Below are 110,297 nucleotides of genomic sequence, written 5' to 3'. Positions count from 1 at the left end.
AGGTGAAGACCGAAGCGCAGCAGGAGCGCGCCATCGTCTTTCGCGTCCGCGAGCAGCTGGTGAACCAGCGGACCGAACTGGTGAACACGCTGCGCGCGCATCTTTATGAGTTCGGCTATATCGCCCCATACGGCATCCATCACATGGGCCGGATCGAAGAAATCATCGCGGATGAAAACACGGACATACCAACCGCTGTTCGGGAGATCTGCCGCGGCCTGATGGAGCAGATCGCCGATTTGACCGTTCGTACAGACAAACTGAAGAAGCACATCGACGCCATGTCCCGCGAAGCCGAGACCACGCGCCGCTTGCAGACCATGCCCGGGGTCGGTCCGATCCTGTCGCTGGCGATCGAGGCTTTCGCGCCACCGATGGAGAGCTTCCGGCGCGGTCGCGACTTTGCGGCCTGGCTGGGTCTCGTTCCGCTGCAGAAATCCACGGGTGGCAAACAAAGGCTTGGAAAGATGTCGAAGATGGGACAGCGCGACATCCGCAGGTTGCTGATTATCGGCGCGATGTCGGTTGTGTACGGGGCGACACGGAAACGCCCACCCGAAGGATCGTGATTGGCGCGAATGCTGGTCGCGGTGGCCCTCGCCAACAAAATGGCACGCAGCATCTGGGCCATGCTGACGAAGGGCGAGGATTACAGAGGTCATCCGGTCACACCGCCACAGATGGCGTGACCCCTACACTGCACCGGGAAAGGCCCCGGTCGCACGAGTTGTGAGGAAGGCAGGGAACCGTACGGGCAAACCGATCGAGAAGATCGGGATCGGAACAACCAGAAAGAAGGCGAGAGCTCCGCGCTCGCATCTCAGATTTGGATCCGATCCGCAGATCACCATACCGGCCAGCGGCGCTTGGCAAGCCGCACAGAGAAGGCCTGACACAAGCACGCACTCGATCACACGCGCGAAGGTTCATTATTTTCCTTGCAAACCGGGCGGCATCCACACAAGCCTTCTTGACCCACTCGTTCAGCGTCTGCGGCGCGCAACCGATCTTCGATGAAACCGACAGGATCGCCGCCCACCGGCTCTCATGCTGCCCGGGATTGTCCAAAACCATGCGAACCGCACGCTCGCGGACTTCCGGGGAATACTTGTTCGTGGTCTTGCTCATGATGCTCCATCCTACTCACGAGTTGGAGCCTCCGGCAAACCCGGGGCGGTTCATGTGCGGCGGAAACAACTTGCCATGTCTCGCCAGAATCGCCGTCGTGGACACGACGCCAAGTTGGAGATCCTGAGATGCCCAAGACCAATGACGCCGCTCTCGCCGCGTTCATCTCAGCCAAGACCGAGATCGACGAGATGCTCGACCGCCTCGCCGCGCTCAGCGCCGATCACTTCGAATGCGGCCCCTAGGATGTGAACTGGGGCGATGTCGCGACACTGGAGCACTCCCGCGCCCGCCTCTGCGGAATCACCAACTTGGCTCGAGGAAGCCGCTGCTCAGGTCGGACGCTAAGCCGCCGCCGTCGCCACCCCTTCCAGCTGTATCGCGACGCTGGTGACGCCGTTCCCGGCGGCGTCGACCGCGACGCCGATGGGGAAGCGCCCCCCGACCGGGGTGGTCACTTCCTTGGCCTAGGTGTCCCAAGCGACCCGCGCGCCAGTCGTTCGAGTGCTGGACGCGCGCCCTTGCCTGCCCGCCCCGGTGAAGGGGAAGGGGGCCGGCCCTGCAAGGCCGGCGGGTAATCGCGCGCAGCCCGTGGTAGCATGCCAGGGCCGCGTCCCGTGCCGGGACATGGCAGTCGCGGGAGGGTGGCATCACCTATTTCCAGAGCCTTTCCGTCGCTGGCTTCGCCGCGACCGCGATCAGTTACGGCCCCGGGCGCATGGGCTTCGGGCTCTTCGTGCCCGAGTTCAGGTCGGCCTTCTCGATGTCGACATCCCAGATCGGATTCGTGTCGAGCCTCGGTTTCTTCGGCTTCTTCCTCGGGTTGCTCGTCGCGCAGGGCCTGCTCATGCGGCGGGGGCCGCAGGTGCCCGTTCTATCGGGGCTGATCGCCGCGACGCTCGGCATGTCGGTCGTCGCCGTGGCGCAGAACGTCTTCGTCCTGGCGGTGGGCGTCTTTTTTGCCGCGTCAAGCGCCGGGTTCGCCTGGACGCCCTTCAACGACGCGGTGCATCGCAAGGTCCGGGACGTCGACCGGCCGAGGGCCCTTTCGGAGATCAGCACCGGCACCAGCGTCGGGATCGCGGCGGCCGGTCTCGCGGCGCTGGCCATGGTGATGATGGGGCTGTCCTGGCGGTTGTGCTGGACGGGCTTCGCGGTCACGAGCGCGCTTGCCCTGCTGGCCAATCATGCCGCCTTGCGCGATGTCGAGAGGGACCCCAACGGCATACCCGAAAAAGGGTGGCGCGAGCTTCTGCGCGGCGGGGCGCTTCCGCTCTTCGTGATCGCCTTCGTCTACGGGATTACCTCGGCGGTCTACATATCCTTCGCGGCCGACCAAATGCTGGACCGCGGCGGCGTGCCGGGCCTGCCCGCCGCGGCGACGCCGGGTCTCGTCTTCGTCGTCTACGGCCTTTTCGGGCTGGCCGGGCTTTTCACGGGCCGTGTGAAGACGGCCATAGGCCTGCCCTGGCTGTTGCGGTTCGTGATGCTGGCCGGGGCGCTGTCGCTGGCGCTGGCCGCGATCCTGCCGGACAGCTGGGCCGGGCTGGTTCCGTCGGCCGGGTTGCAGGGCGTGCACGTCATGATGACGAGCGCCGTGCTTGCCGTCTGGTCCGAGCGCCTGTTTCCCGCCCTGCCGTCGCTCAGTTTCACCGCGGCCCTTCTGGCCACGGCCGCGGGCAGCGTCCTGGGACCGGCGATCGCGGGTGTCGCGGCGGATGCCATCGGGACCGGCGCGACGTTCCTGGGTGTCGCGCTTTTGCCCGCGGCGACGGCGGTTCTGCTGCGCGACCGCCACGCCAGCGACCGTCCGTTGAGGGTTCCGGCCGCCATGCATGGCTGATGCGCGATCCTTGTCGCCGCGCCGCATCGCGGTCGCCTGGCGCGTTCCCGGAAACCGCCCGGCGACGCGACCGGCGAGGATGCAGGGCGGGGGGCGCGGGCGCGGTCAGGACGCGGCGTCGCCGTCGCGTTCGGCCTCGGCCTGGTCGGCGGCCCAGGCGCCCGCCGCTTCCACCGCCACGGGCGAGGCGGTGGGCAACACGCCGAGATAGCTATCGGTCTCCTCCGCCGGAAGGTTGGCGCGCTGCGTCATCCGGTATAGCGCATAGATCGCGGTGATGGCGAAGGTCGCGCCCAGCACCAGCCAGAACGCGAACGGGCCCAGCTCCTGCATCGCCCAGCCGGTCGCCAGCGGCCCGAAGATCGCGCCCAGCCCGAAGGTGAAGACAAGCCCCCCGGAGGCCGCCGGCATGTCCTCGATGGACAGGAAGTCGTTGGTGTAGGCGAGAAACAGCGCGTAAAGCGGTGTCGTCACGCCGCCCGCGAAGAAGGCGGCGGCCATGAGGGGCCAGAGCCCGGCGTCCTTCAGCCATGGCGCGTCGCTGCCGGCGAGCCATCCCATCGCGCAGGCTGCCGCGCCGAGGAGGGCCGCCCCGAAGATCAGCTTGCGCCGGTCCATCTGGTCGGAAAGCCAGCCGATCGGGTATTGCAGCACCAGCGCCCCGGCGAAGAGCATGGCGACGAAAAGCGCGACCTGCGACGCGGACAGCCCGATCTGCGATCCGAAGACCGCGCCCATCCCCGATTGCGTCGCGTAGACGCTGCCCAGAAGGAAGATCCCGATGGTGCCCAGCGGCGAACTCGAAAACAGCTTGCGCAGGGACATCGGCCGCGCCACCTCGACCGCGGGGACGGGCGTGACGGACAAAAGCACCGGCGCGAAGGAGACCGACACCAGGATCGATGCCCCAATGAAAAGCGCAGAGGTTGCCGCATCGCCCAGGGTCAGCAGCCCCTGCGCGCCGATGATGCCCAACGTTTGCGCGATCATGTAGGTTGACAAGATCTTGCCGCGCGTCTCGTTGGTAGACGCGTTGTTCAGCCAGCTCTCGGCCGCAACGTAGATGCCGGACATGCAGAACCCCACGAGGATGCGCAACAGCGTCCAGGCCCAGGGCTCGGCCAGGAGGGTGAACGCGATCAGCCCCGCCGACATGAAGCTGCCGAGCGCCGCGAAGACACGCACATGCCCGACCCGCCGGATCAGCAACGGGGTGAACCGCGCGCCCGACAGGAAGCCCATGAAATAGCCCGAGGTGACCACGGCGAGCTCTGCGGCGGAAAATCCCTCGATCTCGCCACGCAGACCGATCAGCGTGAAATGCATGCCGTTGCCCAGCATGATGAGCACGATGCCGATCAGAAGGGCCCACACCCCGGACAACATCTGAAACATGAGCCGCCCTGTCCTGTCGCCGGGAACCGCAATGCCCGTCCAACGTTGCACCCAGTGATCGCCGCCGCCTTCGCTGCAGCGCCGCATGTCCGATCATTTGCGACAAGGCGTCAGCATTGCGACCGGACCGGTGCGCGTCTTTCTGACGCGGTCCAACCCGCCGACGCGATGACCGAAGGCCATCACCGATGCCGCGGACGCGCCTGCGGTTGATGCGCGGGTGGATTCGGCGGACAAGGCTGCATCCGGAACTCGGGAGTCCGGGCAGGGTGAACGACATGAGCCGTCTCTTCGAGGACCTGGACGCCTGCCCGTCGCCCATCGGCGCGCCGGGCTTGCGGCGCCGGCAGGATCTGCGCCGCGCGCTGGAGGTCGACGAGATCATTCCGGGGCAGGCGTTCCTGATGACCGGCCTCGTCACCGCGCCGGAGCGTGCGCCGCGGCGGCTTGAAAGCGCGGCTTGCGGGACCGCGCGGCCCGACCGCCTGCCGGACCCGCGCTTTCCCGACCGGCCGGGCCGGGCATGGGGCGAGGCCCGGGCGGAGCCCGTGATCTTCGGCGCCCCCCATACCGGCACGCCGTTCACGCGGGCCGGCGCCCTTGCGCGGGCAGAGGGTCGATGACCGGGCGGGCCCACGTGCCGGTGCCGCATCGATGCGCCTGCGCCTGCCTGCTCTGCGGTGCGAAAGCGGCGCATTTCATCCATGCGGACGCGCGGGATTATTTTCGCTGTCCTTGTTGCGGTCTGCGGTTCCTGCACCCGGCGCAGCATCCGGCACGGGACGAGGAACGCGCCTTCTATCTCACCCACGAGAACGACCCTGACGACCCCGGCTATCGCCGTTTCCTGTCGCGGCTGGCCAAACCCCTCCTCGACCGGCTGCCGCCTCGGGCGTCGGGGCTCGACTACGGCTGCGGACCCGGTCCGGCGCTCGCCGCCATGCTGCGCGAGGCGGGCCATGAGGTGGCGCTCTACGATCCCTTTTTCGCCCCCGATCCCGCGCCGCTTTCCGAAAGCCACGATTTCGTCGTCTGCACCGAGACGGCCGAGCATTTCCATCGCCCGGGCGAGGCGTTCGCGCGCCTGCGCCGGATGGTGCGGCCCGGCGGATGGCTCGCCGTGATGACCTGCTTCCAGACCGATGACGCGCGTTTCGGGACCTGGCACTACCGCAAGGATCCGACCCACGTCGCCTTCTACCGCGAAGCGACGTTCCGCCATCTCGCCACGGAATGGGGCTGGACCTGCGAGGTGCCCGTGAAGGACGTGGCGTTGCTACGGCGTCCGGGCGGGCGCTCGGCATGACCAGCTGGCTGCACGAAGAACGCCTTGCGGCGGTTCTGGCGGCGGTGCGCGCGACCGGGGCCGCGCGAATACTGGACCTCGGCTGCGGCGACGGCGATCTTCTGCTGCGCCTGGCGCGGGAGCCGGGCATCGAGGAGATCGTGGGCCTCGACATCTGCACGGCCTCGCTCGACCGGCTGCGCCGCCGCCTGTGCGACCTCGGGTCCTGCGGGCCCCGGATAGAGCTGCGCGCCGCCTCCATGACGGACCCGGCGCCGGAGCTTGCCGGCATGGATTGCGCCGTTCTGGTGGAGACGATCGAGCATCTCGACCCGGACCGGCTGTCGCGGCTCGAACGGGCGCTCTTTCACACGTTGCGGCCCGGCGCGGTCGTGGTGACCACGCCCAACGCGGAGTTCAATCCGCTGCTGGGGGTGCCGCCGCACCGCTTCCGTCATCCCGACCACCGGTTCGAGTGGTCGCGGAGCAGGTTCCGGCAGTGGTGCAGCCGCGCGGCGCGGTCGGCGGGCTATGCCGTCACCTTCCAGGACATCGCGGGCCGTCATCCCGACCTGGGAGGCGCGAGCCAGATGGCGGTGTTCCGCTCCCCGTGCCCGGACCGGGCGGAAACCGTTCCGGCCACGCCCTGACAGGCCGCGAAAAGCCCGCCCGCGCCCCGCGGCCCGCGACGGTCCCGCCCGCATGATGCCGCTTGTGGCGCAGGGGGTATTCTGATGCATGATGTCGCGCATGGATGACCTCGAGATCTTTCAGCGACTTGGGCTCGCCCTGGCCATCGGGCTGCTTTTCGGGCTGGAACGCGGCTGGCACGAGCGCGAGGAGTCCGAGGGCGCGCGTGTCGCAGGCATTCGCACCTTCGCGCTGGCCGGATTGCTGGGCGGCGTGTGCGGCTGGCTGGTGCAGGCGACCTCGCCCGCGCTTCTGGCCTTCGCGTTCCTGGCGTTGGGCGCGCTTCTGGCCGTCAGCTACTGGGTGCGGCTGGAGGAGGGCGACGACCTGGGCCTGACGACCGAGGTCGCCCTTCTGCTCGTCTTCGCGCTCGGCGCGGCGGCGGTTCTCGGCCGGATGGCGCCCGCCGCGGCGGTCGCCGTGGTCGCGGCCCTGCTGCTGGCGATGAAGCCGCTTCTTCATGGCTGGGTCGCGAGGATCAGGCGCTTCGAGCTTGTGGCGCTCCTGCAACTCGCGGTGCTGTCCGTCGTGGTGCTGCCGGTTCTGCCCAACCGCGGGTACGGGCCGGGCGAGGTGCTCAACCCGTTCGAGATCTGGTGGGCGGTGGTCATCGTGGCGGGCCTGTCGTTCTTCGGGTACATCGCGATGCGCCTGGTCGGCACGCGTCTCGGCATCCTCGCGACGGGCGCCTTCGGCGGTCTCGCCTCGTCGACCTCGACGACGCTGGCGCTGGCCCGGCTGGTGCGCGACCGCCCGCCTCTCGCGCGCACGGCCGCGGCGGGCGTGGTGCTGGCCGGGTCGGTCACGTTCCTGCGTATCCTCGTGCTCGTCGCGGTGTTCGAGCCCACGCTCGTCGCGCCCCTCGCCATGCCGATGGGCGTCATGGCCGCAACGGGCCTCGCCGGCGGTACGGTGGTCCAGCTTCTGTCAACTCGGGATGACGGGGTGATGGAGGGCGTGGAGGGGCTCTCCAACCCGCTCGAACTGAAGGCCGCGTTCTCCTTCGGGGCGCTTCTGGCGGGGGTGATGCTGGGAATGCACTACCTTCGGTCGTGGCTGGGCGAGCGCGGGGTCTTCGCCGCCGCCGCCCTCTCCGGCGTCACCGACGTGGACGCGCTGACGATCTCCGTCTCGCGGCTGGTCGGCGGCGATCTCGCAGTGCAAAGCGGGGCGATCGCCATTTTCATCGCCGCGTCCGTCAACACCGCCGTGAAGGGCGGGATCGCCCTTGTCGCGGGCAACCGGCAACTGGGCATGCGCGTGGCCGGGATCTACGCGGCGGTGATCGCGGCGGGGGGCGCGAGCCTCTGGTTCCTGAACTAGGCGCCCTGTCCTGCACGGCCGGGCGTCACGCGATCGGCGCGTCGCTCGCACCGAGGTCGAGGCCGAGGATCAGGGGGTCATGGTCCGACGACCTGAAGGGATCGGTGGCGTAGAGATCCTCGATCTGGCCCGCGGTCTTGAAGGTGGTGTCGTAGCCGAGTGCCGCGGCCTCGACCGAATTGATCTGCCATTGCGCCGCCCCGGTCACCTGTGACGCCATCGAGGCATTGGCGAGCAGGTAATCCAGCGCGCCGAAGGTCTGCGCCTGCGGCGCTGCGTCCAGATCCACCGGGAAGCCGAACGAGAACGGGAACGCGTCTGAGGCGAGGAAGCGCGCGACCTGGTCCTCGTAGCCCCGGCTCTTCAGGAAGGCGACCGGATCCTCCATCGCGTAGGCATTGAGGTCGCCGATGACCAGCACGTCGCCGTCGCCCGATCCGGTCGGGTCGCTGCCGAGCCAGGCATCGAGCGCCTGGGCCGCCTGCAGGCGCGCCTCGTCGTTGTTGCCGGTGCCGTCACCGATATCGGCGTTGTCGCCGAACGGGCTGACGGACCCTTTCGACTTGAAGTGATTGACGGCCACGGTGAAGGTTTCGCCGCTGGCGATCTCCTCGAACGTGGCGGCCAGGGGCGCGCGGCTGGTCCCGGCACCGTCGAAGACCGGGGTGCCGGGATCGGCGCCAAGGGCGGCCAGATCGGCATCGGTCAGGATCTCGACCGTCGTGTCCGAGGCGAGGCGCACGGCGTTGCTGTCGTAGATCATGCCGACCATGATCGCGTCGTCGCCGACGTAGGGCGTGCCGGGATCGACATAGTCGTAGGCGGCCCCGGGCAGCGCCGAATTCAACGCATCCACGATGTACCCAAGCGCGAACTGGCCGTCGCCGTTCTGGTCGCCCACTTCGTTTTCCAACTCGATCAGGCCGAAGACATCCGCACCGATCCCGGCCAGCGCGGCGATCAGCTTGTCGGTTTGCCGCTCGAACTCGGCGAGAGAGTCCGCGCCCCGCACTCCGGCGCCCAGGGGCCCCGCGGTCAGACCTTCATCGCCCAGCGAGGTGAAGAAATTCAGCACGTTGAACGCCGATACCGTGATCGTGCCGCCGACATCCGGTGCCGTGTCCGTCCGCGGCACGGCATCGGCGAAGACGGGCGTCTGGGTCGGGTTGAGCCGATATGTTTCGTCCCCGATCCCCCCCGAGCCGCGTGAAAACCGCACGACGCCGGTGAGGCCCTCGACCGTGTCGCCGGCGCTCAGCGCGTCCGCGGCATCGAACTGGCCGGGTATGTTCCCGGGCGTGCCGGCGATCTCGAAGGGAACGGTCTCCGGGTTCTGGCCGGTCTGGCCGTCGTCGAGGACGAGCGTGTTCCTCACCTGCGCCTCGACGAAGGCGCCGAAGCCCGTGACGCTGGGGGAATTGGCCTGCGTGTAGGCCTCGGTCAGGCCGCCCGCGTTCAGGCCGATTTCGCCGAAGCGGCCAAGCGTGAACAGGTCGCTTATCGTCATCTGCTGCGGCACGGTGACCAGCATGCCCTCGTAGGCTTCGAGGTCGGCAATCAGCGCGCCGTCGCTGTTTGCAAGCACGCCGGCCACCGGAAAGGCGATTTCGGCCGCGGTGGGCAGCGCGTTGCCCCTGTCGAGGATCTCGACTGCCGTGATCGAGCCGATCTGGGTCTCGCCGAAGAACTCGGCGACGGTGCCGGTGACGCGGACCCTGTCGCCCGGCTGAACGTCCACGGCCGGGCCGGTCCCGTCGAAGACGAAGAGTCCCTCCGACGTGCCCGGGTCGCCATCCGTGTCCGCGTCCTCCTCCTGCAGGAAGAAGCCGTTCAGATCGCCGTTCGTGCCCGCGCCGCCGTCCTGGAAGTCACCGACCACGATGGCCTCGACCGTGACGCTCTGGCCCGCCAGCGGAGAGACCCTGCCAGAGCCCTGGATGGCCGAGATCAGGGTGGCCGCGGTCGCCGGGTCGCCGATCTCGTTGTCCCGGCCCGGCGTGTTCAGCGCCTCTCCCGGCACCAGTGTCCCTGGGCCGAGCGCCGGAATGCCCGCGCCGTCGAAGTCGTTGCGCACCCAGTCGGTCGGGCTGTCGGTATCGGTGCCGTTCGGAATGCGGGAGGCGCCGCCGACATCGAAGGAAACGCCGTCGTAGCCGGGAGCCAGGCTGAGCCCGCCATAGGTCAGATCGCCAGTGTCACCGTCGCTCACCGCGACGCTGTCGAGGATGTGCGCCCAGGGGGCGACGTCGAACACGCTGTCGTCGTTCGTGTCGAGATCGTCGCCGACCGCGCCGGTGAAGCCCTCGACGAGCAGAAGGCTGACGGTTCCGTTCTCCACGTCCTCGTCGGCCAGGAAATACCCGTTCGCGTCGGTCGCCCCGATCTCGATGGCCGCGTCGACGGTTCCCGCACCGCTGCCGTCGCCTTCGATTTCCAGCAGCCAGACGCCAGCGTAGTCCGCGTCAGGCTGGCCGAGCACTTCGATAAAGGCAAAGCTGTCCTCGCCCCTGTGGTCGAACACGAACTCGTTGATGACGGGATCGACCGTCGGGGTGGCGCCGTCGGATGTCCCGCTGACAGAAATCGTGAGGGTCGCGCGATCCTGCCCGCCATTGCCGTCGTCGGTGACGTAAGTGAAGACGTCGGCGGCGACATCGCCATCCTCGAGCGCGTCNGCGCCGTCGGATGTCCCGCTGACAGAAATCGTGAGGGTCGCGCGATCCTGCCCGCCATTGCCGTCGTCGGTGACGTAAGTGAAGACGTCGGCGGCGACATCGCCATCCTCGAGCGCGTCGACGTCCACGTTCGAATCGTCCAGCGTGTAGATCCACTCGCCGTCCGCCTGGACGGTCAGACTCCCGTAGGCGCCGGTCACGGCGATGCCGGTGCCGCCGGCGAGCGTGCCGGGATCCGCCGTCAGATCTCCGGCGGCGACGCCCGAGACCGACAGCGTGTCCAGCAAGTCGACGTCGCTGTCGTTGGACAGGACGTTGCCCTCCGCCGTCGCGTCGCCGGGCCCGGTTGTGCCAACCTCGATTACCGGGTCGTCCGAATTGTCGTCATCGGCGGCCTCGGGCGCATCGTTGCGACCGGTGAGCGTGACCTCGACCGTCTGGGTCGCGGTCTCGCCCTGGCCGTCGTCGATCGTGACGTCATAGCGCTGCACGCGCGTCTCGCCCTCGGCGAGCGTATCGAGATCCGCGTCGGCGACGGTGAAGTCCCACCCTTGCGTGCCGTTGACCGTATCGGGGGCGGTGGTCGGTGTCCCGACGAGCGCGAAGCTGCCGCGGTAACCCGTTGCCTGCGGGACGACGCTGGCGGTGTGCGTGTCGCTCAGATCCGCGTCGGAAAAGGCCAGCGCGCCGGAGAGCGTGGTTTGCGCCACGTTCTCGTCCGCCGCGCCGTCCTCCCGCTCCGCGATGGCGAAGACCGTCTCGTTCTCGCCGAACACCGGCGCATCGTTGAGGCCCGTGATCTCGACGAGCACGGAAAGGTCGGTGCGTCGGCCGTCGGGGCAGGTGCCGGGGACATGGGCGCTGGTGGCGAAAAGATCTACCAGGACCCTGCGGACTTCGCCCGCGGCGAGGCTTTCGAAGTCCCCGCCCGGGTCCAGGACCAGCATGCCGCCATCGATCCGCGCCGTTCCGGCGTCGGGCGCCTGCACGATCTCGATATGGGCCAGCCCCGCGAGCGCGGGAACCGAAGCGAGATCGACTGCGACGGGGGTGTCCTCGTCGGTCGCGAGTGTCAGCCCCGGCGTCACCGCGACCACGTTGACGACCTCGTAATAGCCTGCATCGCCGGTCGAGATCGCGTTGAGCCCGATGCCGCCGATCGGGACCGCGTCCTGCCCGAGCGACGGGAAAGGCGTTGTGCCGCCCGAGACGTTGTGCAGCCGCCGCGAGCTGTCACCCACGGAGATGGTCGTGTGCCACCCGTCGTCCGTCACGGTCGCCGCGGCCTCGAGCGCCGCGAAGGCCGCGGCTCCGCTGGCGCCCGCCGCGCCGCCGACAGCCGTGACCCGAAAGCCGAGGACGTCGAGGTCCTCGTCGATATCGAGGTCGCGCAGGATGTCGTGGCCGAAATCGGCGACGACGGTCTGGCCGTCCCAGATCACGTCGAAGACGAACACGTCCTTGCCCTCGCCGCCGACCAGCATGTCGTTGCCGGCCCCGCCGACGAGGAAATCGTTGCCCCCGTCTCCGAAAAGGCGGTCGTTCGCGCCGCCACCGTGCAACACGTCGTCGCCGGCGCCGCCGCGCTGGAAATCCACGCCCTCCTGGCCATAGAGACGGTCGTTGCCGCCGCCGCCGCGCAGCCAGTCGCCGTGTCGGCCGCCGAGCAGGATGTCGTCGCCCGTGCCGCCCGACAGGTCGTCGCGACCCTCCTCGCCGATCAGGGTGTCCGCGCCCGCGCCGCCCTCCATGATGTCGCTGTCGAGCCCCCCGAGGAGCAGATCGTCGGCCGCGCCGCCGTCCATGATGTCGCGGCCCTCGCCGCCTTCGAGCACGTCGCAGCCTTCCTCGCCGTGAAGGCGGTCGGTGCCCATCCCGCCCGTCAGGCTGTCCTGTCCCTCTCCGCCCTTTAGGACATCGTCTCCGTCCTCGCCGAAAAGCCTGTCGTCGTCCTGGCGGCCGTAGACGAAGTCGTCGCCGCGCCCGCCGTCGAGCACGTCGTCACCCCAGTTGCCGACCACCGAGTCGCGCCCGTCACCGCCCTCGATCGTGTCGTCGCCGCTGTCCCCGAAAAGCCGGTCATTGCCGCCCTCGCCGAATATCCTGTCATGCCCGCCGCCACCGCGAATGAGGTCGGCGCCCTCCTCGCCGCGGTCCTTCTCCACCTCGAGGGCCGGCACGGGCAGTTCGACCCAGCCGATCGGCAGTTGGTCGAAGATCTGCCCGCCATAGGTCTGGCCGTTCGCGTCGTCGGCCATCGCCCCGAAGCGGACATGCCAGCCGAAGGGCGCATCGCGGCCGAAATCGCCGTAAAGCCAGTCGCCCTGCGCGCCGCCCTCGATCACGTCGTTGTCCGACCCGCCGCGGATCCGGTCGACGCCGGCATCGCCCTGAAGCACGTCACGGTCCGCGCCGCCGTCCATCATGTCGCTTCCGCGACCGCCGAACATCAGGTCCTGGCCGCTTTCGCCGGCCATCCAGTCGCGGCCCGCGCCGCCGTCCATGATGTCGTCGCCCGCGCCCCCGGCCATGACGTCATGGCCGCCCGACGCCTCCCCGAGCATGTCCAGCCAGTTGTCCGACCCGAAATCGAGATCATCGACCTGACCTTGGCGGAGGTCGCCGAACATCTCGTCGTCGCCCGCGCCTCCCAGCAACAGGTCGTCGCCCGCGCCGCCGGCCATCCGGTCGCGGCCGGTGCCGCCATGGATCCTGTCGTGCCCGGTGCCGCCATACGTCGTGTCGTCGCCGGCTCCGCCCCACATGACGTCGTCGCCGCCTTCGCCATGCATGACGTCGCCGCCGTCGCCACCGGACATCCAGTCGGCCGCGTCACCGTCGGTGTCGTCGCCATCGCCGCCGAGGCCGAAATCCCCGTCATCACCGAACATCGCATCGGCGCCGGCCCCGCCGAAGAGAACGTCGATTCCCGCGCCGCCCGTCAGCAGGTCGTCGCCGTTCTCGCCATCGATCCAGTCCCGGCCGGTGCCACCGTCGATGCAGTCGTCCCCGTCCTGCGTGAGATTGGTCCCGTCGCCGCCGAAGAGCCAGTCGTCGCCCGCGCCGCCGGCAAGGATGTCGCGACCAATCCTCCCCTCGATCCAGTCGCCGCCCTCGTCGCCCTGAAGCCTGTTGCCGTTCCCGTTTCCGTAAAGCGCGTCGTTTCCCTGGCGCCCGCGCGCGTTGTCCGCAGCCTGGTGATCGTTCAGGTCGATGACGTTGTCGCCGTTGCCGGATGCTTCCCAGATACCGTCGTTGTAGTCAGGCGCGTCGGGGTCGTCGCCCTGGTACACGATCGGACAGACCGGACTTGCGACCAGCCAGCCGTAGCGGTCTGAGAACAACTCGCTCACGAAATACTTCCTCTGGCGAGGCCTCGATCACTCGAGGCCCATCAACGGGTTGCGGTCTCGATCAATCCGCGACGGCGACAGGCCGTTGGTATCGAGGCACACGAAGCGCCCGCGATCCCCGCGCGGTGCGCGCATCATGATAAGCTCGGCACACAGGGCCACCGCCCCCAAATGGGGGCAAAACGGACCGATGCGGGCATGCGGGCGCGCGATGCGCGGCTCGGGCCAACCTGGTCTTCTTGTCGTGAAAAATGCAGGGCGACGGCGACGGCCGGGGCTCAATCGCCCGGGTGCGAGGAAAAGACCTCGGTCGTGCCGTCGCGCCGGATGAGATGGACGTCATAGGGTTCCGTCCGGCTGCCGAAATCCATCCCCGGTGAGCCGAGAGGCATGTCCGGCACCGCGAGGCCGACCGCATCGGGCCGCTCTTCGAGAAGCCGGCGCACGTCCGCGGCGGGCACGTGGCCCTCGATGACGTAGCCATCGACCGTGGCGGTATGGCATGACGCCATACCGGCGGGCACGCCCCTGTCCAGTTTCATCCGCACGAGCGCGCCACCGAACACGTCCTGCCCGGTCGCCCGGAAGCCGTGCTCTTCCATGTGATCCATCCATGCGACGCAACAGCCGCAGCCCGACGTCTTGGCCACGTGCACGGTCTGGGCCGTGGCGAGCGTCGGCAGAAGCGCGAGGAGCGCGGCGGCCATGGAAAACGGCGCGACTTGACGTTGCATGTACAGGATCCTCCCATCGTTTCGCTGAACAAGGAGGATGAAGCCTCCAGTCACGGGAAGATCAAGTGCGAAAGATGTCGGGCCGTGGCGGTCAGGTCAGGGTCCCGGAGCACCAAGCCGCAGTGTGTCGGCCACGGACGATCGCGGGTCGCGCCGCTCGCCTCCTGCCGGTGGCCGGCTCGATCGAGGTTCGCGCCCCCGAAGGACCCGGTGCCGCCGGCGAGGAGGCACATGGCGTTGTCCGGCATGGTGCCGTCGGTTGCGGCGCAGGGGCGTGGGCCTTCTGCGTGGTTATCCGCGAAAGATGCCCGCCGCGCCGGGGCGCAGCGGGCAGGGCGCGCGCGGTTCAGGCCGCAGCGCGCGCCTCGAGCACCCGGGCCATCGTCTCGCCCATCGCGGAGGGGTTGGGCGCGACGGTGATGCCCGCCTCGGAAAGGATCTCCACCTTTTCCTGGGCGCTTTCGCCGAAGGCCGAGATGATCGCGCCGGCGTGGCCCATCTTGCGGCCCTTCGGCGCGGAGAGGCCGGCGATATAGGCCACGACGGGCTTCTTCATCCGCTCCTGGACGTAGGCCGCGGCCTCCGCCTCCTGCGGGCCGCCGATCTCGCCGATCAGCATCACCGCGTCGGTCTCGGCGTCCGCTTCGAAAAGCTCGAGGATGTCGCGGAAGGACGAGCCGTTGATCGGGTCGCCCCCGATGCCCACGGAGGTGGAAACGCCGATGCCGAGCATCTGCATCTGGCTCGCCGCCTCGTAGCCGAGCGTGCCGGAACGGCCGACGATGCCGACCCGCCCCGGCGTGTAGATGTGGGGCGGCATGATCCCCATGAAGCCCTTTCCGGGCGAGATGACGCCCGCGCAGTTGGGCCCGATGAGGCGCATCTTGCGCTCGCGCGGGTAGCGGCGGAGGAAGCGCTTCACTTCCATCATGTCCTGCGCGGGGATCCCGTCGGTTACGCAGACCGCCGTGCGGATGCCGGCGTCGGCGGCCTCCATGATCGCGTCGGCGGCGAAGGGGGGTGGCACGAAGACGAGGCTCGCCTCGGCGCCCGTGGCCGCCACCGCGGCGCGCACCGTGTCGAAGACCGGGCGGCCCAGCACCTCGTCGCCGCCCTTGCCGGGCGTGACGCCGGCCACGACGTTGGTGCCGTGGGCGATCATCTCCTCTGCGTGGAAGCGGCCGATGCGGCCGGACATCCCCTGCACCAGGACTTTCGTGGTGTCGTCGATCAGAATGGCCATGGCGTCCTCCCTCAGGCGGCTAGCTTGGTGCGGGCGGCGACGGCCTTCTCGGCGGCGTCGGCCAGCGTGTCCGCGGTGACGAGTGGCAGGCCGGACTCGGCGAGGATGCGCCGGCCCTCCTCGACGTTGGTGCCCGAAAGCCGCACGCCGACGGGCAGCGTGAGCCCCTCGGAGCGGTAGGCCTGCACCACGCCCTCGGCCACCCAGTCGCAGCGGTTGATGCCCGCGAAGATGTTGACGAGGATCACGCTCACGTTGCGGTCGGCGAGCACGGTGCGGAAGGCGCGGCACACGCGCTCGGGGCTCGCGCCGCCGCCGATGTCGAGGAAGTTGGCGGGCTCGCCCCCGGCGAGCTTGATCATGTCCATCGTCGCCATGGCGAGGCCGGCGCCGTTGATGATGCAGCCGATGTCGCCATCGAGACCCACATAGGCCAGCCCGTTGTCGGCGGCCATGCATTCCCGCGCGTCCTCCTGCGAGGGATCGCGCAGTTCGGCGATCTGGGGGCGGCGGAAAAGCGCGTTGGTGTCGAAGCTCATCTTGCCGTCGAGCGCGACGAGCTCGCCCGTGCCGGTGATGACGAGGGGGTTGATCTCGACCATCGTGGCGTCGAGTTCGCGGTAGGCGCGGTAACAGGCCTTGAGCGTGGTGACCATCTGCGCGACGAGCCCGCCCTCGAGCCCGAGCGCGAAGGCCAGCTCGCGTGCCTGGAACTCGCACAGTCCGGTGGCGGGGTCGATCGCCATGCGGCGGAGCGAGTCCGGATCCGTCTCGGCCAGATCCTCGATCTCCATCCCGCCATGCCCCGACGCCACGATCATGATCCGCTCCGACTTCCGGTCGAGCACGAAGCCGAGATAGAGTTCCTGCGCGATGTCCGAAGCGCTTTCGACCCAGACGCGGTAGACGCCCTTGCCCGACGCGCCGGTCTGCTTGGTGACGAGCTGCTTGCCGAAGAGCGTGGCGGCGAAGTCGCGCACCTCCTCCTCCGAGCGGCAGAGCTTCACGCCGCCCGCCTCTCCGCGCCCGCCGGAATGGATCTGCGCCTTCACCACCCATGCGTCGCCGCCAAGCTCGCGGGCGCGATACCCGGCCTGCTCGGGGCTGTAGGCCAGCCCGCCGCGGGGCACCGGCACGCCGAAGCGGTTCAGGATCTCCTTGGCCTGATATTCGTGAATGTCCATGGGTCTCCTCCGGGTGATGCTTGGACAGGCGGTGCCGGCCCGGCGGATACCGCCGGTTCGGGCCCGATCGTTTCGGATGACGGCGCCGACCTCGCGGCGCCGGGCTTACTCGGCGGCCACGCGCAGTTCCGCGCCGGCCTGGCCGGCGAACCACGCCTGCGCCGCGCCCACGCCGCGGCCGAACTCCACCTTCATCCCCGCCTCGGCGAGCGAGAGTTCGGTGACGCCGAGGGCGGTGAGGATCATGCCCTCGTTCAGGTCGCCCAGGTGGCCGATGCGGAACACCTTTCCGGCGAGCCGGGCGAGGCCCGAGCCGAGCGAGGTGTTGTATTTCGTGTAGGCCGCGGCGATCACGTCGCGCGCGTCGATCTCCTGCGGGACGCGGATCGCGCTGACGGTGTCGGAATAGAGCGAGGGATGCTCTGCCACGAGCTCGAGGCCCATCGCATGCACGCCGCGGCGGACGCCTTCGGCTAGGCGGTGATGGCGCGCCACGACGTTGTCGAGCCCCTCGGCGAAGATCCGGTCGAGCGAGCGGCGCATGCCGTGGAAAAGCTGCGTCGGCGGCGTGTAGGGGAAATATCCGCCCTCGTTCATCTTCACCATGTCCGCGAATTCGAAATAGGCGCGGCGCATCGTGGAGGTTTTCGAGGCTTCCATCGCCTTTTCCGAGACGCCGAGGATGCCGAGCCCTGCGGGCAGCATCAGGCCCTTCTGCGAGCCGGTCACGGCGAGGTCCACGCCCCAGTCGTCCATGCGGAAATCGATCGAGCCGATGGAGGAGACGCCGTCCACGAAGAGAAGCGCATCGTGGAAACACTCGTCGAGGGCGCGGCGCACCGCGGCCACGTCCGAGGTGACCCCGGTCGCGGTCTCGTTGTGGGTGACGAACACGGCCTTGATCCGGCCTTCGCGGTCGCGGCCGAGGCGGCGGGCGTATTCCTTGACCGGGCATCCGGCGCCCCAGGGCACGTCGATCACCTCGACGTCGAGGCCGAGGCGCTGGGCCATCTCCACCCAGAGGGTCGAGAACTGCCCGTAGCGCGACATCAGCACCTTGTCGCCGGGGTTGAGCGTGTTGGTGATCGCCGCCTCCCAGGCACCGGTGCCCGAGCCCGGGAACATCATCACGCGCCCCGCCTCCGTTCGCAGGACCTTTTTCAGCCCGGTGAAGAGATCGAGCGTCAGCTCGCCGAAATCGGGCGCGCGCATGTCCTGCATGGGCACGTTCATCGCCTGCCGGACGTCCTCGGGAACGTTCGTCGGGCCGGGAATGAAGAGATGGGTCTGTCCAGTGCGCATCGGGTCGCCTCCAGCGGGAATCTGTCTTTCGAGCCGGACACTGCCACTGCCCATCAATTGTGCAAAAGCAAAACGGGTTCTGCTGTAAACGCGAGATTTTACATTTATCAAAATATGTGTAATTGTGAAATACACAAACGTCAAAGGTGTGCAAAGGCATGCAGAAGACTTTCATCGGCCCACATCTGCGGCGCCTCAGGCTCGAGCGGGGGGAGACGCAGGCGCAGATGGCCCGCGCGCTCGGCATCTCGACCTCCTACGTCAACCTGCTGGAAAACAACGAGCGTTCCGTCTCGGTGCCGGTGATGCTGCGCCTCTTCGAGGTCTACGGCGTGGACTGGCGCGCCATCGCCGAGGACGACGACAGCACCCAGCTCGCCGATCTGCGCGCCGTCCTGCAGGATCCGCTCTTCGAGGATGTGCGCCCCGATCTGCCCCAGCTTCGCGCCGCACTCGTTCACAGCCCCGAATTGGCGCGCGGCTTCCTGAAGCTCTACCGCTCCTACCAGGCGGCCACGGACCAGCTGATCAGCGTCGCGTCGGCCGGCCAGTCCCAGGCCGAGCCGCTTATCGCGGCCTCGCCCGAATCCGCGGTCCACGACTTCTTCCGGCGCAACCGCAACCATTTCCCCGAACTCGAGGCGGCGGCCGAGACGTTCTGGGCGGAGTCCCCGCCGCCCCTCGATGACGTCTATTCGCACCTGAAGGCGCGGCTTGCGAAGCGGCTCGGGCTCAGCACCCGTCTCGTGCCGGTCCAGGACCTGCCCGACGCGCTGCGCCTGTTCGACGAAGAGCGCCGCGAGGTGCTGCTGAGCCAGGCGATGGACCACCCCAACCGGGTGTTCCAGCTTTGCCACGTCGCCGCGCTCGTCGAGCAGGAGGCGCTGCTCGACGGGATTCTCGACCGTTCGGGGATCCAGGACACGAATGGCCGCGCGCGCTGCCGGGTGGAACTCGCCAACTATTTCGCGGCAGCGGTGCTCATGCCCTACGACGCCTTTCTGGCCGAGGCGCGCGCCTCGAAATACGACATGGACCATATCGCCACGCGCTTCGGCGTGAGCTTCGAACAGGCCTGTCACCGGGCCACCACGCTTCAGCGCGACGGGGCGCAGGGCGTGCCGCTGTTCTTCCTGCGGATCGACAAGGCGGGCAACGTCACCAAGCGCTTCAATTCCACGAGCTTCCACCTCGCCGAGCGCGGCGGGGCCTGCCCGCGGCTCGACGTGCACACCTCCTTTCGCACGCCGGGGCGCATCGTGCCGCAATTCGTGGAGATGCCCGACCAGAGCCAGTTCTTCGTCTTCTCCCGCACGGTGGACCGGCCCACCTTCGCGCGCCACGCGCAGGACATCCGGCTTGCCGTCGCGATGGGCTGCTCGGTCGAGCACGCGCCCGAAATCGGCTACGCCGAGGGCTTCGCGGTCAAGGCCACGCAGATGACGCCCATCGGGATCAACTGCCGCATCTGCCCGCGCGCCAACTGCGACCAGCGCGCCCATCACGCCGCCATCCTCGCGCGGCCAGTGGACACGCGGCGGCGGGGCGCCACGCGCTACCAGGTCTGACCGCGAGGGGCCGTCAGCCCGCCCGGACCACCGGGTTGCGCATGACGCCGATGCCGTCCACGCCGTATTCGATCACGTCGCCCGGCCACATCCATTCCTGCGGATCGCGCCCCGCGCCCACGCCCTCGGGCGTGCCCGTGGCGATCACGTCGCCCGGCTCCAGCGTGATGCCCGCCGACAGGTCGGCGATCAGATGCGGGATCTTGAAATACATGTCGCGGGTGTTGGAGCGCTGCTTCTCCTCGCCGTTCTTGGCAAGCCAGAGGTCGAGGTCGTGCGGATCCGGGATCTCGTCGGCGGTGACGATGCAGGGCCCCATCGGCGCGTAGCTGTCCATGCCCTTGGAGACGATCCACTGTCCGGCGCGGCGGTTGTCGCGGGCCGAGACGTCGCACATCACCGTGTAGCCGAAGACGCGGCTCATGGCGTCGGCCTCGGCCACACGCTGCGCTCGCGTGCCGATGACGACCGCGAGTTCCACCTCCCAGTCGAGCTGCTGCGTGAGCGACGCGTCGTGCAGGATCGGATCGCCCGGGCCGACGATGGCGGTGGGCGGCTTCGAGAAGATGACCGGTTTCTCGGGCATGTCGGCTGCGGTGTCGAGGCCGCGCGCGCTTTCGGCGATGTGCTCGGCGTAGTTGAGGCCGATGCCGAAGATGTTCTTCCGCGTGCGCGGGATCGGCGCCATCACCGTGACGTTGGCCAGGGGCTGCGCGGCGCCCAGCGGCATGTCGTCCCCGATGTCGTCCAGCAGCGCGGCGGTCTGCGCCACGGCCTGCGGCCCGAGATCGATGAAGTCGAGCATCGCGTCGGGCAGCGGTTCGCCCGTGGCGTCGCCCAGAAGCGCCAGGTCGACCACCTGATCGCCCAGCAGGGCGCCGAGCCGGCCGGCATCCGCGGGATGCCGGCGGAAGGTGATGAGTTTCATGGTATGTCCCCCGTTCAGGCCGTCGCGGTCACGTCCTGGTGGCCGCCGTTCTCGGGATAGGCCTGTTCGCGGTAGAACTTCAACGCCTCCATGACCGGGAAGTCGTTGAAGGAGAAGAGGCAGGCGTCGTCGGCCTCGTCGAGGTTGCAGTGCTCGTGCCAGGTCCAGGGCGGGACGCAGAAGAGGTCGCGCTCTTCCCAGTCGTAGCGCACGCCGCCGATCACCGAGTAGCCGCGCCCCTTGGCGACCTGGTAGATCACGTTGCCGGTGTGCCGGTGCGCCCTGGTGTGCTCGGCCGGGCGCAGCATCTGCATCGAGGCGCCCATCGTCGCCATCGGGTGCCCGCCCGTCTTCGGGTTCACGAAGCGCATGTAGATGCCGTCGAACGGGTCGCCGTCGGTCACCTTCGCGTAGGCCTGCAGCCCCTCGTAGGTCTTGTCCCAGCCGTATTTCATCAAAGGTGAGTAGAAGGCGCCCCAGTTCTCGGTCGCGGGCAGAAGACCCGGCGCGCCCCAGGTCGCGGGACTCGCGTCGAAGGGCAGGTTGGAGCTCTGCCAGTCCTCGGGGTGCACCGCGTAGAAATTGGCCTCGAGCGCGTTGGTCAGCGGAATGTCGAGCCCGTCCTGCCACATCGAGGTCTCGCCATCCTCCAGCACGCCGTGCTCGTGCCAGGTACCGTTGGGCGTGATGACGAGATCCCGCGCGTTCAGCGTGAGGCGGTGCCCGTCCACCACCGTGTAGGCGCCCGCGCCCTCCATGATGAAGCGCAGCGCCGAGGCCGCGTGGTTGTGCGCCGGCGCGGCCTCTCCGGGGCGCATCACCTGGATGCCGGAGAAGAGCCAGCCGCAGCAGGCGGAGACGTCCTTGCGCTTCGGGTTGCGCAGGAACACCACGCGGCGTCCCGCATCCTCGGGCTTCACGAGATCGAGGGCGGCCAGCACCTTCTCGCGCAGGTCGCGGCTCCGCCAGATCGTCGGCGCGGACCTGGGCGTGGGCTCCCAGGGCTCGATGTCGTTGGCCACGGTCCAGAGCGCGCCGGTCTCGCAGGCGGCGAGTTCGTCGTAATAGGCGCGGAGCGCCTCGTCGTCCTTCACACGCGCGCGGCCCAGAATGTCGTCGCGTTGATCCTTGGCGTTCATGGGGCGTCTCCTTCGGTGACGATCGGCCCGGCGGGCGCGGTTCCGGCGGCCTGCCCCTCGCCCGGCGTGGACGGGTCGCGCGGCGAGACGGCGGCATGGGGCGTGCGGTTCACCTCGAGCCGGAAGATGTCGAAGCGGTTGTAGTGCCCGGTGATGTCGTGCATCTGCCGCGGCTGGATGCAGCGGGCGAGATCGATCTCGGCGGTGACGATCCCCTCCTCGTCCACGAGCCCGGGCACGACCTCGCGCCCGTCGGGCCCGATGATGCCCGACCAGGCCGAGGACTTGCGCTCGAGGAGCGCGCGGGCATCGGGGCGCACCCCTTCCATCGCCGCGATGATCTCCTCGGAGATGGTGGAGGTGGCGACGACGGTGAAGACCTTCCCCTCGAAGCTGTGGGACTGGCCGCGCAGCCGGATCGCCTCGGCCATGTCGTAGTCGGGCGGCGCGACGGGCAGCGAGATGTAGGAGGCCGCGTGCACCAGCTCTCCCTGCGCGAGCAGCGTGAACCGGGCGAGGGTGTTGGTGTTCTCGCCGCAGGCCAGCCCGCCCAGGGGGCCGATTTCCGTGTCGTAGACCCGGAGCGACGCGCCGTCCCCGCCCGTCCAGGTCAGTTTCTCGGCCCAGGTGGGCACGAGCTTCCGGTGCCGGCCCAGCATCGTCCCGTCCGGCCCGAGGAAGACGAGCGTGTTGTAGAGCGCGCCGAGCGAGACCGGGCTCCGCTCGTTCACGCCGATCACCACGTAGACGCCGTGCTCGGCCGCCGCGGCGGCCACGGTCTCGATCTCGGGGCCGGGCAGGAAGACCGAGGCGCGCACGAGCTTCTCGAACCAGGCGCTGCCGGTCACCGGGTCGGTGATCCAGTTCCAGTAGGGATAGCCGGGCACGAAGACCTCGGGGAAGACCACGAGCCTCGCGCCTTTCGCCGCCGCCTCTCCGACGAGGCGCGCCGCCTTCTCGGCGGTGGCCGCGGCGTCGAGATAGACCGGCGCGGCCTGCACGGCGGCGGCGGTGAAGACCGGAAACTCCCTGAGCATGGCGCGCGCTCCTCCCCGCGCAACGCTACCAGCCTGCCGCACCCTGTCAATCTGGCCGGGCGGTTGCCTTTCGCCCGCGCGCTGGCATCATCGGGCCAGCCGCGAAGGAGCCCGCCCATGTCCCGCACCGATCTCGCCACTCTCGTCGCCCAGGGCGCGGGCCGCGCGCCCGCCGATCTCGTGCTGAAGGGCGGCCGGGTGCTCGACCTCGTGACCGGGGAGTTGCTGGACGGCGACGTGGCGATCGCGGGCGACACCGTCGTCGGCACCTGCGAAAGCTACGACGGCCGGGAGGAGGTGGACGTCTCGGGCCTCGTCCTCGTTCCGGGCTTCATCGACACGCACCTTCATGTCGAAAGCTCGATGGTCACGCCCTTCGAGTTCGAGCGCTGCGTGGCGCCGCGGGGGATCACCACGGCGATCTGCGACCCGCACGCGATCGCCAACGTCGCGGGGATCGCGGGGCTGCGCTATTTCCTCGAAGCGGCCGAGCGGATGGTCATGGACCTGCGCGTGAACCTGTCGTCCTGCGTGCCCTCGACCGCGATGGAGACGGCCGGCGCGCGGCTGGAGGCGGCGGACCTCGCGCCGCTCATGGACCATCCGAAGGTGATCGGGCTGGCCGAGATGATGAACTATCCCGGCGTCGTGCATGGCGAGCCGGACGTGCTAGCCAAGCTGGAGCTCTTCCGGGGCCGGCACATCGACGGGCATGCGCCGCTTCTCTCCGGGCGCGAGCTCAACGCCTATCTGGCGGCCGGCATCCGCACCGAGCACGAGGCGACGAGCGCAGAGGAGGCGCGGGAGAAGCTGCAGAAGGGCATGCGCGTCCTGATCCGGGAGGGTTCCGTCTCGAAGGATCTCGCGGCGCTGATGCCGCTTCTGACCGAGCGCACCGCGCCCTACCTCGCCTTCTGCACCGATGACCGGAACCCGCTCGACATCGCCGAGGAGGGCCATCTCGACCACATGATCCGCACGGCGATCGCGGCGGGCCGCCCACCTCTCGCGGTCTATCGCGCCGCCTCGTTCTCGGCGGCGGAGGCGTTCGGGCTGAAGGACCGGGGCCAGATCGCGCCGGGCAAGCGGGCGGATATCGTGGCGCTGGAGTCGCTCGAGGACTGCCGCGCCGTCCGTGTCTGGTGCGGGGGCGTCGAGGCGACGGAAGCCGCCTTCGCCACGCGGGAGACGGTGCCGCCCGTGGCGACCCGCAGCGTGAACGCGCCGCGCGTCGGCCCCGAAAGCTTCCGCTGCGCGGGCAACCGGGCCGAGACGCCCGTGATCGGAATCCTGCCGGGCAAGATCATCACCGCGCATCTGACCGAGGAGATCGCGCCCGAGGACGGCGACAAGCGCCCCGATCCCGCGCGCGATCTCGCCCGCGTGGCGGTGGTGGAGCGGCACGGGCGGAACGGCAACATCGCCACCGGCTTCGTGCGGGGCTTCGGCATCCGGGAGGGCGCCATCGCCGCCACCGTGGCGCATGACCATCACAACATCGTCGCCGTCGGCGCGGATTATGCCGACATGGCCGTGGCGGTGAACCGTCTGTCCGGGATCGGCGGCGGCTTCGTCGTGGCCCGGGCGGGCGCCGTGACGGCAGAGCTGCCGCTGGCGATGGCCGGGCTGATGAGCCTCGCGCCCTTCGAGGAGGTGCATGCGCGGCTCAGGGAGCTGCGCGCGGCCGCGACGGCGCTGGGCGTGACGCTGGCCGAACCCTTCCTGCAACTCGCCTTCGTGGCGCTTCCGGTGATCCCGCATCTGAAGATCACCGATCAAGGCATGGTGGACGTGGACCGCTTCGAGGTGATCAGCGCAGGGTGACCGGCACGTCGCGCGTGCCGATGACCTCTCCCGCGCGGCGGAACTCCACGACCCCGCGATAATCGCCGGGTGCCCAGCCGCCCGGGGGGCTGCGCCGGCCCGCGGCGCGGAAGAATTGCGCCTGCGGCTTGTCGAGGCGGCTCACGTCCTCGACGACGATGCCGTCCGGCCCCTCGATGCGGAGCGCGAGCTCGTCGCCCGTCCGGCCGCCGAAGGCATAGCCGAACAGCACCATCGGAGCGTCGGGCAAAAGTGCCTCGCGCGCCGCGCCCGCCTTGACCGCCGCATAGTCCGGCACGCCGGTGGCGAAGCCCGCGTCGAGCAGCGCGCCCGGCACGTAGGCGGGCGGATCCGTCCAGAGCATCGCGTCGGACGCAGGCGGGGCGCCGCAGGAGAGTTCGCCATCCGGGTCGAACGGGTCCACGACCTGTCCCTCCGCATCGCGGACCGAGATATGCACATGCGGGAACTGGGTCCGGCCGCTGAGGCCGACCTGGCCCAGCACGTCGCCGCGCGCCACCTTGTCGCCGGTGCGCACGGTGATCGACCCGCGGCGCAGATGGCAGTACTGCGTTTCCCAGCCGTTCTCGTGGCGGATCGCGACGCCGTTGCCGCAATCCCGCCCGTCGAGCGTGGTCTCCATCCGCGCCTCGAAGACGATGTCGGCCATCCCGTCGCGCGTGCCGCGCACCACACCCGGTGCGGCGGCGATCACGTCCACGCCCTCTGCCATCTGGGCATGCGTGGCCAGCGCGAAATCCGTTCCCTTGTGACCGTCATAGCTGAGACCCTGACAGGTGTAATCCTGCGCGCCGGGGCCCGGGTCGCGGTCCACGTATTGCTGGATGAAGCAGGTTCGACCTTCCGGGCAGACGAGGGGCGGCCCGAGATCGAGCGCCCCCGCCGCGGTTGCGGCGGGGGCGAGAAGGCAGGCGAGCGCGAGCGCCCGTGTCACTCCGCGGTCAGGAGGGGCGGCTTGTTGCCGGAAAGCCGCGGCTTGCCCGACCCCTGGATCTGCAGGTCGATCTTGCCGTCCTTGATGGCGACGCGGACGACACCGCCCTTGGCGAGCTTGCCGAAGAGCAACTCCTCCGCGAGCGGCTTCTTGATGTGCTCTTGGATCACGCGGCCAAGCGGGCGCGCGCCCATCTTGTCGTCGTAACCCCTCTCGGCGAGCCATTCCGCGGCCGGTTTCGTCAGCTCTATGGCGACGTTGCGATCCATGAGCTGCGCCTCGAGTTGCAGCACGAACTTCTCGACCACTTGGAGGATGACTTCCTTGGGCAGCGGCTGGAAGCTGATGACCGCGTCGAGCCGGTTGCGGAACTCGGGCGTGAACGTGCGCTCGATGGCGGCGGTATCCTCGCCCTCGCGGCGTTCCCGGCCGAAGCCGACGGCCGCCTTGGCCTGTTCCGTGGCGCCCGCGTTCGAGGTCATGATCAGGATCACGTTGCGGAAATCCACCGAGCGGCCGTTATGGTCGGTCAGCGTGCCGTGGTCCATCACCTGCAGCAGGATGTTGAACACGTCCGGGTGCGCCTTCTCGATCTCGTCGAGCAGGAGCACGCAGTGCGGGTGCTGGTCCACCCCGTCGGTGAGCAGCCCGCCCTGGTCGAAGCCGACATAGCCCGGAGGTGCGCCGATCAGGCGGCTGACGGCGTGCTTTTCCATGTATTCCGACATGTCGAAGCGCAGAAGCTCCACGCCGAGCGTGTCGGCGAGCTGCTTGGCGACCTCCGTCTTGCCGACGCCGGTCGGGCCGGCGAAGAGGTAGTTGCCGATGGGCTTGTCGGGCTCGCGCAGACCGGCACGGGCAAGCTTGATCGCCGACGACAGCGCCACGATCGCCTGGTCCTGGCCGAACACGACGCGCTGCAGCGTGCCCTCGAGATCCTTGAGCACCTCGGCGTCGTCCTTCGACACGCTCTTGGGCGGGATGCGGGCGATCTTGGCGACCACCGCCTCGATCTCCTTGGCGCCGATGGTCTTGCGACGCTTCGACTCCGCCACGAGGTGCTGCGCCGCGCCGGCCTCGTCGATCACGTCGATCGCCTTGTCGGGCAGCTTGCGGTCGGTGATGTAGCGCGCGCTGAGTTCGACCGCCGACTTGATAGCGTCGGCCGTGTACTTCACCGCGTGGTGATCCTCGAAATAGGGCTTGAGGCCCTTGAGGATCTTCACGGTGTCGTCGACCGTGGGCTCGGTCACGTCGATCTTCTGGAACCGGCGGCTGAGCGCGCGATCCTTCTCGAAGTGCTGGCGGAACTCCTTGTAGGTGGTGGAGCCCATGGTGCGCAGCCGCCCGCCCTGAAGTGCGGGCTTCAGGAGGTTGGAGGCGTCCATCGCCCCGCCGGAGGTCGCGCCGGCGCCGATCACGGTGTGGATCTCGTCGATGAAGAGCACCGCATCGGGGTGGTCCTCCAGCGCCTGCACGACGGCTTTCAGCCGCTCCTCGAAATCGCCGCGGTAGCGGGTACCGGCCAGAAGTGCGCCCATGTCCAGCGCGTAGATCGTGGTGTTGCGCAGCACCTCGGGCGTCTCGCCGCGGATGATCTTGAGCGCGAGGCCCTCGGCGATGGCGGTTTTGCCGACGCCCGGATCGCCCACGAGAAGCGGGTTGTTCTTGCGGCGGCGGCACAGCACCTGGATGCAGCGCTCCACCTCGGTGTCGCGGCCGATCAGGGGATCGACGTCGCCGCGCCGCGATTTCTCGTTGAGGTCGACGCAATACTTTCCGAGCGCGGATTCCTTCTGGTCGGCCTGCTCGGACGCCTGCGCCTGCTCTTCCTCGGCCTCGGTCGCGCCGGTCACCGGGCGGCTTTCCCCGTAGGCCGGGTTCTTGGCCACGCCATGGGCGATGAAATTCACCGCGTCGTAGCGGGTCATGTCCTGCTCCTGCAGGAAATAGGCGGCGTTCGACTCGCGCTCGGCGAAGATCGCGACGAGCACGTTGGCGCCCGTCACCTCGGTGCGGCCCGAGCTCTGGACGTGGATGGCCGCGCGCTGGATCACGCGCTGGAAGGCGGCGGTCGGCACCGCTTCAGACCCTTCCACGTCGGTGACGAGGTTCGAAAGGTCGTCGTCGATGAAGTCCACGAGCGTTCCGCGGAGGTCTTCGGTATCGACATTGCAGGCTTTCAGCACCTTGGCGGCGTCGGGCTCGTCGATGAGCGCGAGCAGCAGGTGCTCGAGCGTGGCGAACTCGTGCGAGCGCGAGTTGGCCAGCGCCAGCGCGGAGTGGATTGCCTGTTCCAGCGTGGTCGAGAATGACGGCACGGGCGTGCTCCTCTGGTCTTGGCCGACGGAGGTGTGTCTCCGACGATGGGCTCTGCTGGTTAAAGTTTGGTCGATCACCGACCGGCTTCAAGCATTTTCTTGGAAGCGCGCTTCACAATCGGCTTCACTGCGTCGTGTTGTCCCGCCGCGAGGCTCAGAATTCGTCCTTCCGGCGCCGCAGTTCCGCGAACACGTCCGCGTCGGAGGCATCGGGCATGCCGATGGTTTCGCGGATGTCCGGGCTTGCGGCACGCAGAAATGGATTCGTCGCGAGTTCCAGCCCCAGTCTGGAAGGGACGGTCGGTCGGCCGTCTGCGCGGGCCTTTTCCGTCTCTTCCATCCGGGAAATAAGGTCGGCGTTGCCCGGTTCAACGGACAGCGCGAATTTTCCGTTGGCGAGGGTGTATTCGTGGCCGGAGCAGATCATTGTTTCCGGCGGCAGCGCGGCGAGCTTGGACAGGCTGGCCCACATCTGGTCCATCGTGCCCTCGAACACGCGCCCGCAGCCGAGCGCCATGAGGCTGTCGGCGGTGAAGGCGACGCCGCTTTCGGGAAAGTGCACCGCGATGTGGCCGGTGGTGTGGCCCGGCACCTCGATGACCCTTCCGCGCTCGGCGCCGATCTCGATCTCGTCCCCCTCGGCGAGCTGCATGTCGAGCGCGGGAAGCCGGTGCACGTCGTCCGCTGGGCCGGCCACCTTTGCATGATGGGCGTCCATGATGTCGGCGAGGCCCTGCACGTGATCGCCGTGGTGGTGCGTCAGGATCACCAGGTCGGCGCGCCAGCCACGCTCTTCCAGTGCGGCGAGGATCGGCCCGGCCTCGGGCGCATCCACGACGGCGGTCGTGCCGGTCTCGGGGTCGTGGGCGAGAAAGGCGTAGTTGTCGGTCAGGCAGGGAACGGTGACGATCTCGAGGGGCATGGTGTTTCGTCTCTCGGTTGCTATGCTCGTCCCAGCCTTGCCGATTTGCCCCATGGGTCGCAATGCATCTGGACGTGCAGGACCTGCGAAACTTCTATTACCGCAGCGCCCTCGGGCGCGCGGCGCAACGGGCGATCCGTGACCACCTGCGGACACTGTGGCCGGAGGCGAAGGGGCGCACCGTGGCGGGCTTTGGCTTCGCGGTTCCCCTGCTCCGCCCCTACCTGAGCGAGGCGCGGCGCGTGGTCGCTCTCATGCCGGCGCCGCAGGGGGTCATGGCCTGGCCGTCAGGGCTGCCGAACGTCGCCGTCCTGAGCGAAGAGACGCTCTGGCCGATCGAGACGGGGCACGTGGACCGGCTCGTGGTGCTGCACGGGCTGGAGACGTCGGAGCGGCCCTCGGAGCTTCTGCGCGAATGTCACCGCGTGCTCGGACCGGGCGGGCGCGCCATGTTCATCGTGCCGAACCGCGCCGGTCTGTGGTCGCGCAGCGACGACACGCCGTTCGGATACGGCCGACCCTACACGATGTCCCAGCTGGAGACGCAGTTGCGGAAGCACGACTTCGTGACCGAACGGCATGCCGCGGCGCTCTTCCAGCCGCCGAGCAGCCGCCGCTTCTGGATGAAGACCGGCGCCATGTGGGAACGGATGGGCCGGAGCCTGTCGTCCGGCCTCGCCGGCGGGGTCCTGATGGTCGAGGTGTCCAAGCGCGTCTCGGCGCCGGCGGGGCCGGGCGCGAAGGAGCAGGCGCGAAAGCCGCTCGGGGTGCTCGCCCCGTCGCCGGAGGCAAAGCCCGCCTGACGGGCGCGTGCGGGGACGTGGCGCGAGACCGGCCGCGATTGCCGCGGTGCGGGAATCATCGCTTCGCAGGCGCAGCGAGCCCGGGCCGTGGCGGCCCCGGGGCGCGGCCGGCCGGGCCCGATCGGGCCCGCTTGCACAGGGACTTCGCGGCGCCATGCAAAAGGCGGCTTAGGTTGTTGCCCAGTCACAAAGCCTCTGCTACACCCACGCCGATTTTGCTGCCAGCGCCCGCCGGGCGCCTCAACGTCCCCGGGCGCGGTTTCGTGCGACCACGGGCCGGGGCTTGACATCGGAAGGGTGGACGTGTCCGAAACAGCATCGATTTCCTCTGGCATCGCCGCGCGCTACGCCACCGCCATCTTCGAGATCGCCCTCGAGGCCGACTCTCTCGACGCGCTCGAGGCGGGGGCGGATGCGCTGGGCGAGGCGCTGGCGGACAGCCCCGAGCTTCGGGATCTCATTTCCTCGCCGATCTATGGCCGGGAAGCGCAGGAGCGTGCGATTGCCGCGGTCGCGGCGAAGATGGAGCTGATGCCCGCGCTCGCCAACGCGCTGGGCCTGATGGCGCAGAAGCGTCGCCTCTTCGTGCTGCCGCAGCTCGTCACGCAACTGCGCGAGCGCATCGCCCGCCACAAGGGCGAGGTGACGGCCGACGTGATCAGCGCGAAGGCGCTGACGAAGGCGCAGTCGCAGAAACTCGGCGAGACGCTCAAGGCGCGCTTCGGCAAGGACGTTAAGATCAATGCGACCGTCGATGAGGATCTCATCGGCGGTCTTGTCGTCAAGGTTGGCTCGAAGATGATCGACACCTCGATCCGCTCGCGCCTCAACTCTCTCCAGAATACAATGAAAGAGGTCGGATAGATGGGTATCCAAGCAGCCGAGATTTCTGCGATCCTGAAGGAGCAGATCAAGAACTTCGGCGAAGAGGCCGAGGTTGCCGAGGTCGGCCGCGTCCTTTCCGTCGGTGACGGGATCGCCCGGGTCCACGGCCTCGACAACATCCAGGCCGGCGAGATGGTGGAGTTCGACGGCGGCATCCGCGGCATGGCGCTCAACCTCGAGGTCGACAATGTCGGCATCGTGATCTTCGGCTCGGACCGCGAGATCGGCGAGGGCGACACGGTCAAGCGCACGAAGTCCATCGTGGACGTGCCGGTGGGCGACGCGCTTCTGGGCCGGGTCGTCGACGGCCTCGGCAACCCGCTCGACGGCAAGGGCCCGATCGAGGCGACCGAGCGCCGCGTCGCGGACGTGAAGGCGCCGGGCATCATCCCGCGCAAGTCGGTGCACGAGCCGATGGCGACCGGCCTCAAGGCGATCGACGCGATGATCCCGATCGGCCGCGGCCAGCGCGAGCTCATCATCGGCGACCGGCAGACCGGCAAGACCGCCGTGGCGCTCGACACCATGCTCAACCAGAAAAGCTACAACGACGCGGCGGGCGACGACGAGTCGAAGAAGCTCTACTGCGTCTACGTCGCGATCGGCCAGAAGCGCTCGACCGTCGCGCAGCTCGTGAAGAAGCTCGAGGAGAGCGGCGCGATGGAATATTCCATCGTGGTCGCCGCCACCGCCTCCGACCCGGCGCCGATGCAGTATCTCGCGCCCTCCTCGGCCACCGCAATGGCGGAATACTACCGCGACAACGGCCGCCACGCGCTCTGCGTCTACGACGACCTGTCGAAGCAGGCCGTGGCCTACCGCCAGATGTCGCTTCTGCTTCGCCGCCCGCCGGGCCGCGAGGCCTATCCGGGCGACGTGTTCTACCTGCACTCCCGCCTGCTGGAGCGGTCGGCGAAGATGAACGAGGACAACGGCGCGGGCTCTCTCACCGCGCTGCCCATCATCGAGACGCAGGCGGGCGACGTGTCGGCCTTCATCCCGACCAACGTGATCTCGATCACCGATGGCCAGATCTTCCTCGAGACGGAGCTCTTCTACCAGGGTGTCCGCCCGGCCGTTAACACCGGCCTGTCGGTCAGCCGCGTGGGCTCTGCGGCGCAGACCGCGGCGATGAAGTCGGTCGCAGGCTCGCTGAAGCTGGAACTCGCGCAGTATCGCGAGATGGCGGCCTTCGCGCAGTTCGGCTCGGACCTCGACGCCTCGACGCAGCGGCTGCTGAACCGCGGCGCGCGCCTGACCGAGCTTCTCAAGCAGCCGGAATTCTCGCCGCTGACCAACGCCGAGATCGTCTGTGTCGTTTTCGCCGGCACCAAGGGCTACCTCGACGACCTCAAGGTGGCGGACGTTCGCCGCTTCGAGGAGGGGCTGCTCAAGCACCTGCGCGGCAAGCACAAGGACACGCTCGACTGGATCACGAACGAGGACCCGAAGATCAAGGGCGACGCGGAGGACCGGCTGAAGTCGGTGATCGACGAGTACGCCAAGGACTTCAGCTGACCTGATCCACGGGACGAAGGACAAGGCGCATGCCAAGCCTAAAGGACCTCAAGAACCGGATCGAGTCGGTCAAGTCGACCCGGAAGATCACCAACGCCATGCAGATGGTCGCGGCGGCGAAGCTTCGCCGCGCCCAGGATGCGGCTGAACAGTCGCGCCCCTACGCCGAGCGGTTCGCCGCCGTGATGGGGCAGCTCGCCGCCTCGGTGGGCGACACCGCGAACGCCCCCAAGCTGCTGGCCGGGACCGGGTCGGACCAGACGCATCTGCTGGTCGTGATGACGGCGGAGCGCGGCCTTTGCGGCGCGTTCAACGCCAACATCGCCAAGCTGGCCCGGCGACACGCGGAAAAGCTTGCGGCGGACGGCAAGACTGTGAAGATCCTCACCGTGGGCAAGAAGGGCCGCGACGTGCTGAGGCGCGAATGGGCGGACCAGTTCATCGATCACGTCGATCTGTCGGAGGTGAAGCGCGTGGGCTACGGCGACGCGCAGGCGATCGCCCGGAACGTTCTCGAGCGTTTCGACGCCGGCGAATTCGACGTGGCCACGATCTACTACGCCCGCTTCATCAACGTGGTCAGCCAGGAACCCACCGCGGAGCAGGTCATCCCGGCCGATTTCGACGCCCCCGAGGAGGACGCCGCGGCGAGCACGCTTTACGATTACGAGCCGGGCGAGGAAGAACTCCTGGCGGATCTGCTGCCCAAGGGCGTGGCGACGCAGATTTTCGCCGCGCTGCTGGAGAACGGCGCCTCGGAGCAGGGCGCCCGGATGACGGCGATGGACAACGCGACGCGCAACGCGGGCGAGATGATCGACAAGCTGACCATCCAGTACAACCGCACCCGACAGGCCGTCATCACCAACGAGCTGATCGAGATCATTTCGGGCGCCGAGGCGCTCTAACGGAACCGGAGACACCGACATGGCAAATGAAAAAGGTAAAGTGACGCAGGTCATCGGCGCCGTGGTGGACGTTCAGTTCGACGAACACCTGCCCGAGATCCTGAACGCGCTCGAGACCGACAACAACGGCAAACGCCTCGTTCTCGAGGTCGCGCAGCACCTTGGCGAGAACACGGTGCGCACCATCGCGATGGACGCGACCGAGGGGCTCGTGCGCGGACAGGAGGTTGCCGACAGCGGCGGGCCGATCACCATGCCCGTCGGCGACGGGACGCTCGGGCGCATCATGAACGTCGTGGGCGAGCCGATCGACGAGAAGGGCGAGGTCAAGACGGAGGAGCGGCGCCCGATCCACGCCAGCGCGCCGGAATTCGTCGAGCAGTCGACGGAGTCCGAGATCCTCGTCACCGGCATCAAGGTCATCGACCTGCTCGCGCCCTATTCGAAGGGCGGCAAGATCGGCCTCTTCGGCGGTGCCGGGGTGGGCAAGACGGTTCTCATCCAGGAACTCATCAACAACATCGCCAAGGTGCACTCGGGCTATTCGGTGTTCGCCGGGGTCGGCGAGCGCACCCGCGAGGGCAACGACCTCTACTACGAGTTCATCGAGTCGGGCGTGATCAACGCCGAAGACCTGACCAAGTCCAAGGTGGCGCTGGTCTACGGCCAGATGAACGAGCCGCCGGGCGCGCGGATGCGCGTGGCGCTGTCGGGCCTCACGCTTGCCGAGCAGTTCCGCGACCAGTCGGGCACCGACGTGCTGTTCTTCGTGGACAACATCTTCCGCTTCACCCAGGCGGGCTCCGAGGTGTCGGCCCTTCTCGGCCGGATCCCCTCGGCCGTGGGCTACCAGCCGACGCTCGCGACCGACATGGGCGCACTGCAGGAGCGGATCACCTCCACGCGCGCGGGCTCCATCACCTCGGTGCAGGCGATCTACGTGCCGGCGGACGACCTGACGGACCCGGCGCCCGCGACCTCCTTCGCCCACCTCGACGCGACCACCGTTCTGTCGCGCGCGATCTCCGAGCTGGGTATCTACCCCGCCGTGGACCCGCTCGACTCGACCAGCCGGATCCTCGATCCCTCGGTGGTCGGCGAAGAGCACTACCAGGTGGCGCGCGACGTGCAGGGCATCCTTCAGCGCTACAAGTCGCTGCAGGACATCATCGCGATCCTCGGCATGGACGAGCTCAGCGAAGAGGACAAGCTGACCGTGGCGCGGGCGCGCAAGACCCCGCGCTTCCTCAGCCAGCCCTTCGACGTGGCGGAGGTGTTCACCGGCTCGCCCGGCGTGCAGGTGCCGATCGAGGAGACCATCGCCTCCTTCAAGGCCGTGGTCGCCGGCGAATACGACCACCTGCCCGAGGGCGCCTTCTACATGGTGGGCGGCATCGAGGCCGTGAAGGCGAAGGCCGAGAAGATGGCGGCGGACGCCGCCTGAGCCGGGCCCGACGCAACCGAGAAAGGAAGGCCCAATGGCCGACACGATGCAGTTCGATCTCGTCTCGCCCGAGCGGCGCCTCGCCTCGCTCGAGGCACAACAGGTGCAGCTGCCCGGGGCGGATGGCCAGATGACCGCGATGCCGAACCACGCGCCGGTCATCACCAGCCTGCGGCCGGGCATCGTCACCGTGACGGGTGCGGACGGTCAGACCGCGCGCTACGCGGTGACCGGCGGGTTCGCCGAACTCTCGCCCGAGGGCGCCATCGTCCTCGCGGAACGCGCCTACAAGTCCGGCGCGGAGAACCGCGACGAGATCGAGGCCGCGCTCGAGGAGGCGCGCACCGCCGCGCAGAAGGCCCCGGCCGAACAGAAGGATGCCGCGGAACTCTTCGTCGCGGACCTCGCGCAGCTGATGGACGACATGGTCTGAACGGCCCGCGGGTCGTTTTCAGGGATCCGGGAACGGCCCCCTCGCGGGGCCGTTTTCCGTTTCCGGGTGGGCGCGCGCCGGTCAGGCGACCTTGAACTGGCCTTCGTAGATCGGCTCCAGCGTCTCGGTCTCGAACAGCGACGACACCGACGTTCCGTTCCAGATGTTCAGGATCGCCTGCGCGAAGATCGGCGCGGTGGGCAGGATGCGGATGTTGGGCGCCGCCATGGCCGCCTGCGTCGGCTGGATGGTGTCGGTGATGACGAGGCTCTTCATCACCGAGTTGGTGATCCGCTCGACCGCGGGGCCCGACAGCACGCCGTGGGTGATATAGGCGTGCACTTCCTTGGCGCCACGTTCCTGGAGGACCTGCGCCGCCTTGCAAAGCGTTCCCGCCGTGTCGCAAAGGTCGTCCACGATGATGCAGCGCTTGTCGCTCACATCGCCGATGATCGTCATCTCGGCCACCTCGCCCGGCTTCTCGCGGCGCTTGTCCACGATCGCGAGAGGGCAGCCGATACGCTGGGCGAGTTCGCGCGCGCGCGCCACGCCGCCCACGTCGGGCGAGACGACCATCACCTCGTCGACATGCCCCTGGAATTGCGCCTGGATGTCGAGGGCGAAGACCGGCGCGGCGTAAAGGTTGTCCACCGGGATGTCGAAGAAGCCCTGGATCTGGGCGGCGTGAAGATCCATCGTCAGCACCCGCTCGATTCCGGACCCCACCAGCATGTTCGCCACCAGCTTGGCAGAGATCGGCGTGCGCGCCTTGGTGCGCCGGTCCTGGCGCGCGTAGCCGAAATAGGGGATCACCGCCGTGATCCGCGCAGCCGAGGAGCGGCGCAGCGCATCGGCCATGATCAGCAGCTCCATCAGGTTGTCGTTGGCTGGGTTCGAGGTCGGCTGGACGATGAACATGTCCTCGCCCCGGACGTTCTCGAACACCTCGACGAAGACTTCCTGGTCGTTGAAACGCTCCACCCGGGCGTCCACCAGCCCGACATTCATGCCGCGATGCATGGACATGCGGCGCGCGATCGCGCGCGCAAGCGGCATGTTCGCGTTTCCGGAGATCAGTTTCGGCTCGATGATGTTTGGCATGCTGGGGCTCCGGCGATGGCGCACATGACGGATTCGTGACGTTGACACCGCTTAGCACGCGCTTAGGGTCGCGCAAACCTTGCCCGAGCGGAGCGTGCCATGCCGAGGATCGACTATTTCTTCTCCACGATCTCGCCCTTCGCCTATCTCGCCGGCGACCGTCTCGAACGCATCGCCGGGGCGCATGGCGCCGACATCGTCTACAAGCCCGTCGATATCGTGGCGCTTTTCGCCCGCACCGGGGGCGTGGCGCCGGCCGAGCGCCATCCAGCGCGGCAGGCCTACCGGATGCAGGAACTGCGCCGCCAGGCCGCGAAGCGCGGGATGCCCATCAACCTCCGGCCCGCGCATTTTCCGACCAATCCCGCCCCGTCCTCCTACGCCGTGATCGCCGCGCAGGCCGATCGTGGGGGCGACGTGGGCGCGCTTGTGCGGAACCTGCTGACCGCCTGCTGGGCCGAGGAGCGCGACATCGCCGAGGACGAGGTGATCCGCGACTGCCTCTCCCGGGCGGGTTTCGACCCGGCGCTCGCCGACAAGGGCCTCCTGGCGGGGGCCGAGACCTATGGCGCCAACCTCGAGGAAGCGGTCGCGGCGGAGGTGTTCGGCGCCCCCTTCTACATCGTCGGCGACGAGAGGTTCTGGGGCCAGGACCGGCTGGAGGATCTCGACCTGCATCTTGCCGGAAAGCTTTGACGCAGCATGAAGCGGCCGGGGGCGCCGCCGTCTTCCTCCGCCGCTGGGGCGAGGGGGCGCGCCGCGCCGTCCTGATCCATTGCGCGCTCGGGAACGGGGGTATGTTCGAGGCGCTGGCCGGGCATCTCGGGGACCGGCTGCGCATGGCGGCCTTCGACCTGCCCGGCCACGGGCGAAGCCCGGCCTGGGACGGTGGAGACGTGCAGGCGCAGGCCGTGGCGATCGCCGCCGATCTGGCGGGCGCGGGGCCGGTGGACCTGATCGGCCATTCCTTCGGCGGCACGGTCGCGCTGCGCCTGGCCTGCGAACGGCCCGGCCTCGTCCGCTCCCTCACCATGATCGAGCCCGTGTTCTTCGCCGTGCTCGCCGCGGACCGGCCGGACCTGATGGCCCGGCACGACGCCATGATGGCGCCCTACGACGCCGCCGTGGCGCGGGGCGACTGGGCGGAGGCCGGGCGGCTTTTCACGGCGGTGTGGGGGGCGGGACGCCCCTGGGCCGCGCTCTCCGGCACGGCTCGGGCGCAGATCGCCGCGCGGATGCCGGTCGTCGAGGGTGGAAGCCGCGCGGTGATGGAGGATCCCGCCGGCCTCGTCGCCTCGGGCGCGCTGGAACGACTTGCGGTTCCGGCCTTGCTCGTCGAGGGGGCGGAGACCAACGCCTACATCCGCGCGATCTGCGCCGGCCTCGCCGCGCGTCTGCCGGATGCGGGGCGCGCGGTCATCCCCGGCGCGGGGCACATGGCGCCGCTGACCCATCCCGCCGCGACCGCCCGCGCGATCCGCGGGTTGCTGGACCGGACGGGCTAGCCCTTCCGCCCGATGCGCGGCTCCATGCCTGCCCGCATCCGGGCGATGTTGGTGCGGTGGCGCCAGGCGACGACAAGCGCGAGGGCGACCGCCAGCGCAGCCATCTCGCCACGGCCGAGCACGATCGCCCAGGGCGCGGCGCTCGCCGCCGCGACGAGCGCCGCGAGCGACGAGATTCGTGCGAGCGCGGCGGTGGCGAGCCAGGTCAGGCAGCAGGCCACGCCCACGGGCCAGGCGAGCGCGAGCACCAGACCGAGGAAGGTGGCCACGCCCTTGCCGCCCCGGAAGCCGAGCCAGACCGGATAGCAATGTCCCAGAAACGCCGCGAGCCCGGCGATCTGCGCCGCGTCCTCGCCGGCCACCGCGCGGGCCAGAAGCACCGCCGCGGCCCCCTTTCCGCCGTCGAGTAGAAGCGTGCCCGCGGCGGCGGCCTTGTTGCCGGTGCGCAGCACGTTCGTGGCGCCGATATTGCCGGATCCTATCTTCCGCGGGTCGGCAAGACCCAGCGCGCGCGTCAGCAGCACGCCGAACGGGACCGAGCCGAGCAGGTAGCCCAGCCCGGCCCAGAGCGCGAGAAGCGCGGCGCCGCTTTCCGCCGCGGGCATCACGCGTCCGTCCCGTGCACGCGGCGCCCGCCGACCCAGGTTCCGATCACGCGGCCCTGCAGGCGCGCGCCGTCGAAGGGCGTGTTCTTTGATTTCGAGCGCAGTTTCCACCGGTCCAGCACGAAAGGCGCGTCCGGGTCGAAAAGCACGAGGTCCGCAGGCGCGCCGGGGGCGAGGCGGCCCGCCTCGAGCCCGAGCCGCCGCGCCGGGTTCAGCGCCATGGCGCGGAAAAGCTCGGGCAGGGTGAGCGCGCCCGCGTGGTGAAGCCGCAGCGCGGCGGGCAGGAGCGTCTCGAGCCCCACCGCGCCCGCCGCGGCCTCCTCGAAGGGAAGCCGCTTGCTCTCTTCGTCCTGCGGCGTGTGCCAGGAGCAGAGCACGTCGATAAGCCCGGTGCGCAGCGCCTCCACGGCGGCCACACGGTCGTCCTCCGAGCGCAGGGGAGGCGTCAGCTTGAAGAAGGTGCGGTAGTCGGCCACGTCGAGGGCGTTCAGCGTCAGGTGATGCACGCTCACCCCCGCGGTGATGTCGAGCCCGTTGTTCCTGGCCCGCTCCAGCGCGGGCAGCGCCCGCGCCGTGGTGATCTGGTCCGCGTGGTAGCGCGCGCCGGTCATCTCCAGAAGCGCGATGTCCCGGTCGAGCCCCATGCGTTCGGCCATGGGCGAGACCGCCGGAAGCCCCTTGAGCGAGGCGAACTTGCCCGAGGTCGCCGCCGCCCCGCGCGAGAGCCCGGGCTCCTGCGGGTGCCCGATGACGAGCGCGCCGAGCCCGCGGGCGTAGGTGAGCGCGCGCGAGAGCACCTTGGTATCCGCGACGACCCGGTCCGCGTCGGTGAAGGCGATCGCGCCGGCATCCATCAGGAAGCCGATCTCGGTCATCTCCCGTCCCTCGCGCCCCTTGGTGAGCGCGGCCATGGGGCGGACATGCACCGGTGCGGCCTCGGCCGCGCGCCGGACGACGAATTCCAGGCTTTCGGGATTGTCGAGGGGCGGCTGCGTGTCGGGTCGCGTCACGATGGTGGTCACGCCCCCCGCCGCGGCGGCAAGACCGGCGGAACGGAAGCTTTCCTTGTGACGCTCGCCCGGCTCGCCGATCTTCACCCCCAGATCGACGATGCCGGGGGCGAGGCACTTGCCGCGGCAGTCGATGCGCGCCTCCGCCGCGACGGGAACCGGCCCCTTCGCCGCGCCAGTGCCGGTCACCGCGCCGTTCTCGACGAGAAGCCAGCCGGCGGTGTCGGTGCCGGCCTCCGGATCGATCAGCCGGGCGTTCTCGAAAAGGATCGTGCTCACAGATATCCTCCCGCGGCGTTCCGGATCGCGTCGCGCACCGCCTCCCGGTCGGCCTGGTATTTCAGCAGGTGCTTGTCGCCGCCCTTCGTCACGATCTGCACCGCGCTGCCGAGGGTGCGAAGCGCCGCGATCTCCGACAGCGCCACCCGGCGCTCCTGCGGTCCGCTCAGCATCCCGTCTTCCAGGCGCCATTCGACGGCAAGCTCTTCCGAGGCGAGGAACCAGGCGCGGAAGGCCACGGCGGCAAGGCCCGCGACGGCGCCGGTCCAGACATGGGGGCTGTCGATGATCCACAGCACGACCATGGCGCCCGCCATGGCCGCGGCGGCAAGCCAGGCGTGGTCGCGGATGTAGGTCGCCCGGTCGGCGCGGAACACGGTCGCGCTCATTGCGCGGGCCCCGGGCGCTGGCGGCCAGCGAGGATCGGCTCTTGGCGGCTCTTCCGTCCCTTCCGCGCGGCGAAGGCCGGCGCCAGGCCGTCCGCGCGCGGTCCCGGGCGGCCGATGACCGGCCCCGGGATCTGCCCCGGCCGGCACGTCATCGCGGCGCGCCCGCCAGCGCCGCCACGGCGAGCAGCACGAGCACCGCAAGCGCGATCAGCGTCAGCACAACGCCCCGACGTCCGCCCGCAGCGGCATCGTCGGGCGGGCCGGGCGTGCCGTCCGCCGGGGCCTGACCGCGGGCGGACTCCGCGGACACGCCCGACAGGGGCGTCTCTGCCCCGGCCTCCTGGAACGTCGCGACAAGCCGCAGCGGCGCGCGCACCGTCACCTCTTGCGCCGCGTCGGCGAAAGCGCTCGACATCACGACCGCGACATGGCCCGAAAGCCCGCGAAGCCGTTCGGCGAAGGGGTCGAGTTCTTCCCGTGGCACGTCGTAACCTTCCGCGAGATAGTCGGGCAGCCCCATCTCCGCGATGTCGGAAAGCCGCACGATCTCGGCGAAGCGCGGATCGAAAGGCTCCGCTCCCAGCGCTTCGGCCAGCGGATGCGGCCCGTCCCCATCGGCCTCCGACCAGCGGGCCGCCTCCTCGGGCGACAGGTCCAGCGCGAAGACGCGGATCACCGCGTGTTCGTGGGCGGGGATGTCGAGAACCGTGGTCATGCCTCAACCTCCTGCGCGGCGGCCGCCTCGCGCCAGTTGCGCGCCAGCAGATGCATCGCCGCCATGCGCACCGCCACGCCCATCTCCACCTGCGCCTGGATCAGCGAGCGGTTGATGTCGTCGGCCAGCGTGCCGTCGATCTCCCCCCCCCGGTTCATGGGCCCGGGATGCATCACGATGGCGTCGGGCCGCGCATGCGCGAGCTTTTCGGCGTCGAGCCCGTAGCGATGGTAGTATTCGCGCTCGGACGGGATGAAGCCGCCATCCATCCGCTCTTTCTGAAGGCGCAGCATCATCACGACGTCCACGTCGCGCAGCCCCGCCTCCATGTCCTCGAAGACTTCCACGCCGAACTCCCCTATCCGCGAGGGCAGGAGCGTGGGCGGCGCGATGAGCCGCACGCGGTTTTCCATCTTGCCCAGAAGCAGGATGTTGGAGCGTGCCACCCGCGAATGGGCGATGTCGCCGCAGATCGCGATCGACAGCCGGTGAAGCCGTCCCTTCGCGCGGCGGATCGTCAGCGCGTCCAGCAGGGCCTGCGTCGGGTGTTCGTGGCGCCCGTCGCCCGCATTCAGCACGGCGCAGGCGACCTTTTCGGCCAGCAGGTTCACCGCGCCCGAGTGGGGATGGCGCACCACCAGCAGATCGGGATGCATCGCGTTCAGCGTCATCGCGGTGTCGATGAGCGTCTCGCCCTTCTTTATGGAGGAGGCCTGCATCGCCATGTTCATCACGTCCGCGCCCAGCCGCTTGCCGGCCAGCTCGAAGCTCGCCTGGGTACGCGTGGAGCTTTCAAAGAACATGTTGATCTGCGTGCTTCCGGCCAGCACCTCGGTGTGGCGCGCGGGCTGCCGGTTGAAGTCCACGTAGCCGTCGGAAAGGTCGAGTATCTCCGTGATCGCCGCGGGCGAGAGCGGCTCGATGCCGAGGAGGTGACGGTCTCTGAAACCCATGCGCGCGATCCTTGCCTCGCCGACCGCTTATATGGGCCGGGCCGGCGCGCGGCAAGCCGTGCTCAGGCCCGGCCGCCCGTGCCCGAGAGCATCAGCGCGTCGATGCCGAGCGTCCTGAGCGCGGCCTGCCATTTCCCGCTGTCATCGGGCGAGAAGACGAGCTCGGGCGTCGCATCGCAGGCCAGCCAGCCGTTTGCCGCCAGCTCGGCCTCGAGCTGCCCGGGGCCCCAGCCCGCGTAGCCCAGCGCCATGATCGCGTTCTCGGGGCCGCCGCCTTCGCCGAGTTCCTCCAGGATGTCGAGCGTGGCGGTCATGGCGAAGCGCGCGTCGACCACCAGCGTGGAGATGGAGGAGGCGTAGTCGGGCCCGTGCAGCACGACGCCGCGCCCCGTCTCGACGGGACCGCCGAAATGCACCTTGATGTCCCTGAGGCCCGCCGTGACGGGAATCGACAGCTGCTCCAGAAGGTCCTTCAGCGTCACGTCGTCGGTGGGCTTGTTGACGATGAGGCCCATCGCGCCCTCTTCGGAATGGGCGCAGACGAAAACGACGCTGTGGGAAAAGCGCGGGTCGCCCATGTCGGGCATGGCGATGAGAAGCTTGCCGATGAGTGGGGTGGCGTCCGCCATCTTGCCTCGTGTCGAAGGAAGGTTTTCACGAACATGGTCAAGGGGCGGGCGGGGTGCAAGCCTCTGCCGCGGGCACCGCGTGCCGCGTCTCGCCGGAACGTGACTTGGATTCTCGCGCGAATTGGCGCATCCGATGTCTCATGTTGTCTCGCACCCTTGCCCTTTTCGCCGCGCTGGCCGCCCTCGCCACCCCTCCTGCCGTTCCGGCCGCGCAGGCCGGAACGGGTCTCGATGTCGTGTCCGCGCGCCTTCTGCCCGGATGGCGCCAGCCGGACGGCACGCATCTGGCCGGGCTGGAGCTCGTCCTCGCCCAGGGCTGGAAGACGTACTGGCGCGCGCCGGGCGACGCCGGCATCCCGCCGCGCTTCGACTGGTCCGGGTCCGACAACCTGTCGGGCGTCGCGATTTCCTGGCCGGTGCCGCGGGTCTTCGACCAGAACGGCATGCGATCCATCGTCTACGCCGACCGCGTCGTCCTGCCGTTGCACGTCCGCCCCGCGCGCGGCGGCGCGGATGTGCGGATTTCCGCGCGGATCGACCTCGGCGTCTGCGAGGATATCTGCATCCCCGCCCAGGTGTCCGTGGCGGGCGTGCTGCCCGCCGACGCGCGTCGCCCCGATCCCGCCATCGCCGCCGCGCTGGCCGCCCGCCCCCTCAGCGCCGAGGAGGCGGACGTCTCCGCCGTGACATGCGTCCTCGCGCCCGCGCAGGATGGCCTCGGCCTGCGGGTGGAGGTCGAGATGCCCGGCGCCCCCGGCGTGAAGGCCGCGGTGATCGCGACCGCCGCCCCGCATGTCTGGGTTTCCGAACCGGCGCTTTCGGCGGCGGCCGGCCGCCTGGCCGCGGAAAGCCGTCTGGTCCACGTCGACGGACACGCCTTCGCGCTGGACCGTGACGGGGTGCGCGTCACTCTGCTGGACGGCGCCTCGGCCGTGGATATCCGCGGCTGCGGGTCCCGCTGATCGTCAGGCCGCGCGGCGCCGCAGCAGCAGAATGGCAAGGGCGGTGACGGCATAGGTCGTCACGGCGAGGGCCGCGGCCCCCGCGATGAAAAGCACCAGCGCCGCGGTCATCGGCGCGAGCGCGGCGAGCGCGGGCAGGGCGCCCGTGATCGCCGGGGGCAGGGCGCCCGTGACCGCCGTCCAGCCGAGCGTCGCGCCGAGCCAGGCGAGCGTGCCGGCCAGCGCCAGCGACAGCACGCGCCCCAGCCCGCCTCTCCGGCTGCGCAGACCGCGGCGCAGCGCGGTGAACTGGCGCCCGATGTCGGATTGCATGGCCATGAAGGCCGGCACGATCAGAAGCACCATCGCCACCCCGAAGCCCAGGCCGTAGACCAGCGTGATAACCGTGGGCTTGAGGAATTCCGCCTGGCTCGAGCCCTCGTAGAGAAGCGGCGTGAGCCCCAACACCGTGGTGGCGGTCGTCAGCAGCACCGGGCGCAGCCGGTCCGCCGCGCCGTCCACGATGGCCGGAACGAGCCCCCGTGTCCTGGCCTTCTCGTCGATGGTGGTCACCAGCACGATGGAGTCGTTGATGATGATCCCGCTCATGCCCAGAAGTCCCACCACCGTGAACATCGACAGCGGCACCTCCCAGATGTAGTGGCCCCAGATCGTGCCCACGAGGCCGAAGGGGATCACCGACATCACCACCAGCGGCCGCGTCCAGCTTGCGAAGATCCACGCGAGCACGATGTAGATGCCGGTCAGGCACAGGATCAGCCCCGTAAGGGCGTCGGACAGGAACTCGTTCTCCTGCTCGGAAAGGCCGGAAATCCGGTAGTCCACCTGCTTCTCGGCGGCGATGGCGGGCAGGATCTCCTCTTCCAGCGCGGTCATGATCTCGGCGGCGCGCGCGGCGTCGTCCTGCTCGAGGTCGCCCGTGACCGAGACGAGCCGGATGCCGTTCTCGCGCCGGACGGTCGAGAAGCCGGTGCGCTGCTCCACCGTCACGATGTCCGCGAGCGGGACATTGGCGCCCGAGGGCGCGCGCAGCAGCGTGCCCTCGAGGAAGTCCGCGGTCAATTCGGTCTCGGGAAGTTCCACCCGGATCTCGGCGCTGCGGGGGCCGAGCGGGTAGGTCGCCGCCTCGATGCCCCCCAGCCGGGCGCGCAGCACGCGGCCGAGCCCGTCGATGTCGAAGCCCAGCGCCCGGCCCTGCGGCGTGAGTTCCAGGATCAGCTCTTCCTTGTCGTAGGCGAGGCTGTCCTCGAGCGCCGACACCTCGGGGAAGCGCGCCAGCGCGGTCTTGAGCGCCTCGGCGGCGCCCTTCAGCGTCTGCGCGTCGGCGCCGTAGAACTGCACGTCGAGCGCCTCGCCGCCGGGACCGGACCGCCAGCCGCGAAAGCTGATCGTCTCGGTGAGGGGGTGGCGTTCCACGCGCTCCTGCAACTCCGCCACCAGCGCGAAGCTGGAATAGGGCCTGAGATCGGCCTCGATCAGTTCGATCGAGATGCCGCCCAGCAGGTCGTCGTCCTTGCTGTCGCTGCCCGGCAGCGGGCGGCCGGCGTTCCCGCCCACCTCGGCGATGACGTAGAGGATGGGGTCGCGCCCGTATTCGGCCTCGTAGTCGCGGCCGAGCGCGGCGACCGCCTCCTGCATGGCCCGCATCTGCGCCAGCGTATCCGCGCGCGGCGCCCCCGGCGTCATCGCGAAATTGCCGGTGACCGAGGATTGCTCCGGCGCGTTGAAGAAGCGCCACTGCACCTCACCCGAGACGAGAAGCGCGAGTTGAGACGCCAGAAGGACGACCGCCCCGGCGACGACCGCGTAGCGTGCGCGGACCACCAGCGCCATGGCCGGCCGGAACAGGCGGTCGCGGACCTGGACGAAGCCGCGGTTCACCTGCCGCGAGGGCCAGTCGTACCAGTGGTTGCGCCGGGAGGATCCGAGCGCATGGGACATGTGGTTGGGCAGGATCAGGAAGCACTCCACCAGGCTTGCCACCAGCACGGCGATCACCGTGAAGGGGATATCCGCGATCAGGCTGCCGAACTGCCCGCCCACCGCGACGAGGCCGAAGAAGGCGATGACCGTGGTCAGCGTGGCCGCGAAGACGGGCAGCGCCATGCGCCGTGCCGCGGTCTCGGCGGCGACGACGGGGCTTTCGCCATGATGCCTGTGGCGGAAATCGGCGTGCTCGCCCACCACGATGGCGTCGTCCACCACGATGCCCAGCGTGATGATCAGCGCGAAGAGCGAGATCATGTTGATGGTCAGCCCGGCGGCATACATGATCGCGATCGCGGCCAGAAGCGCGGTCGGGATGCCCGCCGCCACCCAGAAGGCGGTGCGCGCGTTCAGGAACAGAAAGAGCAGCGCGACGACGAGCAGAAGACCCGTCACCGCGTTGTCGAGCAGGATGTCGAGGCGGCCCGAGATGTAATCCGCGCGCGTCCGGATGAGGTCGATGCTCACGCCCTCGGGCAGCGTCGCCTCGAGCTCGGCCGCCACCTCCTCGACCTGGCGCTGGATGGCGATGGCGTCGCCCTGCAGCGAACGGTCCACCCGGATCGAGATCGCCGGCTTCTCGCCCACGAAATAGCTCCGCTCGCGGTCCCCGCCCTCGACCCGGACCCGGGCGACATCGCCGATGGTGAGGCGCGTGCCACCCACCTCCGAGCGCAGGACGATCGCCTCGATCTGTTCGGCGGTGCGCTTTTCCGTCCCGGTGCGGACCCGGGCGGCCGCGCCGGTCACGTCGCCCGCCGGGTCGGTGTCCACCTCCGCGGCGATCGCGTCGGCGATCTCCTGCATGGAGAGGTCGTGGGCGATGAGCCTGGCCGACGGCACCTCCACCACCGTGCGCGGCGCGGCGAGGCCGCGGATGGTGGTCTGAGTCACGCCTTCGGTGAAAAGCCGCAGGTTGAGCTCGTCTGCGAATCGGGCGAGCTGATCCGGCCCGACCGGCCCGGTGATCACCACGTCGGTCACCCGGTCGCCCCAGCGGTCGCTGCGCACCTCCGGATCCTCGGCGTCCTCGGGCAGGTTGGTCACCGTGTCCACCGCGGTCTGCACGTCGTCGCGGGCGCGGGTCATGTTCCAGCCCGGCTCGAATTCCAGGCGGATGCTGGCGAAGCCCTCGCTCGACCGCGCCGAGCTCGATTCCACCCCGTCCACGGCCAGCAGCGCGGGTTCGAGCACCTGCACGATGGCACCGTCCACGTCCTCCGCCCCGGCGCCCTGCCAGGCGACGGAGACTGTGATGTCGTCCACGACCACGTCGGGGAAGAACTGCGCGCGCATGTTCGGCACGGAGACCAGCCCCGCGACGAGCAGCAGCACGAGCAGAAGGTTCGCCACCGTGGGATGGCGCGTGAAATAGGACAGGATGCCGCCCGCGCCCTCGGGGATGCTGCGCATCGTGCCCTAGCCCCCCATCCGCGCTTCGATGCGCTCGACCGTGCGGGCGGGTACTCGCGGCTCCGCGAGCTGCGCGAGCAGCCGCGCCCTTGCCGCCTCGGGCATCGCGGCGCTGCCTTCCACGAAGGCCACAAGCTTCGCGCGCCGCTCGGTCGAGAGTTCCAGCATCGCTTCGGGTTCCTGCTCTGCGGCGGCCTGCGGGGCGAGGGGGCGCACCTTGATGCCTTCGCCCAGGAGCGGCGTGCGCTCGGCCACCACCTGTCGCCCGGCAAGCGCCTCCGCGCGCACCAGCACGTCGTCGCCCTGCCGGCGCAGCAGCGTCACGGGCATGGTTTCCAGCCGGTCCTCGGGGCCGAGGACAAGAACCTCCGACGCGGCGTCCAGCGCCGTCGCCGGCAGGCGGATCGCGTTTTCGAGCGGCGGCTCGGTGATCTCGACCGTCACGAAATCGCCCGGCTTGAAGCCGCGCACACCGTCCAGCCGCGCGAAGACCCGCCGCCCGGTCTGCCCCTCGCCGACGGTGCCGCTGTCGCGGCTGAGCGTGCCCTGCGCCGCAAGACCCGGTCCGGAGTTGTCGAGCCGCACCGTGACCGGGGCCGGGCGCAGGCCGCCATCCTCGTCCAGCAGCCGCGTGAACTGAGAGGTGGAGACGCGAAAGGCGACTTCGAGCGCCGCGGGATCGATCACCTGCGCGAGCCGCTCGTTGGCGGAAACCAGCCCGCCCTGGACGATCGAGACATCGCTCAGCGTCCCGGCGAACCCGGCCCGCAGCACCGTGTCGTCGAGGCGTCTTCGCGCCTCGTCTCGGGCGATCTCGCTGCGCAGGATGCGGGTTCTGGCCTGGTCCACGCGGGCTTCGGCCTGCGCGAGCGCCTGGCGGCGCACGAGAACCGCCTGTTCGGCCGCCGAGGCGGCGAGTTCCGCCTCCTCGACCGTGGCCGCGGTGCCGACGCCGCGGGCCTCGAGGTCGCGCTGGCGGGCGAGGGCACGCTGGCGCAGATCAGCCTGCGCGCGCGCGGCTTCCAGCTCGTCGCGCGCCAGCGCGAGGGCGCGTTCGGCCTCCCGCGCCTCGGCGCGGGCATCGAGCAGGTCGCTTTCCGCGCGGGCGAGCGCGGCCTCGGCGTCGGCGGGATCGATCCGGGCAAGCACCTCGCCTGCCCTCACCTCGCCGCCCTCGACGAAGGTCTCGGCAAGCTCCACCACGCGCCCCGACGTCGCCGCGCGCAATTCGAGCGTGCGGCGGCTCCGAACTTCTCCGAAGGCCGTGAGGACGGGCGTGACGGTCTCCGGCCGGGCATCGACCACGTTCACCGCGAAGACGCGCTCGCGCGCCTCGGGAACGCGCGGCTCCTGCGCGAGCCGCTCGGTCACCGCCCCCTGGATCAGGCTGCCCGCGTAGACTAGCAGCCCGAGCGTCAGCGCCAGCAGGAACAGGCCGACCACGCTCTGCCTGAGAAAGACCATTCGTTCGCGTCCTTTCGACGTCTGCCCCCGCGGGAGCACCCCACTAGATTAGGAACGCGCGGTGAAATGCCAAGGTGCCGCGCCCTTCCCGCCGCCCCGCGCGGCGCTCACGGCGCGCGGTCCCGCTGGTTTTGCAGCAGCGCCCGGATCTGCGGCAGAAGCGGCCAGGCGTCCACCTGCGCGGGCGTCAGGAAGCCGAAGCCGGCGCCTTCGCCCAGGCGCACCGCGCCGGGCGCGAGCGCCCGGGTGCAGTCGAAGACGTAGAGCACGCCGCCCGGTTTCGCCGTGGCCCCGGCGCGGGCGAGCGGGACCAGATCGCCCGGGGCCAGCGCGATCCCGGTCTCTTCCGCGAATTCACGCCGCGCGGCACCCTCGAGCGTTTCGCCGGCCTCCACGCCGCCGCCGAAGAGGCTCCAGCAGCCGGCGCCCGCCACGTGCGGCAGGTCGTCGCGGAGCTGCAGAAGCTCGCGGCCGAGCGTGTCGCGCGCCCGCACGAGCGCGCCCCGCCAGAGCTCGGCCTCGGGCAGCGGGCCCACGGGGCGGAAGGCGAGCGTCACTTGCGCCTTCGGTGCTCGTCGAGGCGCGGCAGGATCTCGACGAAGTTGCAGGGCCTGTGGCGGTAGTCGAGCTGCGGCCCGAGGATCTCGTCCCACGCGTCCCGGCAGGCCGAGGGGCTGCCCGGCAGCGCGAAGAGATAGGTGCCGCCCGCCACGCCCGCGGTCGCGCGGCTTTGCACCGCCGAGGTGCCGATCTTTTGTAGCGAGACGAGGGTGAAGACGGTGCCGAAGGCGTCGATCTCCTTCTCGTAGACGTCGCGGTGCGCCTCGACCGAGACGTCGCGCCCGGTCAGCCCCGTGCCCCCGGTGGAGATCGCCACGTCCACGCCGGAATCCGACACCCACTCGCGCAGCTTCGCGGAGATGAGCGCGCGATCGTCGGGCAGGATGGCGCGGGCGGCCAGGGTGTGGCCCGCCGCCTCGAGCCGTTCCACCAGCGTGTCGCCCGAGCGGTCGTCCTCGGGCCCGCGCGTGTCCGACACGGTCAGCACCGCGATGCGGACGGGCATGAACTCCCGGGTGTCGTCGATCCTGCTCATCCGCGCGCGGCCTCCCATCCCATGCGCAGGGCCAGTGCGCCGAAAAGCGTTGCGGTCACGCCGCGCAGCCCGTTTTCCAGCCGCGGGCTGGAGGCGAGGCGCCGCCCGAGCCGCCCCGCGAAGACCCCCACGATCCCGTTCACGACGAAACCGCCCGCCGCCAGCACCGCGCCGAAGGCCAGGAACTGCCGCAGCACCGCGTCGGACGGATCCACGAATTGCGGCACGAAGGCCAGGATGAAGAGAATCATCTTGGGGTTCGAGAGATTCACCACCAGCCCGTCGCGGAAGGCGCGTGCAGGGCGCGCCGGCGGCGCGTGCCCGTGGCCGAGCGGCTCTGTCAGCGCCCGCCACGCGAGCCACAGCAGATAGGCCGCGCCGAGCCACCGGATCGCGCCGAAGAGCCAGGGAAAGGCCGCGACGAGCGCGCCCAGCCCGAGCCCCGCCAGCGCGACATGCACCATCGTGCCGGTCGAGATGCCCGCCGAGGCGGCCAGCGCCGGGCGCGGTCCGGCCTTCATGCCCTGGGCGAGGCAGAACAGCATGTCGACCCCCGGCGTGAGATTGAGCGCCAGCGCCGCCGGAAGAAACACGAGCAGGACGAGCGGATCGGGCATCAGCCGGCACCCCGCAGCCTGGCCTGAAGCTCCAGCAGGTCGGCCCAGGCCTCCCGTTTCGCCTGCGGATTGCGCAGCAGGTAGGCGGGATGGAACATCGGCAGCGCGGGCAGGCCGAGAGCCTCGTCCCAGTGGCCGCGCAGCCGGGTGATGCCGGACCGCCCGAGCAGGGCCTGGCAGCTCGCGTTCCCCATCAGGACGAGGATGCGCGGCCGCGCGAGGGTCACGTGCCGGCGCAGGAATGGCAGAAGCATCGCGATTTCCTGGGCCGTCGGCGTACGGTTCTGCGGCGGACGCCATGGCAGCACGTTGGTGATGTAGACCGCGTGTCCAGCGCTGTCCGCATCCCGCGCGCGCCCGATCGCGTCCAGCATCCGGTCGAGGAGCTGGCCCGCGCGCCCCACGAAGGGGCGGCCTTCCCGGTCCTCGTCCCGGCCCGGCGCCTCGCCCACGATCATCACAGGCGCGCCGGGCACCCCGTCGGCGAAGACAAGGTTGCGCGCGCCGCGGCGCAGATCGCAATGGGGATAGGCGGCCATGGCCGCCTTCAGGGCCCCGAGATCCTGCGCCCCGGCGGCGGCGGCCTCCGCCTCGGCGATCGGATCGTCTTCGGGCACATGGGCGGCGGGCGCCGCCGCCGGGGCCTGCGCGCGGGCGGGCGCCGGGGGCGCCGCCTCGAAACGGTTCACGGGCGTATCCTGGATCGCGTCGGTGGCGCCGAGCTCCACCTGCCATTCCAGCGCCGCGCGCGCGGCGTGCCAATCCATCCCCGAGTCCATGGTGCGATAGTAGGCGTCGCGGCCGGGGGGCGCCAGCCCCGCCCGCCCGCTCAGGGGCGCGGCGCGGCGGCGCGCCGCAGCCGGTCGTTGATGGCGCGCCCGAGCCCCGTTTCCGGGACCGGCGCCACCGCGATCGGCTGCCCGCGGGCGTCGAGGGCGTGCAGATGCCCGAAGAGATTGGCCGCCGCCTCGGCCAGATCGCCCGAGGCCGAGAGCGTGAGATCGCCCGCGATCGCCCCGAACCCCAGAAGGATCTCGCCCGGCCGGCGCTCGGTCGCGTCGAGCCTGACGGCCGCGCGGGGCGCGTAGTGGGACGCAAGCTGGCCCGGTGCGCCGGGGCGATCGGGCGCCGCGGCCTCCGGCGGGGCCAGGGGGCGCCCGAGCGCGGCTTCCACGGCCTCGGCGGGCACGCCTCCGGGGCGCAGGAGCGCCGGATCCCCGGCGAGGCTCACGATGGTACTTTCCACGCCGACGGGGCAGGGGCCGCCGTCGATCACCGCCTCGATCCGCCCGCCGAGCCCGGCGAGCACATGCGCCGCCGTGGTCGGGCTGATCCGGCCCGAGGGGTTCGCGCTGGGCGCGGCGAGCGGCCCGCCGAAGGCGTGCAGCGCCGCGCGCGCCACGTCATGCGCAGGCACCCGGAGCGCGACCGTCGGCAGATCCGCGGTGACGAGCGGCGAAAGGCCGTGCCCCGGCCGCAGCGGCAGCACGAGCGTGAGCGGGCCCGGCCAGAACGCGTCGGCGAGCCGGGCGGCGTCGCGGGGCCAATCGGCGAGCTGCCGCGCCGCGGCCGCGTCGGGCAGGTGCACGATCAGCGGGTTGAAGCGGGGCCGCTCCTTCGCCGCGAAGATCCGGGCCACGGCGCGGCCCTGGCGGGCGTCGGCGGCAAGCCCGTAGACCGTCTCGGTGGGAAGCGCCACGAGCCCGCCGGCGCGCCAGATCGCGGCGGCGCGCGCCAGGCCGCCCTCGTCCGGGGCAAGCAGCTCGGTGTCGAACTCGGGCATCCGTGACGCGGCGTTCCGGGTTGAGGCGCGCGCCGATTTCCGTCACGTCGCACGCGATGCGGGGATGCGGCGGCGCATACCCCCGCGTCGGCCCGCTGCCAAGCCTCATCCATGGAGCGCATCATGCCCTACACCGCCCCGACCCGCGACATCGCCTTCATCCTGGAGCATGTGTCGGGCTTCGGCCGGGTGGCCGCGACGCCGCGCTTCGCCGAGGCGACGCCCGACGTGGTCAGCGCCATGCTGGGCGAGGCGGGGCGGATCTGCGAGGAGGTGGTTCACCCGCTTCAGCGCGCAGGCGACGCGACGCCCGCGCGGCTTGAAAACGGGGTAGTCCGGATGCCCCCGGGCTTCGCCGAGGGGTATCGTGCCATCGCCGAGGGCGGGTTCCTGGCGATCTCCGGGCCGCCGGAACACGGCTGCCTCGGGCTGCCCTTCGTCCTGACCAGCGCGGTGAACGAGATGATGTCGGGCGCGGCGCTCGCCACGCAGCTGACGCCGCTCATGGCGCAGGGCCAGATCGAGGCGCTCGAGCATCATGCCGAGGACTGGATCAAGGCGCTCTTCATCCCGAAACTCGCGAGCGGGGAGTGGACGGCCACGATGAACCTCTCCGAGCCGCAGGCGGGCTCGGACGTGGGCGCGCTGACCACGCGCGCCGAGCCGAGGGGCGACGGCACCTACGCCATCACCGGGCAGAAGATCTACATCACCGGCGGCGACAACGACTTCGCCGCGAACGTGAGTCACCTCGTGCTGGCACGCCTGCCCGACGGCGCGCCCGGCACGAAGGGGATCAGCCTCTTCCTCGTGCCGAAGTTCCTGCCGGATGCCGAGGGGCGCCCGGGCGTCGCGAACGATCTGCGCGTCGTCAGCCTCGAGAAGAAGCTCGGCCTCCATGGCAGCCCCACCTGCGTGATGTCCTACGAGGGCGCCACCGGCTGGCTCGTGGGAGCGCCGCACCAGGGGATGCGCTGCATGTTCACCATGATGAACAACGCCCGCGTGGGCGTCGGGATGCAGGGACTCGGTTCGGGCGAGGGCGCCTTCCAGCACGCGCTCGCCTACGCGATGGACCGCCGCCAGGGCCGGAGCCCGCTGGCCGACGGCACCGGCGCGATCGTCGATCATGCCGACGTGCGGCGCATGCTCGCCACCACGCGCGCCGATCTTTTCGCGGCGCGGGCGATCGGGCTTTCCTGCGCGGTGGCGATCGACATGGCCTCGGCCACCGGCGACGCCGCCTGGGACGCGCGGGCGGCGTTCCTGACCCCCGTCGCCAAGGCGTTCTGCACCGATGTCGGCATCGCCGCCGCCGACACCGGCATCCAGGTCCATGGCGGCATGGGCGTGATCGAGGAAGCGGGCGCGGCGCAGTACTGGCGCGACGTCCGCGTGAGCTCGATCTACGAGGGCACCAACGGCATCCAGGCCATGGACCTCGTCGGCCGCAAGCGCGCCGACGGGGGCGATGCGGCGCAGGCGCTGCTCGACGAGATCGAGGCGGAGGCCGAGCGCGCTCGGGGCCGCGCGCCCGAGATGGCCGAGGCGGTCTGGCAGGCCGCCGAGACGCTGCGCGAGACCACCGAGGCGCTGGTGTCGAACGGTAACCTGAACGATCGGTTCGGCGGCGCGTCGGCCTACCTGCGCGGGGTGGCACGCGTGCTTGGCGGCCATTTCCACCTGAAGGCGGCGCTGGCCGAGGGGCTCTCGGGGCCGCGCACGGCGCTCGCGCGGGTCTACATGGGCCGGTCGCTGCCCGAACATGCGGCCTGCCTCGGCGAGGCGCGCGAGGGCGCGGCCGACCTCTACGCGCTCGCGCCCGAGGATCTCGCTGCGTGATGGATGGCGGCGCGGGCATCCGGACACCCTGGGACACCCCGCCCGCCCCCGGCGAGGCGGTGGAGGTGGCCGAGGGCGTGCTGTGGCTGCGCCTGCCGCTGCCGATGGCGCTCGACCACGTCAATGTCTACGCGCTCGACGACGGCGACGGCTGGATACTCGTCGACACCGGCATGAGCTCGCGAACGTCGCGCGCCATCTGGGACAGCCTGTTGTCGGGGCCGCTTCGCGGCAAGCCTGTCCGGCGCGTGGTGGTGACCCATCACCATCCCGACCACATGGGGCTTGGCGGCTGGTTCCAGTCCGTGCATGGCGCCGAGCTTCTGACCACGCGCACGGCGTGGCTTTTCGCGCGGATGCTCACCCTCGACGAGCAGGACCGCCCGCCTCCCGAAACGCTCGAATTCTGGCGCCGCGCGGGAATGGACCCCGAGATCCTGGCCGAGCGGGCCGACGAGCGCCCCTTCAACTTCGCCGACATGGTCTGGCCCATGCCGCTGGGATTCACCCGGCTGCAACAGGGCGACACGCTGGAGATGGGCGGCCGGCGCTGGGACGTGCATATCGGCCACGGCCACGCCCCGGAACACGCCACTTTCTGGAGCCGCGACGACGCGCTGGTTCTGGCGGGCGACCAGATCCTGCCCTCGATCAGCTCCAACCTCGGGGTCTACGCCACCGAGCCCGAGGCCGATCCGGTGGCGGACTGGCTGGAGTCCTGCACGCGGCTAGCCGGTCTCGCGCGTGACGACCAGCTCGCGCTGGGCGGCCACAAGCTGCCGTTCACGGGGCTGCCGCTTCGCCTCGCGCAGCTGATCGAGAACCATCGCGGCGCGCTTGCCCGGCTGGAGCGTCACATCGCCACGCCGAAAACCGCCGGAGCGTGCTTCGCGCCGCTTTTCAAGCGCAGCATCGGGCGGGCCGAATACGGTCTCGCGCTGGTCGAGGCGGTGGCCCATCTCAACCACCTCCACCGGGCGGGGCGCGCGACCCGGCACCTGAACCGCGACGGCGCCCTCGAGTTCACCGCGTGCCGCATGGCGGCGGGCCGGGAGGCGGGCGGCGACGGGGCCCCGTCGTGACGCGTGACGGGATGACACGACGCGGCGAATTGGCTATGCGGAAGGCGAATCCGCGATGCAGGGAGAGAAATGTGACATGGCTGAGCAGCACAAGCATGGCGACATGGACGTCAGCGATCACGAGAAGACCTTTGCCGGGTTCATCCGGGCGGCCGTGTGGGTTGGCGGCGTCTCCATCGGTATCCTGATCTTCCTTGCCATTTTCGCCGTCTGATCGTGGCGGCGCGGGCGGGGGCGACATCCATGCGCCGACGCCGCTTTCTGGCCTGCCTTGTCGCGCCGGCGATCGTCGCGGGCTGCGCGCCGGCCGAACGGGTCTGGGCGCCCGAAGAGGCCGTGGCGCGGGCGCGCTACGTTCATGACGGGCCCCCGGCGATCACGCTCTACACGATGATCAACAACCGCAACGGCCAGGGGTCGCATACCAGCCTCATGGTCAATGGATCGCAGCGGGTGATCTTCGATCCGGCGGGCTCGGTCACGCACGAGCTCATTCCCGAACGCAACGACGTGCTTTACGGCATCACGCCCGCCTTCGAGGATGTCTACCGCCGCGCGCACGCGCGCGAGACCTTTCATGTCGTCGTGCAGGAGGTGGAGGTGCCCGCCGCCACCGCCGAAATGGCGCTTCGCCTCGTGCAGGAACGCGGACCCGTCGCGCCGACCCGGTGCACCCGTGTCACCGCCGAGATCATTTCCTCCCTGCCCGGGTTCGAAACGGTGGAGCGCAGCTGGTTCCCGAAACGGCTGATGGAAAGCTTCGGCCGCGTGCCGGGCGTGCGCGAGGAAAAGCTCATCGAGTACGACGACCCGGACAAGGCGAAGGCCATCGCGCGTTACGGCCAGTTGCCGGACCCGAACCGCCCGGCGCATTTCCCGATGCCCACCTCGACGCCGCCCGTCGGTCAGGTCAGGTAGAGCCCCAGATAGAGCGTCGCCGCGCCGCCCAGGATCGCGACGAGCACGTTGCGCGTGACGAGGCCGAGCCCGAGCGTCGCCAACGCGGCGACAAGGCGGGCGGGATCGAGCGCGCCGCCCGTGGCCGCGGGCCAGACGACCATCGGCGCCACCAGGCCGGGCAGCACCGCCACGGCCGTGTAGCGCAGGTGCCGCAGAAGCCAGGCCGGCAACGGGCGGTCGCCCACGAGGCCCAGGAACACGAAGCGCAGTCCGAAGCTGCCTGCCCCGAGGGCGAGAATCACGAGCCAGAGCGTGGCGGGATCGATCCCCCGATCGGTCATGGCGCGCCCTCCTGTCCCGGCTGCCGGCGGGCGAGCCAAAGCTCTACCTGCGCCCCCGTCACCATGCCGCCAAGCCCTGCCACCATGAGGCCGAGGCTGTAGGGCAGGAAGGCGAAGGCGAGGGCGAGCGCGACCGAGACACCCGCCGCGGCGACATGCGCGAAGGTGCGCAGCATCGGCGCGATCATGGCCAGAAAGGTGATCGGCACCGCGAAATCGAGCGCGAGGCCCTCGGGCAGCCCGCCGCCGGCCACCGCGCCCACCAGCGTCATGGCGTACCACATCGGGCAGATCGGCGTGACGACCCCGAAGAAATAGGCAAGCTTCGCGGTCATGCCCAGATCGGGCTCGCGCTCGAACCGGGCCACGCTCATGGCGTAGGTCTGGTCCACCAGGAAATAGGCGACGAGGGCGCGCTGCCACAGCGATGCCCGGCCCAGATGCGGGGTGAGCGAGGCGGAATACATCGCCATGCGCAGGTTCACCGCGAGCGCCGAGGCCAGCACGATGATCGTCGGCGCCTCCTCCACGAGCAGCTGGAGCGCGGTGAACTGCGCCGCGCCGGCGATCACGACGATGGAGAACGCCATCGTTTCCGTGACGGCGAGCCCGGCCTCGGTGGCGACGATGCCGAAGAGCGCGGCGAAGGGCGACACCACGAGCAGGAAGGGCAAGCCGTCGCGCACCCCTTGCAGATAGGCCCGCTTGGTGGATGATACCCGCATGACGCCGCCTTTCCCTTCTTCGGTGCGTGGCCTTACGCCCGCTCCCGGCAAGATGCAAACCGCGCCCGGGGGGACGGCATGACGCCGCCCGCCGGCGCGATTCTCGCCGGGGGCCAGGGCCGGCGCATGGGCGGGGTGGACAAGCCGCTTCTGCCGCTGGGGGGCAGCACGCTTCTCGGCCACGTCGCCGCGCGGCTCGGTCCCCAGGTCGGGGCGCTGGCCATCTGCGCGGGCGGCGACCCCGCGCGCTTCGCCGCTAGCGGGCTGCCGGTCCTGCCCGATGCGCTGCCGGGCTTCGCCGGACCGCTCGCGGGGCTGCTCGCGGCGCTCGATTGGGCCGCCGGGCTGGAGGCCAGGACGGTCGTGACCGCGGCCGCCGACACCCCCTTTCTGCCGCGGGACATGGTCGCGCGGCTGATGGCGGCCGCCGCGGCGCAGGGCACGGGCGTCGCGCTCGCGGCGAGCGACCTGCCCGGCGGACGGCGGTTGCATCCCACCTGCGCGCTCTGGCCTGTGGCGCTGCGCGAGGGGTTGCGGGAGGCCCTCGCGGCGGGCGAGCGCAAGCTCGGCCGCTGGGCCGAGGCGCAGGGCGCGGCGGAGGCGCTTTTCCCCGCCGCGCCGCGCGATCCCTTCTTCAACGTGAACACGCCCGAGGACCTGAACGCCGCCCGCGCGCTTCTCGGTGCGGGCCGGTGAGGTGGGACACGGTGCTCATGGTGGACTGGTCGGGCGGCGCCGACCGGGGCCCGCGCCCCAAGAAGGACGCGATCTGGGGGTGCGTGGTCAGCCCCGCGGGGGCCGAGCCGCCGGTCTACCTGCGCAGCCGGCCCGTCGCCGAGGCCTGGCTCACTACGCGCATCGCCGCCGAGCGTGCGGCGGGGTGGCGCGTGCTCGCCGGCTTCGACTTTCCCTTCGGATACCCGGCCGGCTTCGCGGCCGCGCTCACCGGCCGCGCCGACGCGCTCGCCGTCTGGGACTGGCTGGAGGCGCGCATCGAGGAAGGCCCCCGCACCAGCAACCGGTTCGACGTGGCCGCAGGGATCAACGCGCGGTTCCCGGGCGTCGGGCCGTTCTGGGGCAACGGGCTGCGCCGGGACATTGCGCACCTGCCTCGCAAGGGGCGCGCGCGGGCCGGTCACGGCATGGAAGAATGGCGCGCGGCGGAACGACGGGCGCGCGGCGCCTTTTCCTGCTGGCAGCTTTCCGGGGCGGGCTCGGTCGGCAGCCAGGCGCTCACCGGGCTGCCGGTGCTTGCGCGGCTGCGCCGCCGCTTCGGGGCCGCGGCCTGGCCGTTCGAGCCGGTGGCGGACGCCGACGTGGCGCTGGTGGAAATCTGGCCCTCGCTCCTGCGCGAGGCCATCGCGGCGCGCCGGGGCGCGGACGAGATCCTCGATGCCGCGCAGGTGCGGCTCATGGCGGCGGCCCTGGCGCGGCTGAAGGGCGAGCGGTTATCCGCGATGCTTGGGGTCAGCGCGCCGGAAGAAGGCTGGATCCTCGGCCTGGGCTTCGAGCAGGAACTCGCGGCGGCGGTGCGGGCTTGCTGAGTGATGCACCCGCGCCTAGTTTCCCTTAACTGGAGAGAGGGTGACGGATGAACATCTCGACAGCGGCACAGGCGGCGGGTCTGCCGGTCAAGACCGTGCGCTATTACGCCGATATCGGGCTCGTGGCTCCGGCCGGGCGCAGCGCGGCGGGCTACCGGGATTACGACGATGCGGCCGTTCGCAAGCTCGCCTTCGTCCGGCGCGCGCGGGAGTTCGGGTTCTCGATCCCGGAATGCCGCGAGTTGCTCGGGCTTTACGAGGATCGCACCCGGTCCAGCGCCGACGTCAAGCGCATCGCGGAGCGGCGCCTGGCCGAGATCGAGGCCAAGCAGCGCGCCTTGCAGGAGTTGCGAAAAGAGCTTTCGTCTCTCGTGCACGCCTGCCACGGGGACGACCGGCCGGACTGCCCCATCCTCGATCATCTCGCCTGATCCGGCGCACCCGTGCCCCGGAGCGGATTTCCGGGCGCGAAGAGTTCCGCGCGTTCAGTCGAAGGTGCCGGCGACGCGGCCCAGAAGCATGAAGGCGCGCGCCGTGCGCGTGTCCGCGAAGGACTGGATCTCGGCGTCGCTGGCGCGTGCCTCGAAGGCGGCGAAACCGTGATCGAAGCGGCGCAGGAAATGATGCGCGGCGTCGCGGAAGATGGGATCCTGCTTCATCCGCGCCGCGCTGATCGCGAGCGACGAGCGGTCGTGGATCCCGCCGAGCGAGCCGATGGTGCGGCCGCGTTCGCCCTTGGCGAAGCGCCGCCAGACCTCGGGTCGGGCCATGTCGGGGGGCAAATCGTCCATGTAGATGCCGTCCTGGCTGAGCAGCGTCAGCACGTCCTGCGCCGCGGTCACGAGCTGCGATGCCTGCCGGTCGGCCAGCGCGCGGCGGAGCGCGGCGACCCCCTCCATGTCCTCGGCCGTTTCCGGGAAGTTGAGCGCGCGGATGAAGTCCTCGGTCGCGAGGGGCGGCGCAAGCGCCTCGGCCGGGGTGCCGAGCGCGAGCGTCGCCTGATCGTCCGCGGCCGGCTCTCCGGCGGGGTCGGCGGCGGCCGCCGCCGCGCCGGCGGAGCGCGAGGAGGTGAAGACGGCGAGGGCCGCGTCGGTGCGCCGCTGCAGGGCCGCGATCTCGTCGAGCTTTTTCGAAACGGACGGCTCCGCCACCGAGTGCCGGCCCTGTTCCTGCGCGAGATAGGCGCGCCGAAGCGCCTCGACGGCCGCCTGCAGTCGCTGGCTTTCCTCGCGCATGACCCGGCTCGCCCGCGCCGCGGTGGCGGCCACCCAGATCATGCCCACGGGCAGGAAGAGCGCGAGCGCGGTCATCGCGAAGCGCAGGCCGGCGGCGTCGCTGTCCCCGCCCGACGTCAGCACGAGGAAGCCGCCGGCCATCGCAAGCCACGCGATGCTTGCCGCCGCCGCCGCGATCTCGAAGCCCGAGGCGCGCGGGATCTGCGGGCGTTGGTAGAGGCCGAGGGAGGTCTGGCTCTCGTCGCGCGTCTCGGCCATGGGCGGGCCCCTCACTCCTCGGGGATCACTCGTATCGGATCTCGAGCACTTCGTAGGACTTCTCGCCCCCCGGCGTGCGCACCTCGACGCTGTCGCCTTCCTCCTTGCCGATGAGGGCGCGCGCGATCGGCGACTTGATGTTGAGAAGCCCCATCTCGACGTTGGCCTCGTGCTCGCCGACGATCCGCCACGTCTTTTCCTCCTCGGTGTCCTCGTCCACGAGGCGCACGGTCGCGCCGAACTTGATCGGCCCCGAAAGCGTCGAGGGATCGATCACCTCGGCCCGGCCGAGCACCCCTTCGAGCTCCTTGATCCGCCCTTCGATGAAGCTCTGCTTTTCGCGGGCGGAGTGATACTCGGCGTTTTCCGACAGGTCGCCATGCTCGCGGGCCTCGGCGATCGCCTTGATGATCGCCGGGCGCTCGACCGACTTCAGGTGCTTCAGTTCGGCTTCCAGCGCGGTGTGCCCCGCGCGGGTCATCGGTACTTTTTCCATGGGCCTCTACCGGCGTTTCGTGAGCGGGCGCACCGGGAACCGGCGGCATCCGCGCGCGGATCGGGCGCGCCGCGGACGCGGTGCACAGTGGCCCGAGGGGCGGGCGATTTGCAAGGCCGGACGCGGCATGGATCGGGCTCCGCGGCGCCGCACCGCGCATTTTCCGGGGCGCGGCGGTGTTTCGCAGGCGGCGACGTCCGGTTGCGATTGACGCGCCGCGGGAGGGCGGGCTACCTGCGTGCCGGATAGTCTTTCCGACCATAGCACTCAAGCCGGGAGGGTCCGATGGCCGAGGTGACGCGCGAGACGATGGAATACGACGTGGTGATCGTCGGGGCGGGACCCGCGCGGCTTTCGGCCGCGATCCGTCTCAAGCAGCTCGATCCCGATCTCGAGGTGGTGGTGCTCGAGAAGGGGTCCGAGGTGGGCGCGCACATCCTGTCCGGGGCGGTGCTCGACCCCTCCGGCCTCGACGCGCTGATGCCGGACTGGAAGGAGAAGGGCGCGCCGCTCAACGTGCCGGTGCGCGAGGACAACTTCTACATGCTGGGCGAGGGCGGACAGATCCGCATCCCGAACTGGCCGATGCCCGGGCTGATGAACAATCACGGCAACTACATCGTCTCCATGGGCAACGTGTGCCGCTGGATGGCGGAGCAGGCCGAGGGCCTCGGCGTCGAGATCTTTCCCGGCATGTCCTGCTCGGAACTCGTGTGGGGCGAGAACGGCGAGGTGAAGGGCGTCGTGGCCGGCGAGTTCGGGCTTCAGCCCGACGGAACGCCGGGCGCGTCCTACGAGCCCGGCATGGAGCTGCACGGCAAGTACCTCTTCCTCGCAGAGGGCGTGCGCGGATCGCTGTCGAAGCAGGTGATCGGCAAGTTCGATCTTTCGGCGGGCAAGGAGCCGCAGAAATACGGGCTCGGCATGAAGGAGATCTGGGAGGTCGATCCCGAGAAGCACAACGAGGGCGAGGTCACCCATACCATGGGGTGGCCGCTCGGCCGGAACGCCGGCGGCGGAAGCTTCATCTACCACCTGGAGAACAACCAGGTCTACGTGGGCTTCGTCGTTCACCTGAATTACGCCAACCCGCATCTCTTCCCCTACATGGAGTTCCAGCGCTTCAAGCATCATCCGAAGGTGGCCGAGCTTCTGAAGGGCGGAAAGCGCGTGGCCTACGGCGCGCGGGCGATCAGCGAGGGCGGCTATCAGTCCATGCCCAAGATGGTGGCGCCGGGTGTCGCGCTGCTCGGCTGCTCGGTCGGGATGGTCAACGTGCCGCGCATCAAGGGCAACCACAACGCGATGCTGTCGGGCAAGGCGGCCGCCGAGGCGGCCCATGCCGCGCTTCAGGCGGGACGCGCGGGCGACACGCTCGACGCCTACGAGGCCGAGGTGCGGGGCGGTCCGATCGGCGAGGACCTGCGCAAGGTCCGCAACGTCAAACCGCTCTGGTCGAAATACGGGCTGATCGGCGGGCTCGGTCTTGGCGGTCTCGACATGTGGACTAACACGCTCGGCTTCTCGCTCTTCGGCACGGTGCCGCACGGCAAGACCGACGCCGAGGCGACGGAGCCCGCGTCGAAGCACGCGCCGATCGATTATCCGAAGCCCGACGGCAGGATCAGCTTCGACCGGCTGACCAACGTGAGCTTCTCGATGACCAACCACGAGGAAAACCAGCCGTCGCACCTGCGCCTCGGCGATCCGGACGTCCCGGTGCAGGTGAACCTCGCCACCTATGGTGGGCCCTCGGCGCGCTACTGCCCGGCGGGCGTCTACGAGTTCGTCAAGGACGATCAGGGCAATGACAAGTTCGTGATCAACTTCCAGAACTGCGTGCACTGCAAGACCTGCGACATCAAGGATCCCAGCCAGAATATCACCTGGGTAACCCCACAGGGCGGCGACGGGCCGAATTATCCCAACATGTAGGCGGCTGGCGCGCATCCGCCGTCCCGGAGGGGTGGGCGGCGGCCGCATTGCTTCGCTGCGGTGCGCACCCTAATCTTCCGTCACGAGCATCCCGCCACTCAGGAGGACGACCCGCCCGTGCCACAGTTCAGAACGACCCTGCTCGCCGCCGCGTTAGCCGTTTCGGCGCCCCTCGCGGAGGCGGCATCCGTGCCGTCCGGCGCCTATCTCGCGGCGCGGCAGGCGTCCTATGAGGCCGACTACCGCGCCGCGGCACGCTATTACGCGCAGGCGCTGGCGCATGATCCGGGAAACACCGACCTCCTGCGCTCTGCGACGCACGCCAATCTCGGGCTCGGCGACGTGGAGAGGGCGCTGCCGATCGCGCGCCGCCTGGCCGCGTCGGACGCGACGAACGAGATCGCCAACATGGTGCTCTTCGCGGATCGTGGCGCCAACGATCGCTACGGCGAGATCCTGACCATGCTGGAGGAAGGCCAGGGGGTCGGCATGCTGGTGGATTCGCTGGTGCGGGCCTGGGCCGAGCTGGGGCAGGGCAACATGTCGGGCGCGCTCGTGGCCTTCGACGCCATGGCAGAGGAAGAGGGGCTGCGCGGTTTCGCGCTTTATCACAAGGCGCTGGCGCTGGCGTCGGTCGGCGATTTCGAGGGCGCGGACAAGGTCTATTCGGGCGAGGCGGGCGGATCCGCGCCGCTGACGCGGCGCGGGGTCATGGCGCATATCGAGGTATTGAGCCAGCTCGACCGCAACGAGGAGGCGCTGGAACTTCTGGACGAGAGCTTCGGCCCGGAGCTCGACCCGGCGCCGCGGGCGATGCGCGAGGCCCTCGCGTCGGGCGCGCGGCTGCCGTTCACGCAGGTCGGAAGCGCCCGCGACGGGCTGGCGGAGGTGTTCTTCACCATCGCCAGCGCGCTGCGCGGAGAGGCCAACGACGACTTCACGCTTCTTTACGCGCGGGTGGCGGAGCATCTGCGGCCCGACCACGTCGACGCCATCCTGATGTCGGCGGACCTGCTGGAGCGGCTGGAGCGCTACGAACTCGCCGTCGAGACGCTGAAGCGCGTGCCGCGCGATCACCCGTCCTACCACGCGGCCGAACTCGGCCGCGCGGAGGCGCTGCGCCTCGACGACAAGCCCGATGCGGCGATCGAGGTACTGGAGCAGCTGGCCGCGACGCATGGCGACCTGCCGGTGGTGCACTTCACGCTCGGCGATCTTTTCCGGGTGCTCGAACGTCACGCGGAAGCGGTCGCGGCCTACGACCGCGCGATCGCGCTTTACGACAATCCCGAAGAGGCCGACTGGTTCCTCTATTACGCGCGCGCCATCTCGCAGGAACGGCAGGATCTCTGGGAGGAGGCGGAGGCCGGGTTCCGCAAGGCGCTCGAGCTCAATCCGGGCCAGCCGCAGGTGCTGAACTATCTCGGGTATTCGCTCGTAGAGAAGCAGACCAACCTCGAGGAAGCGCTGGAGATGATCGAGCAGGCGGTCGAGGCGCGGCCCGACTCGGGCTACATCGTGGACAGCCTGGGCTGGGCGCTCTACCGGCTCGGCCGCTACGAGGAGGCGGTCGGTCACATGGAGCGCGCGGCGGAACTCATGCCGGTGGACCCGATCGTCAACGACCATCTGGGCGACGTCTACTGGGCCGTCGGCCGCAGGATGGAGGCGCGGTTCCAGTGGCATCGCGCGCTTTCGCTGATAAAGCCCGGCGAGACGGAGGACGTCGATCCCGACCGCATCCGCCGCAAGCTCGAGGTCGGGCTCGACCAGGTGCTGAGCGAAGAGGGCGCGCCGCCCCTCGAAGTCGCCAATGACGGCGGTTGAGGCGCACGCCCCGGCCAAGATCAATCTCGCGCTCCACGTCACCGGCCGCCGGGCCGACGGCTATCACCTGCTCGATTCGCTCGTCGTCTTCGCCGACCTGGGCGACACGCTGCGCGCGGCGCCGGCTGCCACAACCTCGCTTCGCGTGACGGGCCCGATGGCCCGGGGCGTGCCCGACGGGCCGGAGAATCTCGTGTTGCGGGCCGCGGCGCTGATCCGCGTCGACGCGGAACTCGAACTCGAGAAACACCTGCCGGCGGCCGCGGGGATCGGTGGCGGGTCCTCGGACGCGGCCGCCACGTTGCGGGCGCTGTCGCGACTGTCGGGGTGCGCGGTGCCCGGCGACGCGGCGACGCTTGGCGCCGATGTCCCGGTCTGTCTTGCCGCGCGCCCGGCCCGGATGCGCGGGATCGGCGAAACGGTGGAGCCAGTCGCGGGTCTGCCGGCGCTTGCCGCGGTGCTGGTCAATCCGGGGGTGTCGCTCTCCACGCCCGAGGTTTTCGCGCGCCTCGCGCAGCGAGAGAACCCGCCCTTGCCCACGCCGTTGCCGCGCTGGGCGGACGCGGCGGCGCTGGTGCGATGGCTTTCGGCGCAGCGCAACGACCTGGAGGCGCCCGCGCGCGCCCTCGCGCCGGTCGTCGGAGAGGTGCTCGCCGCGCTTTCGGCGTCCCCGGGCTGCGCGCTCGCGCGGATGTCGGGCTCCGGGGCGACCTGTTTCGGGCTCTTTCCCGACCGTGAGGGCGCAGAGACCGCCGCCGCCGCGCTGGCGCGGCCGGGATGGTGGGTGCGCGCCGTGACGCTCGGCGGATCTCAGTAGCGGCGGCGCACCCGCGTCCGGAGCGCCACGGGCCGGTTCCTCTGCCGCTCGCGCAGGAACACGAAAAGCCCGGCCCCCACGATGAGCGCGATGCCCGTCCAGACCGGCCCCGAGGGCCATTCGGCGAACACGAACCAGCCCCAGAGCACCGCAAGCGGCAGCGCCACGTATTCAAAGGGCGCCACGGTCGCCACGTCCGCGGCCCGGTAGGCCGCCGAGAGCGAATAGCCGATCACCGTCGCGTTCGCGCCGAGCGCGAGGAACAGCCAGAGATCGCGCCCCTGCGGCCAGACCCATTCCCGCAGGAGGAAGACGAGGCTCTCGTTCTCGAGCCCTTCGGCGAACCGCCCGTCGCCCGCGACGATGTAGAATCCCGCGGCCACCACGAGAAAGGTGCCCTGGATATAGACCGCCATCGCCGACGCCTTCGCCGTCGCGCCGAGCTTTCGCGTCAGAAGCTGCATCAGCGCGTAGGTCAGCGCGGCGACGACCGGCCGCAGCAGCACCGCCCGCGGAACGTCGAGTGTGCCTTGCCAGGGCCGGAGCATCACCAGCACGCCCGCGAAGCCGGCCACCACCGCGCCGATCCGCCAGGGCCCCACCTTCTCTCCCAGAAGCGGGATGGACAGCAGCGTGATGAAAAGCGGCGCGGCGAAGAAGAGCGCCGTCGCCTCGGCGAGGGGCAAAACGGCCAGCGCGGCGAAATAGGTCATGTTCGCCGTGACCACCAGCAGCCCGCGCGCGAGGTGCAGCCCCGGCCGGTCGGGCCGCAGGATGCGCCAGCCGCCCTCGATCTGCACGCGCGCGAGGCTGAAGGGTATCGCGATGGCCGAGCGCACGAACACCATCTGGTGCAGGGGGTAGCCGCCCGAGAGCAGCTTGATCAGCATGTCGTTGGCCGAGATCGCCAGCATGCCCGCGAGGATGAAGCCGATCCCCCTGGCGGCGTCGTTCATCGGCAAGGGCGCGCTGGGCAAGGTCACGGGCGTGGCTCCTTCCCCTCCAGCGCCTAGCAGCGCGCGCCGCGCGCCGCTAGCCCGTCCGCGACATCGAGCGCACGCGCGCAGGCCCTTGTGCCCGGGACGCTGCGGGCTACTGTGCCGCTGACGAGGGAGGCGGAATGCCGGCAATTCTGGAAATCGAGGATCTGCGAAAGACCTACGGGGGCGGGCTCGAGGCCCTGAAAGGCGTGTCGCTCAGCGTCGAGGAGGGCGAGATCCTCGCGCTGCTGGGGCCCAACGGCGCGGGCAAGACCACGCTCATCTCGGCGCTCTGCGGCATCACCATGCCCACCGGCGGGCGGGCACGCGTCGCCGGGCACGACATCCTAGAGGATTTCCGCGCGGCGCGGGCGCTGATCGGGCTCGTGCCGCAGGAGGTCGCGCTCGAACCCTTCATGAAGGTGCGCCATACCGTGGAGTTCTCCCGCGGGCTCTTCGGCCTGCCGCGGGACGACGCGCTGGTCGAGCGGGTGCTGCGGAACCTGTCGCTCTGGGACAAGCGCGACGCGCAGACCCGGGAGCTGTCGGGCGGCATGAAGCGGCGCGTGCTGATCGCGAAGGCGCTGGCCCACGAGCCGCGGCTTCTTTTCCTCGACGAGCCGACCGCCGGGGTCGACGTGGAACTGCGCCGGGGCATGTGGGAAACCGTCGACCAGCTCAAGGCGGATGGGGTGACGATGATCCTGACCACCCACTACATCGAGGAGGCGGAAGCCATCGCCGACCGCGTGGGCGTCATAAACGGGGGCGAGTTGCTGCTGGTCGAGGAGACGGGGCGCCTGATGGAGCGGCTGGGGCGCAAGGAACTCCTGATCGAACTGCACGAGCCGGTGGACGCGGTGCCCGAGGCGCTGTCGCGCTACGGCCTCGAACGCGTCGATGACGGGGCGCGGCTGGTCTACAGCTACGACCGCTCGGCCGAGCGCACGGGCATCACCCAGCTTCTGAACGACGTGCAGAAGGCGGGGCTCGTTCTTCGCGATCTGTCCACGCGGCAGTCGAGCCTCGAGGAGATCTTCGTCGATCTCGTCCATGGCAAGGACGGGTCGGAGGCCCGGCCATGAACTGGGGCGCCGTGGCGGCGATCTACCGGTACGAGATGGCGCGGTTCTTCCGCACGCTCCTGCAGAGCTTCATCTCGCCCGTGATCTCCACGTCGCTCTATTTCGTCGTGTTCGGCGCGGCGATCGGCTCGCGCATCCAGGAGGTGGAGGGCGTGAGCTACGGGGCCTTCATCGTGCCGGGCCTCGTCATGCTGACGGTGATGACCCAGGCGATCTCGAACGCGAGCTTCGCGATCTATTTCCCGAAATTCATCGGCACGGTCTACGAGCTGCTCTCGGCGCCGATCAGCTTCCTCGAGATCGTGATCGGCTATGTCGGTGCGGCGGCGACGAAATCGCTCTTCATCGGGGTGATCATCCTCGTCACGGCGAGCTTCTTCGTCGAGGTCCGCGTGAGCCATCCGCTGGCGATGGCCGCGTTCCTTGTGCTGACCTGCGTGAGCTTCTCGCTCATGGGGTTCATCATCGGCATCTGGGCGAAGAATTTCGAGCAGCTCCAGCTCGTGCCGCTGCTGATCGTCACGCCGCTCGTGTTCCTGGGCGGGTCGTTCTATTCGATCTCCATGCTGCCGGCGGCGTGGCAGACCGTGGCGCTCTTCAACCCGGTCGTCTACCTCATCTCGGGGTTCCGCTGGTCGTTCTACGGTCTTGCCGACGTGCCGGTGGGCATCAGCCTTCTGGCCATCGCGGGCTTTCTCGCGCTTTGCCTCGGGGCGATCTGGTGGATCTTCCGGACAGGGTGGCGCATCCGCTCCTGACCCGCGCCGGAGAGGCGCCGCCGCCCGCGCGCAGGGCGCCGCGTTCTTTTCCGCCCCGCCTTGTTTGTCGTGCCCGGCCAATCTACATCCGGCAGCATGGAAATACACCTGCCCTTTCTCTCGCGCCGCCCGACGGTGGCGGTGGTCCGGCTGACCGGCATGATCGGGACGGGCGGGCGTTCCAGCCTCAACGACAACGCGGTGGCGCCGGCGATCGAGCGCGCCTTCTCGCGGGGCAAGCCGGCCGCCGTTGCGCTCGAGATCAACTCGCCGGGGGGGGCTCCCACGCAATCCTCGCTCATCGGGGCGCGCATCCGCCGTCTGGCCGATGAAAAGAAGATACCCGTCTACGCCTTCGTCGAGGACGTGGCGGCCTCGGGGGGCTACTGGATCGCCTGCGCGGCCGACGAGATCTGGGCCGACACCGGCTCTGTCGTGGGCTCCATCGGCGTCATCTCGGCCAGTTTCGGCGCCCACGTCTTCCTTGCGCGGCAGGGGCTGGAGCGGCGGGTGCATACCGCCGGCAACTCCAAGACCCTGCTCGACCCGTTCGAGCCCGAGAAGCCCGAGGATGTCGAGCGGCTGCGCCGCATCCTCGACCAGATGCACGGCGCCTTCATCGGACATGTGAAAAGCCGCCGGGGCGACAGGCTTGCCGACGATCCGGACATCTACACCGGGGAGATCTGGCTGGGCGCGGCGGCGCAGGAAAAGGGTCTGGTGGACGGCATCGGCCATCTCGAACCGAAGATGCAGGAAATCTTCGGCGACAAGGTTCGCTTCCGCCGCTACGGCCTGCGCCGCGGCATCCTTCAGCGGCTTGGCGCACAGGTCCTTTCCGACGGCATCGCGGTGCTGGAAGAGCGCGCAGCCTATGCGCGCCTTGGCCTCTGGCCGTGATCCTCAAGGTTGTCCTTCTCTTTCTTGCAGGCATGGGGGTGCTGGCCATGTTCGGCCGCCTGCGTTTTCCGGGCCAGCGCGCGCTCCGCTCGGCGCGCTGCCCCGACTGCGGGCGCTACCGGATCGGAAAGGGGCCCTGCCCCTGCGGCAGGGAAAGGGGCTGAGGGATGACGGTCTGGCTGCTCGCGGGCCTCGGGCTCGTCATCCTGCTGCTGGCCGGCGATGCTCTGGTGAAAGGCGCGGTCAACCTGTCCCTGCGCCTCGGCGTGCCGGCGCTGATCGTGGGGCTGACCATCGTGGCCTTCGGAACCTCCGCGCCGGAGTTGCTGATCTCGGTCAGCGCGGTGCTGGAGAATGTGCCCGGCCTTGCGCTCGGCAACGTCGTGGGCTCCAACACGGCGAACATTCTGCTGGTGCTCGGGGTGCCGGCCCTGCTTTCGACCATGAGCACGGGCGCGTGCGAGATGCGCAAGAGCTACCTGTTCATGCTGGCGGCCACGGGCCTCTTCATGGTGCTGGCCTTCACCGGGATCTTCACCTGGTGGTCGGGCCTGATCCTGCTCGCCGCGCTCGCGCTGGTTCTGGCGGACGCGTTCCGGGACGCCCGCGCGCACAGGTCCGCCACGCTGGACGTGGCCGAAGCGCTGGAAGATGTCGAGGGCGCGGACCCGGACATGCCGTGGTGGAAGATCGGCGTCTTTCTCGCGCTGGGCCTCGCCGGATTGCCGCTCGGCGCGGATATTCTCGTCGACAACGCCTCCGCGCTCGCGCGCATCTACGGGGTGCCCGACACGGTGATCGGGCTGACGCTCGTGGCGCTCGGCACATCGCTGCCGGAGCTTGCGACCACCGTGATGGCGGCGCTGCGCCAGCAGGCCGACGTGGCGCTCGGCAACGTCATCGGCTCCAACATGTTCAACCTGCTCGCGATCATCGGGATCGCCGCGCTCGTGGGGGACATTCCCGTCGACGCCGAGATCCTGCGCTTCGACATCTGGGTCATGCTGGGCGCGTCCCTGCTGCTGCTTCCGGTCGTGTTCCTCGGCCGGGATCTGACGCGGATCTGGGGTGTCGGCTTGACCGCGGGCTATGTCGCCTATGTGGTCCTGCTGCTGAGCTAGGGAGGCACGCGGCATGTCACGGGCACTGGTCACGGGCGCGGGAAAGCGGCTTGGACGCGCGATGGCGCTGTATCTGGCCGGCCGCGGCTACGACGTCGCGGTGCATTACGCCAGTTCGCGCGAGGACGCGCTGTCCGCCGTCGCCGAGATCGAGGCCCTGGGGCGTCGGGGCGTGGCGCTCCGGGCCGATCTCCTGAACGAGGCGGAGGTCACGCCGCTTGTCGATGCCGCGGCCGAAGCGCTGGGCGGGCCGCTCACCTGCCTCGTGAACAACGCCTCCATCTTCGAGCATGACCGGATCGAGACCGCGACGCGCGAAAGCTGGGACCGGCATTTCGAAAGCAACCTGCGCGCGCCCTTCGTGCTGACCCAGGCGCTCGCGCGGCAGGTGCCCGAGCCGCTGATCGACGCGCGGGGAGAGCCGGTGGCGCAGGGCCTCGTCATCAACATGATCGACCAGCGCGTGCGCAAGCTCACGCCCGAGTTCATGACCTACACGCTGGCCAAGGCCGGGCTGTGGGCGTTCACCCAGACCGCGGCGCAGGGCCTCGCGCCCCGTCTTCGCGTCAACGCGATCGGGCCGGGGCCGACGCTTTGCGGGGCGCGCCAGACCGAAAGCCATTTCGCGCGCCAGCGCGCCGCAACGGTGCTCGGCCGCGGGGCGGATTCCGCGGGCATCACCGCGGCGCTGGGGTATTTCCTCGATGCCGAAGCGGTGACCGGCCAGCTGATCTGCGTGGATGGCGGCCAGCACCTCGCCTGGCAGACGCCGGACGTGCTGGGCGTCGAGTGACCGCCGTGCGGCCGGAAGGCGCGCGAGTTGTGCACCGGTCACAGGATCTTCAAGAAAGATTTACAAATTTGTGTGCGATTTCATCGTCTTGGCGAGGTGGTGAAAAATGTGCAATGAAGTCAAGGTTTTGCAGGAGCGCCTAAAAATTGGGCAAAGCGGCGAAGCTACCCGAACCAAACGAAAATCCTTGTCTGCCCAAAACTTGCCCGCAGCTTTATCCACAGAAACCGTGGATTTGTTTGCCCTTGCCATGACGGTCGCGAGATTGCAGCCGGACCGGGGGAATCGTATCTCTGCGCCATGAGCGACCGCGCCGAAACCGACGCTTCCGGAAACGTGACCGGGCACGCCTGCATCCAGGGCTATCTGAAGACACTCGACAGTTCGCCGGGCGTCTATCGCATGCTCGATGCGGAAAGCCGGGTGCTTTATGTCGGCAAGGCGCGCAACCTCAAGGCGCGGGTGTCGAACTACGCCCGCCCGTCGGGGCACAGCCCGCGCATCGCGCGGATGATCCGCGAAACCGCCTCGATGATGTTCCTGACGACGCGGACCGAGACCGAGGCGCTGCTGCTCGAGCAGAACCTCATCAAGCAGCTCAAGCCGCGCTACAACGTGCTTCTGCGCGACGACAAGAGCTTTCCCAACATCCTCGTGGCCAAGGACCACGCGTTCCCGCAGATCAGGAAGCACAGGGGCGCCAAGACGGAGAAGGGCGCCTATTACGGCCCCTTCGCGAGCGCCGGCGCGGTCAATCGCACGCTGAACCAGCTTCAGAAGGTGTTCCAGCTGCGCAACTGCTCGGATTCGGTGTTCGAAAGCCGGACCCGGCCCTGCCTGCTCTACCAGATCAAGCGCTGCTCGGGACCGTGCGTCGGGCTGATCTCGCAGGAGGATTACGCCGCGAGCGTGCGCGACGCCGAGCGCTTCCTGTCGGGACGATCCACCACGATACAGGAGACGCTCGCGGCCGAGATGGCCGAGGCGGCCGACAAGATGGAATTCGAGCGCGCCGCCGCCCTGCGTGACCGCATCCGCGCGCTGACGCAGGTCCAGGGCGTGCAGGGCATCAACCCGCGCGGCGTGGCAGAGGCGGACGTGATCGCGCTGCACATGGAGGGCGGTCAGGCCTGTGTGCAGGTGTTCTTCATCCGCGCCAACCAGAACTGGGGCAACCGCGATTTCTACCCGCGGGTCGGCGCGGACGTCTCCGAGGCCGAGGTGATGGAGGCGTTCCTCGGCCAGTTCTACGACAACAAGGAGCCGCCGCGCCTGTTGCTGCTGTCGCACCCCATCGAGAACGCGGATCTCATGCAGGAGGCGCTTTCGGGCAAGCGCGGCCGAAAGTCGGAAATCCTCGTGCCGCAGCGCGGAGAGAAGGCCGAACTCGTGGCCGGGGCGGCGCGCAACGCCCGGGAAAGCCTCGGGCGCCGCATGGCCGAGACCGCGACGCAGGCGAAGCTTCTGAAGGGCCTCGCCGAGGCGCTGGAGCTCGAGCAGCCGCCGCGTCGGATCGAGGTCTACGACAACTCGCACATCATGGGCACGAACGCCGTGGGCGCGATGGTCGTGGCCGGCGCAGAAGGGTTCGAGAAGGGCCAGTACCGCAAGTTCAACATCAGGGGCGAGGACGTGGCGCCGGGCGACGATTTCGCCATGATGAAGGAAGTGCTCACCCGCCGCTTCAAGCGCCTTCTGAAGGAGGATCCCGACCGGCGATCGGGCGCCTGGCCCGACCTTCTGCTGATCGACGGCGGCGCGGGCCAGGTGAGCGCCGTGCAGGGCATTCTCGAAGAGCTGGGCGTGCCCGACATCCCGGTCGTGGGGGTAGCCAAGGGCGTGGACCGCGACGCCGGCAAGGAAGAGTTCCACCGCCCCGGCGCACGTCCCTTCGCGCTGCGCCACAACGATCCGGTGCTCTATTTCGTGCAGCGGCTCAGGGACGAGGCGCACCGCTTCGCCATCGGCAGCCACCGCGCGAAGCGGGCGAAGACGGTGGCGGCCAACCCGCTCGACGAGGTGCCGGGCGTGGGCGCGGCGCGCAAACGTGCCCTGCTGGAGCATTTCGGATCGGCCAAGGCGGTGACGCGGGCGGATCTCGCCGACCTGAAGGCGGTGGAGGGGATTTCGGGCGCGCTCGCCGAGCGGATCTACGCCCATTTCCACGAGGGCAGCTGAGCGCGAATTTACGATCGAAAATTCGCGCGGCCGGGCCGGCGTTCCTAGGAATTTTCGGTCGAAAATTCCTCTTCAGGCCCAGACGCCCTCGGCCGCCGCGCGAATGGCGCGGATGTGTTCTCCGTAAGGTGCGGGGTCTTGCGCCGAGCCGCCCTTGAAAACCGCCGAGCCCGCCACGAGCACGTCGGCGCCGGCCTCCGCGACACGCGGCGCGGTCGCCGCGTCCACGCCGCCGTCCACCTCCAGGTGGATGGGGCGGTCGCCGATCATCCGCCGGAGCGCCGCGATCTTGGGAAGCTGGCTTTCGATGAAGCTCTGCCCGCCGAAGCCCGGGTTCACCGTCATCACGCAAACGAGCTCCACCAGGTCGAGCACTTCCGCCACGGCCTCGGCCGGCGTGCCGGGATTGAGCGCGACGCCCGGCTTCACGCCCGCCGCCCGGATCGCCTGCAACGTGCGGTGCAGGTGCGGTCCCGCCTCGACGTGGGCGGTCAGGATGTCCGCGCCCGCCTCGGCGAAGGCGCCGATCAGCGGATCGACCGGCGCGATCATCAGGTGCACGTCCATCACGGTGGAGATGTGCGGGCGCAGCGCCTTGCACATGGCCGGGCCGAAGGTGATGTTCGGCACGAAGTGGCCGTCCATCACGTCCACATGGACCCAGTCCGCGCCCTGCGCCTCGACGGCGCGGCACTCCGCGCCGAAATCGGCGAAATCGGCGGCGAGGATGGAGGGGGCGATCTTCACGGCGGGCATGGGACACTCCTTTGCGGCTGGCGCCGATATAGGGCCGGGCGTGCCCGCTGTCAGCCCGTCTTGAAGGGCGCCATGCCCTCGCGGGCGAGCTGGTCGGCGCGCTCGTTCTCGGGGTGGCCGGCATGGCCCTTCACCCATTCCCACGTCACGTCGTGGCGCGCCTGCGCGGCGTCGAGCCTTTGCCAGAGCTCGGCGTTCTTCACCGGCTTCTTCGACGCGGTCTTCCAGCCGTTGCGTTTCCAGCCGTGGATCCAGCCGGTCACCCCGTTCTTCACATAGGCGCTGTCGGTAACGACCGTGATCGCGGAGGCGCGGCCCAGCGCCTCCAGCGCCGCGATGGCGGCCATCAGTTCCATGCGGTTGTTGGTGGTGGCGGGCTCGCCGCCCTTGAGCTCGCGTTCCTTCAGGACCGACTCGCCCTCGACGGCCTGCAGGAGCGCGCCCCAACCGCCGGGGCCCGGATTGCCCGAACAGGCGCCGTCGGTGAAGGCGTAGAGCTTGGCCATGCGGGGCGGCTTAGCCGCGCCGGGCGGGGGCCACAAGGGCCGCGAAGGTCACCCAGTCGGCCATCGCGCCGTCCAGCCCCTTGTCGCGGCCGCGCCGGCGGGCGACGATCTCGAAGCCGGCCTCGGCCAGTAGGGTCTCGAGTTCGGGTTCGGTGTAGTAGGTGTAAAGCCGCCCCAGCCGGTCGCGGGTGGCGCCGGTGCCCGTCTTGCCCCCGATATGGAAGCGGCCGCGTGGCTTCAGCGCGCGGCGGATCGCGGCGAGATGGCGGGGCATGGCCTCCCGCGGGGCATGCAGCAGGCTGAAATTGGCCCAGATCCCGTCATACGTCGCTGCGCCGCCGATCTCCTCGAAGCTTGCCTGCCAGGCGGTGACGCCGGGCTGCGCGGCGGCAAGGCGCACCATCTCGGCGGAGGCGTCGGTCGCATCCACGGCAAGGCCGGCCTCGCCCATCGCCGCCGCCGCGATCCCCGGCCCGCAGCCGAGATCGAGCACGCGGCCGCCCCTGGGCAGATCCGCGATGAAGGCCAGCAGATCCGGATCGTCGCGCAGCCCGGCCGTCACCTTCGCGTAACGGCCGGCTTCGGCGTCATAGACGGACACGGTCTCCCGGTCGGAAGTCACGCGAACACCCCCACGGCCAGGCAGATCACGACGATCGCCGGCAGGAGCAGGCGCAGCGGCATCCACCAGCCCGGTGCGAGGCCCTGCCGGGCGAAAAGCCAGTCGAGGCCGAGAAGGCCGACGAACCCCGCGATCAGGCTGATGCCCGCATGGGTCGGACCGCCCCCCGTCATGAAGAAGGCCCAGAGCGCCGGGACGACCGAGAGCGCGTAGCCGGTCGCCGCCACCGCGCCGTCGGCCTTCGTGGCGAAGCCCCAGAGCACCCCGGACATGAAGGACAGGATGATCGCGCCGTAGAACAGCAGCACGTAGGGCCCGACGAAGCGGGGGCCCAGGGCTTCAACGCCCCAGGCCTGAAGCGCGGGGTCGAGCATGGTGAGCGCGCCCCAGACGAAGGGGATCAGCCCCGCGAGGCCGAGGGCAAGGGCGGCTGTGGGAATCCGGGTCATTGCGCCGTGCCCGCCACCTTGTCCTGCATCCGCCCGGCGGCGGGGGCGGATGCGCCAAGGGCGCTCCGGCCAAGGGCATCGCGCCGGAGACGCGCCACCGGAGCGCGCCCGCGGATCGGGGTGTCGGCGAAAGATGCGTGCCCCGCCAAACGTCGGCCGTCGCGCCGGCGGCGATCTTCTGCGGCGATGTCGAAGAGGGGACGGCCCCGGCGCAGCAGCGCCCGCTGCGCCCTGGCGCCGAAATGCTCCTGCATCAGGCCGGTTCCCTCAGCACGCGCGGCACCTTGAAATTGACGTTCTCCTGCGCCGTCTCGACCTGTTCCACAGTCACGTCGTACCGGTCGCGGAAAGCGTCGATGACTTCTTCCACCAGCTCCTCGGGAGCCGAGGCGCCGGCGGTGACGCCGATGCTGGAGATGCCGTCGAGCGCGCGCCAGTCGATGTCGCGCGCGCGCTGCACGAGCTGGGCGTAGGGGCAGCCCGCGTTGCGTCCGACCTCGACCAGGCGCTGCGAGTTCGACGAGTTGGGCGCGCCCACCACGAGCATCGCGTCGGCGCGCGGCGCCATCGCCTTCACCGCTTCCTGGCGGTTGGTGGTGGCGTAGCAGATGTCCTCCTTGTGGGGGCCCAAGATGGCGGGGAAGCGGGCCTTCAGCGCGGCCACGATGCCCGCCGTGTCGTCCACCGAAAGGGTCGTCTGGGTGACGAAGGCAAGCCTCTCGGGGTCGCGGACTTCGACCCGCGCCACGTCCTCCACCGTCTCGACAAGGAGGACCTCGCCTTCGGGAAGCTGGCCCATGGTGCCCACCGTCTCGGGGTGGCCGGCGTGGCCGATCATGATCATCTGAAGGCCGTTCTCGTGATGCCGCTCGGCCTCGATGTGCACCTTCGAGACCAGCGGGCAGGTCGCGTCCACGAAAAGCATCTCGCGCCGCGCGGCCTCCGCCGGCACGGCTTTCGGAACCCCGTGGGCGGAAAAGATCACCGGCCGGTCGTCGGGACATTCGTCGAGCTCTTCCACGAAGACCGCGCCCTTGGCGCGCAACCCGTCGACGACGAACCGGTTGTGGACGATCTCGTGGCGGACGTAGACGGGCGCGCCCCATCTCTCGAGCGCCAGTTCCACGATCTGGATCGCACGGTCCACGCCCGCGCAGAAGCCGCGCGGCGCGGCGAGGTAGAGGGTGAGGGCGGGTTTGGTCATCGCGGCCTCCGGGATCATGCTCAAGACCTAGACTCCAGCGGGCAGCGCGTCCAGAGACCGGCACCCCGCGCGTTCGTGAATTGACAGACTTGCAGGGCGACGGCATCCGGACTTGGTATGCGCGTTTCCGGACGGAGACTCCCGAATGATGCCCATCGCCCTCATGGCCGCGCTGCTTCTTGCGGGACCGGCCCTCGCGGAAGGGATGCTTCCCTACGAGGATCCGTCGCGGGTCGCGAACGGAGAGGCGATCTACGGAACCCATTGCGCGGCCTGCCACGGCGCGGCACTGGAGGGCGCGCCCGACTGGCGCGCGCCGGGCCCCGACGGCCTCATGCCCGCGCCCCCGCATGACGCCTCGGGCCACACCTGGCATCATGCCGACGCGCTTTTGGTGGATATCGTCACGCGCGGGACGGAGGCGGTCGTCGGCGGCGACTATCGCTCCGGCATGATCGGCTTCGGCGAGGTGCTGAGGAAGGACGAGATCCTGGACGTCCTTGCCTTCATAAAGAGCACGTGGCCCGAAGAGATCGTCGAGATCCACAACGACGTGAACCGCCGCGCCGCCATCTTCAGGGACTGACCGCGCCCGTGGCCCAGGCCAGCGCGGCGTAGCGGCCGGTCTTGGCAGCGGTGACGAGGACGAGGAACAGCCAGGGCGGCGTGCGCATGATCCCCGCCACGACTGTGAAGGCGTCGCCGAAGGGCGCCCAGCTCAGAAGCAGGGTCCACACGCCCCAGCGGGCGTACCAGCGCTGGGCGCGGTCCAGGTCGGCCTCGCGGACCGGGAACCAGCGACGGTGCCGGAAATGCTCGATCCAGATGCCCATCACGTAATTGACGACGGCGCCGAGCGTGTTGCCCAGCGAGGCGACCACCACGAGCAGCCAGGGCGGCGAGACGCCGCCCGCCTGCAGGCCCACGAACAGGATCTCGGACTGGAACGGAAGGATGGTCGCCGCCCCGAAGGCGACGACGAAAAGGCTGGAGAGCGCTGAGATCTCGGCCCACATGGCGCGATCGGGCGGGGTGCGTTCAGTCCCCGGTCGCCACGCGGATGTCGCGGTCTGCCGGCTGCTCGCGCGGCGGGCGGCCGATCACGTCCTTGAGATCCTCGAGCTCGATGAAGTTGTCGGCCTGTCGCCGCAGCTCGTCCGCGACCATGGGGGGCTGGCTGCGCAGGGTGGAGACGACCGACACCCGGACGCCTTGCCGCTGAAGGCTTTCGACGAGCGGGCGGAAATCGCCGTCGCCGGAGAAGATCACGATGTGATCGATCCGGGGGGCGAGTTCCATCGCGTCGACGGCCAGTTCGATGTCCATGTTCCCCTTCACCTTGCGGCGGCCCTGCGCGTCCGTGAACTCCTTCGCCGGCTTCGTGACCATGGTGAAGCCGTTGTATTGCAGCCAGTCGACCAGCGGGCGGACCGGCGAATACTCCTCGGTGTCCAGGATCGCGGTGTAATAGAACGCGCGCAGAAGCTTGCCCCGGCGCATGAACTCGTGCCGCAGAAGCTTGAAATCGATGTCGAAGCCGAGCGCCCGCGTGGCCGCGTAGAGGTTCGAGCCGTCGATGAACAGCGCAAGCCGTTCGTCCTTGTAAAACATCCGGGATCCTTCCAATTGTCGTGGCCGGTGGCGCGCGTGCGACGGCGCTGCCGGGGAAAACGTCGTTCCAGCAATAATTCACGAGGATAGCTTATCGGCCCCGAACCTCAAGAGACCCGGAGCAGCGCGCGTGGCGGCATCGGGACCGCGCTGATCGCGCTCGGCGCGAACGTGCCGCGCCCGGGGCGCACGCTGCGCGAGACGCTGGAAGCGGCGCTGTCCGACCTTGCCGCGGGCGGGGCCCCGGTGCGCGCGGTCAGCCGCTTCTACCGGACGCCGTGCTTTCCCGCGGGCGCGGGGCCCGATTACGTCAACGCCGCCGCGGTTCTGGAATGGGACGGCCCGCCGCGCGGGCTGCTGGATCTGCTGCACGCGGTGGAGCGCGCGCACGGGCGCGAGCGCGTCCGGCGGTGGGGGCGGAGGACGCTGGACCTCGATCTTCTCGCGCTGGGCGATGCGGTCCTGCCCGACCGCGCCACGTTCGAGGCCTGGCGCGCCCTGCCGCCCGTGGCACAGTCCGAGGAGGCGCCGGGGGAACTGATTCTTCCACATCCCAGGATGCATGAGCGCGCCTTCGTGCTGGTGCCGCTCGCCGAGGTGGCGCCGGGCTGGGTGCATCCGGTGCTCGGCGCGGACGTGGCGCAGCTTTGCCGCGCCTTGCCGGACGACCTGCGCAGCGAGGTCGTGCCGCTCTGATTCGCCGCTTGCGTTTTTCCTGCGTGGGCGCTAGACATTCGGCTTTGCTCTCGCACCTGATGAATTGGAGTGCCCATGGCCCGCGTGACCGTCGAAGACTGCGTCGACAAGGTTCCCAATCGGTTCGAACTTGTCATGCTCGCCGCGCATCGCGCCCGCGAGATCTCGGCCGGCGCGCCGCTCAGCGTCGAACGCGACAACGACAAGAACCCGGTGGTGGCGTTGCGCGAGATCGCCGACGAAACCCAATCCGCAGACGCGCTGCGCGAGCGGCTGATCGAGTCGAACCAGACCCAGATCGAGGTGGACGAGCCCGAAGAGGATTCCATGTCGCTTCTGATGGGCGGCGGCTCGGAAGCCGACAAGCCGGCAGAGGATGAAATGCCCGACGAGACGCTTCTGCGCCAGCTTCTCGAGGCACAGAGACAGGGCTGACACTGGAACTCGAGACCGAAACGCGTATCGGCGGGGCGGAAGACCTCGCCGCGCGCATCAAGAGCTACAACCCCCGCAGCAACGCGGGCCTGATCGGCCAGGCGTTCGAGTATGGTCGTGCCATGCACGAAGGCCAGTTCCGCCATTCCGGAGAGCCTTACTGGAGCCATCCCGTGGCGGTGGCCCATATCCTCGCCGAGCAGCGGCTCGACGACGCCACCATCGTCACCGCGCTTCTCCACGACACGATCGAGGACACGAAATCCACCTACTCCGAGGTCGCGACGCGGTTCGGCGACGAGGTGGCGATGCTCGTGGACGGGGTGACGAAGCTTACCAACCTGCAACTCAGCTCCTCCGAGACGCGGCAGGCGGAAAATTTCCGCAAGCTCTTCATGGCGATGTCCAAGGATCTCCGGGTGATCCTCGTGAAGCTGGCCGATCGCCTGCACAACATGCGCACCATCAAGGCCATGCGCCCCGACAAGCAGGCGCAGAAGGCGCGCGAGACGATGGACATCTACGCGCCCCTCGCCGGGCGCATGGGCATGCAGTGGATGCGCGAGGAGCTCGAGGATCTCGCTTTCCGGGTGCTCAACCCCGAGGGGCGCGCCTCGATCATGCGCCGTTTCATCACGCTTCAGAAGGAAGCGGGCGACGTGATCGAGCGGATCACGGGCGACATGCGCCACGAGCTGAAGGCCGCCGGCATCGAGGCCGAGGTGTTCGGCCGTGCCAAGAAGCCCTACGCGATCTGGCGCAAGATGCAGGAGAAGGAGCTCGCCTTCTCCCGGCTTTCCGACATCTACGGTTTCCGGGTCATCACGCGATCCGAGATGGACTGCTACCGCGCGCTAGGCGCGATCCACCAGCGCTGGCGCGCCGTGCCGGGCCGGTTCAAGGACTATATCAGCCAGCCCAAGTCGAACGGCTACCGCTCCATCCACACCACGGTGTCCGGGCGCGACGGCAAGCGCGTCGAGGTGCAGATCCGCACGCAGACCATGCACGACGTCGCCGAGACGGGCGTGGCCGCGCACTGGTCCTACAAGGACGGGGTGCGCGCCGAGAACCCGTTCGCGGTCGATCCGGCCAAGTGGATCTCGCAACTGACCGAGCAGTTCGACGCCGAGGAAGACCATCACGAGTTCCTCGAGGCGGTGAAGCTCGAGATGTACTCGGACCAGGTGTTCTGCTTCACGCCCAAGGGCGACGTGGTGAAGCTGCCGCGGGGCGCGACGCCCATCGACTTCGCCTTCGCGATCCATACGCGGATCGGCAGTTCCTGCGTCGGCGCCAAGATCGACGGGCTGCGCGTGCCGCTCTGGACGCGCATCAAGAACGGTCAGTCGGTGGAGGTCATCACTGCCGAAGGCCAGACGCCGCAGCCGTCCTGGCTGGAGATCGCGATTACCGGCAAGGCCAAGTCGGCGATCCGGCGCGCCCTGCGCGAGCAGGACCGCGAACGCTTCGTGCGCCTCGGCCGCGAACTGGTGCGCGCAGCCTTCGAGAACGTGGGCAAGAAGGCCACGGACAAGGCGCTCGACACCGCCGCCAAGCGGCTGCGCCTGCCCGACCGTCACGAGATCCTGGCACGCATGGGCTCGGCCGAGCTGACCGCGCAGGAGGTGGTGCGGGCGGTCTACCCCGATCTCGCGCCGAAGGACGTCGCCCAGATCGACACCTCCCGGGCCGTGATCGGCCTCGATCCCGGCCAGAATTTCGAGCGCGCGCCGTGCTGCCAGCCGTTGCCGGGCGAGCGGATCGTGGGCATCACCTGGCGCGGGCGGGGGGTGGTGGTCCACGCCATCGATTGCGGGGTTCTCGCCCAGTTCGAGGACCAGCCCGCGCGCTGGATGGACTTGCACTGGCAGGCCGGAAGCCACCCGCCCGTCTACACGGTGACGCTCGACGTCACCATCGGCAACGACGCCGGCGTTCTGGGACGTATTTGCACATTGATCGGAGAGCAGAAGGCCAATATCTCAGACCTCGAATTCGTCGACAGGAAACCCGATTTCTATCGCCTGCTGATCGACGTGGACCTGCGCGACGCCGAGCATCTGCATTCGATCGCCTCGGCGCTGGAAGCCGAGAGCGACGTGGCCGCGGTCGAGCGGTTTCGCGATCTCTCCCGTTCCTCGCAGGAGCCGCGCGCGAGCTGAAGGAACGCCCCCGTGGTCTTCAAGCGCCGCGACAGACGCAACTGGTGGACGGTCATGGCCACCGCGCTTTGGCCCAAGGGGGGCTGGGGGCGTGCTTTCCGTTACGTAAAGTATCGGATGCGACGCCTGCCGGGCACGCCGGAAAGTATCGGGCGGGGCATCTGGGCGGGCGTCTTCGTGACCTTCACGCCGTTTTACGGGCTGCATTTCTTCATCGCCATGGCGATGGCCTGGATGATGCGCGGCAACGTCATCGCCTCGCTGTTCGGAACGTTCTTCGGCAATCCGCTCACCTATGTCCCGATCGGGGTCATCTCCCTGAAGACCGGTCACCTCATCATGGGGACCACCTTCGACGAGAAGGACGGCCGGTCGCTGCTCGACAAGTTCATGGGGGCGGGGGGCGATCTGCGCGACAATCTCTGGGCCTGGCTCACCGGTGCGCCGCAGGACTGGCGCGGGTTGGCGGTCTTCTACGACGACGTGTTCCTGCCCTACACGATCGGCGGGATCATTCCCGGGATCATCGCCGCCACGGCCATGTATTTCCTGTCCGTGCCCGTGATCCGCGCCTATCAGAAACGCCGTGCCGCCAAGGTCATGGAGCGGCTGGAAAAGAAGCTGCATCGCGCTTCTTCTGCCGGGGCTGACGAACGCTCCGGCACGAAGTAGGCGGACGCGCGACCAAAAGGAGGACCGCATGGCCCAACCCGATCTCAGGCTCGGCGTGAACATCGACCATGTGGCGACGGTGCGGAACGCCCGCGGCGGCGCCTTTCCCGACCCGCTGCGCGCGGCGAGGCTGGCCGAGGAGGCCGGCGCCGACGGCATCACCGCGCATCTGCGCGAAGATCGCCGCCATATCACCGATGCCGATATCGAGGGGCTGATGGACGCGCTGAGCGTGCCGCTCAACTTCGAGATGGCCGCCACCGACGAGATGCAGGCGATCGCGCTGCGCCACGGGCCGCACGCCGTCTGCATCGTGCCCGAGAAGCGCGAGGAAAGGACGACCGAGGGCGGGCTCGAGGTCGCGCGGGAGGAAAACCGGCTGGCCCATTTCATCGCCCCCCTGCGCGAGGCGGGCTGTCGGGTGTCGATCTTCATCGCCGCCGAGCGCGCGCAGGTCGAGGCCGCGCACCGGATCGGGGCGCAGGTGATCGAGCTGCACACCGGCGCCTATTGCGACGCCCATGCCGAGGGGCGCTTCGCCGACCGCGACGCCGAGCTTGCCCGGCTGGCCGAGATGGCCGCCTTCGCGCATGGCCTGGGGCTCGAGGTGCATGCCGGCCACGGGCTCACCTACGACACGGTGGGTCCCGTCGCCGCGCTTCTCGAGGTCCGGGAGCTCAACATCGGGCATTTTCTCATCGGCGAGGCGATCTTCCGCGGACTCCGGGGCGCGATCGAGGAGATGCGCCGGATCATGGATCACGCCCGCACCGACGCGTCATGACGCCCGCGCCCATCCTTCTGCGCCGCTGGGCGGCGGCGCTCGTCGCGGGGCTGGTGGGCCTCGTGGCGCTGTGGCAACTCGAGGCCGCCCGCTTCGGCATCGGGATCGACCGCTTCCATGTGGGCGAGACACCCGTGACGCGCTATGCCGCTGCGGGCGCGGAGGGTCCCCTCGTCGTCATCGCCCATGGTTTCGCGGGCTCGCGGCAGATGATGCAGGCCTACGCGCTGCCCCTGGCGCGGGCGGGCTATCGCGTCTGGGCCTTCGACTTCGAGGGGCACGGGCGCAACCCGGTGCCGATGTCGGGCGACGTGGACAGCATCGACGGCACCACGCAGCGGCTGATCGATCAGACGCTGCGCGTCGTGGGCGAAGGCCGCGCGCGCGAAGGCTGGGACGGGGACGTGGCGCTTCTGGGCCATTCCATGGCGACCGACATCATCATCCGCGCCGCGCTTCGCGAACCCCGCCTCGGGCCGGTCGTCGCCATATCGGCGTTCAGCCAGGCGGTGACCGCAGAGGCGCCCGAGCGGCTCCTGATGATTTCCGGCCAGTGGGAGCCCGGCCTGCGCGACTTCGCGCGCGACGCGCTGCGCATGGTCGATCCCGCGGCCCGCGAGGGCGAGACGGCGCGCGCCGGCGACGTCGTCCGCCGCGCGGCCGTGGCGCCGCTCGCCGAACATGTCGCCGTGCTCTACAGCAAGGCGGGACGGGAGGAGGCGCTGGCGTGGCTCGATGCCGCCTACGGGCGCGAGAGCGCCGTCGCCGTGCCCCGCACGGGGCCGTGGCTGCTGGCGCTTCTGGCATCGGTGGTGACGCTGGCCTGGCCGCTTTCCCATCTGCTGCCCGACAGGCGCGTTCCGCGCGCCCCACTTCCGGCGCGCCGCTTCGCGATCGCGGTGACGGCCCCGGCGCTGCTCGCGCCGCTCATCTCCGTGCCGATAGACCTGAACGCGCTGCCGGTGCTGGTGGCCGACTACCTCGCCGTGCATCTCCTGGTCTTCGGGGGCGTGCAGCTCGCGCTTCTGCGCTGGTTCGGCGTGCCGCTTGGCCGGGTCTCGCCGGTCGCCACGCTGGCGCTGCTTGTCTGGGGGCTCGGCGTGTTCGGCTTCGTGCTCGACCGCTACGGCGCGAATTTCTGGCCGACGGCAGAGCGCGGGTGGATCATCCTCGCCCTCGCGGCGGGCGCGGTGCCCTTCATGCTGGCCGACGGCCTCGTGACGATGGGCGGGCGCGCGCCGCTCTGGCAGCGGATCGCGGCGCGGCTCGCCTTCTTCCTGTCGCTGGGCCTCGCCGTGGCGCTCGATTTCGAGCGGCTTTTCTTCCTCGCGCTCATCGCGCCGGTGATCGTGCTCTTCTACGTCGTCTACGGGCTGATGGGACGCTGGGCGGCGCGCACCGGTGGCGCCGCGGCGGCCGGGCTCGCCCTGGGCCTCATCCTCGCCTGGGCGCTCGGCGTGAGCTTTCCGCTCTTCGCGGAAGGGGGGGCTGGCGGATGATCCTCGGCGTCGGCACCGATCTTGCCAACATCGAGCGCATCGCGCGCACGCTCGAGCGGTTCGGCGACCGGTTCCGCAACCGCGTCTTCACCGAGGAGGAGCAGCGCAAGTCCGAGAGACGGCGCGACACGGTTGGTACCTACGCGAAGCGCTGGGCGGCGAAGGAGGCGTGCTCCAAGGCGCTGGGCACCGGACTGCGCATGGGCATCGCCTGGAAGGACATGCATGTGAGCAACCTCCGCACCGGCCAGCCGATCATGCACGTCACCGGCTGGGCGGCGGAGCGCCTCGCGGAGATGACGCCGCAGGGCCATGTCGCGGTCATCCATGTCACGCTGACCGACGATCATCCCTGGGCGCAGGCCTTCGTGGTGATCGAGGCGCTTCCGGAGCCCTGAAGCTGGACACCGGGTGCGGATCTCTGGCCTGTTGATGGCGTCGCCCCCAGGAAAGGAGCTTCTCCCATGTCCGACACCGTCCGCCGGGTGCGGCGCACGTTCCGCGACCTCGGACTCGCGCTGCTCAATGCGACGCTGATCCTGATCGCGGTCTGCCTGTTTTTCGGGATGCGCCTCGCGACGACGCTCGAGGATGTTCAGAATGGCTTCGCCGCCGCGCTGTCGGAGGCCGCGTCCGAGCTTTCTCCGCTCGGCCGGGGCGCGGAGGCGCTGGCCGCGGAGGTTGCCGCGCTCCGGTCCGATATCGCGAGCCTGAGGGCGGAGGCGGCCGGCCTGACGGGCGACGACGCGCGGCGACTCGAGGCGCGCCTGGAGAAGGCCGAGGCCAGCCTGGCCGAAATGCAGGCGGCCGCGCTCGGCCTCGGCGCCGTGGCGGCGGATCTGGCCGCGGATCCGGGCGCGGCGCTCGACCGCGCCGTCGACCGCGCGGTCGCCGCCGCGGCGGCAGAGGCGACGGCCGCCCTCTCCGCGCTGCGCGGCCGCGCGCCGCAGGACGGCTGAGCGCAGGGCGCCTGCCTTGACACCCCCTGCGCCCGCGCCCATGAAGCGCCGGCAACACACAGCCGGAGGCATCCCATGGCGGAGGCGAAAAAAGGCAGCGCGGTCGTCGAGACCGTCAAGACGATCGTCTACGCCCTCCTGATCGCCGGCGTGTTCCGCACGGTCTTCTTTCAGCCCTTCTGGATACCCTCGCCCTCGATGAAGGAAACGCTCCTCGTGGGCGATTTCCTCTTCGTCAACAAGATGTCCTACGGCTATTCCTATGCCTCCTGCCCGTCGATCCGGTTCGGGGCCATCGGGCTCGACATCGACGCCGAGGATTTCTGCGGATGGCTTCAGGGCGGCGAGGGCCGCTTCCTCGGAAGCGAGCCGGTGCGCGGCGACGTGGCGGTGTTCCGCCACCCCGGCAACGGGCGCGATTTCATCAAGCGCGTGGTCGGCCTGCCCGGAGACCGCATCCGGATGGTGGACGGGGTGCTGCACATCAACGGCGACCCGGTAGAGCTCGAGCCCGCGGGCACCTTCACCGAGATCATGGAGCCCCAGGGCCCGCAGGGCATCCGCCCGCGCTGCGCCAACGCGCCGGTGGGCGACGGCGCGGTGTGCGAGAAGGAGCGCTTCGTCGAGACGCTGCCCAACGGCGAGACGCACACGGTGCTCAACATCGGCCGGCAGGCCGCGGACAACACGCCCGTCTACACGGTCCCGGAAGGGCACTACTTCATGATGGGCGACAATCGCGACAACTCCTCCGACAGCCGCGTGCCGGGGCAGGTGGGCGGCGTGGGCTTCGTGCCCCACGCCAACCTGATCGGCCGCGCCGACCGGATCATGTTCTCGTCGGCGGGGCGGTCGATGCTGTTCTTCTGGACGTGGCGCGGCGACCGGTTCTTCAAGGGGATCGATTGAAACTTTCGGCGGACATCCGGGCCTTCGAGGCGCGCATCGGACACGCCTTCGCGCGGCCCGCGCTTCTGGCCGAGGCGCTGACCCATGCCTCGCGGTCGGGTCCGACGCGCCCCGACAACCAGCGGCTGGAATTCCTCGGCGACCGGGTGCTGGGCCTCGTGATGGCCGAGGCGTTGCTCGAAGCCGATCACGAGGCTGCCGAAGGGCAGCTCGCCCCGCGCTACAACGCGCTCGTCCGCAAGGAAACCTGCGCCGACGTGGCGCGCGAGGTGGGCCTTGGCGACGTCCTGAGGCTGGGCCGGTCCGAGATGATCTCGGGCGGGCGGCGCAAGCAGGCGCTCTTGGGCGACGCGATGGAGGCGGTGATCGCCGCGGTCTATCTCGACGCGGGCTACGCCGCTGCGCGCGCGCTCGTGCTGCGCCTCTGGGGCCCGCGCGTGGGCGGGGTCGAGGCGGATGCCCGCGACGCCAAGACCGCGCTTCAGGAATGGGCGCAGGCGCGGGCGCTGCCTCCGCCGAGCTATGTCGAGACAGGGCGCACCGGACCGGACCACGCGCCGGTATTCACCATAGAGGCGCGGCTGGCCGATGGCCGCGCACAGGCGGCGCAAGCCGGCAGCAAGCGACAGGCCGAGCAGGAGGCCGCGCGCCGTCTGCTGGCGGAGGTGACAGGCGAATGACCGAAAACCCCACCCGTGCGGGCTTCGTCGCCCTGATCGGAGAGCCCAATGCGGGCAAGTCCACGCTCACCAACCGGATGGTGGGCGCGAAGGTCTCGATCGTGACCCACAAGGTGCAGACGACGCGGGCGCGCGTCCGCGGCGTGGCGATCGAGGGGCCCGCGCAGATCGTTTTCGTGGACACGCCAGGCCTCTTCCAGCCGCGGCGCCGGCTCGACCGGGCAATGGTCGCGGCCGCGTGGGGCGGGGCGGCGGACGCCGACATCGTCGTGCTGCTCGTCGAGGCGCATCGCGGCGTCACCCCGGGGGTCGAGGAGATCCTCGAGCGCCTGCGCGAGATCGCCGGCGGGCGGCCCGTGGCGCTCGCCATCAACAAGATCGACCGGGTGGCGTCGGAGCGGCTTCTCGCGCTCGCCCGCGATCTCAACGACCGGTTCGACTTCGCGCGCACCTTCATGATCTCGGCCGAGAAGGGCCATGGCGTGGAGGATCTGCGCCGCTGGCTCGCCGAGGAACTGCCCGAGGGGCCGTGGCTCTACCCGGAAGACCAGATCGCGGACCTGCCGTTGCGCATCATCGCGGCCGAGACGACGCGCGAGAAGGCGACGCTGCGGCTGCATCAGGAACTGCCCTACCAGCTGACCGTCGAGACGGAGAGCTGGGACGAGCGCAAGGACGGCTCCGCGCGGATCGAGCAGGTGATCTACGTCGCGCGCGACGGGCACAAGGGCATCGTGCTCGGCCACAAGGGCGAAACGATCAAGGCGATCTCGAAGGCCGCGCGGGAAGAGCTCGAGGAATTCCTCGGCCGCAAAGTGCATCTCTTCGTGCAGGTGCGCGTCCGCGAGAACTGGCAGGAAGAGGCCGAGCGCTACGACCAGATGGGTCTCGATTTCCGCGACGGCGGCTAGGAGCGGCCGATCCCGCGCCAGACGAGCCAGCCGGCGGCGCCCAGCATGGCGAGATTGGCTGCGAGCTGGAGGACGGGCTATGGCCCGCCGAGGCCCAGAACGACGGCGGCGAGGTTGACGGCGGCACCAACGATCAGGATCGCCTTGACGACGAAGGGCACGGAACTGGACATGAAAAGCTTTCCCTTTCGTCTCGAAAGTTATGCGCGCGGCGCGCGGCGGCAAGGGTGCGCCAAGGTTGCGGGGCGATGCGCGTGGAACGGCTGACCGCGCGCTTCTGGGTGGAGGCCTACCTGCGGCGGCTGACGCTCGCCGGGGTGCCGGCCTATGTCACGGCGCGCGGTGACCCCCAGGCGGGCGCGGTTCTGGTGAAGCTCGCCACGCTCGACGGGCGTGCGCGGATCTTCTCGCGCTTCTCCGACCCGATGGCGGGAACGCGGCGCTGGGAGGTTCTGGCCGAGGGGCCGGAGCCGGAGGTGGACGCCGCCGTCGCGCGCCAGCGTGCCGTCGATCCCGATCTCTGGGTGATAGAGGTCGAGGATCGCGCGGGCCGGCACCTGCTGGACGAGCCGGGGCTCGACGGCTGACGCGCTGCGGGATGGACAGCGCCGCCCCCGCGGGGCAGGATTGCGGCATGGAATGGCGTGACGAAGGGCTTCTGCTGGCGGTGCGTCCGCACGGCGAAAGCGCGGCGATCATCGAGGTCTTCACCGAGGCGCATGGCCGCCACGCCGGCGTCGTGCGCGGCGGCACCTCGCGCCGCGTCGCGCCGATCCTGCAGCGCGGCGCACAGCTCGACCTCGCGTGGCGCGCCCGGCTGGAAGAGCATATCGGCAGCTTCACGGTGGAGCCCGTGCGCTCCCGCGCGGCGACCGCGCTTGGCGACAGGCGGGCGCTCGCCGGTCTTTCCGCGGTCACGGCGCTGCTGGCCTTCTGCCTGCCCGAGCGCGCCCCGCACCCCGCTCTCTATCGCCGCAGCGTCGCGTTGATGGCCCTTCTGCCCGAGGCGGAGCTCTGGCCGCTCGCCTACCTGCGCTGGGAGCTTGCGCTGCTCGAGGAGATGGGATTCGGCCTCGACCTGTCGGCCTGCGCCGTGACGGGCGCGACCGAGGGGCTCGCCTACGTCTCCCCGCGCACGGGTCGCGCGGTGACGCGCGCGGCGGCCGGAGACTGGGCGGATCGCCTTCTGCCGCTGCCGCCCTGCCTCGTCGGCGCGGGCGAGGCGGAGGAGGACGAGATCGCGCAGGCGCTCGGCACCACGGGGCATTTCCTGCATCACCATCTCGCGCCGCAGCTCGGAGACCGGCCGCTGCCGCAGGCGCGTCAGCGCTACGTCGACCTGCTGGCCCGCGAAAGCGCGCGGGCATGAGCGGCGCGCGCCCCGGCGAGGTGGCGCTCGGCTTCGAGCCGGGCGCGGAACCCGAGGCAGGGCTCTGCTTCATCGGGCGCATCCGGTCCGACTGGCGCGCGGGCGACTGTCCGCGCAACATGCGTCAGGCGCGGGAAAGAGGCGGCGGCAACGCAAGGATCGAACTTGACGCACCGTACCGCGCGGGGCTGCGCGGGCTCGCCGAGGATCAATGGATCTGGCTTCTGGCATGGTTCGGGGCGAAGCGGCGCGACCTCATCGTGCAGGCGCCGGCCCATGCCGACGGGCCGCGCGGCACCTTCGCGCTTCGCTCGCCGGTGCGGCCGAATCCGGTGACGATGCAGCTGGTGCGGATCGTGTCGCTGGACATGGACACGGGCGTGCTGAAGATCGACGCGACCGACGCCTTCGACGGGACACCCGTGCTCGACATCAAGCCGTGGCTGCCCGGTATCGACCGGCCCGAGGGCGCCGGACCGCAATGACCCTGCGCGCCGGCGCCGGTTCGCCGTGGCGCCGCGCGCGGCGGCGTGGTTCACTGCGGCCGATGCGTTCCGCCATACCCTTGGCGGGCGCGCGGCTGGAGGGAGGCCGGAGATGGATCGAAACACCTATATCACGCGGGCCGAGGATCAGCTCGACTGGCTAGATGGCCGGATCGACGAGCTGAAGGAGAAGGCCGAGAAGGACCAGGCGGAGGCCCGCGAAGACTACGAGCGCCGGGTCGCCGCCTTGCAGGAACGCGCCGACGAGGCGCGCGCCACGCTCGACCGGATGCGGGCGGCCGGGGATGGCGCGTGGGACGAGCTGAAGGCTGGGTTCGAGAGCGCGTGGAAGGATATCTCTTCGGCCGTGGAGCGCGCCGACGGCAGGTCGGGGTCGTGAAACATGCAAGGGCCGCCGGCCCGGACGGGGCGGCGGCCCTTGCGATGACCCTTGCAAAGGCGGTGCGGGGGCTCAGCCGAGCAGCCGCCGCGCGATGACCTGCGCCTGGATCTCCGCGGCGCCCTCGAAGATGTTGAGGATGCGCGCGTCGCACAGGATGCGGCTGATCCCGTATTCCAGCGCGAAGCCGTTCCCGCCGTGGATCTGGAGCCCGTTGTCGGCCGCGGCCCATGCAACGCGCGCGCCCAGAAGCTTGGCCATGCCGGCCTCGAGGTCGCAGCGCCGCTCCTCGTCCTTCTCGAAGGCCGAGAAATAGGTGAGCTGGCGCGCCACCATGATCTCCACTGCCATCATGGCGAGCTTTCCGGAAATGCGCGGGAATGCGATGAGCGGCTTGCCGAACTGCTTGCGATCCTGCGCGTAGCGCATCGCCACGTCGAGCGCGGACTGCGCCACGCCAACGGCGCGCGCTGCGGTCTGGATGCGCGCGCTCTCGAAGGTCTGCATGAGCTGCTTGAAGCCCTTGCCCTCCTCGCCGCCGAGCAGGTTCTCTCCCTTCACGCGGAAGCCGTCGAAGCCGAGTTCATACTCCTTCATGCCGCGGTAGCCCAGAACCTCGATCTCGCCGCCGGTCATGCCGTCGGTCGGGAACGGATCCTCGTCGGTGCCGGGCGTCTTCTCGGCCAGGAACATGGACAGGCCGCGGTGGTCTGTGCTCTCGGGATCGGTGCGCGCGAGCAGCGTCATGACATGGGTGCGCGTGGCGTGGGTGATCCAAGTCTTGTTGCCCGTGACCAGGTAGTCGCCGTTTTCATCCTTCACCGCCCGGGTGCGCAGCGCGCCGAGGTCCGAGCCCGTGTTGGGTTCGGTGAAGACGGCCGTCGGTAAAACCTCGCCCGAGGCGAGCCCCGGAAGCCATCTTTCCTTCTGCTCGGCGGTGCCGCCGCAGATGATGAGTTCGGCCGCGATTTCCGACCGGGTGCCGAGGGAGCCCACCCCGATATAGCCGCGCGAGAGCTCCTCGGAGACGACGCACATGGAGGCCTTCGACATGCCCAGCCCGCCATATTCCTCCGGGATGGTGAGGCCGAACACGCCCATCTCGGCAAGCTCGCGGATCGTCTCCATCGGGATGAGCTCATCCTTGAGGTGCCAGTCATGCGCGTGGGGCTCGATCTTGTCCACGGCGTAGCGGCGGAACTGCTCGCGGATCATCTCGAGCTCTTCGTCGAGACCCGTGGCGCCCACAGTCGCCTCTGCGGCGCGCTCCTGCATGAGCTCCACGAGGCGCGTGCGCGCGGCCTGGGTGTTGCCCTCCCGGGTGAGAGTCAGGACCTCGGGCGCCATCAGCGCGCGCATGTCCTCCTGCGAGAGGCCGATGTCCTGAAGCCGCAGGATCTCGCCCTGGCTCATGGGGATGCCGCCCTGGATCTGCCAGAGGTATTCGCCGAAGGCGATCTGCAGGATCAGCTGCTCGGTCTCGCCGAAGCGGCCTTCGGCGTCCAGCTTCTCGGCCCAGGCCTGCATCTGGCGCAGCGATTCGACGTAAGTCGCCAGCCATGCGAGGCCGTGCGCGGCAGTCTGGTGCAGCTCCACCAGCGTGCCCGACACGCGGCCGTCTTCCGTCACCTCGGCGCGCAGCCGCTCGGTGGCCGTTTTCAGGATCGTCTCGGCCGGGGCCACGGCCGCGGCCGTCAGTCCGAGGAGACCGGGGAGGATAACTTGCGGTGCGGCGGTCAGGTCCTGTCCGTCATGGGCCATGATTCACATCCTTGTCCTGCGTTGCGGTGTCCTAGTGGTTTTGCAGGCGCAGCGCAATAAAAATGCCCGTACCTGCGGCCTTTCGACCGATTGTTGCGCCCCCGTTTCGCTGCGGCGCAGTGTCACGGGGCCGTCCCGGCGGCACGCGCCAGACCCCGCGCCGTGCGTTGATGGGGTTCGAGCTAATCCATCTGCCCACGAAAGCCATACGGCCGGTGCCAGCGGCACAGGACGGGCATGGAAAGCGCCGGACCGATGCCGCGCCCCGAAGGCATGGCGCCCTGCCCGCGTGGCGGGGGGACGGCAGCACACGACGAAGGCGCCTTGCCCGGGGGCAGGGCGTCGCGCGGTTCAGCCGAGGGCCGCCGCCTTCACGTCCTCGTCGATGTAGGGAACATACTTCTCGAAATTGTCCGCGAACATCTGCACGAGCTTGCGGGCCTGCACATCGTAGGCGTCCGGATCGTCCCAGGTGCGCCGCGGGTCGAGCAGCACTTCGGCCACGCCGGGAACATCGACCGGCACGTCGAAGCCGAAATTCGGATCCTTGCGGAACTCCGCCTCCGACAGCGACCCGTCGAGCGCCGCCGAAAGCAGCGCGCGGGTCGCCTTGATCGGCATGCGTGATCCGGTGCCATAGGCGCCGCCCGTCCAGCCGGTGTTGACGAGCCAGCAGGTCGCGCCGTGCTTGGCGATCTTCTCGCGCAGGAGGTTGCCGTAGACCTCGGGGCGGCGCGGCATGAAGGGCGCGCCGAAACAGGTGGAGAAGGTGGGTTCCGGCTCGGTCACGCCGCGCTCGGTGCCCGCGACCTTGGAGGTGAAGCCCGACAGGAAGTGATACATCGCCTGCGCGGGCGAGAGCCGCGCGATGGGCGGGAGCACGCCGAAGGCGTCGCAGGTGAGCATGATGACGTTCTTGGGATGCCCGCCAAGCGCCGTGTCCGAGGCGTTGGAAATGTAGTCCAGCGGGTAGGCGCAGCGCATGTTCGCGGTCAGGCTGTCGTCGTCGAAATCGAGTTCGAGCGTTTCGGGATCGAACACCATGTTCTCGATCACGGTGCCGAACTTGCGCGTGGTGGCGTAGATCTCGGGCTCGGCCTCGGGCGACAGGTTGATGGTCTTGGCGTAGCACCCGCCCTCGAAGTTGAAGGTGCCGCGGTCGGACCAGCCATGCTCGTCGTCGCCGATGAGCACACGCTCGGGGTCGGCCGAGAGCGTGGTCTTGCCCGTGCCCGAAAGGCCGAAGAAGCCCGCCGTGTCCACCGGGTTGCCCGGGGCGTGATTGGCCGAGCAGTGCATCGGCATGATGCCCTTCTCGGGAAGGATGTAGTTGAGCAGCGTGAAGACGGATTTCTTGTTCTCGCCGGCATATTCCGTGCCGCCGATCAGGATGATCTTCTTCTCGAAATTCATCGCGATCACCGTGTCCGAGCGGCAGCCGTGACGCTCGGGATCGGCGCGGAAGGAGGGAGCGTTGATCACCGTGCAGTCCGCGGTGAACCGGTCGAGCGCCGCGCGCTCGGGCCGGCGCAGCAGGTGGCGGATGAAAAGCCCGTGCCATGCGAGTTCGGTGATCACGCGCACGTCTATGGAGTAGGCCGGGTCGGCGCCGCCGACGAGGTCCTGCACGAAGAGGTCGCGCCCTTCGAGATGCGCCAGCATGTCGGCGTGAAGCGCGTCGAAGCCCTCGGGCGACATCTCGGCGTTGTTGTCCCACCAGATGTGGTCGGCCACGTCCGGCGTGCGGACCACGTGCTTGTCACGGGGCGAACGGCCGGTGAACTTGCCCGTGGTCACCAAAAGCGCGCCGCCCCGGCCGAGCGTACCCTCGCCGCGCTTGAGCGCCTCTTCGACCAGCGCCGGCTCGGTGAGGTTGTAGTGGACAGTGCCGGCCTTCGCGATGCCCTGGTCCTCGAGGCGGAAGTTCGGGTTCACCCGTCCGATGGTCATCTTGGCTCGCTCCTTTTCGCCGCGATACCGGCGCCGCAATCTCCGTGACCGGGCCCGCGCGCCCGGCCGGGGAGAGCTGCCCGGCACCGCTGGTGTCGCGTCCTTAGCACGCGCCCGCAAGAGGTGAACAGGGAACCCGGTTCAGTTAGCGCAACCACGCGGGTGGTTAGCGCAATCATCGCCGGCGAATGTCGCGGCGTTGTCCACGGAATGCCGCAATTCAGCCGCCGCTAACCAAATTGTGGCGCAATCGCCTCGTAGTCTCGAGCCGAATCGCTGTGTGGGATTGATCGAAACGCGGAGGAAGCTCATGGTCATGGAAAAACTCGAAGAGCACAAGAGCAGCACAAGGACAGCTGGCATGTCGAAGATCGCACTGGTCGATGACGACCGGAACATTCTCACGTCGGTCGCCATGACGCTGGAGGCGGAGGGTTTCGAGGTCGAGACCTACAACGACGGCCAGTCGGCGCTGGAGGCGTTCAACCGCCGGATGCCCGATATGGCGGTCCTCGACATCAAGATGCCGCGCATGGACGGGATGGATCTGCTTCAGCGGCTTCGCCAGAAGTCGTCTATGCCGGTCATCTTCCTGACCTCGAAGGACGACGAGATCGACGAGGTGCTCGGCCTGCGCATGGGCGCGGACGATTACGTAAAGAAACCCTTCTCGCAGCGGCTGCTGGTCGAGCGGATCCGCGCGCTTCTGCGCCGGCAGGACGCGGTGGCCGGCGACGTGCTGGGCACCACCGAAGAGACCAAGGTCATGGTGCGCGGCAACCTCACGATGGATCCGCTGCGCCACGCCGTGACGTGGAAGGGCAACGACGTGTCGCTCACCGTGACCGAGTTCCTGCTGCTGCAGGCGCTCGCCCAGCGGCCCGGCTTCGTCAAGAGCCGCGACCAGCTCATGGACGTGGCCTACGACGATCAGGTCTATGTGGATGACCGCACGATCGACAGCCACATCAAGCGGCTTCGCAAGAAGATGCGCGGGGTGGATACCGAGTTCTCGGCGATCGAGACGCTCTACGGGATCGGCTACCGCTACAACGAAGAATAACGGATGGCTCTGGCGGAGGGCACGGGCTTGGGGCAGGCCCCGAAAAGGCGCGACGCCGATCTCGTCCTGGGCGAGGACTGGGTCGCGCCCGACGGTACGCTCCGCGATACCCCGCGCGAGCGGCGCGGGCTCCTGTCGTTGCGCCGATCTCCGCTGACCAGGAAGATCATCGTCTTCAACCTGATCGCCCTGAACATCCTCGTCGCGGGCATCCTGTATCTCAATTCCTCCCGTGACAGTCTCGCGCTGCAGCGGGCCGCGGGGCTCGTCGGCGAGGTGGAGCTCGTGGCCGACGTGTTCGAGGCGCAGCTCGGCGCGGATGGGCCGACCTCGCTCGGCGGCGAGGAAGGGCTCGCCCCCCCTCGGACGCTGGACGGGCTCGACCTGCGCCGCGGGGTGGAGGTTTTCGTCTTCGATGAGGCCGGGACCCCGATCGCGCACCGCGAGGGGCAAACCGGGTCGGAACCCCTGCGGCTGCTCCGCGAGGAAGCGGCGCGCACCGTTCTCTCGGACACGCTGTCCCGGCTCTGGGACATGCTGGAGGGGGCCGCGAACCTCGTCGGCGACGCGCCGGCAGTCTCGGTCGAGGCCCAGCTCGGTCCTGCGGTGACTGCGGCGCTTTCGGGACGGACGGTCGTGGAGACGGCGACGGGCACGACCGGCGGCAGCGTCATCACCGTTGCGACCCCCGTGATGCTGGACGGGCGCGCCGTGGGCGTCGTCGCCATGGCGAGCGCGGCCGGCGAGATCGACCAGATGGTGCGCGCGGAGCGCGAGCGCGTGCTGCAGATGTTCGTCGTGGCGATCCTCGTCTCCATCGGCCTGAGCCTCGTGCTGGCGTCGACCATCGCCAACCCGCTCCACGAGCTTGCCGCCGCCGCCGAGATCGGCGCCCGTCGGGAACATGGGCGCATGGGCGGGCCGGGCCGCGTGCGCATCCCCGACCTCACCGCGCGCCCCGACGAGATCGGCCGCCTGTCCGGCGCGCTTCGGGGCATGGTCAACGCGCTTTACGAACGGATCGACGCCAACGAGCAATTCGCCGCGGACGTGGCGCACGAGATCAAGAACCCGCTCGCGAGCCTGCGTTCGGCGGTGGGAACGCTGCGCGTGGCCAGCCGCGAGGATCACCGCCAGAAGCTCCTGGACGTGATCGACCATGACGTGCGGCGGCTCGACCGGCTGGTGAGCGACATCTCCAACGCGTCGCGGCTGGACAGCGAGCTTGTGAAGGAAGAGGAAGAGGCCTTCGATCTCTGCAAGATGCTCGACAACCTGGGCCAGTACCTCGGCCAGGAGGCGCGCGCCAAGAACATCGACTTCATCCTCGACCTGCCCGACGAGAAGATCATCGTGCACGGGCTCGAGGCGCGGCTCGCGCAGGTCTTCGTGAACCTCATCACCAACGCCATCAGCTTCTGCCAAGAGGGTGACGCGATCCGGATGTGGGCGCGCCGCCGCGACAACCGCGTGCTCGTGGTGGTGGAGGATACCGGCCCCGGCATCCCGGCCGGCGCCGAGAAAATGATCTTCAAGCGCTTCTACTCGGAGCGGCCCGGGGACGATTTCGGCAACAACTCCGGCCTGGGCCTCGCCATCTCCGCGCAGATCGTGGTTGCCCATGGCGGCGTGATCTGGGCCGAGAACATCCGTCCCACGGAGGCCGACCCGACTTCGGAGCCGCTGGGCGCGCGCTTCGTGGTCGGCCTGCCGATCTGAGCCGTGCCCGACGCCGCCCGCCCTTCCCAAATCGCGGGCGAGGCGTCGCCCGACCCCCGTCCGGAGGAAACAGTGCTGCACGCGGCCTGCATCACCCTTCAGGGCCGCGCTGCCTTGGCCCTCGGGCGTTCGGGGGCGGGGCAGTCGCGGCTCGCGCTGGAATGCCTCGCGCGGGGTGCGCTGCTTGTGGCGGACGATCGCGTCGTGGTGCGCCGCGCCGGCCCGCATATCGTGGCGGACGCGCCCCCCGCGCTGCGCGGCCTGGTGGAGGCGCGGGGCGTCGGCCTTCTGCACGCGCGGGCGGCCGGGCCCACGCTGCTCGGCCTGCTGGTGGATCTCGACCGCACCGAGACCGCGCGGCTGCCGCCCCTGCGCCGGCGGGATCTTCTTGGCGTGTCCCTGCCGGTGGTTCACAATTCCGCGGCGGGCCATTTTCCGGCCGCGATACTGCAATACCTGTCCTGCGGTCGCTTCGCGTGAGGCATATGCCCGTAACAGAGGACATGGAAACCCCGTCGATCCCGCGGCAGCGCGTGGTGCTGGTGACCGGGCCCGCTGGCGCGGGCCGCACCACCGCGATCAACGCGCTCGAGGATCTGGGCTACGAGGCGATCGACAACCTGCCGCTCGGATTGCTGCCGCGTCTCTTGTCGGGGCCGCCGCCGCGCCGGCCACTCGCCCTTGGCATCGATGCGCGCAACCGCGATTTCTCGGTCGCGGCCATGCTCGAACTGGCGGACTGGCTTGCCGGGCTGGACGGTGTCGCGGGCGACCTGCTTTATCTCGATTGCCGGCCGGACGTGCTGCTGCGCCGCTACTCGGAGACCCGGCGCCGCCATCCGCTCGCCCCCGCGGAGACGCCGCAGGACGGCATCGCGCGCGAAATCGACCTTCTCGCGCCGGTGCGCGCGCGCGCCGCCATCCTCATCGACAGTTCCGAACTTACCCCGCACGAACCTCGCGCGGAGATCCGGCACTGGTGCGCCCCGGAGAACGGCGGGACGCTCGCGGTTTCGGTGCAGTCCTTCTCCTACAAGCGGGGGCTCCCGCCCGGGGCGGATCTTCTTTTCGACTGCCGCTTCCTGGTCAATCCGCACTGGCAGCCGGAGTTGCGCCACCGTGACGGAACCGATCCGGAGGTGGCCGCGCATGTGCGCGCCGATGCGCGATACGCGGCCTTCTTCGGCCGCCTCTGGGACCTGCTCGGCTTCCTTCTCCCGGCCTACGGGGAGGAGGGCAAGGCGCATGTCACCGTCGCCTTCGGCTGCACCGGCGGGCGGCACCGATCCGTCGCGGCGGCCGAGGACATGGCCGCTGCCCTTGCAGAGGCCGGCTGGCCGGTGTCAATAAGGCATCGCGAACTGGAGCGGCAGGACGATCCCGCCGCCGGGCCCGCACCGGAGGGAGCGCCAGCGGCGTGAAACACCCCGTGATCGGCATCGTGATCGTCGCCCATGGCGGGCTTGCGCGGGAATACCTCGCCGCCGTCGAGCACGTGGTGGGTGCGCAGAAAGGCATCCGTGCCATTTCCATCGAGGCCGACCATGACCGCGACGCCAAGCAGCGCGAGATCTGCGCCGCGGCCGACGCGGTGGACGAGGGCGGGGGCGTCGTGATCGTGACCGACATGTTCGGCGGCTCGCCCTCCAATCTGTCGCTGCGCGCCAGCGCGCCGGCCGACCGGCGCATTCTCTACGGCGCCAACCTGCCGATGCTGATCAAGCTGTCCAAGTCGCGCCATCTCGGCCTCGCGGAGGCGGTGCGGGACGCGCTCGAGGCGGGGCGGAAGTATATTGACAGCCAGAACATTTCCCTTGACTAGGCCCAGCCATGCCGAGCGATTGCACCACCCGTGTCCTGAAGATCGTCAACGAGAAGGGGCTGCACGCGCGCGCCTCCGCCAAGCTCGTCGAGGTGGTCGAGGGCTTCGACGCGACGGCGGAGATCAGCCGCGACGGGCACATGGCATCGGGGGACTCGATCATGGGGCTTTTGATGTTGGCAGCCTCCAGGGGAACCTCTATTCAGGTTCAGACGTCCGGACCCGATGCCGTCGCGCTGGCGGACGCGCTGGAGGCTCTGGTGGCCGACCGTTTCGGCGAGGACATGTGAACCGGCAGGGCGAGGGAGGTCCGGCAGTTTGGTTGACAGCTCGCAGCACCGTCCCGTGCTGATGCACAACCGTCCCGATGTCGTGCGGGGGCAGGGCGACGGGTCCAACCTGTCCGACCGCCCCTATGACCGGCGGCGGCTGAGCTATGCCAACACCTTCACCAATCCCCTCCAGGTCCGGACCATCCAGGCGATGGAGTTGCTGACGGGCAAGATGAAGCTTCTGCGCCTCATCCGGACATTCGAGGCGATGGGCGTGCCCTGCGGCCAGGCCTTCTGGAAACAGGCGCTCGACACGATGGGGATCGAGCTCGAGACGCCGCCGGAGGAGATCGCGCGCATTCCCCGGGAGGGGCCGCTCGTCATCACTGCGAACCACCCTCACGGGCTGGTGGACGGCATGGTCCTCGCCGAACTGGTGGGGCGCCGCCGCACCGACTACAAGATTCTCACGCGCTCGCTGCTGACCGGCGTGGGCGAGATCGAGCATTTCATGATCCCGGTGCCCTTCGCCCATGAGGAGGGCGCGCTTCAGCAGAACCTGGAGATGCGCAAACGCGCGATGGCGCATCTGAAGGACGGCGGCGCGATCGTGCTCTTCCCGTCGGGTGTCGTTGCGGCGTCCCGAACCCTGTTCGGCCCGGCCGTCGAGGCGGAGTGGAACCCTTTCACCGCGAAGATGATCCAGCGCTCGGGCGCCCGGGTGCTGCCGGTGTATTTCCCCGGACAGAACTCGCGGTGGTACCAGATGGCCAACCGCATCTCGGCGACGCTGCGGCAGGGGCTGCTTCTGCACGAGGTCGTGCACGCGCTGAACCGTCCGCAATCGCCGAGGGTGGGCGAGGTGATCGAGCGGGACGAAATCCAGCGCTGGGCCGAGAATCCGCGCGGCTTCGTGGCATGGCTGCGCGAGCGCACGCTGTCGGTCGGGCACACCGGAAGCGCGCGGCCGCCCGGGGTCGGGTCCGCCCCGCTGACGCGCCCGGGCACGGCGAACAGCCGCTGAGAAGCGATCAGCGCGTGGGCACCGGCGTCTCGCCGCGGTAGTCGTAGAAGCCGCGCTGCGTCTTGCGGCCCAGCCACCCGGCCTCGACGTATTTCGTGAGCAGCGGGCAGGGCCGGTATTTCGTGTCGGCCAGGCCCTCGTGCAGCACGTTCATGATTGCAAGGCAGGTATCGAGCCCGATGAAGTCGGCCAGCTCGAGCGGCCCCATCGGGTGGTTCGCGCCGAGCTTCATGGACTGGTCGATCGATTCGACGCTGCCGACGCCCTCGTAAAGCGTGTAGACGGCCTCGTTGATCATCGGCATGAGAATGCGGTTGACGATGAAGGCGGGGAAATCCTCCGCCGAGGCCGCGGTCTTGCCAAGCCGGTCGACAACCGTCTTGCAGGCCTTGAACGTCTCCTCGTCGGTGGCGATCCCGCGAATGAGCTCGACAAGCTGCATCACCGGAACCGGGTTCATGAAGTGGAAGCCCATGAACTTCTCCGGCCGGTCGGTGCGGCTGGCGAGCCGGGTGATCGAGATCGAGGAGGTGTTCGAGGTCAGGATCGTTTCCGGCTTGAGATGCGCGTGCAGCGTGTCGAAGATCTTCTGCTTGACCTCCTCGCGCTCTGTCGCGGCCTCGATCACGAGGTCCGTCTGGCCGAGTTCGGTGAGTTCGAGGGTGGGCCGGATCCGGGCGAGCGCGGCGGTCTTCTCCTCGTCGGTGATCTTCCCGCGGGAGACCTGACGCGACAGGTTCCTGTCGATCAGCGCGAGCGCGTCGTCCAGCGCCTCCTGGCTGACATCGTTCAGAAGCACGTCGTACCCGGCGAGCGCCATGACATGCGCGATCCCGTTGCCCATCTGCCCGGCGCCCACGATGCCGACGCTCGCGATTTCCATGCTCACCGCTCCTCTTGTCCGGTTCGTGCCGCGCGCCGTCCCGCCGCAGGGCTTTCTCTTGCGCGTGACCATAGGGGCAGCGGGGCCGCTTTGCCAAGTCCGCGCGGGATTCGAAAAGTTTCGGCGAATTGGGCGTTTAGCCGATTGTCAACGGTGCGCCGCGACTCTGCCCGCCGGGTGAGAAGAAAAGTGGTGGGTGTGATGACCTACGCAATGCCGGGCCGCGCAGGGCTCGATTACGCTCCGTATCGTTACGGAAGCTCCAAACTCCTGTTTCGCGGGCCCCGCCGGCCGCCGCCGGACGACTACGTCGCCTGCCTCGGCGGCACGGAGACCTTCGGCAAGTTCGTGCTCCGGCCCTTCCCGGACCTTCTGGAAGAGCCGCTCGGCAAGACCTGTCTCAATTTCGGCGCCGTCAACGCGGGCGTCGACGCCTTCGCGAACGACGCCGCGGTGCTGGAGGCGGCGGCGGGCGCGCGGCTCGCCGTGGTGCAGGTGATGGGCGCGCAAAGCCTCAGCAACCGCTTCTACAGCGTGCATCCGCGCCGGAACGACCGTTTCGTGCGCGCATCGGACCTGATGCGGTCGATCTTCCCGGAGGTGGACTTCACGGAGTTCCATTTCACCGGGCACATGCTTTCGACCGTTGCCGCGCGCTGCCCGAAACGGTTTGCCACCCTCCGCGAAGAGATGCGGACGGCATGGCTTGCAAGGATGCGCACGCTAATCGAGCGGATCGGGGCGCCTGTCGTGCTTCTGTGGTTCGCGGAGCATTCGCCTGACACCTTTCCGATCCGGACGGTGGAGGTCCGCGCGCCGGAACCGCTCTTCGTGACGCGCGCGATGGTCGAAGCCCTGCGGCCCGCCGTCGCCACCGTGGTGGAGGTCGCGGCGAGCGAAGCCGCCCGCGCCGACGGCACGGAGGGCATGGTGTTCCGCGACGTGGAGGCCCCGGCGGCGCGGGGGCTGCCCGGGCCGCGCGCCCACGCCGAGGCCGCCGAGGCGCTGGCGCCGGTCCTGCGCGGGCTGCTGGATCGCTGAAACGAAAAGGCCCGCCACTGCGGGCGGGCCTTCGCGTTCCGTCCGGCTCCGCCGGTCAGCCGAGCTTTTCGGTGAGTTCCGGCAGCGCCTCGAACAGGTCCGCGCCGAGGCCGTAGTCGGCGACCTGGAAGATCGGCGCTTCCCCGTCCTTGTTGATGGCGACGATGACCTTCGAGTCCATTATGCCCGCGAGGTGCTGGATCGCCCCCGAGATGCCCACGGCGATGTAGAGCTCGGGCGCGACCACCTTACCGGTCTGCCCGACCTGCCAGTCGTTCGGGGCAAAGCCCGAGTCCACCGCGGCGCGGCTTGCGCCCACCGCCGCGTTGAGCCTGTCGGCAAGCTTCTCGATGAGGGCGAAATCCTCCTGGCTGCCAACGCCGCGACCGCCGGAGACGACCACGCCGGCCGAGGTCAGTTCGGGGCGGTCGCTTTCCGCCACCTTGTCCTCGACCCATTCCGACAGCGCCGGATCGGCCGCGGCGCCGATGGTCTCGACGGGCGCGGAGTTGCCGGCGCCGGCGGCGTCGAAGGTCGAGGTCCGGACGGACAGGACCTTCTTCGCATCGGAGGATTTCACCGTCTGGATCGCGTTTCCGGCGTAAATCGGGCGCTCGAACGTGTCGCCGTCCACCACCTTCGTGATGTCGGTGATGACCATGACGTCAAGCAGCGCCGCGATGCGGGGCAGGATGTTCTTGGCGTCGGTGGTCGCGGGGGCCACGACGTGGTCGTAGTCCTTCGCCAGCTCCGCCACGAGCGCGGCGACCGGCTCGGCCAGGCGGTGGCCGTAAAGCGCGTCCTCGGCGCAGAGCACCTTGGCGACGCCGTCGATCTTCGCCGCCTCGGCCGCGGCGTCCGCCGCGCTCGCGCCGCAGGCCAGGATCGTCACCTCGCCCAGCTCCTTCGCGGCGGTCGCCGCCTTCGCGGTGGCGTCGAACGCGAGCGCCCCGTCGTTGATCTCGGCAATCAGCAGAACCGCCATCACACCACCCCCGCTTCCTTGAGTTTCGACACGAGTTCGTCGACCGAGCCCACCATCTCGCCGGCCTTGCGCGTCTCGGGCTCGCTGGTCTTGACGACCTTGAGCCGCGGCGTGACGTCCACGCCGTAATCCGCGGCCGTCTTCTCCTCGAGCGGCTTCTTCTTCGCCTTCATGATGTTGGGAAGCGAGGCGTAGCGCGGCTCGTTGAGGCGCAGGTCGGTGGAGATGATGGTCGGCAGCTTGACCTTCAGGGTCTGAAGGCCGCCGTCCACCTCCCGGGTGACGACCGCGTGGTCGCCCTCGATTCCGACCTCGTTGGCGTACATCGCCTGGCTCCAGCCGAGCAGCGCGGCCAGCATCTGCCCGGTGGCGTTCATGTCGTTGTCGATCGCCTGCTTGCCGCAGAGCACGAGGCCCGGCTGCTCCTCCTCCACGACCCTGGCCAGAAGCTTGGCCACGGCGAGCGGCTCGATATCCTGGTGCACGTCGTCGGCGGCGACGATCAGGATGGCGCGGTCGGCGCCCATGGCGAGCGCGGTGCGCAGCGTCTCCTGCGCCTGCTTCACGCCGATCGACACGGCGATCACCTCTTCGGCCTTGCCGGCCTCCTTGAGGCGGATCGCCTCTTCCACCGCGATCTCGTCGAACGGGTTCATGGACATCTTGACGTTGGCGAGATCGACGCCGCTGCCGTCCGCCTTGACGCGGACCTTGACGTTGTAGTCGATCACGCGCTTCACCGGCACGAGTACCTTCATCCGCGTGGTTCTCCCTATCGTTTCGGCGCCGCCGACGACGGCGCGGTGCACGTTACCTGAGGGTGATATATTTTCGTTCTGGCGGGAAACAGGGCAAAATCGTCACGCCGGCGTCGAAGAACGTCGCGTTTTTCGTTTCGCGGGACCTCACGCGGTCCGGCGACCGGGTGCGGCGCTGCCGCTCCGCCCCATGGCCGCCGGATGCCCGGGGCCGCGCCGCGGGCGGCGCCGTCACGGCGGCACTGCCGGAACATCCGCTTTTCCAGGCACGCTGGGCCGGCCGGATCGAGGCGCCGTCCGGACGGCCCTTTCCGGGCCCGGAAACCTGCCTCCCGGCGGCGCGCGATCCGGACGGCAGGTGCGGCACTCTGTCACGCCGGCCGAACGGCCCGGGACAGCGTGCGGCCCGAAGCCCGCAACGCGGGGTCATCTTGGCCGCGGTCAGGTCGCGATGGCGCCTCCGGGCCCGGGGAGGGCGGGCGCCCGTCGGCGCTCGCCGTCAGCGGTTCGCCCCGGGAACCCATAGGACGTCGGCGCGCCCGTCGTCGTTGGCGATCCGGGCCGCGACGAAGAACCAGTCCGACAGGCGGTTGAGGTATGTCACCGCCGCGGGGTTCACCTGCTCCATCGTGGCGAGTTCCACCGAAAGCCGCTCCGCTCGACGCGCGACCGTGCGGCACAGGTGCAGATGCGCCGCGAGCGCGGAGCCCCCCGGCAGCACGAAGCTGCGCAGCGGCTCCAGTTTCTCGTTCATCGCGTCGATCTCGGCCTCGAGGCGCTGCGTCTGGGCATCGACCATGCGCAGGCGCGGGTATTCGGCCTCGTGATCGCGGTCCATGTCGGGGCAGCAGAGATCCGCGCCAAGATCGAAAAGGTCGTTCTGAATGCGCGACAGCGCCGCGTCCACCTCGCCCTCGGCATGAAGCCGGGCCAGCCCGACCACGGCGTTCAACTCGTCCGCGGTGCCATAGGTGTCCACACGCGGCGCGTGCTTGGCCACCCGCGCGCCGTCGCCCAGCGCGGTTTCCCCGGCGTCGCCCGTCTTCGTGTAGATCTTGTTGAGAACGACCATGCGCTCAGCCTCCCGTTCCGCGTAGCCAGATGAAGAGAAGAATCGCCAGAACCGCGACGAACTGCACCCCGACGCGCCAGCGCATCAGCCGGTTCGAGTGCTTGCGGTTGAACTCGCCGCCCTTCGCGAAGCCGCCGACCCCGGTGGCGAGGATCACGACCACCGCGAGAAGCAGCAGCAGGATCACGATGAAAAGCGGATCACTTGCCATGGCGGCGGTCCTTTCACTGGCGTTGCGGGCCACATAGCGGAGTGCCGCGCAAAAGCGAACCTCGAATAAGGGCTTTCCTAGCCCTTCGCAAGCAGCCGATCCAGCGCACGGGTCGGCAGCGCGCGCCGGAGCGCGGCCGCGATGTGGGTGGGGGTCGTCACATGGTAGCGTGGCGCGGGCTTCGGGCTCTCCAGCGCATGGATCAGCTTTCTCGTCACTGCCGAGGGCGGCAGTTCGAAGCGGTCGGGCCCCCGCGCCTGGTAGAGGCGCTTGAGCAGGGTCGCGCGGTACTGCGCCGCCCTCGGCGAGGCTTCCCAGTCCACCCAGCGCTCGAAATGGGGAATCGCGTTCTGGCGGATGCGGGAGGTCACGGGTCCCGGCTCGATCAGCACGACATGGATACCCGTGCCGCGCATCTCGATGCGCAACGTGTCCGTCAGCCCTTCCAGCGCGAACTTGGTGGCGTTGTAGGCGCCGCGCCAGGGCGCGACGACGAGCCCGAGCACCGAGGAGCACTGCACGATCCGGCCGTGCCCCTGCGCCCGCATGGCGGGGATCACCCGCCGCGTCAGCTCGTGCCAGCCGAAGAAGTTCGCCTCGAAGACGGCGCGCAGCGCGTCGGTGGGCAGATCCTCCACCGCGCCGGGCATGGCGTGCGCCCCGTTGTTGAAAAGCGCGTCGAGCCGGGCGCCCGTGGCACCGAGCACCGCATCCAGCGCGGCGGCGATCGACCCGGTGTCCGTGTAGTCGAGCTGCACGGTCTCGAGCCCTTCCTCGGCGAGGCGCGTGCAATCGCGCTGCTGCCGGCAGGCCGCGAAGACGCGCCAGCCGCGCGCCGCGAGGGCGTGCGCCGCATCGTATCCGATGCCCGACGAGCAGCCGGTGATCAGGATGGTTCGCGCGCTCATGGCCCCGAGGCGTAGGCTGCGCGCGGGGCGCGCGCAAGCGGATCAGGCGTCGGTCTTCTCGAGAAGCGTGGCCGCCATCCAGCCGACCCGCCCCGTCGTCTCCACGCGCAGCTTCACCCAGCCCTCGCCGGGATCGCTCAGAACCTCGACCCGTTCGCCGCGCGACAGCCGCGCGAGCACGCTGTAGGACGTGCCGGGGCCGTTGCGCATGTTGACCGCTGCGCCCGCGACCCTGCGCATGTCTGCTGGCGGTGCGGCCAGCGGCGCCGGCCCGGCAGGCCCCGCCGATGTGACCGGAAGCACCGGGTCGGAAAAGAGCGAGGCGCCCGCGACGGCCCCGGGCGTTTCCGCCCGCGCCGGCGCCGCGGCCTCCTCGGGCGCCGGATCGCGGGCCGCTGCCAGGGTGACCCCGAAGGCGTCGTTCCCAAGCGCGGCGGTTTCCACCGCCCCGTCCCCATCCTGCGCGATCTCGACGGACGCCGCTGGTGGCGAAACGGCACGCGCGACATCCTGGCCGGGCTCTCGCGCCGCGGCCTGAAGCGTGCCTTCGCGCGGCGCGTAGTCGCTCCCGCCGCTCAACTCGTAGAAAGCCCACCCCAGCATGGCGAAGGTGCGCAGCATGAACCGCCGCATGGCGACACCCCCCGACCCCTTGTTACCCCTTACGTCGCGCTTGGCAGCAAATTGACGCAACAAAAACGTTAACAGATTCCCTAACGTCAACGGAGTCCAAAAAACGGGCTTTCGGCATCGCCGGCGCGGCTACGCTTTGACCGGGCCTCCCGGCGCCGCTATCACCGCCGCATGAACGATCATCCCGAAGATCCCGGCGCGCCCGCGCCCCTGTCGGCGGAGCCCCTGCGGCGCGCGCTGGGCGAGCGTTACCTGACCTACGCGCTCTCGACGATCATGCACCGCGCCCTGCCGGACGCGCGCGACGGGTTGAAGCCCGTGCACCGGCGGATCCTCTACGCCATGCGCGAGCTGCGGCTGGCGCCCGGCGGGGGCTTCCGCAAGTCGGCGAAGATTTCCGGCGACGTGATGGGCAACTACCACCCCCACGGCGACGCGGCGATCTATGACGCCATGGCGCGCCTCGCCCAGCCCTTCGCCATGCGCTATCCGCTCGTGGACGGGCAGGGCAATTTCGGCTCGATCGACGGCGACAACCCCGCCGCCCCGCGCTACACCGAGGCGCGCATGACCGTCTTCGCCGAGGCGCTGCTCGACGGTCTGGGCGAGGACGCGGTGGATTTCCGCGACAACTACGACGGCACGTTGCAGGAACCGGTGGTGCTGCCCGCCGCCTTCCCCAACCTGCTGGCCAACGGCGCCTCCGGCATCGCGGTGGGCATGGCCACCAACATCCCGCCCCACAACCTCTCGGAGCTGATCGACGCCTGCCTTCACCTGATCAAGGCGCCCGACGCGCGGGACGACACCCTGCTGAACCACATTCCCGGCCCCGACTTTCCGACCGGCGGCGTGATCGTGGAGCCCGCGGAGAGCATCGCGCAGGCCTACCGCCCCGGCCGCGGCGGGTTCCGTCTGCGTGCCCGGTGGCAGAAGGAGGATCTCGGCCGCGGGCAGTGGCAGATCGTCGTCACCGAGATCCCCTACCAGGTTCCGAAATCGAAACTGATCGAGAAGATCGCGGAGCTTATCCAGACCCGGAAGGTCCCGCCGCTCGCCGATATCCGGGACGAGAGCGCCGAGGACGTGCGCGTGGTGCTCGAGCCGCGCTCGCGCAACGTGGACCCCGAGGTGCTGATGGGCCTGCTGTTCCGCAGCTCGGACCTCGAGACCCGCGTGCCGCTCAACATGAACGTGCTCGTGGACGGCCTGACACCGAAGGTGTGCTCGCTCAAGGAGGTGCTGCGCGCCTTCCTCGATCACCGCCGCGGCGTGCTGGTCCGGCGCTCGCGCCACCGGCTGGCCAGGATCGACCACCGCCTCGAGGTGCTGGAAGGGTTCCTTCTGGCCTTCCTGAACCTCGACCGCGTGATCGAGATCATCCGCTACGACGACGCGCCCAAGGCGGCGATGATGTACGAGGACTGGTCGCGCGCGCATCAGGCGACGCTGACGCGGGCGGCGTCGGAGGCGGAGTATCGCTCTCCGCTGGCCGGGGTGGACCGCGCCACGCTCGAGGCGGTGCCCGACCCGGACGCGCCGCCCGGTGAAGAGACGCCGAAGCGCTTCCCCGACCGGGAGCTGTCGGACGTGCAGGCCGAGGCGATCCTCAACATGCGGCTGCGCAGCCTCCGCCGGCTCGAGGAGATGGAGCTGACGGCAGAGCGCGACCGGCTGATGGAGGAGCGCGCGGCGCTCGAGGACCTGCTCGAGGACGAGGGCGTGCAATGGGCGCGCATCGCCGAGGAGTTGCGCGAGACGAAGAAGCGTTTCGGCCGGGAATGGCCGGGCGGGGCGCGGCGCACCGGCTTCGCCGAGGCGACCGAGGCCGGGGACGTGCCGATCGAGGCGATGATCGAGCGTGAACCGATCACGGTCGTCTGCTCGCAAATGGGCTGGATCCGCGCGCTTTCGGGTCACGTGGACCTCAACCGCGAGCTCAAGTTCAAGGACGGGGACGGCCCGCGCTTCATCTTCCACGCCGAGACGACGGACCGCCTTCTGCTCTTCGGCTCGAACGGGCGGTTCTACACGCTGTCGGCGGCGGGCCTGCCGGGCGGGCGCGGCATGGGAGAGCCCGTGCGCCTGATGGTCGATCTGCCCAACGAGGCCGAAATCGTGTCGCTGATGATCCATCGCCCGGGTGCGCGGCTGCTGGTCGCCTCTTCGGCCGGGGACGGGTTCCTCGTGCCGGAGGACGAGGTGCTCGCCCAGACGCGCGCCGGCAAGCAGGTGCTCAACGTGCGCGCCCCGGCGACGGCGCGGGTCTGCGCGCGCGTCGCGGGAGACGCGGTCGCGGTGGTGGGCGACAATCGCAAGATGCTCGTCTTCGACATCGAGGAGCTGCCCGAGATGACGCGCGGCAAGGGCGTGCGCCTTCAGAAATATAAGGACGGCGGCCTGTCGGACGCGACGACCTTCGCGCGCGAGGCGGGGCTTTCGGGGCATGACCCGGCGGGCCGCACCCGGACCGAGACGGATCTCGCCGAGTGGACCGCGAAGCGTGCCTCGGCCGGTCGCATGGCGCCCCGGGGTTTTCCGCGCGACAATCGCTTCAACTGACCGGTCGCCTCGACGGGCCGACCGCGCGTCCACCTTGCGTCGCGCCCACCGGGCCGGAGGGAGCCCGGACGCGCCGCCGCGCCGCGGGGCCTTTTCGCCCGGCCAACGATGTCAGGCGAGCGGCTCCGCCTCGAGCCAGACGCCGCCTTCCGGCCGTAGGGTCAGGATCATGACCGGGCGCGGATCGCGGCCCGCGACCGGCGTGAAGCGGAACCGCGCGAGCAGCGTGGCGAGGATGATCACCGCCTCCTGAATGGCGAAGCTCGCCCCGATGCAGATGCGCGGGCCGTCGCCGAAGGGCAGGTAGCTGAAACGCCGGATCGCCTTGCGATCGGCGAAACGCTCGGGCCGGAAGGCGTCCGGCGCCTCCCAGAGAAGGCGGTGACGGTGGAGCGCGTAGGCCGGGATCATCACCGTGTCGCCCGGGCGGATCTCGCGGCCGCAAAGCCGATCCTCGACCTGCGCGGTGCGCGAGAACACCGCCGCGGGCGGGTAGAGGCGCAGCGCCTCCTCGCAGATCTGGCGGATGTAGGGCAGCCGCTCCACATCCGCGGCGCCGGCGGCGCGCGCACCCAGAACCGCGGCCGCCTCTTCCTGAGCGCGCGCCTGCACGCGCCTGTCGAAGGCGCAGAGATAGAGCGACCATGCAAGGGTCAGCGCCGTCGTCTCGTGGCCCGCCACGATGAAGGTCAGCAGGTTGTCGCGCAGCTCGGCGTCGGACATGCGCCGCCCGGTCTCGGCATCCTCTCCGGCGCGGAGCAGGTCGAGAAGATCGGGCGTCGATGACGGCCCGCGAGCCTCCCGCGCGGCGACGACCCGGTCGGCCATCGCCTTCATGTCGCGCGTCGCCGGGTCGAAGGCCACGCGCCCGGGCCGGGGCACCCAGTCCGGGGCGCCGATCACGTCGAGAAAGGAGATCTTCCCGGATTCGGTGACGTAGGCGTCGATGGCCGCGTGCACCGCCGCGCGGTCGAAGCCCTCGCCATCGGCGAAGGTCACCGTCGAGATCACGTCGAAGGTGGCCGCCACCATCTCGTCGTAGGCGTTGCCGGCGCGCCGCCCGGCCGCGGCGCCGATCCGGTGGGCGGCGCGCTCCGCCGCCTCGGTCATCACGGGGGCGAGGCTCGTCACGTTGCGGTGCGAGAAGGCCGGCGCCGCCGCGCGGCGCTGCCAGCGCCAGTGCGCGCCTTCCGCGATGAAGAGGCTCTCTCCGATGGCGGGGCGCAGCAGGCTCTTGGTCACGTCCGATTTCGGGTAGTCGTCCAGCCGCTCGACCAGGACGCGGCGCAGCGCGCCCGGGTCCATGACCATGTGCCAGCGCGTGCCGGTCTTGCCCGACACGACGGGCTGCCGCGTGGCGACCTCGGGGATGATCTCCACGATGTTGCGCCGCGCGGCCGCGAGGCTTTCGAAAAGGCCGAGCGGCCGTGTGCCGAGGGCGACGCGGACGGGTAGTTCGCTCGATGTGGAGGTCGGACCGGTCACGCGCATCTCCCCTCGACTGCTCCTGCGATATAGGCGCCGCGCCGCGGCGGGCAAAACGGCCGGACAATTGCATGCCCGGGCGCGCTGGGCTATCGGGGGCCGTCCCCGTGCCGGAGTGCCCGCATGCCCAGACGTTCCGCCATTCTCGCCCTGCTCGGCCTTGTCGCCGCCTGCGGCACCACGGCCGATCTCGCCGAGCCGCCGGTTCCGCTGGGCGATTTCCGTCTCGGCCACAGCGTGGTCCTGGCGCGCGAGCCGGTGATCGGTCCGGCCTCGCGCGAGGCCACGCGGCAAGAGTGGGAAGCCGCGCTCGACGCCGCCATCGAGGAGCGGTTCGGCCGCTACGAGGGCGACAGCTTCTACCATTTCGGGGTGAGCGTGGACGGCTACGTCCTGGCGCTTCCCGGCGTGCCCATCCTCTTCTCGCCCAATTCGGCGCTGATCGTCAGCGTGACCGTCTGGGACGACGCGACCGGAACGAAGCTGAACGAGGAGCCCTTCCGGGTCACGGTCACCGAGTCGCCGACGGGCGAGTCGCTTCTGCTCGGCTCGGGGCTCAGCAACAGCAAGCAAGAGCAGCTGCGCAACCTGTCGGTGTCCGCGGCCAAGCAGCTCGAGCGGGAGCTTGTGCGCCGGCATCGCGAGGAGGGCTGGTTCGGCGGCCCGGAGCCTTCGGATGCCGCGCCCGGGACCACGTCCGGCGCCGCGGCGCAGGTCGCCGACGGCTAGACGCGCCGGGCCAATCAGGCGCTTGATTTTCCCGGGCGCACCCAATAGACGAGCGCGCGATGCTAACCCGGGTCGGCTCAGACCCCCCAACCGCGAGGCGCCTCAGGAAGATGGCAAAAGAGAAGTTTGAGCGGTCGAAGCCG

General features: G+C 69.7%; 107 protein-coding genes and 2 pseudogenes (1 of these 109 running past the window's edge). 59 read left to right on the top strand and 50 right to left on the bottom strand.

Translation table 11 applies throughout. From position 1 onward, the window contains the following. Positions 1-689: pseudogene (locus tag AB6A65_RS14615) on the top strand (IS110 family transposase) (it extends 328 nt beyond the left edge of the window). A 262-nt stretch (positions 690-951) separates the two neighbouring features. On the opposite strand, the pseudogene AB6A65_RS14610 reads toward AB6A65_RS14615, so the two are convergent. Beyond that, positions 952-1,128: pseudogene (locus AB6A65_RS14610) on the bottom strand (transposase); the annotation flags it as partial. A gap of 649 nt (positions 1,129-1,777) precedes the next feature. On the opposite strand from AB6A65_RS14610, the gene AB6A65_RS14605 reads away from it, so the two are divergent. Continuing rightward, entirely contained in the window at positions 1,778-2,971 is a 1,194-nt protein-coding gene (locus tag AB6A65_RS14605; RefSeq protein WP_371039132.1) for an MFS transporter, read from the top strand. A 105-nt stretch (positions 2,972-3,076) separates the two neighbouring features. Here the strand turns inward: AB6A65_RS14605 and AB6A65_RS14600 are convergent, their stop codons facing one another. Further along, positions 3,077-4,366: an MFS transporter gene (locus tag AB6A65_RS14600; RefSeq protein WP_371039125.1), complete on the bottom strand. Its 1,290-nt coding sequence runs from the start codon at positions 4,364-4,366 to the stop codon at positions 3,077-3,079. Between the two features lie 278 nt (positions 4,367-4,644). On the opposite strand from AB6A65_RS14600, the gene AB6A65_RS14595 reads away from it, so the two are divergent. The 4 genes from AB6A65_RS14595 (at position 4,645) to AB6A65_RS14580 (ending at position 7,664) form a co-directional block, all read left to right on the top strand. Then, positions 4,645-4,989 carry a hypothetical protein gene (locus AB6A65_RS14595; protein ID WP_371039124.1) on the top strand — a complete coding sequence of 115 codons (345 nt, stop codon included), beginning with the start codon at positions 4,645-4,647 and terminating at the stop codon, positions 4,987-4,989. Beyond that, positions 4,986-5,672 carry a class I SAM-dependent methyltransferase gene (locus AB6A65_RS14590; RefSeq protein ID WP_371039123.1) on the top strand — a complete coding sequence of 229 codons (687 nt, stop codon included), beginning with the start codon at positions 4,986-4,988 and terminating at the stop codon, positions 5,670-5,672. The genes AB6A65_RS14595 and AB6A65_RS14590 overlap by 4 nt, the downstream gene beginning before the upstream one ends. Further along, the gene (locus tag AB6A65_RS14585) at positions 5,669-6,301 is read left to right on the top strand and encodes a methyltransferase domain-containing protein (RefSeq protein ID WP_371039122.1); all 633 of its coding nucleotides are present in this window, start codon (positions 5,669-5,671) and stop codon (positions 6,299-6,301) included. Before AB6A65_RS14590 ends, AB6A65_RS14585 begins: the two co-directional genes overlap by 4 nt. Before the next feature lie 100 nt (positions 6,302-6,401). Continuing rightward, entirely contained in the window at positions 6,402-7,664 is a 1,263-nt protein-coding gene (locus AB6A65_RS14580; protein ID WP_371039121.1) for an MgtC/SapB family protein, read from the top strand. Between the two features lie 25 nt (positions 7,665-7,689). Here AB6A65_RS14580 and AB6A65_RS14575 read toward each other — a convergent pair whose 3' ends face one another. The 5 genes from AB6A65_RS14575 to AB6A65_RS14555 form a co-directional block, all read right to left on the bottom strand. Continuing rightward, the gene (locus tag AB6A65_RS14575) at positions 7,690-13,692 is read right to left on the bottom strand and encodes an ExeM/NucH family extracellular endonuclease (protein ID WP_371039120.1); all 6,003 of its coding nucleotides are present in this window, start codon (positions 13,690-13,692) and stop codon (positions 7,690-7,692) included. 278 nt (positions 13,693-13,970) lie between these two features. Further along, positions 13,971-14,426 (bottom strand): DUF411 domain-containing protein, encoded by a 456-nt coding sequence (locus tag AB6A65_RS14570; RefSeq protein WP_371039119.1) that lies wholly within the window; start codon positions 14,424-14,426, stop codon positions 13,971-13,973. 346 nt (positions 14,427-14,772) lie between these two features. Next, positions 14,773-15,669, bottom strand: coding sequence for a succinate--CoA ligase subunit alpha (gene sucD / locus AB6A65_RS14565; RefSeq protein WP_371039118.1), 897 nt, complete (start codon positions 15,667-15,669; stop codon positions 14,773-14,775). Positions 15,670-15,680: 11 nt separating this feature from the next. Further along, entirely contained in the window at positions 15,681-16,853 is a 1,173-nt protein-coding gene (locus AB6A65_RS14560; RefSeq protein ID WP_371039117.1) for a malate--CoA ligase subunit beta, read from the bottom strand. A 105-nt stretch (positions 16,854-16,958) separates the two neighbouring features. Continuing rightward, on the bottom strand, positions 16,959-18,155 hold the full coding sequence (locus AB6A65_RS14555; protein ID WP_371039116.1) for an aminotransferase class V-fold PLP-dependent enzyme: 1,197 nt from the start codon (positions 18,153-18,155) through the stop codon (positions 16,959-16,961). A 158-nt stretch (positions 18,156-18,313) separates the two neighbouring features. On the opposite strand from AB6A65_RS14555, the gene AB6A65_RS14550 reads away from it, so the two are divergent. Beyond that, positions 18,314-19,723 carry a short-chain fatty acyl-CoA regulator family protein gene (locus tag AB6A65_RS14550; RefSeq protein WP_371039115.1) on the top strand — a complete coding sequence of 470 codons (1,410 nt, stop codon included), beginning with the start codon at positions 18,314-18,316 and terminating at the stop codon, positions 19,721-19,723. 13 nt (positions 19,724-19,736) lie between these two features. On the opposite strand, the gene AB6A65_RS14545 is transcribed toward AB6A65_RS14550, so the two are convergent. The 3 genes from AB6A65_RS14545 to AB6A65_RS14535 are packed head-to-tail and all read right to left on the bottom strand — an operon-like array spanning position 19,737 to position 22,827. After that, positions 19,737-20,651 carry a fumarylacetoacetate hydrolase family protein gene (locus AB6A65_RS14545; RefSeq protein WP_371039114.1) on the bottom strand — a complete coding sequence of 305 codons (915 nt, stop codon included), beginning with the start codon at positions 20,649-20,651 and terminating at the stop codon, positions 19,737-19,739. A gap of 14 nt (positions 20,652-20,665) precedes the next feature. Then, positions 20,666-21,790: a cupin domain-containing protein gene (locus AB6A65_RS14540; protein WP_371039113.1), complete on the bottom strand. Its 1,125-nt coding sequence runs from the start codon at positions 21,788-21,790 to the stop codon at positions 20,666-20,668. Continuing rightward, positions 21,787-22,827 (bottom strand): carbon-nitrogen hydrolase family protein, encoded by a 1,041-nt coding sequence (locus AB6A65_RS14535; protein ID WP_371039112.1) that lies wholly within the window; start codon positions 22,825-22,827, stop codon positions 21,787-21,789. Before AB6A65_RS14535 ends, AB6A65_RS14540 begins: the two co-directional genes overlap by 4 nt. Positions 22,828-22,944: 117 nt before the next feature. Between AB6A65_RS14535 and ade the strand changes: the two genes are divergently transcribed. Further along, entirely contained in the window at positions 22,945-24,651 is a 1,707-nt protein-coding gene (gene ade / locus AB6A65_RS14530; protein ID WP_371039111.1) for an adenine deaminase, read from the top strand. Here the strand turns inward: ade and AB6A65_RS14525 are convergent. From AB6A65_RS14525 to gloB, 3 genes are all read right to left on the bottom strand, one after another. Further along, positions 24,638-25,606, bottom strand: a complete 969-nt coding sequence (locus AB6A65_RS14525) for a M23 family metallopeptidase (protein WP_371039110.1) — start codon at positions 25,604-25,606, stop codon at positions 24,638-24,640. The two genes, ade and AB6A65_RS14525, sit on opposite strands and share 14 nt — an antisense overlap. After that, a complete protein-coding gene (clpA, locus tag AB6A65_RS14520) occupies positions 25,603-27,927 on the bottom strand; it encodes an ATP-dependent Clp protease ATP-binding subunit ClpA (protein WP_371039109.1) in 2,325 nt (774 codons plus the stop codon). The genes AB6A65_RS14525 and clpA overlap by 4 nt, the downstream gene beginning before the upstream one ends. A 154-nt stretch (positions 27,928-28,081) precedes the next feature. Further along, a complete protein-coding gene (gloB, locus tag AB6A65_RS14515) occupies positions 28,082-28,849 on the bottom strand; it encodes a hydroxyacylglutathione hydrolase (RefSeq protein WP_371039108.1) in 768 nt (255 codons plus the stop codon). A 62-nt stretch (positions 28,850-28,911) separates the two neighbouring features. Here gloB and AB6A65_RS14510 point away from each other — a divergent pair, with 62 nt between their 5' ends. From AB6A65_RS14510 to atpC, 6 genes are all read left to right on the top strand, one after another. Further along, on the top strand, positions 28,912-29,652 hold the full coding sequence (locus AB6A65_RS14510) for a class I SAM-dependent methyltransferase (protein ID WP_371039107.1): 741 nt from the start codon (positions 28,912-28,914) through the stop codon (positions 29,650-29,652). A gap of 297 nt (positions 29,653-29,949) precedes the next feature. Further along, a complete protein-coding gene (locus AB6A65_RS14505; protein ID WP_371039106.1) occupies positions 29,950-30,516 on the top strand; it encodes a F0F1 ATP synthase subunit delta in 567 nt (188 codons plus the stop codon). Beyond that, complete coding sequence (gene atpA, locus AB6A65_RS14500) at positions 30,517-32,055, top strand: F0F1 ATP synthase subunit alpha (RefSeq protein WP_371039105.1); 1,539 nt, start codon at positions 30,517-30,519, stop codon at positions 32,053-32,055. 29 nt (positions 32,056-32,084) lie between these two features. Continuing rightward, positions 32,085-32,963 (top strand): F0F1 ATP synthase subunit gamma, encoded by an 879-nt coding sequence (locus AB6A65_RS14495; RefSeq protein WP_371039104.1) that lies wholly within the window; start codon positions 32,085-32,087, stop codon positions 32,961-32,963. 19 nt (positions 32,964-32,982) lie between these two features. Beyond that, complete coding sequence (atpD, locus tag AB6A65_RS14490) at positions 32,983-34,407, top strand: F0F1 ATP synthase subunit beta (protein ID WP_371039103.1); 1,425 nt, start codon at positions 32,983-32,985, stop codon at positions 34,405-34,407. Between the two features lie 34 nt (positions 34,408-34,441). Continuing rightward, on the top strand, positions 34,442-34,840 hold the full coding sequence (atpC, locus tag AB6A65_RS14485) for an ATP synthase F1 subunit epsilon (protein WP_371039102.1): 399 nt from the start codon (positions 34,442-34,444) through the stop codon (positions 34,838-34,840). A gap of 81 nt (positions 34,841-34,921) precedes the next feature. On the opposite strand, the gene AB6A65_RS14480 is transcribed toward atpC, so the two are convergent. Then, the gene (locus AB6A65_RS14480) at positions 34,922-35,941 is read right to left on the bottom strand and encodes a ribose-phosphate pyrophosphokinase (RefSeq protein ID WP_371039101.1); all 1,020 of its coding nucleotides are present in this window, start codon (positions 35,939-35,941) and stop codon (positions 34,922-34,924) included. A gap of 99 nt (positions 35,942-36,040) precedes the next feature. Between AB6A65_RS14480 and AB6A65_RS14475 the strand changes: the two genes are divergently transcribed. Both AB6A65_RS14475 and AB6A65_RS14470 read left to right on the top strand, forming a co-directional pair. Beyond that, the gene (locus AB6A65_RS14475; protein WP_371039100.1) at positions 36,041-36,637 is read left to right on the top strand and encodes a 2-hydroxychromene-2-carboxylate isomerase; all 597 of its coding nucleotides are present in this window, start codon (positions 36,041-36,043) and stop codon (positions 36,635-36,637) included. Beyond that, positions 36,634-37,446, top strand: coding sequence for an alpha/beta fold hydrolase (locus AB6A65_RS14470; protein ID WP_371039099.1), 813 nt, complete (start codon positions 36,634-36,636; stop codon positions 37,444-37,446). Before AB6A65_RS14475 ends, AB6A65_RS14470 begins: the two co-directional genes overlap by 4 nt. On the opposite strand, the gene plsY is transcribed toward AB6A65_RS14470, so the two are convergent. The 6 genes from plsY to AB6A65_RS14440 form a co-directional block, all read right to left on the bottom strand. After that, on the bottom strand, positions 37,443-38,051 hold the full coding sequence (gene plsY, locus AB6A65_RS14465) for a glycerol-3-phosphate 1-O-acyltransferase PlsY (RefSeq protein ID WP_371039098.1): 609 nt from the start codon (positions 38,049-38,051) through the stop codon (positions 37,443-37,445). The genes AB6A65_RS14470 and plsY overlap by 4 nt on opposite strands. Then, positions 38,051-39,340, bottom strand: a complete 1,290-nt coding sequence (gene pyrC / locus AB6A65_RS14460) for a dihydroorotase (RefSeq protein ID WP_371039097.1) — start codon at positions 39,338-39,340, stop codon at positions 38,051-38,053. The genes plsY and pyrC overlap by 1 nt, the downstream gene beginning before the upstream one ends. Beyond that, on the bottom strand, positions 39,337-39,729 hold the full coding sequence (locus AB6A65_RS14455; RefSeq protein ID WP_371039096.1) for a hypothetical protein: 393 nt from the start codon (positions 39,727-39,729) through the stop codon (positions 39,337-39,339). Before AB6A65_RS14455 ends, pyrC begins: the two co-directional genes overlap by 4 nt. Positions 39,730-39,877: 148 nt before the next feature. Then, positions 39,878-40,444 (bottom strand): hypothetical protein, encoded by a 567-nt coding sequence (locus AB6A65_RS14450; RefSeq protein ID WP_371039095.1) that lies wholly within the window; start codon positions 40,442-40,444, stop codon positions 39,878-39,880. Then, a complete protein-coding gene (locus AB6A65_RS14445; protein WP_371039094.1) occupies positions 40,441-41,397 on the bottom strand; it encodes an aspartate carbamoyltransferase catalytic subunit in 957 nt (318 codons plus the stop codon). Before AB6A65_RS14445 ends, AB6A65_RS14450 begins: the two co-directional genes overlap by 4 nt. A gap of 62 nt (positions 41,398-41,459) precedes the next feature. Beyond that, entirely contained in the window at positions 41,460-42,026 is a 567-nt protein-coding gene (locus tag AB6A65_RS14440) for a YqgE/AlgH family protein (protein ID WP_371039093.1), read from the bottom strand. Positions 42,027-42,166: 140 nt separating this feature from the next. Between AB6A65_RS14440 and AB6A65_RS14435 the strand changes: the two genes are divergently transcribed. Next, positions 42,167-42,988 (top strand): protein-disulfide reductase DsbD domain-containing protein, encoded by an 822-nt coding sequence (locus AB6A65_RS14435; RefSeq protein ID WP_371039092.1) that lies wholly within the window; start codon positions 42,167-42,169, stop codon positions 42,986-42,988. A 3-nt stretch (positions 42,989-42,991) separates the two neighbouring features. On the opposite strand, the gene AB6A65_RS14430 is transcribed toward AB6A65_RS14435, so the two are convergent. From AB6A65_RS14430 to AB6A65_RS14400, 7 genes are all read right to left on the bottom strand, one after another. Then, positions 42,992-46,387, bottom strand: coding sequence for an efflux RND transporter permease subunit (locus AB6A65_RS14430; RefSeq protein ID WP_371039091.1), 3,396 nt, complete (start codon positions 46,385-46,387; stop codon positions 42,992-42,994). A gap of 6 nt (positions 46,388-46,393) precedes the next feature. Then, complete coding sequence (locus AB6A65_RS14425) at positions 46,394-47,851, bottom strand: efflux RND transporter periplasmic adaptor subunit (protein ID WP_371039090.1); 1,458 nt, start codon at positions 47,849-47,851, stop codon at positions 46,394-46,396. A 107-nt stretch (positions 47,852-47,958) separates the two neighbouring features. Next, positions 47,959-48,408: an NUDIX domain-containing protein gene (locus AB6A65_RS14420; RefSeq protein WP_371039089.1), complete on the bottom strand. Its 450-nt coding sequence runs from the start codon at positions 48,406-48,408 to the stop codon at positions 47,959-47,961. Next, positions 48,405-48,947: a molybdenum cofactor biosynthesis protein B gene (gene moaB / locus AB6A65_RS14415; RefSeq protein ID WP_371039088.1), complete on the bottom strand. Its 543-nt coding sequence runs from the start codon at positions 48,945-48,947 to the stop codon at positions 48,405-48,407. Before moaB ends, AB6A65_RS14420 begins: the two co-directional genes overlap by 4 nt. Further along, entirely contained in the window at positions 48,944-49,564 is a 621-nt protein-coding gene (locus AB6A65_RS14410) for a LysE family translocator (RefSeq protein ID WP_371039087.1), read from the bottom strand. The genes moaB and AB6A65_RS14410 overlap by 4 nt, the downstream gene beginning before the upstream one ends. After that, the gene (locus AB6A65_RS14405) at positions 49,564-50,343 is read right to left on the bottom strand and encodes a uracil-DNA glycosylase family protein (protein WP_371039086.1); all 780 of its coding nucleotides are present in this window, start codon (positions 50,341-50,343) and stop codon (positions 49,564-49,566) included. The genes AB6A65_RS14410 and AB6A65_RS14405 overlap by 1 nt, the downstream gene beginning before the upstream one ends. A gap of 50 nt (positions 50,344-50,393) precedes the next feature. Then, positions 50,394-51,347, bottom strand: a complete 954-nt coding sequence (locus AB6A65_RS14400) for an L-threonylcarbamoyladenylate synthase (protein ID WP_371039085.1) — start codon at positions 51,345-51,347, stop codon at positions 50,394-50,396. Positions 51,348-51,470: 123 nt separating this feature from the next. Here AB6A65_RS14400 and AB6A65_RS14395 point away from each other — a divergent pair, with 123 nt between their 5' ends. The 4 genes from AB6A65_RS14395 (at position 51,471) to AB6A65_RS14380 (ending at position 55,189) form a co-directional block, all read left to right on the top strand. After that, the gene (locus tag AB6A65_RS14395; protein ID WP_371039084.1) at positions 51,471-53,189 is read left to right on the top strand and encodes an acyl-CoA dehydrogenase; all 1,719 of its coding nucleotides are present in this window, start codon (positions 51,471-51,473) and stop codon (positions 53,187-53,189) included. Then, positions 53,189-54,271 carry an MBL fold metallo-hydrolase gene (locus AB6A65_RS14390; protein WP_371039131.1) on the top strand — a complete coding sequence of 361 codons (1,083 nt, stop codon included), beginning with the start codon at positions 53,189-53,191 and terminating at the stop codon, positions 54,269-54,271. The genes AB6A65_RS14395 and AB6A65_RS14390 overlap by 1 nt, the downstream gene beginning before the upstream one ends. Positions 54,272-54,347: 76 nt before the next feature. After that, positions 54,348-54,485, top strand: coding sequence for an aa3-type cytochrome c oxidase subunit IV (locus AB6A65_RS14385; protein ID WP_371039083.1), 138 nt, complete (start codon positions 54,348-54,350; stop codon positions 54,483-54,485). 29 nt (positions 54,486-54,514) lie between these two features. Next, complete coding sequence (locus AB6A65_RS14380) at positions 54,515-55,189, top strand: hypothetical protein (protein ID WP_371039082.1); 675 nt, start codon at positions 54,515-54,517, stop codon at positions 55,187-55,189. Here AB6A65_RS14380 and AB6A65_RS14375 read toward each other — a convergent pair. Further along, a complete protein-coding gene (locus AB6A65_RS14375) occupies positions 55,177-55,512 on the bottom strand; it encodes an AzlD domain-containing protein (RefSeq protein ID WP_371039081.1) in 336 nt (111 codons plus the stop codon). The two genes, AB6A65_RS14380 and AB6A65_RS14375, sit on opposite strands and share 13 nt — an antisense overlap. After that, positions 55,509-56,237 carry an AzlC family ABC transporter permease gene (locus AB6A65_RS14370; protein WP_371039080.1) on the bottom strand — a complete coding sequence of 243 codons (729 nt, stop codon included), beginning with the start codon at positions 56,235-56,237 and terminating at the stop codon, positions 55,509-55,511. Before AB6A65_RS14370 ends, AB6A65_RS14375 begins: the two co-directional genes overlap by 4 nt. Positions 56,238-56,315: 78 nt before the next feature. Here AB6A65_RS14370 and mobA point away from each other — a divergent pair, with 78 nt between their 5' ends. From mobA to cueR, 3 genes are read left to right on the top strand one after another with little or no spacing between them, the layout of a single operon-like run. Then, the gene (mobA, locus tag AB6A65_RS14365; RefSeq protein ID WP_371039079.1) at positions 56,316-56,933 is read left to right on the top strand and encodes a molybdenum cofactor guanylyltransferase MobA; all 618 of its coding nucleotides are present in this window, start codon (positions 56,316-56,318) and stop codon (positions 56,931-56,933) included. After that, positions 56,930-57,781, top strand: a complete 852-nt coding sequence (locus AB6A65_RS14360; RefSeq protein WP_371039078.1) for a molybdopterin guanine dinucleotide synthesis — start codon at positions 56,930-56,932, stop codon at positions 57,779-57,781. Before mobA ends, AB6A65_RS14360 begins: the two co-directional genes overlap by 4 nt. Positions 57,782-57,828: 47 nt before the next feature. Then, positions 57,829-58,212, top strand: coding sequence for a Cu(I)-responsive transcriptional regulator (cueR, locus tag AB6A65_RS14355; RefSeq protein WP_371039077.1), 384 nt, complete (start codon positions 57,829-57,831; stop codon positions 58,210-58,212). 54 nt (positions 58,213-58,266) lie between these two features. Here cueR and AB6A65_RS14350 read toward each other — a convergent pair whose 3' ends face one another. Both AB6A65_RS14350 and greA read right to left on the bottom strand, forming a co-directional pair. After that, entirely contained in the window at positions 58,267-59,274 is a 1,008-nt protein-coding gene (locus AB6A65_RS14350; protein ID WP_371039076.1) for a hypothetical protein, read from the bottom strand. Positions 59,275-59,299: 25 nt separating this feature from the next. After that, positions 59,300-59,770 (bottom strand): transcription elongation factor GreA, encoded by a 471-nt coding sequence (greA, locus tag AB6A65_RS14345; RefSeq protein WP_371039075.1) that lies wholly within the window; start codon positions 59,768-59,770, stop codon positions 59,300-59,302. A gap of 285 nt (positions 59,771-60,055) precedes the next feature. On the opposite strand from greA, the gene AB6A65_RS14340 reads away from it, so the two are divergent. From AB6A65_RS14340 to AB6A65_RS14330, 3 genes are all read left to right on the top strand, one after another. Next, a complete protein-coding gene (locus tag AB6A65_RS14340) occupies positions 60,056-61,705 on the top strand; it encodes an electron transfer flavoprotein-ubiquinone oxidoreductase (RefSeq protein WP_371039074.1) in 1,650 nt (549 codons plus the stop codon). 117 nt (positions 61,706-61,822) lie between these two features. After that, the gene (locus tag AB6A65_RS14335; RefSeq protein WP_371039073.1) at positions 61,823-63,532 is read left to right on the top strand and encodes a tetratricopeptide repeat protein; all 1,710 of its coding nucleotides are present in this window, start codon (positions 61,823-61,825) and stop codon (positions 63,530-63,532) included. Continuing rightward, positions 63,519-64,349, top strand: coding sequence for a 4-(cytidine 5'-diphospho)-2-C-methyl-D-erythritol kinase (locus AB6A65_RS14330; RefSeq protein ID WP_371039072.1), 831 nt, complete (start codon positions 63,519-63,521; stop codon positions 64,347-64,349). The genes AB6A65_RS14335 and AB6A65_RS14330 overlap by 14 nt, the downstream gene beginning before the upstream one ends. On the opposite strand, the gene AB6A65_RS14325 is transcribed toward AB6A65_RS14330, so the two are convergent. Then, the gene (locus AB6A65_RS14325; RefSeq protein WP_371039130.1) at positions 64,343-65,305 is read right to left on the bottom strand and encodes a DMT family transporter; all 963 of its coding nucleotides are present in this window, start codon (positions 65,303-65,305) and stop codon (positions 64,343-64,345) included. The two genes, AB6A65_RS14330 and AB6A65_RS14325, sit on opposite strands and share 7 nt — an antisense overlap. A 164-nt stretch (positions 65,306-65,469) precedes the next feature. Here AB6A65_RS14325 and AB6A65_RS14320 point away from each other — a divergent pair, with 164 nt between their 5' ends. The 6 genes from AB6A65_RS14320 to uvrC all read left to right on the top strand — a co-directional run bounded on the left by AB6A65_RS14320 (position 65,470) and on the right by uvrC (position 72,164). Further along, a complete protein-coding gene (locus tag AB6A65_RS14320) occupies positions 65,470-66,414 on the top strand; it encodes an ABC transporter ATP-binding protein (RefSeq protein WP_371039071.1) in 945 nt (314 codons plus the stop codon). Beyond that, entirely contained in the window at positions 66,411-67,172 is a 762-nt protein-coding gene (locus AB6A65_RS14315; protein ID WP_371039070.1) for an ABC transporter permease, read from the top strand. Before AB6A65_RS14320 ends, AB6A65_RS14315 begins: the two co-directional genes overlap by 4 nt. A 96-nt stretch (positions 67,173-67,268) precedes the next feature. Then, the gene (locus AB6A65_RS14310) at positions 67,269-68,072 is read left to right on the top strand and encodes a S49 family peptidase (RefSeq protein WP_371039069.1); all 804 of its coding nucleotides are present in this window, start codon (positions 67,269-67,271) and stop codon (positions 68,070-68,072) included. A 167-nt stretch (positions 68,073-68,239) separates the two neighbouring features. Beyond that, positions 68,240-69,193, top strand: a complete 954-nt coding sequence (locus tag AB6A65_RS14305; protein WP_371039068.1) for a calcium/sodium antiporter — start codon at positions 68,240-68,242, stop codon at positions 69,191-69,193. 13 nt (positions 69,194-69,206) lie between these two features. Beyond that, the gene (locus AB6A65_RS14300) at positions 69,207-69,986 is read left to right on the top strand and encodes an SDR family oxidoreductase (protein WP_371039067.1); all 780 of its coding nucleotides are present in this window, start codon (positions 69,207-69,209) and stop codon (positions 69,984-69,986) included. Positions 69,987-70,286: 300 nt separating this feature from the next. Beyond that, entirely contained in the window at positions 70,287-72,164 is a 1,878-nt protein-coding gene (gene uvrC / locus AB6A65_RS14295; RefSeq protein WP_371039066.1) for an excinuclease ABC subunit UvrC, read from the top strand. A 72-nt stretch (positions 72,165-72,236) separates the two neighbouring features. Here the strand turns inward: uvrC and rpe are convergent, their stop codons facing one another. From rpe to ispH, 6 genes are read right to left on the bottom strand one after another with little or no spacing between them, the layout of a single operon-like run. Continuing rightward, entirely contained in the window at positions 72,237-72,920 is a 684-nt protein-coding gene (gene rpe / locus AB6A65_RS14290) for a ribulose-phosphate 3-epimerase (RefSeq protein ID WP_371039065.1), read from the bottom strand. Positions 72,921-72,970: 50 nt separating this feature from the next. Then, the gene (rnhA, locus tag AB6A65_RS14285) at positions 72,971-73,426 is read right to left on the bottom strand and encodes a ribonuclease HI (RefSeq protein WP_371039064.1); all 456 of its coding nucleotides are present in this window, start codon (positions 73,424-73,426) and stop codon (positions 72,971-72,973) included. Positions 73,427-73,436: 10 nt separating this feature from the next. Further along, positions 73,437-74,027, bottom strand: coding sequence for a class I SAM-dependent methyltransferase (locus AB6A65_RS14280; protein WP_371039063.1), 591 nt, complete (start codon positions 74,025-74,027; stop codon positions 73,437-73,439). Between the two features lie 17 nt (positions 74,028-74,044). Further along, on the bottom strand, positions 74,045-74,497 hold the full coding sequence (locus AB6A65_RS14275; RefSeq protein ID WP_371039062.1) for a DUF3429 domain-containing protein: 453 nt from the start codon (positions 74,495-74,497) through the stop codon (positions 74,045-74,047). Continuing rightward, entirely contained in the window at positions 74,494-74,751 is a 258-nt protein-coding gene (locus AB6A65_RS14270) for a hypothetical protein (RefSeq protein ID WP_371039061.1), read from the bottom strand. Before AB6A65_RS14270 ends, AB6A65_RS14275 begins: the two co-directional genes overlap by 4 nt. Further along, complete coding sequence (gene ispH, locus AB6A65_RS14265) at positions 74,751-75,701, bottom strand: 4-hydroxy-3-methylbut-2-enyl diphosphate reductase (protein WP_371039060.1); 951 nt, start codon at positions 75,699-75,701, stop codon at positions 74,751-74,753. Before ispH ends, AB6A65_RS14270 begins: the two co-directional genes overlap by 1 nt. A 145-nt stretch (positions 75,702-75,846) precedes the next feature. Between ispH and AB6A65_RS14260 the strand changes: the two genes are divergently transcribed. Next, positions 75,847-76,287, top strand: a complete 441-nt coding sequence (locus tag AB6A65_RS14260) for a cytochrome c (protein ID WP_371039059.1) — start codon at positions 75,847-75,849, stop codon at positions 76,285-76,287. Here AB6A65_RS14260 and AB6A65_RS14255 read toward each other — a convergent pair. Then, entirely contained in the window at positions 76,277-76,717 is a 441-nt protein-coding gene (locus AB6A65_RS14255; protein WP_371039058.1) for a YqaA family protein, read from the bottom strand. The two genes, AB6A65_RS14260 and AB6A65_RS14255, sit on opposite strands and share 11 nt — an antisense overlap. Positions 76,718-76,739: 22 nt before the next feature. Continuing rightward, a complete protein-coding gene (locus AB6A65_RS14250) occupies positions 76,740-77,312 on the bottom strand; it encodes an NYN domain-containing protein (RefSeq protein WP_371039057.1) in 573 nt (190 codons plus the stop codon). Positions 77,313-77,405: 93 nt separating this feature from the next. On the opposite strand from AB6A65_RS14250, the gene folK reads away from it, so the two are divergent. The 15 genes from folK (at position 77,406) to AB6A65_RS14175 (ending at position 89,276) form a co-directional block, all read left to right on the top strand. After that, complete coding sequence (folK, locus tag AB6A65_RS14245) at positions 77,406-78,008, top strand: 2-amino-4-hydroxy-6-hydroxymethyldihydropteridine diphosphokinase (RefSeq protein ID WP_371039129.1); 603 nt, start codon at positions 77,406-77,408, stop codon at positions 78,006-78,008. A gap of 75 nt (positions 78,009-78,083) precedes the next feature. Further along, entirely contained in the window at positions 78,084-78,443 is a 360-nt protein-coding gene (gene rpoZ / locus AB6A65_RS14240; RefSeq protein WP_371039056.1) for a DNA-directed RNA polymerase subunit omega, read from the top strand. A gap of 26 nt (positions 78,444-78,469) precedes the next feature. After that, positions 78,470-80,608 carry a bifunctional (p)ppGpp synthetase/guanosine-3',5'-bis(diphosphate) 3'-pyrophosphohydrolase gene (locus tag AB6A65_RS14235; protein ID WP_371039128.1) on the top strand — a complete coding sequence of 713 codons (2,139 nt, stop codon included), beginning with the start codon at positions 78,470-78,472 and terminating at the stop codon, positions 80,606-80,608. 12 nt (positions 80,609-80,620) lie between these two features. After that, positions 80,621-81,280 (top strand): DUF2062 domain-containing protein, encoded by a 660-nt coding sequence (locus AB6A65_RS14230; RefSeq protein WP_371039055.1) that lies wholly within the window; start codon positions 80,621-80,623, stop codon positions 81,278-81,280. A gap of 28 nt (positions 81,281-81,308) precedes the next feature. Continuing rightward, on the top strand, positions 81,309-82,064 hold the full coding sequence (locus AB6A65_RS14225; RefSeq protein ID WP_371039054.1) for a pyridoxine 5'-phosphate synthase: 756 nt from the start codon (positions 81,309-81,311) through the stop codon (positions 82,062-82,064). Beyond that, positions 82,061-83,563 (top strand): alpha/beta hydrolase, encoded by a 1,503-nt coding sequence (locus AB6A65_RS14220; RefSeq protein WP_371039053.1) that lies wholly within the window; start codon positions 82,061-82,063, stop codon positions 83,561-83,563. Before AB6A65_RS14225 ends, AB6A65_RS14220 begins: the two co-directional genes overlap by 4 nt. After that, positions 83,560-83,961 carry a holo-ACP synthase gene (gene acpS / locus AB6A65_RS14215; RefSeq protein ID WP_371039052.1) on the top strand — a complete coding sequence of 134 codons (402 nt, stop codon included), beginning with the start codon at positions 83,560-83,562 and terminating at the stop codon, positions 83,959-83,961. Before AB6A65_RS14220 ends, acpS begins: the two co-directional genes overlap by 4 nt. Before the next feature lie 66 nt (positions 83,962-84,027). Continuing rightward, positions 84,028-84,522 carry a hypothetical protein gene (locus AB6A65_RS14210; protein WP_371039051.1) on the top strand — a complete coding sequence of 165 codons (495 nt, stop codon included), beginning with the start codon at positions 84,028-84,030 and terminating at the stop codon, positions 84,520-84,522. 75 nt (positions 84,523-84,597) lie between these two features. Next, positions 84,598-85,431: a signal peptidase I gene (gene lepB, locus AB6A65_RS14205; RefSeq protein ID WP_371039050.1), complete on the top strand. Its 834-nt coding sequence runs from the start codon at positions 84,598-84,600 to the stop codon at positions 85,429-85,431. After that, a complete protein-coding gene (rnc, locus tag AB6A65_RS14200) occupies positions 85,428-86,111 on the top strand; it encodes a ribonuclease III (protein ID WP_371039049.1) in 684 nt (227 codons plus the stop codon). Before lepB ends, rnc begins: the two co-directional genes overlap by 4 nt. Then, complete coding sequence (gene era, locus AB6A65_RS14195) at positions 86,108-87,022, top strand: GTPase Era (protein WP_371039048.1); 915 nt, start codon at positions 86,108-86,110, stop codon at positions 87,020-87,022. Before rnc ends, era begins: the two co-directional genes overlap by 4 nt. 254 nt (positions 87,023-87,276) lie before the next feature. Then, positions 87,277-87,609: a DUF1491 family protein gene (locus AB6A65_RS14190; RefSeq protein ID WP_371039047.1), complete on the top strand. Its 333-nt coding sequence runs from the start codon at positions 87,277-87,279 to the stop codon at positions 87,607-87,609. 47 nt (positions 87,610-87,656) lie between these two features. Continuing rightward, a complete protein-coding gene (recO, locus tag AB6A65_RS14185) occupies positions 87,657-88,391 on the top strand; it encodes a DNA repair protein RecO (RefSeq protein WP_371039046.1) in 735 nt (244 codons plus the stop codon). Next, entirely contained in the window at positions 88,388-88,876 is a 489-nt protein-coding gene (locus tag AB6A65_RS14180) for an SAM-dependent methyltransferase (protein WP_371039045.1), read from the top strand. The genes recO and AB6A65_RS14180 overlap by 4 nt, the downstream gene beginning before the upstream one ends. A 112-nt stretch (positions 88,877-88,988) precedes the next feature. Further along, positions 88,989-89,276, top strand: coding sequence for a hypothetical protein (locus AB6A65_RS14175; RefSeq protein ID WP_371039044.1), 288 nt, complete (start codon positions 88,989-88,991; stop codon positions 89,274-89,276). A gap of 72 nt (positions 89,277-89,348) precedes the next feature. On the opposite strand, the gene AB6A65_RS14170 is transcribed toward AB6A65_RS14175, so the two are convergent. Continuing rightward, positions 89,349-91,037: an acyl-CoA dehydrogenase family protein gene (locus AB6A65_RS14170; RefSeq protein WP_371039043.1), complete on the bottom strand. Its 1,689-nt coding sequence runs from the start codon at positions 91,035-91,037 to the stop codon at positions 89,349-89,351. A gap of 351 nt (positions 91,038-91,388) precedes the next feature. Further along, on the bottom strand, positions 91,389-92,987 hold the full coding sequence (locus AB6A65_RS14165) for a phosphoenolpyruvate carboxykinase (protein ID WP_371039042.1): 1,599 nt from the start codon (positions 92,985-92,987) through the stop codon (positions 91,389-91,391). 361 nt (positions 92,988-93,348) lie between these two features. Between AB6A65_RS14165 and AB6A65_RS14160 the strand changes: the two genes are divergently transcribed. From AB6A65_RS14160 to AB6A65_RS14130, 7 genes are all read left to right on the top strand, one after another. Beyond that, complete coding sequence (locus tag AB6A65_RS14160; RefSeq protein ID WP_371039041.1) at positions 93,349-94,050, top strand: response regulator transcription factor; 702 nt, start codon at positions 93,349-93,351, stop codon at positions 94,048-94,050. A 3-nt stretch (positions 94,051-94,053) separates the two neighbouring features. After that, positions 94,054-95,769, top strand: coding sequence for a sensor N-terminal transmembrane domain-containing protein (locus AB6A65_RS14155; protein ID WP_371039040.1), 1,716 nt, complete (start codon positions 94,054-94,056; stop codon positions 95,767-95,769). A gap of 72 nt (positions 95,770-95,841) precedes the next feature. Further along, positions 95,842-96,249, top strand: a complete 408-nt coding sequence (locus AB6A65_RS14150; protein ID WP_371039039.1) for an HPr kinase/phosphorylase — start codon at positions 95,842-95,844, stop codon at positions 96,247-96,249. Between the two features lie 23 nt (positions 96,250-96,272). Next, positions 96,273-97,190, top strand: coding sequence for an RNase adapter RapZ (gene rapZ, locus AB6A65_RS14145; RefSeq protein WP_371039038.1), 918 nt, complete (start codon positions 96,273-96,275; stop codon positions 97,188-97,190). Between the two features lie 8 nt (positions 97,191-97,198). Further along, a complete protein-coding gene (locus AB6A65_RS14140; protein WP_371039127.1) occupies positions 97,199-97,591 on the top strand; it encodes a PTS sugar transporter subunit IIA in 393 nt (130 codons plus the stop codon). A gap of 8 nt (positions 97,592-97,599) precedes the next feature. Continuing rightward, positions 97,600-97,881: an HPr family phosphocarrier protein gene (locus tag AB6A65_RS14135; RefSeq protein ID WP_371039037.1), complete on the top strand. Its 282-nt coding sequence runs from the start codon at positions 97,600-97,602 to the stop codon at positions 97,879-97,881. A 61-nt stretch (positions 97,882-97,942) separates the two neighbouring features. Continuing rightward, complete coding sequence (locus AB6A65_RS14130; RefSeq protein WP_371039126.1) at positions 97,943-98,887, top strand: lysophospholipid acyltransferase family protein; 945 nt, start codon at positions 97,943-97,945, stop codon at positions 98,885-98,887. Between the two features lie 7 nt (positions 98,888-98,894). Here the strand turns inward: AB6A65_RS14130 and AB6A65_RS14125 are convergent, their stop codons facing one another. Continuing rightward, positions 98,895-99,770 carry a 3-hydroxybutyryl-CoA dehydrogenase gene (locus AB6A65_RS14125; RefSeq protein WP_371039036.1) on the bottom strand — a complete coding sequence of 292 codons (876 nt, stop codon included), beginning with the start codon at positions 99,768-99,770 and terminating at the stop codon, positions 98,895-98,897. A gap of 201 nt (positions 99,771-99,971) precedes the next feature. On the opposite strand from AB6A65_RS14125, the gene AB6A65_RS14120 reads away from it, so the two are divergent. Next, complete coding sequence (locus tag AB6A65_RS14120; protein ID WP_371039035.1) at positions 99,972-100,811, top strand: DUF6473 family protein; 840 nt, start codon at positions 99,972-99,974, stop codon at positions 100,809-100,811. 55 nt (positions 100,812-100,866) lie between these two features. Here AB6A65_RS14120 and AB6A65_RS14115 read toward each other — a convergent pair whose 3' ends face one another. The 6 genes from AB6A65_RS14115 to AB6A65_RS14090 form a co-directional block, all read right to left on the bottom strand. After that, positions 100,867-101,796: an FAD-binding protein gene (locus AB6A65_RS14115; protein WP_371039034.1), complete on the bottom strand. Its 930-nt coding sequence runs from the start codon at positions 101,794-101,796 to the stop codon at positions 100,867-100,869. Beyond that, positions 101,796-102,554 carry an electron transfer flavoprotein subunit beta/FixA family protein gene (locus AB6A65_RS14110; RefSeq protein ID WP_371039033.1) on the bottom strand — a complete coding sequence of 253 codons (759 nt, stop codon included), beginning with the start codon at positions 102,552-102,554 and terminating at the stop codon, positions 101,796-101,798. The genes AB6A65_RS14115 and AB6A65_RS14110 overlap by 1 nt, the downstream gene beginning before the upstream one ends. 499 nt (positions 102,555-103,053) lie before the next feature. Further along, positions 103,054-103,626 carry a cob(I)yrinic acid a,c-diamide adenosyltransferase gene (locus AB6A65_RS14105; protein ID WP_371039032.1) on the bottom strand — a complete coding sequence of 191 codons (573 nt, stop codon included), beginning with the start codon at positions 103,624-103,626 and terminating at the stop codon, positions 103,054-103,056. Between the two features lie 4 nt (positions 103,627-103,630). Beyond that, on the bottom strand, positions 103,631-103,837 hold the full coding sequence (locus AB6A65_RS14100; RefSeq protein ID WP_371039031.1) for a twin transmembrane helix small protein: 207 nt from the start codon (positions 103,835-103,837) through the stop codon (positions 103,631-103,633). A gap of 77 nt (positions 103,838-103,914) precedes the next feature. After that, positions 103,915-104,745 (bottom strand): SDR family oxidoreductase, encoded by an 831-nt coding sequence (locus tag AB6A65_RS14095; RefSeq protein ID WP_371039030.1) that lies wholly within the window; start codon positions 104,743-104,745, stop codon positions 103,915-103,917. Positions 104,746-104,787: 42 nt separating this feature from the next. Then, the gene (locus AB6A65_RS14090; RefSeq protein WP_371039029.1) at positions 104,788-105,378 is read right to left on the bottom strand and encodes an SH3 domain-containing protein; all 591 of its coding nucleotides are present in this window, start codon (positions 105,376-105,378) and stop codon (positions 104,788-104,790) included. A 171-nt stretch (positions 105,379-105,549) separates the two neighbouring features. Between AB6A65_RS14090 and AB6A65_RS14085 the strand changes: the two genes are divergently transcribed. Further along, entirely contained in the window at positions 105,550-107,940 is a 2,391-nt protein-coding gene (locus AB6A65_RS14085) for a DNA topoisomerase IV subunit A (protein WP_371039028.1), read from the top strand. Between the two features lie 111 nt (positions 107,941-108,051). Here the strand turns inward: AB6A65_RS14085 and AB6A65_RS14080 are convergent, their stop codons facing one another. Beyond that, on the bottom strand, positions 108,052-109,425 hold the full coding sequence (locus AB6A65_RS14080) for a cytochrome P450 (RefSeq protein ID WP_371039027.1): 1,374 nt from the start codon (positions 109,423-109,425) through the stop codon (positions 108,052-108,054). A gap of 123 nt (positions 109,426-109,548) precedes the next feature. On the opposite strand from AB6A65_RS14080, the gene AB6A65_RS14075 reads away from it, so the two are divergent. Further along, positions 109,549-110,154: a hypothetical protein gene (locus AB6A65_RS14075; RefSeq protein WP_371039026.1), complete on the top strand. Its 606-nt coding sequence runs from the start codon at positions 109,549-109,551 to the stop codon at positions 110,152-110,154. Positions 110,155-110,297: the final 143 nt, after the last annotated feature.

Source organism: Rhodosalinus sp. FB01, from assembly GCF_041365715.1.
In the GTDB taxonomy this organism is placed as follows: Bacteria; Pseudomonadota; Alphaproteobacteria; order Rhodobacterales; family Rhodobacteraceae; genus Rhodosalinus.
This window is presented reverse-complemented; position numbering and strand designations above follow the sequence as displayed.

Excerpts from the sequence above, each read along its gene's own strand:
- AB6A65_RS14340 (WP_371039074.1), top strand. The coding sequence starts at position 60,056 with ATGGCCGAGGTGACGCGCGAGACGATGGAATACGACGTGGTGATCGTC.
- AB6A65_RS14110 (WP_371039033.1), bottom strand. The coding sequence starts at position 102,554 with ATGAAGGTACTCGTGCCGGTGAAGCGCGTGATCGACTACAACGTCAAG.
- AB6A65_RS14385 (WP_371039083.1), top strand. The coding sequence starts at position 54,348 with ATGGCTGAGCAGCACAAGCATGGCGACATGGACGTCAGCGATCACGAG.
- AB6A65_RS14395 (WP_371039084.1), top strand. The coding sequence starts at position 51,471 with ATGCCCTACACCGCCCCGACCCGCGACATCGCCTTCATCCTGGAGCAT.
- plsY (WP_371039098.1), bottom strand. The coding sequence starts at position 38,051 with ATGCCCGCGGCGGAAAGCGGCGCCGCGCTTCTCGCGCTCTGGGCCGGG.
- uvrC (WP_371039066.1), top strand. The coding sequence starts at position 70,287 with ATGAGCGACCGCGCCGAAACCGACGCTTCCGGAAACGTGACCGGGCAC.
- AB6A65_RS14535 (WP_371039112.1), bottom strand. The coding sequence starts at position 22,827 with ATGCTCAGGGAGTTTCCGGTCTTCACCGCCGCCGCCGTGCAGGCCGCG.
- acpS (WP_371039052.1), top strand. The coding sequence starts at position 83,560 with ATGATCCTCGGCGTCGGCACCGATCTTGCCAACATCGAGCGCATCGCG.
- AB6A65_RS14430 (WP_371039091.1), bottom strand. The coding sequence starts at position 46,387 with ATGCGCAGCATCCCCGAGGGCGCGGGCGGCATCCTGTCCTATTTCACG.
- AB6A65_RS14225 (WP_371039054.1), top strand. The coding sequence starts at position 81,309 with ATGGCCCAACCCGATCTCAGGCTCGGCGTGAACATCGACCATGTGGCG.
- AB6A65_RS14275 (WP_371039062.1), bottom strand. The coding sequence starts at position 74,497 with ATGACCCGGATTCCCACAGCCGCCCTTGCCCTCGGCCTCGCGGGGCTG.
- AB6A65_RS14570 (WP_371039119.1), bottom strand. The coding sequence starts at position 14,426 with ATGCAACGTCAAGTCGCGCCGTTTTCCATGGCCGCCGCGCTCCTCGCG.
- AB6A65_RS14435 (WP_371039092.1), top strand. The coding sequence starts at position 42,167 with ATGTTGTCTCGCACCCTTGCCCTTTTCGCCGCGCTGGCCGCCCTCGCC.
- AB6A65_RS14165 (WP_371039042.1), bottom strand. The coding sequence starts at position 92,987 with ATGACCATCGGACGGGTGAACCCGAACTTCCGCCTCGAGGACCAGGGC.
- rnhA (WP_371039064.1), bottom strand. The coding sequence starts at position 73,426 with ATGGCCAAGCTCTACGCCTTCACCGACGGCGCCTGTTCGGGCAATCCG.
- AB6A65_RS14445 (WP_371039094.1), bottom strand. The coding sequence starts at position 41,397 with ATGGGTTTCAGAGACCGTCACCTCCTCGGCATCGAGCCGCTCTCGCCC.
- AB6A65_RS14540 (WP_371039113.1), bottom strand. The coding sequence starts at position 21,790 with ATGAACGCCAAGGATCAACGCGACGACATTCTGGGCCGCGCGCGTGTG.
- ispH (WP_371039060.1), bottom strand. The coding sequence starts at position 75,701 with ATGACCAAACCCGCCCTCACCCTCTACCTCGCCGCGCCGCGCGGCTTC.
- AB6A65_RS14115 (WP_371039034.1), bottom strand. The coding sequence starts at position 101,796 with ATGGCGGTTCTGCTGATTGCCGAGATCAACGACGGGGCGCTCGCGTTC.
- AB6A65_RS14595 (WP_371039124.1), top strand. The coding sequence starts at position 4,645 with ATGAGCCGTCTCTTCGAGGACCTGGACGCCTGCCCGTCGCCCATCGGC.
- cueR (WP_371039077.1), top strand. The coding sequence starts at position 57,829 with ATGAACATCTCGACAGCGGCACAGGCGGCGGGTCTGCCGGTCAAGACC.
- AB6A65_RS14600 (WP_371039125.1), bottom strand. The coding sequence starts at position 4,366 with ATGTTTCAGATGTTGTCCGGGGTGTGGGCCCTTCTGATCGGCATCGTG.
- AB6A65_RS14375 (WP_371039081.1), bottom strand. The coding sequence starts at position 55,512 with ATGACCGATCGGGGGATCGATCCCGCCACGCTCTGGCTCGTGATTCTC.
- AB6A65_RS14475 (WP_371039100.1), top strand. The coding sequence starts at position 36,041 with ATGCCGAGGATCGACTATTTCTTCTCCACGATCTCGCCCTTCGCCTAT.
- AB6A65_RS14390 (WP_371039131.1), top strand. The coding sequence starts at position 53,189 with ATGGATGGCGGCGCGGGCATCCGGACACCCTGGGACACCCCGCCCGCC.
- AB6A65_RS14090 (WP_371039029.1), bottom strand. The coding sequence starts at position 105,378 with ATGCGGCGGTTCATGCTGCGCACCTTCGCCATGCTGGGGTGGGCTTTC.
- AB6A65_RS14315 (WP_371039070.1), top strand. The coding sequence starts at position 66,411 with ATGAACTGGGGCGCCGTGGCGGCGATCTACCGGTACGAGATGGCGCGG.
- AB6A65_RS14325 (WP_371039130.1), bottom strand. The coding sequence starts at position 65,305 with ATGAACGACGCCGCCAGGGGGATCGGCTTCATCCTCGCGGGCATGCTG.
- AB6A65_RS14560 (WP_371039117.1), bottom strand. The coding sequence starts at position 16,853 with ATGGACATTCACGAATATCAGGCCAAGGAGATCCTGAACCGCTTCGGC.
- AB6A65_RS14075 (WP_371039026.1), top strand. The coding sequence starts at position 109,549 with ATGCCCAGACGTTCCGCCATTCTCGCCCTGCTCGGCCTTGTCGCCGCC.
- AB6A65_RS14425 (WP_371039090.1), bottom strand. The coding sequence starts at position 47,851 with ATGGTCTTTCTCAGGCAGAGCGTGGTCGGCCTGTTCCTGCTGGCGCTG.
- AB6A65_RS14085 (WP_371039028.1), top strand. The coding sequence starts at position 105,550 with ATGAACGATCATCCCGAAGATCCCGGCGCGCCCGCGCCCCTGTCGGCG.
- AB6A65_RS14270 (WP_371039061.1), bottom strand. The coding sequence starts at position 74,751 with ATGCAGGAGCATTTCGGCGCCAGGGCGCAGCGGGCGCTGCTGCGCCGG.
- rpoZ (WP_371039056.1), top strand. The coding sequence starts at position 78,084 with ATGGCCCGCGTGACCGTCGAAGACTGCGTCGACAAGGTTCCCAATCGG.
- atpD (WP_371039103.1), top strand. The coding sequence starts at position 32,983 with ATGGCAAATGAAAAAGGTAAAGTGACGCAGGTCATCGGCGCCGTGGTG.
- atpA (WP_371039105.1), top strand. The coding sequence starts at position 30,517 with ATGGGTATCCAAGCAGCCGAGATTTCTGCGATCCTGAAGGAGCAGATC.
- AB6A65_RS14095 (WP_371039030.1), bottom strand. The coding sequence starts at position 104,745 with ATGAGCGCGCGAACCATCCTGATCACCGGCTGCTCGTCGGGCATCGGA.
- AB6A65_RS14130 (WP_371039126.1), top strand. The coding sequence starts at position 97,943 with ATGCACAACCGTCCCGATGTCGTGCGGGGGCAGGGCGACGGGTCCAAC.
- sucD (WP_371039118.1), bottom strand. The coding sequence starts at position 15,669 with ATGGCCATTCTGATCGACGACACCACGAAAGTCCTGGTGCAGGGGATG.
- mobA (WP_371039079.1), top strand. The coding sequence starts at position 56,316 with ATGACGCCGCCCGCCGGCGCGATTCTCGCCGGGGGCCAGGGCCGGCGC.
- AB6A65_RS14170 (WP_371039043.1), bottom strand. The coding sequence starts at position 91,037 with ATGGCCCATGACGGACAGGACCTGACCGCCGCACCGCAAGTTATCCTC.
- AB6A65_RS14120 (WP_371039035.1), top strand. The coding sequence starts at position 99,972 with ATGACCTACGCAATGCCGGGCCGCGCAGGGCTCGATTACGCTCCGTAT.
- era (WP_371039048.1), top strand. The coding sequence starts at position 86,108 with ATGACCGAAAACCCCACCCGTGCGGGCTTCGTCGCCCTGATCGGAGAG.
- AB6A65_RS14350 (WP_371039076.1), bottom strand. The coding sequence starts at position 59,274 with ATGGCCGAGACGCGCGACGAGAGCCAGACCTCCCTCGGCCTCTACCAA.
- AB6A65_RS14105 (WP_371039032.1), bottom strand. The coding sequence starts at position 103,626 with ATGGTCGTTCTCAACAAGATCTACACGAAGACGGGCGACGCCGGGGAA.
- AB6A65_RS14260 (WP_371039059.1), top strand. The coding sequence starts at position 75,847 with ATGATGCCCATCGCCCTCATGGCCGCGCTGCTTCTTGCGGGACCGGCC.
- greA (WP_371039075.1), bottom strand. The coding sequence starts at position 59,770 with ATGGAAAAAGTACCGATGACCCGCGCGGGGCACACCGCGCTGGAAGCC.
- AB6A65_RS14100 (WP_371039031.1), bottom strand. The coding sequence starts at position 103,837 with ATGGCAAGTGATCCGCTTTTCATCGTGATCCTGCTGCTGCTTCTCGCG.
- AB6A65_RS14180 (WP_371039045.1), top strand. The coding sequence starts at position 88,388 with ATGAGCGGCGCGCGCCCCGGCGAGGTGGCGCTCGGCTTCGAGCCGGGC.
- AB6A65_RS14175 (WP_371039044.1), top strand. The coding sequence starts at position 88,989 with ATGGATCGAAACACCTATATCACGCGGGCCGAGGATCAGCTCGACTGG.
- AB6A65_RS14370 (WP_371039080.1), bottom strand. The coding sequence starts at position 56,237 with ATGCGGGTATCATCCACCAAGCGGGCCTATCTGCAAGGGGTGCGCGAC.
- AB6A65_RS14160 (WP_371039041.1), top strand. The coding sequence starts at position 93,349 with ATGTCGAAGATCGCACTGGTCGATGACGACCGGAACATTCTCACGTCG.
- AB6A65_RS14405 (WP_371039086.1), bottom strand. The coding sequence starts at position 50,343 with ATGGACTCGGGGATGGATTGGCACGCCGCGCGCGCGGCGCTGGAATGG.
- AB6A65_RS14220 (WP_371039053.1), top strand. The coding sequence starts at position 82,061 with ATGACGCCCGCGCCCATCCTTCTGCGCCGCTGGGCGGCGGCGCTCGTC.
- AB6A65_RS14410 (WP_371039087.1), bottom strand. The coding sequence starts at position 49,564 with ATGCCCGATCCGCTCGTCCTGCTCGTGTTTCTTCCGGCGGCGCTGGCG.
- AB6A65_RS14300 (WP_371039067.1), top strand. The coding sequence starts at position 69,207 with ATGTCACGGGCACTGGTCACGGGCGCGGGAAAGCGGCTTGGACGCGCG.
- ade (WP_371039111.1), top strand. The coding sequence starts at position 22,945 with ATGTCCCGCACCGATCTCGCCACTCTCGTCGCCCAGGGCGCGGGCCGC.
- AB6A65_RS14250 (WP_371039057.1), bottom strand. The coding sequence starts at position 77,312 with ATGTTTTACAAGGACGAACGGCTTGCGCTGTTCATCGACGGCTCGAAC.
- lepB (WP_371039050.1), top strand. The coding sequence starts at position 84,598 with ATGGCGGAGGCGAAAAAAGGCAGCGCGGTCGTCGAGACCGTCAAGACG.
- AB6A65_RS14580 (WP_371039121.1), top strand. The coding sequence starts at position 6,402 with ATGGATGACCTCGAGATCTTTCAGCGACTTGGGCTCGCCCTGGCCATC.
- atpC (WP_371039102.1), top strand. The coding sequence starts at position 34,442 with ATGGCCGACACGATGCAGTTCGATCTCGTCTCGCCCGAGCGGCGCCTC.
- AB6A65_RS14400 (WP_371039085.1), bottom strand. The coding sequence starts at position 51,347 with ATGCCCGAGTTCGACACCGAGCTGCTTGCCCCGGACGAGGGCGGCCTG.
- AB6A65_RS14455 (WP_371039096.1), bottom strand. The coding sequence starts at position 39,729 with ATGAGCGCGACCGTGTTCCGCGCCGACCGGGCGACCTACATCCGCGAC.
- AB6A65_RS14495 (WP_371039104.1), top strand. The coding sequence starts at position 32,085 with ATGCCAAGCCTAAAGGACCTCAAGAACCGGATCGAGTCGGTCAAGTCG.
- AB6A65_RS14380 (WP_371039082.1), top strand. The coding sequence starts at position 54,515 with ATGCGCCGACGCCGCTTTCTGGCCTGCCTTGTCGCGCCGGCGATCGTC.
- AB6A65_RS14440 (WP_371039093.1), bottom strand. The coding sequence starts at position 42,026 with ATGGCGGACGCCACCCCACTCATCGGCAAGCTTCTCATCGCCATGCCC.
- AB6A65_RS14135 (WP_371039037.1), top strand. The coding sequence starts at position 97,600 with ATGCCGAGCGATTGCACCACCCGTGTCCTGAAGATCGTCAACGAGAAG.
- gloB (WP_371039108.1), bottom strand. The coding sequence starts at position 28,849 with ATGCCCCTCGAGATCGTCACCGTTCCCTGCCTGACCGACAACTACGCC.
- AB6A65_RS14305 (WP_371039068.1), top strand. The coding sequence starts at position 68,240 with ATGACGGTCTGGCTGCTCGCGGGCCTCGGGCTCGTCATCCTGCTGCTG.
- AB6A65_RS14155 (WP_371039040.1), top strand. The coding sequence starts at position 94,054 with ATGGCTCTGGCGGAGGGCACGGGCTTGGGGCAGGCCCCGAAAAGGCGC.
- AB6A65_RS14550 (WP_371039115.1), top strand. The coding sequence starts at position 18,314 with ATGCAGAAGACTTTCATCGGCCCACATCTGCGGCGCCTCAGGCTCGAG.
- moaB (WP_371039088.1), bottom strand. The coding sequence starts at position 48,947 with ATGAGCAGGATCGACGACACCCGGGAGTTCATGCCCGTCCGCATCGCG.
- AB6A65_RS14450 (WP_371039095.1), bottom strand. The coding sequence starts at position 40,444 with ATGACCACGGTTCTCGACATCCCCGCCCACGAACACGCGGTGATCCGC.
- AB6A65_RS14310 (WP_371039069.1), top strand. The coding sequence starts at position 67,269 with ATGGAAATACACCTGCCCTTTCTCTCGCGCCGCCCGACGGTGGCGGTG.
- AB6A65_RS14210 (WP_371039051.1), top strand. The coding sequence starts at position 84,028 with ATGTCCGACACCGTCCGCCGGGTGCGGCGCACGTTCCGCGACCTCGGA.
- AB6A65_RS14125 (WP_371039036.1), bottom strand. The coding sequence starts at position 99,770 with ATGGAAATCGCGAGCGTCGGCATCGTGGGCGCCGGGCAGATGGGCAAC.
- AB6A65_RS14320 (WP_371039071.1), top strand. The coding sequence starts at position 65,470 with ATGCCGGCAATTCTGGAAATCGAGGATCTGCGAAAGACCTACGGGGGC.
- AB6A65_RS14585 (WP_371039122.1), top strand. The coding sequence starts at position 5,669 with ATGACCAGCTGGCTGCACGAAGAACGCCTTGCGGCGGTTCTGGCGGCG.
- AB6A65_RS14555 (WP_371039116.1), bottom strand. The coding sequence starts at position 18,155 with ATGCGCACTGGACAGACCCATCTCTTCATTCCCGGCCCGACGAACGTT.
- AB6A65_RS14510 (WP_371039107.1), top strand. The coding sequence starts at position 28,912 with ATGCATCTGGACGTGCAGGACCTGCGAAACTTCTATTACCGCAGCGCC.
- AB6A65_RS14480 (WP_371039101.1), bottom strand. The coding sequence starts at position 35,941 with ATGCCAAACATCATCGAGCCGAAACTGATCTCCGGAAACGCGAACATG.
- AB6A65_RS14590 (WP_371039123.1), top strand. The coding sequence starts at position 4,986 with ATGACCGGGCGGGCCCACGTGCCGGTGCCGCATCGATGCGCCTGCGCC.
- AB6A65_RS14255 (WP_371039058.1), bottom strand. The coding sequence starts at position 76,717 with ATGTGGGCCGAGATCTCAGCGCTCTCCAGCCTTTTCGTCGTCGCCTTC.
- recO (WP_371039046.1), top strand. The coding sequence starts at position 87,657 with ATGGAATGGCGTGACGAAGGGCTTCTGCTGGCGGTGCGTCCGCACGGC.
- AB6A65_RS14545 (WP_371039114.1), bottom strand. The coding sequence starts at position 20,651 with ATGAAACTCATCACCTTCCGCCGGCATCCCGCGGATGCCGGCCGGCTC.
- rpe (WP_371039065.1), bottom strand. The coding sequence starts at position 72,920 with ATGCCCGCCGTGAAGATCGCCCCCTCCATCCTCGCCGCCGATTTCGCC.
- rapZ (WP_371039038.1), top strand. The coding sequence starts at position 96,273 with ATGGAAACCCCGTCGATCCCGCGGCAGCGCGTGGTGCTGGTGACCGGG.
- AB6A65_RS14330 (WP_371039072.1), top strand. The coding sequence starts at position 63,519 with ATGACGGCGGTTGAGGCGCACGCCCCGGCCAAGATCAATCTCGCGCTC.